Below are 115,343 nucleotides of genomic sequence, written 5' to 3'. Positions count from 1 at the left end.
TAGAATTTTTTTCCTTGCTCTCTTGAAATTGAATCGATCAAAAAAGAATCAAAGTAAAAATCATTAAAAAAATAAATTTTTTCTTTTTTTTCGTCATCCTCAAGCAGTTGGATGACTTTTTTTGCTTCTTCAAAACTTTGAGATAATGCAAGTATTGGTAAAGTCGAACCAATAGTACAGAAAATTTCTCGTTCTGATTGTCCTTGTTGCTTTAAATATATTCGGATTCGTTCAGCAGTATCAAATAGTTCATTATGTGTTTTTGACTTACTCAATTTTGGATCAGTTCCAAGGAGCATAACTAACTGATTCTTTCGGCTAAACAAATGAAGATGTGGGAATCGTAAGGCTGTATAAGTTGTCAATGATGATAACAAACTTTTCATTTGGCGATCTTCTACTTGTTTTTTTTGCATCAATGAATCAGTTTCATGACCGAACGTCTGAACCGATAGAATCAAAATAGTATAGTGTAACGTTGGATCGATTGCTGTATCATAGGCAGTCAAAGTATCTAAATCTTTGATCTGACCCGATAATAATTGGTCAAAAAAGTCACGACGAATTCGATTTTCTGTTCGCTCAATTTCAAACTGTCTCATTTCTTCCAAGGCAAATGCCATCGAACCATTTTCTAGCGCCACATAATCGAGATCTATCAACGGGCGCTCTACTTGATAAACTAAAATAAAACCATAATGAATCGTATCGAAAAAAACCGGCATGATCACGCAAGGATATTCTTGCTCCTCGAAAAAAAGCGCTCGAGTAATCGGTTTTTGAATTCGTTCAAAATTTTTTGGTAAATCTGTAATAGTTTCGATTGGAAAAGTAAAAACGTCTCCCTCTTTTTTGATAGTTGCTTGAATCAAGGGCTGCTCTTTGTCGCTGACAGCATACACTGACCATTGTGTATCAACTAAAACAACAGGGTTATTGACCATTTCAGCCAAACTAGAAGCAATTTTTTTCATTCCACCACCATGTAAAGAAATGTCAAAAAATTGTGAATGAATAGCTAAAGACACTTGATTCAGCTTATCCATTCGACCAGATAGCTCGGCCATGACACTATTCATGATTTTTGAAAATGCCATTCCATAAGGGATTTCTATAAGCGGCAAATTTAATTCATCGGCTAATACGCGCATAGAATCTGGGATTTCTTTTAAATAAATATGTGGTTTGATACATATTGCTGAACAATTAATTTCTTTAAAACGTTGAATAAAGTTCCTTTGGACTTTAGAATTTTCACTAAAAAAATACCCGGAAGTAATGAGTAGTTCTCCTGCTGACAACCAGTCAGAGGCATCCGGATTATCTAAAATATTCACACCAGTGATTGTATTTTCAAGTCCTTTTTCTCCTGCGACTAACTTAAACGTTTTGAAAGGTGCAAGTTGTAAAAAGTTTTTGACTGTTAACATGCTACACCGTCTTTCTAATCCATAATTTTCGTTACCTTAACTATAGGACAATTGGTTAAAGTATACAACTGCAAAAGAAAATATTCAGCTACTCTATCTGTAGATGAAAAAGTTTTTTTAATGTAAATTGAATAGTGTAAAGAAGAAAATAGACTAAGGAAGTGAGCGAGACACGTACGCATCGATCCCTTTCAGGGGCTCAATATTTCTTAAATAAGATTCACAACAAACAATAGAAAAAAGAAGTTCATAGTGCTTTTAAACGAATCATAATTATATTGTGTGATATTGGAAGCTTGTATACGTTAGCTGCAGGATAATTGGATAATGCGTCCAATGCATTGCGCGTGGTACTATTCTCAAATTGAATTTTTCGAGGGAACAAGCGTATAGAGCTGCTTGCTGGTTCGCTACGGCTGCTGGAATGGGACAGAATTTGAATGGATATCAGCAGAATCGAAGGAAAGCCGAATAGCACGATCCAAACATTAAATTTTATAGGCATTCGATCAGGATTCACACCTCCGCCATTGGAAGCTTTTGAAAAAAATATCATTGGCTTTAGCGAACAACGATAGAAAATAGAAATGAGGAACAACCATGGACACAGATACAGTAAAAACAGATCGATCATTGCTTAGCGCGGTAAAACTAGGTCAGACAGAACAAGTTTCCAGATTATTAAACGAAGGGGATGACATTGCTTTGACTGATGAAAAAGGACGATCACCATTGATGATCGCGGTACAACAGAATAATTTTGTACTTGTCAAAAAATTGTTAGCTTTTGGTGCAGATGTAAACCAACGTGATGAGACACAACTCACACCGTTCATTTGCGCAGCTGCTAACGGATTTGACGAGATCGTAAGTGATATCCTCCAATCAGAGCGAGCAGATTTAGCTTCAGTCAATCGTTTTGGCGGTACAGCGTTGCTTCCATCCAGTGAAAAAGGCTATTTAAGAACGGTTCAATTATGTTTAGATGCAGGCGTACCAGTTAATCATGTTAATCGTTTAAGTTGGTCAGCGTTATTAGAGGCAGTTATTCTAGGTGACGGTGGTTTCTTATATAAAGATGTGATTCGTGAATTAATCCAACATCAGGCAGATGTCACTCGACTAGATGATACTGGTAAGAATGCTCTTGATCATGCGAGAGAAACAGCTAATGAAGAATTGCTCGCTATCTTGGAGAAAAAAGAAATTGAAGTGTCGGTTTTTCACGAGGTGCGAACGTCTTTAAGAAAAAATGAATTGTTACAAGCGTTAAATATATTGAAAGCACAAGATCAAACCGACTTAGAAGTTTTGTATTATCTAGGCTATACCTATCAACGCTTAAAAGACTATCCAACAGCGATTGCTTGTTATGAAAAAGCTTGGCGACATGATACACAATTTGCTTTTTATGTGGGAAACAGCTATCGAATGGCTGGTGAGACTGATAAAGCACTGCAAACCTATGATCAAGCCATCAAAACAGACAAAAGCTTTTTTTATCGTTACCATAAATCTAATTTTTTAAGAGAGTTAGGCCGTCATGAAGAAGCTGTGAAAATAATGGATGACTTGTTGGATGACTATCCTGAACGAGTTGATTTCTACTTTCACAAAGCAAACAGTTTACGCAGTTTAAATCGACAACAAGAAGCCATTGAAGCTATGGAACGAGCGATTCAACTCAACCCAGAAAATCCATTATTTTCAGAACACCGTGCCCAATCACTTCAATTAGTAAAAAACTAAGGAAATATATCGGAGATAAAGACAAAGGAGAAAAGCTATGAACTATATGAAAATGGCGGCAGAAGCGACAGTTGCCGCAATGGAAAAGAAATTTGGAGGACCTTTTGGCGCAACAGTCGTTAGAAATGGAGAAGTAATTGTTTCAATCGGTAATACGATGATGCGAGATACTGATCCGTCAGCACATGCAGAAATGGTTGCAGTGCGTGAAGCTTGTAAAAAGTTAGACACAATGGATTTGTCTGATTGCGAAATTTATGCAACGTGTGAGCCTTGTCCGATGTGTGTTGGTGTAATTTTATGGTCAGGAATCAAAACGGTCTATTATTCCAATACTAAAGAAGATGCTGCAAACCATGGTTTTTCAGATATGCATTTACGAAATTATCTAGACGGTACCGATCAATCACCATTAGCAATGATTCATACAGAAGGATGTCTTGAGTGTGATTCATTATGGCAAACGTTCGATGAAATCAATTCGAGTGACATAACAACTGATGTTTAGTCTGTCTTGGTGACTCTATTTAGCCAAATTTCATGTGATCGAAATAGGACTCAATGAGTTATTGCCCAATCATTTTTTTACGAAAATGGGATAGTTCAAGGTTTTACTGCAAAAAAATGAATCCAAATAACGTATTCTCTAGAATATCGCTTAGTAATCTGCTACAATGGTTGAGAAGAATTTTTTTAAGAAGAATCTCTAACACAGAGGGACTATACTAACGTTTCGATCAAGTTTTTCGGTCGAACCTTAAAGAAAGAGGAGAAAACAACATGATAGCAGTAAGTGATCTTAAAGCAGGTATGACTTTTGAACAAGACGGCAAATTAATCCGTGTAATGGATGCAAGCCACCATAAACCTGGTAAAGGAAATACCGTTATGCGTATGAAATTGAAAGATGTTCGTACAGGTGCCACAACAGATACGACGATGCGTCCAGACGATAAAGTAAAGAAAGCTTTTATCGAAAGCAAACCTGTTCAATATTTATACAGCCAAGATGATACAGCCAATTTCATGGACTTAGAAACCTATGAACAATACGAAATTCCAACTTCTGTGATCGAATATGAATTAAAATATTTACTAGAAAATATGGAAGTAAAAATCCAATTCTACGGATCAGAAGTGATCGGTGTAACATTGCCAACGACAGTTGTTTTAAAAGTAAAAGAAACACAACCATCTATCAAAGGAGCGACTGTTTCAGGTTCTGGTAAACCAGCAATCATGGAAACAGGCTTAGTAGTTAATGTTCCTGATTTCATCGAAGCGGATGAATTATTAGAAATCAATACACAAGAAGGTACGTATTTAAAACGTGCATCTAAATAATCAAACAAAAATAGCTGACAGGTGAGAAATTGATCTGTCAGTTTTTTTATTCTGTTGCTCGTGTAATAAATCCTTTGTAATTACTAAACTCAATTCGCATGGTACAATAAGTTATCTATTTTACAAGTAGAAAGGGAGAGAAATATGGATTTTTTATTGACATTGTGTCTAGTCTTATTATTTACAAAACTTGCTGGACATTTTTGTAATCGAGTGGGAATTCCTTCTGTTATTGGGGAATTGTTAGTTGGGATTTTAATTGGCCCAGCATTATTAGGTTGGATTAAACCAGATGATTTTATGCATTACTTTTCAGAAATCGGTGTTATTATTTTAATGTTTATTGCAGGGCTGGAAAGTGATCTGGACTTATTGAAAAAATATTGGCGGCCAGCCTTATCAGTCGCGCTTTTAGGAATTGTTTTTCCTGCAGCAATGGGGTTTGGTGTAGGAGAAATATTTCAATTTTCCATGCAGAATTCGCTTTTTTTAGGCGTTCTTTTTAGTGCTACATCTGTTAGTATTTCGGTTCAAGTGCTGAAAGATTTGAAAAAAATAGACAGTGAAGAAGGTGCAACCATCCTTGGTGCGGCCGTTGTTGATGATATCGTTGTCGTGTTGATTTTAGGAATTATGTTAAGTTTGATGAATCGTTCTACACCAGGTGAAGGTCTACCAATGTGGGAAGTTTTACTCTTGAAAGTCTTCTTCTTTGTCGCAATTTTTGCAGCCAGCAAGTGGCTAGTTCCGTGGCTTTTGAATATGAGTAAAAAATTGATTGCGATCGAAGCTGTTTCTGCGATTTCCTTAGTTATTTGTTTAGGTTTTGCTTATTTTGCAGAGATGCTGGATATGGGGGCGATCATCGGCGCATTTTTTGCAGGTGTGGCAATTGCTCAAACGGATTATCGTAAACGCGTAGACGAGAAGTTAGAGACGATTGGCTATACAGTATTTATTCCGATGTTTTTTGTTTCTATTGGGCTGAATATGACCTTTGTTGGTATGTCAAAGCATTTTCTTTTTATTGTCGTTTTAACAGTTGTTGCAGTGTTATCGAAATTATTAGGTGGCGCTTTAGGTGCCCGTGTAACTGGATTCAAAGGAGTTTCTACTATGATCATTGGATCCGGAATGGTTTCAAGAGGTGAAATGGCATTGATCATTGCCCAAGTAGGATTGACCTCAAGTTTTCTTTCTGAAGAGTATTATTCTTCTGTGATCATTGTGATTATTGCGACGACGATTATTGCACCATTGTTGTTAAAAGCCACGATCATGAGACAAGAGAAACAACTTAACTATTAGAACAAAAAAAGTTTCCACCAAAGAAGCATGAAACGTGCTTTGGTGGAAACTTTTTTAATTTTAGTGGATCGAACCCATTAGTCTTTTGATTGGTTTTTTAGAAAGAATCAATAAAATACCAGCAATCACTGCAACAATTCCGACGATACCAAAGTACGCTGACTCAGTTTGAGGGGTATAAAACCGCGCGATTTGAGCGTTGATTGCTTGTGAAGCAGCATCTGCTAATAACCAAATTGCGACAGTCTGAGATTCAAATGCTTTAGGAGCAAGTTTCGTTGTAATCGACAGACCAACTGGAGAAATACACATTTCGCCTACGATCATAATAAAGAAACTAAAGAATAACCACAACGGACTCACTTTTGTATCAGTACCATAAAGTAGACCAGGCAACATCAAAAGAACAAACGATAGGCCAGCAAAAACTAATCCTAAAGAAAATTTTACGACAGTTGAAGGTTGTTTTTTTCCTAATCTCGTCCATAAAGTCACGAAAACAGGTGTTAAAACAACGACGAAAATTGGATTTAAAGATTGGAACCAACTAGGTGCAATAGAAAAACCAAATAATGTATCATTTGTCCGTTCATCGGCAAATAATGCTAAAATTGAAGAACCTTGTTCTTCTAACGACCAAAAAACGATTCCAGCCAGAAATAATGGAATATAGCCAAGAACTCTTGGTTTTTCTTCTGGCGTCACGTCTTTTGAGGTCAGCATCTTGATAAAATAGTAGACAGGCAAGAAAATTCCTAAAACACTAACACTGTTGATAAAGAAGCCAATTGTTAAATAGCCCATCATAAAGGCCCCACCAAAAAGGGCAATGACAAAAACAAGAGCAAGGAATAGTGATCGTATAAACTTTCTTCGTTCCTCAGGACCAATTGGATTCGTTGGTTGTAAGCCGATTCCAGCTAATGATTTTTTCCCTTGTAAATAGTATTGCAGCAAGCCAAAAAACATACCAAAGGCTGCAACGGAAAACCCGACATGGTAGTTATACGTCTGGCCTAATGTACCAACGATGAACGGCGCGATCAATGCACCAATATTGATACCCATATAAAAAATAGAAAAACCAGCATCACGACGTGTATCTGTTTTTGAATAAAGATGTCCGACCATACCAGAAACATTCGGTTTCAACATCCCAGTTCCGATCACGATCAGAAAAATAGAAACAAAGAGAGCTGCGATCCCAAAAGGTGTTGCTAAAACAATATGTCCGACCATAATGAAGAGTCCACCGGCGAATACCGTTTTTCTAGCACCTAACACTCGGTCAGATATCCAACCGCCAACAATACTGGACATAAAAACTAACGAGCCGTAAATCGACATAATTGCTAACGCAGTTTCTTTAGGTAAACCTAGTCCACCGTTTGCTACTGTATCATAGATATAATACAGTAGAATTGCTCGCATACCATAATAACTAAATCTTTCCCACATCTCAGTGAAGAAAAGAGTAGATAATCCTTTTGGCTGCCCCAAAAACGACTTATCTAATTGCTGCTCATCCATAAATAATAACCTCAATTCTTTTTAATAGTCAGAATAGTTGTTTAACATAGAGTTCTTAAAAAAATATATACAAAGTGTATTGTAAACTTTTACTCTTTTAACTATCATAAAGTTTAATGAGCATACTGTAAGAAAAACAGAGTTTATATTCATTTTTTTTTCATATAGAAAGAGAAAGGAAGAGTTTCTTGAAAATAATCGCGCAAAGACAGCAAGAATGGGCATCACTTAAGTATTTGATTTTATCAAAATCACAACCAGATTATAAAGCGATCCGAGCATTATTTGCTGATCACGAGTGGAACGAAAAAAAAGAACAAGCATTTCGAGGGTATCTACAGCATGCATTAGAGCAACCTGGGAAAATGGGTGATCGCTTAAATGCATATCAGCATGTTTGGGGATATTTCAAAAATAAAGTAACGGATATGGAGCGCATAAAATACCAAGAATTGATTGAAAACTTTTCTCTAGAGCAGGATGAGGTATTGTTTTTTTTAAAAGAATTAGCAATAAAGTATCAGGAAGACTATCTATTACAGTCAAGCTTGCTTTTTCCTAAAGAAGAGGAGTAACTAAATAATCAAAAAAAGCGATTCAAATGGCGTGAGTTTATATTACGTTCGTTAAAAATAGTTGGATCCGCTTTTTTTGTATGCATAAACTTGTTTTTTCGCCAATACACGAATGATTAATTATTAAAGTGAAAAAACATATTGAAATTAATCGAAAAAATGAGTATACTGAATCAGTGGAAAAACGAACGAGGAGTGTATAAATGAACAAGAATGTTCCGTATTTTATTGTAGCACCTGGAATGATTTTATTACTATTTTTCTTAATGATTCCTTTGGCTACAAGTATTTTGCCAACTATTTTTACAGATCAAGGGGTGACGTTGAGCAACTACCTCGATTTTTTTAAAGACGAATATAATCTATCCATCTTTTGGCGCACGATCAGAGTGTCATTGATCGTTACGTTTATTTCAATTTTATTAGGAATTCCAACTGCTTATTACATTGCTGGAGTTAGTAAAAAATGGCGTGGAATTTTAATGGCGATGACCCTATTTCCATTATTAACTAACTCGGTTATTCGCAGTTTTGCTTGGATCAATATCTTAGGAAAAACAGGCGTGATCAATACACTATTATTGAAAACAGGCCTGATCGCTCAACCATTGAATTTACTTTATACAGAATTTGCTATTATTATTGGGTCTGTTTATCTATTTTTACCTACGATGATCATGACGCTTGTTGGGGTCATGGAAAATATTGAAGGAGAAATGCTTGAGGCAGCAGAAACATTGGGGGCAAGTCCCTTCACAGCTTTTCGGAAAGTTGTTTTGCCGCTTTCAATTCCTGGAACAATCGTCGGAAGTATCCTAGTGTTTACTGGGACGCTGACAGCCTATACGACACCACAACTATTAGGTGGAAATCAGAAGATGATGATGTCGACCTTTTTATATCAAAAAGCCAATACATTAGGTGATTGGAAAGCCGCAAGTGTTTTAGCCTTGATCATGATCGTTGTAACCTTGATCGTTATGAAGGGACTCGATGTAGTCGCTAAAAAAGTTGATAGGAGAGAAGCAAATAATGCGTAAACAAAAAGGGATGACGCTGATTGCGATCCTAGTATTCTTATTTTTATTCTTACCGCTTTGCTTGATCGTTGTGACCTCTTTCGGGACAGCTGCGGCAATTCAGTTTCCAATCAAAGGATTTACGTTAGATTGGTATGCAAAAGCGTTACAATCAGATACCTTTATGAGTAGTTTTAAATTGAGTTTGATCATTGGTGTATTAGCGACGGTTTTAGCTTTGGTCGTAGGTATTCCAGCATCTTATGCACTGGCACGTTATTCCGTTAAAGGAAGAAACTTTATCAAAAGCTTCTTTTTATCCCCTACTGTGATTCCGGGAATCGTGGTCGGGTATACATTGTTTCAATACATTGTGATTAAATTAGGGTTACCGATTTTTCAAGGTTTATTGATAGGCCATTTTTTGATCAGTTTACCTTATATTATTCGTGTGGTCGGTTCGAGTATGGAACAATTGGACTATTCAATGGAAGAAGTTGCTTGGACGCTTGGATGTACGAGAACGCGCGCATTTATCCAGATTGTTTTACCAAATGTTTCTTCAGGTATTTTTGCAGCATTTATGTTGGCTTTTGTAAACTCATTTAATAATGTTCCTGTGTCGATGTTTTTATCTGGACCAGGAGTTACAATGTTACCGACATCCTTACTTAGCTATATGGAATACAACTATGATCCAACCGTCTCAGCCATTTCAGTAATGTTGATGTTATTGACAATGGGTTTAATGTTTTTGATCGAAAAAACATTAGGATTAGCTTCGATTGCGTAAATTAAAAAAGAGCAATCGTACATTTCGGACTTAAAAGGTAGAAAGAGGAGAAAATTTTGACTTTTGTTGATTTAAAAAAGATACGTGTCAGCTATGATGGCAAACAAGATATATTAAAAGATTTAAGTATTTCAATGGAAAAAGGTGAGCTGGTCTCATTACTTGGACCAAGTGGATGTGGAAAAACAACGACACTTCGAGTGATTGCAGGATTGATCAAGCCAAATGACGGTTCATTTGAGTTGGATACGGATGATTTGACCAAAGTACCTGTGCATAAGCGAAACTTTGGAATGGTATTTCAAAGTTATGCGTTATTTCCTCATTTGACGATTGCCGAAAATGTTGCGTTTGGGTTGAAATTACGAAAAGAATCAAAAGCGAGTACGAAAGAAAAAGTAGAAAAAATGTTGGACGTTTGTGGGTTAGAAAATCTTGGCGATCGTTACCCAAAACAACTTTCAGGTGGACAAAGACAGCGTGTTGCGTTAGCTCGAGCGTTGATCATTGAACCTAAATTATTATTATTAGATGAACCTTTAAGTAATCTAGATGCAAAATTAAGAGTAGCAATGCGCATCGAAATTAAACGAATTCAACAACAATTAGGTATAACAACTGTATTTGTGACCCATGATCAAGAAGAATGTTTTTCTATCTCAGATAAAGTCGCAATCATGAATAACGGTGTAATCGAGCAATACGACGCACCAGAAATGATTTACCGTTTACCAAAAACAAAATTCGTAGCACAATTCATCGGATTTGAAAATTTCTTTTCTGTGACGAAAACTGCTGAAGGTCAATACAAAAGCGAGAATGGACAATTGTTTACAACGACGAATCCACAGCCGCAAGCAATCGATACTGTCGCAACGATTCGCCCGGAAGATATTGAAATTGTGGAAGAAGCAACGGCGCCTTCGATTGAAGGTATGGTTGCCGTTCGAACCTTTTTAGGGAAAAGTTATCAGTATGAAGTTACAACACCACTTGGAAAACTATTAGTCAATGGAACGAGTGAACAGATTTATGACACAGGAGACAAAATCAACTTGGTGTTTCCGGCAGATAAACTAGTTGTATTAGAAAAATAAATGATAGATGAAGGGGATATAAACAAAATGAAAAAGAAACTAATGATCGGTGTTTTAGCGACAGCTACATTCCTAATGGCAGCTTGCGGGAATAGTGAGGCTAATCCTAAAGAAGAGAGTAAAAGCGGTAGCAAGTCTTTAGTTGTTTCTACCTTTGGCTTAAGTGAAGATATTGTAAAAAAAGATATTATTGCGCCTTTTGAAAAAGCAAATGATGCAAAAGTAACATTAGAAGTAGGAAATAGTGCAGATCGTTATACAAAATTATTGAATAACCCCAATGCCGGAATCGATGTGATCGAATTAGCACAAGCGAACGCAACACAAGGAGAAAAAGAAGGATTATTTGAAAAAATAACAGAAAAAGAAGTACCGAATATCAACGATTTAACAACAGGGGCAAAAGAAGTCTATGACAGCGGAGCGGGAATCCCGATTGCTGTTAATAGTATTGGTATCGTTTATAACAAAGAAAAACTAGGTAAAGAAATCACGAGCTGGGACGATTTATGGTCATCTGATCTTAAAGGAAAAATTTCGGTACCGGATATTTCTACGACAGCTGGACCATTGATGCTATATGTGGCTAGCGATCATGCTGATGTAGACATTACAACAGACAAAGGTAAAGCTGCTTTTGAAGCAATGAAAGAATTAAAACCAAATGTGGTCAAAACCTATTCGAAATCATCAGATCTTGCTAATATGTTCCAATCAGGTGAAATAGAAGTTGCTGTTGTTGCTGATTTCGCTGTAGATATCATTCAAGGTGCTTCTAAAGATGCAACATATGTTGTTCCTGAAAGTGGTACGTACGCAAATTACAATACAGTAAACGTACCTAAAAGTTCAAAAAATAAAGAATTAGCTTATACATTTGTCAATGAACGAATCAGTGAAGCGTCACAAAAGGCAAAAGCTATTTCACTAAACGAAGGTCCAACGAATAGTAAAGTGGAACTAGATGCAAAACAAGCAGAAAATAAAACATACGGTAAAGTAGCAGATCGAGCAAAAACAGTTGATTTTTCATTTATTAATGAAAATCTATCTGATTGGGTCGATCAATGGAACCGTACAATGAATCAATAATCAAGCAAGAAAGGCGATAAGTATGAAAGTAGATATGATTATTCAAGATGTTTGGGTTTTCCAAACGGCAACACAATCATTTGTAAAAAAAAATGTCTCTATTAAAGAAGGAAAATTTTACTATATTAGTACCTCTGATATGAATAACTTAACGTCTGAAACAATCATCAAAGCCGAGAATCGATATATGATTCCCGGCTTGATTGATGCCCATATGCATATTGAAAGCTCAATGACCACGCCAACGATTTTCTCAAAGGCTGTTTTACGTTACGGTGTGACAACGGTTGTGGCTGATGCACATGAAATGGCAAATGTGTTTGGTCTAGAAGGGTTAGATGAATTTATGAAGGCAGAAACCGAATTGGATATTTTTCACGCGATTCCTTCGTCTGTTCCTTCAACGACCCCTGAATTAGAAACGACTGGCGGGATTATTGGACTCAACGAGGTAGCAGAGTTATTGAAAAATCCCAAAATTGTTTGCTTAGGCGAAGCGATGAACTTTAAAGGAATTGCTTATGAACCAGAGTCGTTGATTCGACAAATTATTGATTTATGCAAAAAAGAACGACCAACAATGCCGTTAGAAGGTCATTGTCCTAAAATCTATGATGAAGAGCTAGCAGCTTTTTTGTTTAGCGGTATTACCTCGGATCATACCCATCAGTTTCCAGAATCGTTAAAAGAAAAAATCGAAGCAGGCGTTTTTATCCAATTCCAAAATAAATCGATCACCCCTGAAAATATGCAAGTTATCATAGAAAATGAGTTTTATGAGTATGCCAGTATCATTACGGATGATGTGATGGCAGATGATTTGCTTCATGGCCATTTGAACGAAAACTTGAAAAAGGCCGTAAAAGCGGGTTTGCCAATCGAAAAAGCTATTTATATGACGACCTACACTCCAGCGAGACGGATGGGCTTTCATGATCGTGGAGAAATTGCGCCAGGTCGAATTGCAGACTTTATTTTATTAGATGATTTAGAAGATTTTACGTTTGATGCTGTTTATAAATCTGGTGAAAAAGTTTATGAAAAAGGAGCAAAGATCGAATATCCTAATGTGGTTGAGCCATTTCCAGCTAATTACAAGCAATCAGTTCACTGCAAACCACTGACTGTTACGGACTTAGTTATCAGAGTAGCAACGAACAAAGCGAGTGTTCGTTGTAACGTGATCCAAAAACAGGAAGTAGGCACATTCACTGAAAGAATCATCAAAGAAATTCCAGTGAAAAATGGGATATTACAATGGCAGGAAGCGGACTGTGCATTACTGATCGTGATGGAAAGATACGGTAAAAATGGCAATATTTCGCTATCGCTGATGGATAAACCGATCAGTGAAAAAGGCGCAATCGCAACCACTTGGGCCCATGATCATCATAATGTAATGGTCATGGGGAATTCAGTAGAAGATATCGTTCTTGCGCAAAATGAATTGTTAGCGATACAAGGCGGTTATATTGTTGTTTCAAATGGAGCGATCACCGGGAAATGTCCGTTGCCTATTGGTGGGATTTTATCCCAAGCGCCAATTGAAGAACTTGGTGAAGATTTACAAAAAGTCCGCGTAAGCATGCAGGCATTAGGGTATAAAAACATGAATGAGATCATGTCTTTTTCCACATTATCTCTGCCTGTCTCGCCTGCGATCAAAGTGACAGATATGGGAATGATGAATACGAAAACGCAAGAATTTTACCCATTGGTTTTCCCAGAAGACGGAGTGTTGCTGAATGAAGACTCTTATTAAAAATGTTCATGTACTTTCAATGGATCAACATTTTTCAGAAGTGAAAGATGGATTTGTGTTGATCGAAGACGATGTAATCAAGAAAATCGGCCATATTTCCGAACTGACTTCACAAACGATTGATGCTGATACAATAATCGATGGAAAAAATGGGCTGCTGATCCCAGGTCTAATCAACACCCATACACATGCAGGAATGATCCCCTTTCGCTCTTTAGGCGATGATGTACCTGATCGACTGCGCCGATTTTTATTTCCATTAGAGCAACATATGACAAAAAAATTAGTACATGCCAGCAGCGACTATGCGATTGCAGAAATGCTGTTGAGTGGTGTGACATCGTTTTGTGATATGTACTATTTTGAAGATGAAGTAGCAAAAAGTTCTAAAAAAATGGGCATCAGAGCACTTGTTGGAGAAACAATTATTGATATGCCGACTTGTGATAGTTCAAAGCCATCTGGCGGATACGAGTACTGCGAACGCTTTTTAGAAAAATGGCAAAATGATCCATTAGTAACACCAATTATTGCACCTCATGCACCCAATACGAACAATTTGGAGACACTAAAAAAAATCGTAGCACTTAGCGAAAAATATAATGCCCCGATTACAATGCATGTCGAAGAAATGACCTATGAAATGACGGATTTTCAAGCGAAATATAACCAAACACCAATAGAATTTTTACAAACATTAGGGTATTTTGAGCGTGATTTTATTTTAGCTCATTGCATTTTAGCAACTGAAAGTGATTTAGATATCATTGCAGCAACAAATAAAAAAGCGCGTGTTGCTCACTGTATCGGTGCCAATACAAAATCAGCAAAAGGGGTAGCACCTGTTAAACAAATGCTTGAAAAAAATATCGTTGTCGGTCTAGGAACTGATGGGCCAAGCAGCGGTAATACTCTTGATTTATTTAGCCAAATGCGCCTGTTTGCTAACTTTCATAAAACGCATAATCAGGATCGTGCACTTTTTCCTGCGAAAGAAATTGTCCGCCTAGCGACCATGGGTGGTGCGGAAACCTTGGGATTAGCAGATCAAGTTGGCTCAATCGAAATCGGGAAAAAAGCAGATTTAACTTTGATCGAAACGGAATCTGTCAATATGTTTCCGATTTTCGATCCATACTCCGCCATTGTCTACTCAGCAAATGCCAGTAATGTTGAAGCCGTTTGGATAAACGGTCGACAGCTAGTCAGTGGAAGCAAACTGGTCGAACAAAAGCTGAAAACAATCAAAGAGACGTTATATAGTGAGATGGAGAATTTTGTAGTAGAAGCAAAAAAATTATAATAAAAAGTAAGTTTGGATTGAATATTTAAGCAGGGACTATGTTGTTGTCATAATGATACGAATAAAAGAGAAAGAAGATTCCAATCCATGATTTTCGGATTAGAATCTTCTTTCTCTCTAGATGTAAAGTTTTTTTTGTATAGAATAGTTGTTTTACTTTGGTTTAACAAACGATTGATTAGTAACACGTCTCTTAATTAAGACATATATACTAACGAATAAAGAGAGTGTGTCTGATATAGAGTAATTGAGAGTTTTTGTTTCTTGTGTTAAGTATTTTAGTTGCTGTATTTTTACTGTTACTGATTACTTTTCCTTTAGTTTGCTCATCTTTCTTATCACCAGTGGCAAGTTTAATGGCTGTTTCTTTTTTGTACTGAGTGCTAATAGTATCTAAGCGTTCTGCTTTGATTTTATTTAGATAAATAAGTATCGATAGACTTTTGATAGTCCTGCCAATCGCTTTTTGCTTCATTGAAATACTTAGCCAAAAGAAAACCAATATAAGGACCAGTTGTCAGACCAGAAGAACCTAAACCGCTAGCAACAACTGCAGTGGGATTGTCTGGTAAACAATTGAAAAAAGGAGCAAAATCTGATGTATAGGCACGTGTTCCAACACGATATGCAGCAGGATATGCTTCAAAAAAGGCCGATTCAGCCAGGAAATGGTCTGTTTTTTGTTGCAGAAGAGAAAATGCTTCTTTCGTTGGTGTTAAATCAAATCCACCATCATTCTCATGAGTTGCACCGATTAGAATCTGTCCGTTTTCAAAAGGAATCAAATCACTTTCTCCATCTAACATAGCTACGGGCCAATTGCCACTTTCTTTATACGGGGTTTCAAATGCTAGTAGTTGCCCTTTTTGTGCTCTAATATCAGTTTTATAACCAAGAGAGCTTAACAATGAAGGCAAGCCTGGGCCAGCACATATTGCTACTGCGTCAAATTCTTCTGTTTTATCAGGGGTTTGAACAAGCCATCGATCATGCATTCGATTAAGCTGAACTGAACCAATCTTCATGGAAATCATCTTTAGGATCGCCTGTTGTCTCAAAGTTTCTAAGTAGCTAGCTCCGTCTAATTTGCCGCCACCTGTGATAAATAAGGCTGGGGCAGCTTTTAATAGAGGCAGTTTTTTGGTGACTTGTTCTGCAGTCAATAATTGAATCTCTCCAATTTCAGGCGCCGTCTGTTTTCTTTCTTCTGCTAGTTGCATCAAAGACTCAAGTTCACCATTTTTTCTAAGAATCAAAGTGCCAGTTTGTTGATAGACATTTTGCTGTAAAGAAAAGTCCTGTACCAATTTTGGATAAAATGCAGCCCCATCTTTAGCGAGCTGGTACCATTTTTTGTTTCGTCGTTTTGAAAGCCAAGGGGAGATAATACCAGCACTGGCTTTAGTGGCTTGTCCGATCGGGTTATCATAAACTGTTACGTTATACTGTTTTAAATCAATGTAGTTGGCTAAGGTCAAACCAATGATCCCACCGCCGATGATTGCTAATTTTTTCATGAGTCGCTCCTTTTATATCCTTATAAAATCAAGTAATTCATTTTTACACAATTTTGTAGAGGGTGCAAGAAATTTTCGATGAGAAAGCGCTTATTCTTATGGTATGATAATAGATGTTATAATTTCAAAAATGAATTTTGACCATGTAGGAGGTTACTAAATGAGACATACAAGATTAGGGTATTTACTAGCTGCAGCAAGCTGTATCATCTTGCTTGGAGGATGTGGTTCTGGTAAAGACAAGGCTGGGGAAACGAGTCAAAAATCAGCAAACAACGAACAAACATTTTCAGTTGTTGCAAAACAAGAAATTCCATCGATTGATGCATCTGTCACAAATGATGTGGTCGGCTGGGGTGTATTGAAAAATACAGGTGAAGGGTTATTCCGTGCAGATAAAGAAGGAAAACTCATCCCCGCTGGTGCGACGGAAATGCCCAAAGTTAGTGAAGATGGTTTGACCTATACGTTTAAATTACGCGAAGAGGCAGTTTGGTCAAATGGCGATCCAGTTGTTGCGAAGGATTATGTTTATGGCTTTCAACGAACGGTCGAACCAAAGACTGCTTCAGAAGTTGCCTACCTATTTGAATCAATCAAAAATTATCAATCAATCATGGATGGAAAGATGCCAGCATCAGAATTAGGTGTAAAAGCATTGAACGACCATGAACTAGAAGTAACCCTGGAATCACCTGTACCCTATATGGAATCCTTATTATCTTTACCACCGTTTTTCCCGCAAAATGAAAAAATCATCAACGAAAGCGGTGAAAAATATGCAAGTTCAAGTGCGCATATGGTTTACAATGGACCGTTTTTATTGAGCGAGTTTGAAGGAGCAGGAACAGATACAAAATGGGCGTATGTGAAAAATGAGAAGTATTGGGATCAAGCCAATGTGACGATGGAAAAAATCAATTTTGACGTAGTGAAAGAAGAAGCGACAGCATTAAATCTATTTCAAGATGGTCAAACAGATGATATCGTCATCACAGGTGAGCTGGCGCAACAAATGATAGCGGAGCCTGCTTTTTTCTCTCAGGATATGTCTAACGCAACCTATGTAGAATACAATCAAACGAAAGAAGAATTTCAAAACGAAAATCTTAGAAAAGCGATTTCCTACGCGTTAGATCGTCAAACGTTGGTTGATCAAGTTTTAGGTGATGGATCGATCGCAGCGACAGGCTTAGTACCGAAAAATATGTCATTTAATCCTGAAACAGAGGCTGATTTTGTAAAAGATTCTGGAAATCATTTGAAATACGATCCAGAAAAAGCCAAAGAATATTGGACTAAAGCTAAAGCAGAACTAGGGATCGATTCCCTTAAAATCAACTTACTTTCATCGGATGCAGATTCTGCCAAAAAAGTGGTAGAATACATGCAAGGTGCAATTGAAGAAAACTTGAATGGCGTGACTGTCGATGTTTCGTCAGTGCCGCTTTCTGTTCGTTTAGAGCGTGGTAATAAAGGCGACTTTGATATGATTTTAGTAGGCTGGGGTGCAGAATACAACGATCCTAGTGTATTTTTAGAATTATTTGCATCAGATAATATCAATAATAGTGGTAAATATGGGAACAAAGAATTTGATAAATTCTTGAAAGCCTCTGCTACAACAAATGCAGGGGATCCAAAAGCTCGTTGGAATGATTTGATTGAAGCAGAAAATGTTTTAATGAATACGATGGGGGTTTGCCCAGTTTATCAAAAAGCTGAAGCACATTTACGTAATCCAAAAATCAAAGGGATAGTACCATCTGGCCCAGAATATGATTATAAATGGACATTCATTGAAAAGTAACTGAAAGTAGAAAAGGTGGGAATTAAATGATTCATCGCTATATAGAAGTAACAGGATCAGCATTTGAACGTGGAGTCAAAATCGGTGAAGTATTGAAAATGCAGATCGAAACAAACTTATCCAGTCAAAAATTATTTTATAAAGACCCAGCTGAGATCATGGTTAAATGGTTGGAAAAAGCACAAATATATCTTGAATTTACAGAAAAATTTGCACCAGAAGTAGCGACTGAAATGCGTGGAGTTGCCAAAGGAAGCGGTCTAGATTTTCAAGAGATTTTGTATCTGTACACGGTGTATGAACGATCATTTTTTGACGAATTGATCAGTGATAAATGTACCTCGTTTGCAGCTAAAGGAAATGCCACCTTTGATGGATCTGTGATTTGTGGTCAAACAAATGATGAGCGACTTGATGAATATCGTTCTGAGGTCGATTGTGTTGTACACCATAGAGAGAGTGGATCTGATTTTGAATCACTAGTTTATAGTCATCCAGGCATCCCAGCGTATATGGGAATGAACAATTATGGTTTAGCTGTTATGTGGACGTATATCGATAATGGTCAACGGAAAGAGGGGCTACCCACAGCTGGAATTATTAGAGAGCTGATCAATAAGAAAAGTTTAAAAGAAGCACGAGATTATCTTTATAGTGTCCCTCATGCCGTACCAAATCAATTTAGTTTATCTCATGCTACCGAAGGAATCGCAAGTTTTGAATGTTTTCCAAATAAGATTTATGAACACAAGTCGGCAGATATAATGATCCATGCGAATCATAATAGTATCGCCTTAGAAGAACCAGAAGAAGGCGGCTCTAAAACATCTCATTCTCGTTTTGAAGCGATGGAAGCAATACTTAATGAAAATTACGGTATTATCGATGCGGAGCTCGGGAAACAGTTTTTAGCAAACCATCGTAATTTTCCCAAAAGTATTTGTAATCATCCTTCTCCAGAACATCCATTATCTAAGTCTTTAGCTTCAATGGTTTTTGATTTAGGCAAAGGAGAAATGCATTTGGCGTTTGGAAATGCTTGTGAACAGCCATTTCATACGTATCGATTCAAACAATGGTTTGGATAATAATAAACGAATTTGAGATTTATACTCAAACGAATAATCTAGAGACTAATCAAATTGATTGGCATCTGGATTATTTTTTTTACAAAATAAGAACACCTTTGATAAAATAAGCGTAACGACACAAATAAATTAGCGAGGTGTTCCTATGTTGGAAAATTATCCCAGAAATCAAGTCATTCTTTTTCCGGATTTTAGCTTTCAGTTAGAAAAAAACGCTATTGATTTTGGCGTTGATGAGTTAATTGAAAGAAACTATGAGGAGCGCTTTCTACTGAAAGTGAGTTATACTCTTTAAATTTCCTGCAAACTGATTCTATTATAGACGAGCATAAGCAAGAGAATGTTCTACTTGAAAAAACGTAATAACCAAATGAGTGATGTTTAGCAAATAGATAAAACCTATGTTAAAGTTGATAATAGAGGATACTATGTGTATTGTGCGATGGATTCTTTTGGTCTAAAGCCTCGTGTTTGTCTATGTAATAAGATCATAGTGCCACTAAAAAAAAACGAATCTGAAAAACTTTTCAGTAAGAAACTAAGAATTTTATGCGAAACTGTTCTCACTTATCATTTTGTAACAAAATCAATATAAATATAGGAAGTGTAAATAAATGGAGCAAGAGATTTTAAACTTACTTGATAAAAAAAATAGATTTTTATGTTTGATGATTGATTTGTGCCAAAAAGAAGAAGATTGGCTATCTATTTATAAATTAAATTTGGAATTAAATAGAAATCAAAGAAGTATTCAACGGTATATTCATTGTCTAGAAGAAAAAGTAGCAGAATATAATAGCGAATCAAAAACTAATATTGAAATGATCTATGATAAATATAAAGGGATCAAAATTACCTATGGGCAAAGCGCCGCTTTTAAATTAAAAAACTTTATCATTAGTAATGATGATACGATCAAATTGTTGAATGAATTGATTTTTTTTAAGGTATCATCAATTGAAATGTATTCAAGAAATCATTTTACAAGTGAATACTCTTTGAAAAATTCACTAAAAAAAATAAATGAGCTTTTACAAAGTTTCCAGCTAAAATTGTCTAAACATCAGCCAAATTTTGAAGGTCTTGAAAGAAATATTAGAATATTCATTTACATCTATTTGTGGACAATACATAAAGATGATGATTGGCCGTTTGATTACATTTCCGAAAATAAAATATATACTTCTGTAGATAATTTCTCTAAAAATACAGAATTAAATTTTACTAATATCCATAGAAAACAGATGGCTTACTTGCTCAGTGTGAATTTATTAAGAAATAAAAGAAAATTTTATATTAAAAAGGATGCTGATTGGGATAAGTACGTCGATTTAGAAATTATTAAACAAAGTCCAATTGTCATTCAGGGAATGGAAAATTACCATTATTATATTGAGAATGACATCTATTTTCTTTTGTTGTTAATACAAATGAAATACCGAATGTTTAAATCGAAATTGTTAAGAGAAAAGATTTTTTCCTATCATAAAAAAAGAGATTCCGATGTTTATATTTTGACAAATAAAATGATGCTCTTATTTCAAAAAAAATTTTTTGTGATACCACCAGACATGAAAGATGTATTTTTCACCTACTGTTTTTGTGCCCATTTATTTTGCAAAGTATTCAAAGGCGTTCGTTTTGATATCGATGGATATGATGTTCTGATAGAAAATGATAACGCACCTGAATTGTTAAATAAACTTCATGAATTTTTGAAAGAATTAAGAAACGATTTTGATAGCCCTATTTTTTTAGAGGAATCTTTTTTAATAAGAAAGTATTTTTTGGTATTTTCTTATCTCAAAAATCCAACCATATATGAACCTAAAATAGCTATAGGAATTGATTCTGATTTGCCCTTCTTTATTCGAGAAAGCATAAAAAAAGATATTAAAAAACGATTTGAAAATCGGTATAATTTAGAAGTGATAGAATCGAATGACTTAGAAATGGATATTATCTTAACGAATATGCCCTCTCTTCATGATAATGAAAAACATATCTGTGTTATTAGTTATCCTCTACAAAATAAAGAATATCAAATAATTGAACATAATTTGGCAAAGGTTCTCACTGAGAAGAGGTAAGCAAAGGCAGTTTAAAGGTTCGATTCAATAAAACTGAAGAAACAGCTCCCACCATTTATTCGGATTCCTTAAGGCTAGGATATAACTCGTAGAGTTATGTCTTAGCCTCTTCTTTTTGTTTGCTCGAAAATAATCATGCCAAAAGAAACTAAACTTGGAATTTTAAACATTATGAAGTCATAAGCATTGTTCTTTTGTAGTTCACCCAATAGATGGTTTTATCTGTTTCCTATATGTAAAAAAATTAACTATCTTTTTTTCCTGAATTAATATGTGATTTCTCCATATTTTGTATCGAACATATATTATCTTCATATCTTATTGAGATTGATTGTCTGTATGCTATCTAGGCAATCGTTTTAAGCGCATTACTTTAAAATAGACGTGTAGAAAAATACTAGCAAAACTAAATATGTCGTGGAAAACGACAATATTTATTCCATTTTAGAAGACTAAATAATATATAGTCTTCTTAGTGGAGCGGATAATAAATAACAAAAGTCTTTTTAAGAATTTTATGAAAAAGCTTATTTCCAAGATGTTTTTAAAGTATATTATTATAGAAAATAACTTTTTTATAATAAAAGGAGGAGTAATTATATTGAAAAAGTATAAAATGTATTGTCTAATTATATTATTTTCCCTTGTTGGATTAGCTGCATTACTTAATAGTGGTGAGATAATTAGAGCAAAAGATGAATTTATTGAAACGAACAAGTTATATTTTTCAATCGATGATGCGTCAACAAATCTTAAATCTGTAGAGATTCGAGAAAAAGAAAAAATTGTCGTCAACTTAAATAGCGAAGATGAGACAATCGAAACAGCAAAAATTAAGCTACCAGAGGATGTGATGGTTGATCTGGATGCGACAAATGAACGGCTGTTGGAACAATATCCTGAGATAAAAGACTCCGATGAAATTGTAACGGAAGAACAGGGAGAATTACAAATCGCGCTAAAAACACAAACTATCTATATAAGTAAAGTCCCTTTAGTGCTAGGTTTTAAGGAAGGCGAGAAACAAATAGATTCTCAGAAATTAGATGCACAAACAATAATTGGAGGGCAAACATATCATTCACCAGAGCTGTTGCTAATTCCAATAAATGAAAACAGTCGATTAGAGAAACCATGGAATGAAACAAAGAGTGAAGAAACAAAAATCCAGCCGCGTGCTGGAAATTTAAATGTTGATATTCATATAGGCGCTGTTTTTGACAAAATAGAATCAGGAGCTGATGGGGTTTTTGAATTTAATTTTAAAACAACCGGAAGCCAGACGCTTTATAAAAATGGTCAAATCGAAATTCAATTACCTGACAATGCGGTATTTGATCAAGAGTTGAATCAATTGATGATTGCGGGTGTAACGCCAACTTATGAGCCGACTACCCATCAATTACACTATTTCTTTGAAGAGATAGAAGGTGGTATTTCTTGTACACAAATCATCAAAGTAAAAACCGAAAATGGTTTGACTGAAAATGGGACAAAGTTAAAGGCATCAGCTGTATTTAAGGCAGACGATTTTGAAGATAATACCTATACTGAAGCAACAATCACTGTAGGTTCTTCCCTTGGGATGTCAAGTAGTAAAGATTATACAAAAACGCTTGATCCAAAAGGAAATGAGCGAGAGGGGCTTCCTCAGCCAAAAGATACAGGCATCTGGCAGCTAAAAATGACTATTCCTAAAAAAGAGCGTGGCCAAATGTATCTCCAGGAAGGATCAAAAATTGTAATAACAGATCAGTTACCCAAAGAATTAAAATATGTGGAAAATTCAGGAAATGGTGTATATGATGCAAAAAATAATACCATTACATGGACTTTTGATGCCCCTTCTATAAAAGAGCAAGAAGAAGCAGAGCAAACGATATTTTCAATGGAAGATTCGATTAAAACAGTGTTTCCAGAGGGAATAAAAAGTGTAGCCAAATACACGAACAATGCGACGTTTTCTGTTATTGATATAAATGGAAATGAGATAATAGATAAAGACTCAGCACAAATCAGTGTATTTCCTAATACAAACGAAGTGACACCGCCTATCCAAGGTGCATTACTCGTTCCTTCACACTATGGCCCTTTAAATGGAAAAGGAGAGTATTCTTTAGATTCATCTAATATGAATCCTACCCCATCGGTCTATGATTCTGCGTTATTAGGATTTTATTTTAATTCTACTCCCTATAAAGCAGATAATCCAAACAAGCCATTTGAAAGCTATGAAGTAACTTATAATATAGATGAACATTTAGATCTAAATGCCTTTAGATTTAGCGCACCTGAGTATGCACCGAATTATGGCTATTATAGTAATGGTACCTCTTATTATCTACCAGACAGTGCTAATAAAATGAAGATATACGGTACTATTGATGGCAAAGAACAACTATTATTAACTAATCCGCCATCCATGACTTTTTTTAATATGAAAGATCTGGGTGTTACGGGACATATTTCAAAGTTAAGAATTCACTATACTTATCGTTCTGCTGGAACAAGCCAAGCGTTTAATATGAAATATGACATACAAAAAGGCTATACAGGTAAAGTTAAAAATTCTTTAGGGATAAATTATGTAGGATATAATAATCAAGGAAATAAAGTATCTAGCAATCAGATTGCAGGTAATAGTAGTACTGTGATAAGCCGATTTAGCGAAGATCGCACGGCAAACGTTGTAAAGGTACCAGTTGGGAACAATGAACCCATTGTTTCAAATACAATCAAGTTTGATAAAGAAGAAAATGGATTAGTTTTTGAAGGAAAAAATCGTTTAAAAGGAACCTTCAAAGTAGATCCTAGTTCTGCAGTGGATGCCAAAGGGCCATTTGAGACGTATGTATTGTTACCAGAAGGTGTTCATTTGGACAAAGAAAATCCAGATGAAAAAATCACTAGCAGTAATTCCTGGATCAGTTCAGAAAATATACCAGTAGATGGAAAAATAACGATTGAAGATGAAGACTTTCTTGACCAGAGCAGGCAGCTCGTGCTTGTGAAAATGAATACAAATTTATTGTCTGTTAATCAAGTACTGAATTATGAGTTTAATATCATTATTGATGATGATGCGTCACCGACGCTTCAACCAGAGGCGTATAGTTTTCTAAAAGATACGAAATTTAAAGTTCCTAAAAACTCTGGAAATAGCATTACCGATTCCGTCATTGAAGAAGATAGTCATGATCTTACTGGTAATGGAGATAAGACACAAAAACTTGTTAAAACAGCGAACCAATACTTTTTAACGAATTCTAATGGCATCATGGTAAAAGAACTGATCAAAGGCGAGTTAGATGAGGAGTTTTCTTTATTTGGCTTAACGAATCCAGGTGGCGATATTGATTATAAAATGGAATTGACAAATACTGGATCAAGCAAGCTGTCCACACTGACATTAATGAATGTGTTACCTTCTGTAGGCGATTTAGGAATTACAGATAATGACCCTTTAAACAGTAAATTCACTCCAACTTTAACCGGACCTGTTGATTTAACAGATATTTGGGAAAATAAAGTAGATATTTATTATAGTACTGCAACAAACCCAAGTCGAAAAGATTTAATCAAGGATGTCAATTACCCATCTTCTACTAAGCCGATCCAAGATCCAGCAGGTGCGCAAGATCCGAATTGGATGACTGAAAATGAGGTGAAAGACTGGAGTGAAATTCATAGTTTCATGTTGAAATTAAAAGCAGGACAGGCATGGAATGCAGCCGAAGTTTTAACCTTAGATTTTAATATGAAGGCTCCAGAAAAGTTAGATCCAGAATTGACAAATTCGACAATTCCAGAAAGAGATCGTGCAGCTTGGAATTCATTTGCTTATACGGTAAATCATTTACAACCGGTGGAACCTAGAAAAGTAGGCGTTGCAGTCAATAATGATTTTAACTTGAAAGTAATCAAAGAATCTGAAAGTAATAGTGATCAAAAATTAAAAGATGCGGAATTTACATTGTATGATCAACAAATGATACAAATTGATCAACAGCTAACAAATGATAATGGCGAAATTAATTTTATGAATTTAGCACCAGGAACGTATTATTTACAAGAAACGAAAGCACCAGTAAATCATCAACTGAATCCAACCCTTTATGAAATTGAAATTAAAAGTAATGGTGAAGTTAGCGTTAAAAATCCAGATGAGTTACTTAAAAATATAGAAAATGCTGATGAAGAAGCTCAAATCACCCTAACACTAGCGAATAGACCAGTAAGGATTATCAATACAGGTAGTCAAGAGATACTAGTTAGTTTCATTGTAGGGATTTTAGCAGTATCTAGTGGTGCAGTTTATCTTATTAAAAGAAGGAGACAAAGCAAATGAAGAATATAAAAAGAGAAAAATTTAGTCACGTTAGAAAAAGTAGCCTGTTGATCATTGTATTATTAGGGGCATTGGGAACGCTGTTTGGAACTGCAACAGCCTCTTTTGCAAAAACGAAAGACGTTCCGGAGACGACAACGATTATTGTTCATAAATTACAATACACAGATGAAAATCCAGAAGGAATCGTTAATGATGGTTCAACAGTTGCGTTGCCAAATGGTGTTGAAAATTATAATCCTAAAAAATATGGCGATGTTAGCTTTAGCTTAGTAGACATTTCTGAAATAGGTAAAACTAAAACGATTGAAGAAATTCAAACAGAATTGAATCAATTGAATCAAACAGACTATGTTGCTTGGATCAGTAAAAATGGTACAGTTGTTTCTGAACAAAAAGCGGATGAGAATGGCGCTATAATCTTCAAGGATGTTCCTTCAAAAGTAATAGATGGTGAACACCCAATCTATGCAGTCTTAGAAACAAAGAGTCCTAAGGGGTTAGTCAAAAAAATAGCACAACCAATTATTGTTGAATTGCCTATGACTAATAAAGAGGGAACTGATTTTTTACCTGAAATCAATTTGTATCCTAAGAACCAAGTACAAGAATTGTCGTTGACACTGACAAAATATGCTGAAGAAATAGGCTCTGGACATGAATTAGCTGGAGCAGAATTTGATGTATATCTTGGCGTGCCAGGTTCTGGAACAAAAATGAATGATAAGCCATTAGTTACAGACGCTAATGGGCAATTAACAGTAACCGGCTTAACAGTAGGCAGTTATTATCTTGTTGAAACCAAAGCGCCACAGGGATATGTTCTTCATCCAAATGCACAAAATGACGAAAATAATAAATTGATTTTTGTCATTACAGAAGAGGGCATAGATTCAGATACATTAAAAATTAGTCTAACCAATTATAAAAAACCAGATAGTGATAAAACAGTTGAAAATGGAACTGCTCCTGGAACGAATAATAGTAGTTTTGCAGTAGGAGATCCTGTAAATTATAAAAATACCATTTATGTTCCAACAGATATTTCTAATGGCTCACTTGTAAATGGAAATGGTGAGACAGAAACAACGTCTGGCTATACAGTATTTAAATATACGGATATTGGTGGTAAAGGCTTAACGTATAAAGGAACTGAAAAAGATGTTATTGTAACGGATACCGCAGGCAAAAAATTAGTACTTGGGACAGATTATACGTATAAAAGTGAAACCAATGGTTTTACGATCGATTTTATTATGACAGATGGGAAAGTCAGCCAAAATGTTGCAGCAGCAGCGGGTAAAAACTTATTAGTAACCTACCAAATGATCATTAATGAAGAGGCGAAAGTGATTATTGAAAATGGTAATGGGTTGGAAAATAGCTATGATTTAACTTGGAATAATAATCCTAAAGGTGAAGATCAGCATGAAACTGGGAAAGTACCAGTATATACAGGTGGCGCAAAATTTATCAAAGAAGATAGTAAAACTAAAAATCCTTTAGCTGGGGCACAATTTGTTTTGTTAAATAATAAAGGAGAATACTTTAATGGATGGTCAATAGATGAAAAAGGTAATAACTCAATACAATGGGTAACTACTCAACCGACTGAAGGACCTGGAATTTTAGAGTCTAAAGAAGATGGAACATTTGAAATATTTGGACTTCCTTATGGAAACTATCAATTAAAAGAGATAAAAGCACCAGCAGATTATAACTTGTTAACAAAAACAATTGATTTTGAAATTACTGAAACAACTTATAACGGCTCGTTAATTGGTATTCAGAATAAAAAGAAAAGTAATTTGCCGCTAACTGGTTCAGTAGAACTAATTGTATTGACGATTTCGGGACTTGCTTTGATTGCGTTAGCTAGTATTTATTTTGTTAAAAGAAATCAAGTAAAATAACGAGAAAAAATATTAATAAAAAATGGAAGTAGGTGTAAAAAGATGAGTGAGAAAGCAAAAAGACCTCAAAATAAAAAGACTCAAAAGAAAAAAACTAAAAAAGAGCAACATCAGCAAGAAGTGATTAGACAAGCAAAGAAGAAAAAAAGAATCAAACAAAAATGTAAAGACTGTCTTTTTATTTTGCTTATTATTATTGGGATTGGTTTAATAGCTTATCCTTTTTACACAGATTTCCAATTAAATAAATACCAGCAAGTAGAAATACGTAACTATAATGCAGCGAACAGAAAATTATCGGCTAAAGAAAAAGAGAACTATAAAGAAAAATTGGAACATAAACAAGAAAAAAAAAACCATAACAATCGATCTTTATTATCTAGTAAATTAGATTTAAAAGAGAAAAAAGTGCCGGAAGTAATTAGTATATTGGAGATCCCAAAAATTGATTTAAAGGTGCCTGTTTATCCGATAAGTTCAAATTTAGTATTAGAAAAAGGCATAGGTACATTAGAAGGAACTTCTTTACCTTTCGGAGGTAAGGGGAATCATTCTGTTCTTACAGGCCATAGGGGGCTGTCTTTAGGAAAGATGTTTACAGACTTACCTAAATTAAATAAGGGAGATTTATTTTATATGGATGTATTGGGAGAAACACATGCCTATGAAATAGATCAAATAAAAACTATTTTACCTGATGATTTATCTCATTTTGACAAAGAAGAAGGTAAAGATCTTATTACATTAGTTACGTGCACCCCAATCGGAATAAATTCTCATCGATTATTAGTAAGAGGACATCGCGTTGCTTTAGAAATGGAAGAAAAAGAAAATCAAACACCTTATTTTTGGAATCTAAAACATACTATTTTAATAAGTCTTTTAGTAGTTATTTGTCTTATTCTTATAATTAGATATTTAATTATAAGGATAAAACAGTGACGTGTATAGGTGAAATGATAACGGTTCATTATCAAAATAGTAAGGTGACTCGGCTAGCACCTGGTGTGATCAAATAAGAAATACATTTGCTAAAATAGAATCAAAAAAATCTAGCACTTACTATTTTTCTTGATACTATTTTAGCCTAATTAACCTTTTTTATTACTAATTAATAAAATAAAATCATTATAATTTTTATTTAAACTTTTAGATAATAATTAGATAAACCGATAAAATTTATTGAGAATATAACTTTTTTAAAATTAAATATGTTATACTAAAACGATAGCCTTACTAATAGTAAGAGGAGCTGAGACTCTTATTTATGTGAAAATAGGGTATAACTGTAGATTTAACTGAAAAACTCAGCTCATTATTTTTGATACATATTAATGTATAATATTTTTTAGTAATTAATAAAAGCGAGGTAAATTTATGAAACACACACACATTTTGATGACACTGGTACTATTATCTTCTCAATTTTTATTTCCAATAAGTAGTTTTGCAACACAAAACACAAATGTAGCTACTGAAGCAATTGCTCCGAGTACTACGACTGATGAAAAATTAAAAACTAATTTACAAAATGTTGCTGAAGAGGAAGTAACTGAGTCATCAATAACAGATTCACAAAACGTTGCCGAAGAGAGAAATACTGAGTCATCGATCACTGATTCGCAAAGTGTTACTGAAGAGGAAGTAACTGAGGTATCAACAACCAATCCGCAAAAAGTTTCTGAAGCTGAAAAGGAAGTTACTGACATCTCAGCAAATGATTCAAATATTGTCGATTTAGGTGATGTAGATATATCCGTTGGTAGTGACACTGTAAATTCTGAAGATTCTCCATTGACTGGCAATGGCTTTATCTACAATGTTATTGTTAAGAACAATAACTCAGATGGAAATGTCATTCCTAAAGGAAGTCAAATCAAAATTAATTTGACTTCTAATAGTATGGATCCTGCCAAGCTAATATCTACCGATAAAAGTTATTTAGCTAATAGCAGTGTAACGCCTAACTTATACGAACTGATATCCTATTCAAATGGTGTTATTATTATAGAGAATACACAAGATTTATATCAAGGAGTATCTTCATTTAATTTAACACTTGTAAGAGCATCCTCAGCACAGACAGATTCAGGTGCGATTTTACCTATCTCTGTAAGTGGAGAATTTTTACTGAATGATGACTCATCTACAAGTAATAAAGAATTTCCTTTAGATCCTTCAATAATTTATATTGCGACTGTTAAATCTGGTGGTGGCGGTGGACAAGTATCTGTTCCTGGTTATGTCGACTATGCTGGTCATTCCCTACCAGATGTTAATTATTTAGGTTCAAAATTAGGTGGTTATGGCCAATTTGACGGATCAAAGACCTATAACGGAAGTCTTTATATGTCTTTTCTATCTGCTTGGGTTAAAGGATATGTAAGTAATAATAGAGTTGTACTTTGGTCACAGTCAAATCATGCAATTCCAAAAGAAAATTATAAGATTTATACAAATTCAAATGGTAAAATAACTGATCTCACTGATACTGAAAGTTTTGTATGGGAATATTCTGAAAATGGAGTTAAAGTAGATTTGTCCAATTGGTCAAAAACTGAAGCTGGTAAATTATCTAACGGAGCCGCAGTATACTTGGTTTCGTATATCCCAGTTTCCTCCGAGGATGAGATTGTAATATACAATGGGAATTTAGGATGGTACGGTATCGACCAATGGCCTAATGCTCCTACTCTATCTGGTGTATTTAAAAACCCTAGTTCCAGTACTTCTGTCCCTTATTTTAGGACTACAGGGAATGCAACTATCTATAATACAGATACCTATAGCCCTATGACTGGAATAAATGCGTATTTAGGAACTGAACAAATAAATGATCAAATTGAAATTCAAGATTTAGATGGTTACCCTGAATCTGGAGAAAAACCTGAGGTAGGTACCTATAATATACAATACTCTATACAATATTTAGATGAAAATGGAGAAATTTCTACTAAGACAACAAGCAGAATAATAACTGTTATAGAAAACAAGCAAGCTATAGTGGGTTCTGATTACACTATGTATATAGGTGATAGAGAGGCCACACTCGCTGATTTCAACACTTCTGCGACAGACAAAGATGGTAATTCTATTGATGTGACTGCGGATTTATCTAAGATAGATTTCTCTAAAGTGGGAACTTATGATGTTGAACTGACTGCTACAGATGGTCAAACAAAACTAGTTCAACTAATAATCAAAGAAAATAAACAAGCCATAACGGGTTCTGATTACACTATGTATACAGGTGATAAAAATGCCACACTCGCTGATTTCAACGCTTCTGCGACGGATAAAGCTGGTGACCCAATTGATGTGACAGCAGATTTATCTAAGATAGATTTCTCTAAAGTGGGAACTTATGATGTTGAACTGACTGCTACAGATGGTCAAACAAAACTGGTTCAACTAATAATCAAAGAAAATAGACAAGCTATAACAGGTTCTGATTACACCATGTATGTAGGGGATCCAGAAGCTACTTTAGCTGATTTTAACGCTTCAGCTGTCGACAAAGACGGTAATATGATTGAATTAACTTTAGATCTATCTAAAGTAGACTTCTCTAAAGCGGGTACGTATGAGGTTGTACTTGCAGCAGCAGACGGTCAAAAAAAATCAGTTCAATTGATCATTCTAGATAAAGAAGTAGGGCCAAGTATCGAAGCAACCGATAAAACGATGTATGTAGGTGATACATTAACGAAAGAGGATATTCTTGCTTGGGCAACGTTTAATCATGCAGAGGGATTGACTCAAGGCTTTGAAGTCATTGGGACACCTATCCCAATTTCTTCTTCAGACAAATTAACGACTGGCGGAGAATATAAAATCAAGTATTATGTTCAAGGAAAAACAAAAGCAACAGAGGATACTCTTGCAGAGAAAGAAATTACCTTAACGGTGGTCAAAAAGACAACTGGAAAAACGAATCATACCGATCCATCAAAAACAATTGACTCAGGTAGTACAGGAACCACTGTTAAACCAACAAGCAACGTGTCTTCAAGTAAATCTTTTCCAAATACAGGAGAACAAAAAACAAACTTATTCTATGTTTTTGGGAACCTACTTGTTGTGGCATCATGCGTATTATATGTTTGGATGAGAAAAGAAAAACAAAAGTAAGGTATAGCAAAGAAGACCTCTTTGTCGATCAATATTGATAAAGAAAGTTCAAATAATTAAAGCGATTATTGTGAGAGGTTGGGACAGAAGCATTTAACTCTGAGAAATAAGTTGCTTCTGCTCACACTGTTCATTCTGATTTCTTAAGGCTAGGATATAACTCGTAGAGTTATGTCCTAGCCTTTTTCTGTTAAATAGTACCAAAATATAAAGAGATTCTCGTTTAAAATTATATAAGTTATGAAAGCCATATGTATTTTTTTCAATATCTTGATAATATTGTTCAAATATTCCCGCCGTTTATTTGGATTCCTAGCCTTAAAGAATCCGAATAAATGCTCCTGTCATAAGACAAATAAATATCAATCTTCAAAGATTAGGTTCATACTTATAGAATAAAAAAACTAAGGGAGGAAGAACAAATGTATGAAAATAATCAAATGAAGGTCATCGGTTTCTATGAAGGTTTACCAATTGAAAATGAATCAAGTTTTGTAGAAGAACGGCAACCGATTCCGCTACCAGATTCAAACGATATCCTTGTAAAAGTCAAAGCTGTTTCCGTAAATCCCGTAGATACAAAATTAAGACAAACTGCAAAAAAACAAGATCAATTGACGATTTTAGGATTTGATGGACTAGGGGAAGTTGTTTCTGTTGGTAAAAATGTTAGAAAGTTTAAAATTGGTGATCGTGTTTTTTATGCAGGTACAACCAAGCGTGCAGGTAGTAATCAAGAATTTCAATTGGTAAATGAAGCAATCGCTGCTTTAGCGCCGAGTAATTTAAGTGATGAAGCAGCCGTGTCATTACCGTTGACAGCTCTGACAGCGTATGAATTATTGTTTGAAAAATTTGGACTAATTCCGAAAGAAAAGGCTAATCAAGGGAAAACGATTTTAGTAATCAACGGAGCAGGTGGCGTAGGATCGATTTTAAATCAACTGGCACACTGGGCTGGGCTGACCGTTTACGCTACAGCTAGCCCTAAAAATTTTGATTGGTTAAAAAAAATCGGTGTGGATCATCCTATAGATTATCATGAAAATCTTAAACACAATATAATGAAAACAGGTACTCAAACAGTTGACTATGCCGCTGTTTTGTTCAATATCACTTCCTACATGGATACATTAACTGAGTTGATCAGCCCCTTAGGAAACATTGGTACGATCGTAGGGATAGAGGAGAAACTAGACATCAACCAATTGAAAAATAAATCTGTCAGCTTTGATTGGGTATACATGTTTACCAAAACTGATTTTGATTATAAAATTGAAACACAAGGCGAAGCACTAGCGTTAATCAGTCAACTTGCAGAAGCTGAGAAAATAGTTCCAACCGTGGGAAAAAGATATTCAAATGGAATCAATGTAGCAAATTTAAAAAAGGCTACAGCAGATGTGGAAACAGGTCATATGAGGGGAAAAGTTGTCATTAGCGGGTTATTCAATGGAAACGAGAAGTAAAGTCTAAGAGTAACAGGCAGAAATTCATTTGGGAATCAAATTAGTGTGAAACAAGATAAGTCAAAAGGCGTATAAAGTTCATCAAGATAATAAAAAACACAAAAGTAAGGCAAAAGCATATATGGATTTTGTTGGCTCTTGTGTTTTTCATTATGGAGTGTTTATTTTTTTCATTAAATAAAAACAATGATGAATTATAAATAAAAGCAAAAAAATGACAAGCGTTTAAGGAGTAGATTATAATAAAGTGACTTGTTGAATAGCAAATGAATAAATCCTTTTTTAAAATCCAAAAACTACTTTAGCCAGTCTCTCGGAAAAAAATAAAGTATGAACGAGATAAAAAACATCATAACTATATTATTCAATTGAAGCTGAATAAGTGCAACCAGATTTAAAATTAAGGAGTTTAGACCATGACATTAAAGCAAAGGATCATAGAAGAAAGTAAACGTTTAGGTATCGATAAAATCGGTTTTGCATCGGCTGAACCATTTTATGAGTTAGAGGATTCACTGAAAGAGCAAAAAGAACGTGGATACAACTCAGGTTTTGAACATCAAGTGATTGCAGAAAGAATCTACCCGGAAAAAACCTTTGAAAATCCTAAAACGATTATTTCTATTGCATTAGCTTATCCGACTAAAATAGAAGAAAAAGTGCCCAGAGATGAGAAACGCGGGATGTTTGCCAGAGCGTCTTGGGGCATCGATTATCATGATGTTTTAAAAGATCGATTATCAAAATTAATCGAATTTATTCAATCCCAAGCTCAAAGCCTAGAGGAATCTGATGATTGGCGTTTTGCACCTCAAGTGGATACTGGTGAGTTGGTTGATGTAGCAGTCGCACAACGTGCAGGGTTAGGGTTTATCGGAAGGAATGGATTGTTGATCACAGAAGAGTTTGGTTCTTTTGTTTATCTAGGGGAGATCGTGACCAATATCGACTTTGAAGTAGATGAGCCAATTCCTTTTGGTTGCGGGGATTGCACGCGCTGCGTTACAGCCTGTCCTACACAAGCACTTTTAGGTAACGGTAGTATGAATGCAAAAAAATGTTTATCTTATCAAACACAAACCAAAGAGATGATGCCAGAAGAATATCGAAGAAAAATGCATAATGTAATATATGGATGCGATATTTGTCAGTTGGTTTGTCCTTATAACAAAGGAAAAGATTTCCATTTTCATAAAGAAATGGAACCCGAGGTGGAGACAGTCTATCCAAAATTAAAACCGATGCTAAGTATGTCAAATAAAGAATTTAAAACGCAGTTTGGGCACCTATCAGGTTCTTGGAGAGGAAAAAAACCATTGCAAAGAAATGCACTGATTGCTTTAGCAAACTTGGGTGATCGTAGTGCATTACCAGAAATTTTAGTCTGTGCAACACAAGACGTGCGCCCTGTAATCAGAGGGACAGCAGCATGGGCGATCGGTAAATTAGGGAATAAGGAAGCGGAAAAATGGATCGATGTTTTAACTGATTTGCTCAAAGTAGAACCAGAAGCAGAAGTACTTGTAGAAATACAGAATGCGATTGAACAATTAGAAAAATAATAGAGAAAAAGAGGTCGAAACAAAATGAACAATCAGTTTTGTTTCGACCTCTTTTTGAGATTTAAATAATAAAATTAAGCTTTAGCAGCTTCTTTAGGTTCGCGGCCTAAAATGGCTTGTAAGATTGTTAAGACACCATATGAAGCTAAAATTGTGTAAATCAAGCTAGAATAGGTCAAAATATCAAAATCCCACGTTTTGTAAATAACTAAAACAATTGCTAAAACAATAGCTGCAAGAACATTCAAGAATGCGAACGCCCATAGATTTCCATTTTCTTTACGTGAAAGATAATAGATTGAAAACCATAAACTTAATACGCCCCAAGCGATGCAGACTAAAATAGCTGCCCAATAAATAATAAATGCTACCACGAAGTTTCACCTCACTTTTATACATTAAGTATTTTATCACGTTCTCTGATGTTTGTCATGAAAAGACGGTGAAAAACCTGACATTTTTGAAAGCTTATCGCTTACTTAATGCGTTTGTATTTTCGTTTGTGCGTAGCCTTTTAATTATAAAGAATGGACATGGTCTTTTTTATTTTATGTAAATATTTTTTCTCTCAGCTCTTTATTTACGTTATAATGAACCTATTAGGAGATGAAATGATGCAAACGATTGATACACAAAAAGCAGTAAGTTTGATTGAGCAAGCCGAAAAAATCACTTTTTTAACAGGTGCTGGCGTTTCAACCGCTTCAGGTGTACCTGATTATCGTTCACTTTCTGGAAGTTATCATGGAATCGAACAGCCTGAATATTTGCTAAGCCGAACTTGTATGCTTGAAGAACCAGAGAAATTTTATTCATTTATCCAAACGCTATATCATCCAAATGCAAAACCGAATCGTATCCACTTGAACATGGTAGACTTGCAAAAAACAAAGGATATATGGATTATTTCCCAAAATATAGATGGCTTGCATGCAGCCGCAGGCACAAAGAATTTAGTTGAGTTTCATGGGAACTTGTATGATTGTTATTGCAGAAAATGTGGACAAAAAGTTTTGGCAGAAATGTATGTATCCTCTGATCGTCATGATCGATGCGGTGGGCAAATTCGTCCTAATATTGTATTGTATGAAGAAGGATTAGATGAACAAGCAATCACTGTATCAATTAAAGCTGTTTCTAAGGCAGAATTGATCGTGATTGTCGGGACTAGTTTTCAGGTACATCCATTTTGCGATTTGATTCATTATGCTACAGACACTGCAAAAATAGTGGTGATCAACCAAACATCGGTCCAATTAAACAGAGATGCTTATTTTTTGAAACAAGATGCACTGAAGGTCTTCGAAAATAGTTTGTAGAGGAGTTTTAAAATGGAAGAAATTAAATCAGAACGACAAAAAATGATCGATGGGGAACTTTATTTTGCTGGAGATCCAGAGCTGGCAACCGCACGCAAATTCGCGAGAGAACAAATGAAATTAATCAACAATGAAGAAAACAGTCAAATTCGTCGGCAATTGGTAGAGGAAACGTTTGGGACAACAGGAACAGGCAGCTATATTGAACCATCAATCAGTTTTGATTATGGCTTCAATATTCATGTTGGCAAGAATTTCTATGCTAATTTCAATAGTATTTTTCTAGATATATGTCCCATTATAATCGGTGATAATTGTATGTTTGGACCAAATGTTCAATTGTATTCAGCGACGCATCCTTTACATCCAGTCAAACGAAATAGCGGGTTGGAATACGGTAAACCAATTACGATAGGCGATAATGTTTGGCTTGGCGGTGGAGCTATACTTACTCCTGGTGTAACTTTAGGGGATAATGTTGTAGTAGCGGCTGGATCTGTTGTCACAAAATCATTTCCAGCTAATTGTGTGATCGGTGGAAATCCTGCGAAAATCATCAAAGAGATTGAGCTGGAAGAAAAACGAGCACCGCTCATGATTCAGCGGGATAAAATCAATGCAGTGGATAAAAAGATCGTCGCTTTATTAGAAGAGCGTATGGACGTAGTCGAGGCCATCGCTACGATCAAGAAAATATCAGAGCAGCCGATACTAGATGCCTCAAGAGAACAAGAAGTCTTAGCTAAAATCGACACATATGTTGTGAATGATCAATACAAAGAAACAATCAAAAAAACCTATCAAGGAATCATGGATGCCTCAAAACAGTTTCAGCAAAAACAAATGGATTAAGTTGCAACAGGAGGGAATTGGATGGATGGTATTAAAAGACGAGAAGCCATTTTACTAGAATTAGAATCAGCAGATAAACCAATGAGTGCCAGTCGTTTCGCAAAAGAGTTTAAGGTCAGCCGGCAAATTGTGGTTGGAGATGTGGCATTGCTACGAGCAGCTGGCTTTGACATAATCGCGACAGCTAGAGGTTATTTGCTTGAGACTGAAAAAGACAAGCAGGGAATCGTTCGTAAAATTGCTTGTCAGCATAGGCCAGAACAAACACAAGAAGAATTGTCAGTGATTGTTTCTTTGGGTGGCGAAATTCTAGATGTTGTAGTTGAACATCCGATTTATGGTGAACTGACTGGGGGACTGCATATTCAGAGCGAAAAAGAAGTGAAAGAGTTTATTAAAGCGTATGAAAAAAGCAGTGCTTCTTTATTATCTGAGTTGACTGGTGGAATTCATTTGCATACGATTCGTTGTGAAAGTGAAAATACTCTTAGAGAGATCAAAAAAGTGTTAGACCAAAAAGGTATTTTGTATAAAGGATAATAAAAAAAAGAGCTACAGAAATCGTAAGGATTGAGTCGCCCCAAAAAGGCTAACTTTTCGGGGCGCTACAGATTTCAGTAGTCTTTTTTATTTTTTTTAATTACCTTCTGCTTCAAATTTCTCGAAAGCTGACGCAATGACTTCTTTTAACGCATTAGCAGAAGCATTCATTCGATCCATTTCAGAATCTGTCAATGGAATTTCAATGACTTGCTTGATTCCTTGACGATTGATGACAGCAGGTGCGCCGATAAAAATATCATTTTGTCCATATTCACCATCCAAATAAACAGAAAGTGGGAAGACTGAATCTTCATCATCTAAAATTGCTTTTGTGATTCGAGCTAAGGCAGCAGCGATTCCATAGAATGTAGCACCTTTTTTCTCAATAATTGAATAAGCCGCATCTCTTACATTGAAGAATAAATTAACCATTGCTTCTTCATCTACATCTGGATTATTTTTAACCCATTCATAAATCTGTAAGCCAGCAACATTAGCATGAGACCAGACTGGAAACTCAGTATCGCCATGTTCACCTAAGATATAAGCATGGACATTACGAGCATCTACGTCAACTAATTCGGCGATTGCTTGACGGAAACGAGCTGAGTCAAGCGAAGTTCCAGAACCAATAACGCGTTCCTTTGGAAATCCTGAGAATTTCCATGTAGAATAAGTTAAAATATCTACTGGATTTGCGGCAACTAAGAAAATACCGTTAAAACCAGAATCAACGATTGAAGTAACGATCTGTTTGTTGATCTTCAAATTTTTATGAACCAAATCGATTCTTGTTTCGCCAGGCTTTTGTGCTGCGCCTGCAGTTAATACGACAAGATCAGCATCATGACAATCGTCATAAGTTGCTGCATAAATCTTTTTGGGAGAAGTAAATGCGAGTGCATGAGATAAATCAGCGGCATCGCCTTCAGTTTTCTTTGTATCTATATCTATAATACCAACTTCTTGCGCAATATTTTGAGTGACTAAGGCAAAAGCATAACTAGAACCAACGGCGCCATCACCAACTAAAATTACTTTTTGGTGGTCTTTATTTCCAACTGCTGCAGTCATGTGTATCATTCCTTTCAGTTAATTGTTTTATCACAATGATAATACCATCGTTTGTGAGTTTTGTCACGTTTTTTGTCTGTTTAAATTAATACAGTTTTTAGAGGTGTTTCATAAGAAAACTCTTTCATGTGCGGTATTTCACTATTATGCTTTTTTGACTGCTTGAAATGGAAAATTTAAACTTATGGCTTTTTTAAGAATTTTTAAGAGTCGGGAGATACTTGTTTTATGGTATAATTAGAAAAAAACTGGGCAAGGGATCCCCCTGCCCAGATATTTTGTGTTGGAGAATGAATAAATGGTGGGACATGATCACCACTTGTTAAGGAGAATATAAATAAATGAAAATGATCGTCGGATTAGGTAATCCAGGAAGTAAATATCAAGAAACAAAACATAATATCGGATTTATCACGTTGGATGAAATCGCTCACCGATACAATGCCACTTTTAATAGAAGTCAATTTGAAGCGGATATCGCTGAATTTTTCATAGGAACAGAAAAAATCATGTTGGTAAAACCTCTGACATTTATGAATGAGTCCGGTCGATCAGTGGGACCGCTAATGACATATTACGGTGTTGATGATGCGGAATTAATCGTTATATATGATGATCTAGATCTAGAAATCGGTAAGATTCGTTTACGAGAAAAAGGGAGTGCAGGCGGACATAATGGGATGAAAAGCTTGATAGCACATTTAGGAACAAATGTATTTCCAAGAATCAAAATCGGGATTGGTCGTCCTGTAGGTAGTAATACAGTCATTCATCATGTGCTGACCGGTTTTCCTAAAGAGAAACACGAAGAAATTTTACTAGCAGTGAAAACTGCAGCGGATGCAGCGATTTATGCATGTGAGGGGCATACGTTTGTTGATGCGATGAATCAGTTTAATGGTAAATAAATAGAATAGAAAATATGCAAGGAGGAGCCTAATATGAACATCATTGAACGAATTGGTGCAAGTGAACTAGCCCGAGATTGGAAAAAACAATTAACAGGAAATACTCGTCAGTTGATCACGGGACTAGCCGGCTCTGCTAAAACATTGGTCATGGCCAGTGGGTTTAAAGAAAAAAGTCAAAAAATCGTCGTGGCTGTTCCAAATCTATATTATGGGAATCAATTAGTTGAAGATTTTCGTAATATTTTATCAGACGAAGAAGTTTATATATTTCCCGTGGATGAAGTATTGTCTGCTGAAATGGCTTTCTCCTCACCAGAAGCTAGAGCAGAAAGAGTAGCAGCACTTAATTTTCTTCTAACGGATCAAGCCGGGATCATCGTTGTCCCAGTAGCGGGCCTAAGGAAATATTTACCGAGTAAACAAACCTGGGAAAAAGCACAGTTGCATTGGGAAATTGGCGGAGAAATCGATCTAGATACCATGGCACAACAATTAGTCTTAATGGGGTATGAGCGCCAATCCTTAGTTGGGAAACCTGGAGATTTTAGTATTCGCGGAAGTATCATAGATGTCTATCCGTTAAATTCTGAATATCCAGTTAGGGCAGAACTGTTTGATATCGAAATTGATTCTTTACGATATTTTGAAGCAGATACCCAGCGGTCTGTTGGTGCCATTGAATCTGTGACACTTTCACCAATGACGGATCTTGTATTTTCAAAAGAAGACTTGATTCATGGGGAAAAAGAACTAAACAGAGCCTTAGAAAAAAGAGTGGCGATTGCCAAAGATACAGCCGAAAAAGATTTTCTTCAGGATTACTTTAGTCAGTTAGGGACATCTTGGGGGCAAGGGATTCCAACTGATACAGCGCATTACTATACAGATTTTTTATATGAAACGAAAACTACTTTACTAGATTATATTTCTGAAGATAGTTTAGTTTTTGTTGATGATTATGCACGGATCCTAGAAGCAGAACGTGAGATCATTCGTGAAGAAAACGAGTGGCAAGTACTTAAATTAGAAGAAATGCGTGTCTTTCCCGAGCAAACATTTGGCTTGGAGTTTCATGAACAAGTACGGAAAATGACTTTTGCGACAACATTCTTTTCGTTATTTCAAAAAGGAATGGGCAATCTGCGTTTTCAAGCTGTTCATAATTTTCAATACCGTTCTATGCAACAATTTTTTGGTCAAATGCCATTATTAAAAACGGAAATGGATCGTTGGCAAAAACAAGATCAGACGGTTGTCGTTTTTGTCCCGACGAAAGAGCGTAGTCAAAAAGTTGAAGAGCTGTTTCGAGATTTTGATATTTCCAGTGTGACAGTATCCGCCAATAAATTAATAGAAGGAAAAATTCAAATTGTTGAAGGCTCATTGCAGTCTGGTTTTGAATTACCTGTCGAAAAAATCGTTGCAATCACAGAAAAAGAAATTTTCCATACCACGACGAAAAAAAGAGCGCGCCGTCAAACAGTTTCCAATGCAGAACGCTTAAAAAGTTATAGTGATCTTAAAAATGGCGATTATGTCGTTCATGCCAACCATGGGATCGGTAAATACATTGGGATGCAGACACTGGAAGTAGACGGTATTCACCAAGACTACATCACGATTTTATACCAAAATGATGACAAACTCTTTATTCCAGTTACGCAGTTAAACTTGATCCAAAAATTTGTAGCCTCTGAAGCAAAATCACCGAAAGTCAATAAATTAGGCGGTAGTGAATGGAGTAAGACGAAACGAAAAGTCACGTCTAAAATCGAAGATATAGCAGACGATTTGATCCAACTTTATGCATCAAGAGAATCTGAAAAAGGCTATGCGTTTCCACCAGATGATGCTTATCAAAAAGAATTTGAAGATGCATTTCCATATAGTGAAACAGATGATCAATTACGTAGTACAGCGGAAATCAAACATGATATGGAAAAAACGCGGCCGATGGATCGTTTGCTTGTGGGTGATGTAGGATACGGAAAAACAGAAGTAGCTTTACGTGCTGCATTCAAAGCAATTAACAACAATAAACAAGTCGCCTTTTTAGTTCCAACAACTATATTAGCGCAACAGCATTATGAGACTATGCTAGATCGTTTCGAGGGATTCCCGGTAGAGGTTGGCTTGTTGAGTCGTTTTAGAACGAAAAAGCAGCAAAATGAAACAATAGAAAAGATTAAACACGGGCAAGTAGATATTGTAGTAGGCACCCATCGTTTGCTATCTCAAGATGTGAAATTCAGTGATCTTGGATTATTGGTGATCGATGAAGAACAACGTTTTGGTGTCAAACACAAAGAACGTTTAAAACAACTTCGTGCGCAAGTAGATGTTTTAACGCTAACTGCAACCCCTATTCCAAGAACACTGCATATGTCAATGCTAGGGGTACGTGATCTTTCCGTCATCGAAACACCGCCGGAAAATCGTTACCCGATCCAAACGTATGTCATGGAAAACAATCCAGGTGCGATCAGAGAAGCAATCGAAAGAGAAATGGCGCGTGATGGACAAGTTTTTTATCTTTATAATCGGGTGGATACGATTGAACAAAAAGTGGAAGAACTTCAAGCGTTGGTTCCAGATGCTAGGATTACGTATGCCCATGGTCAAATGACAGAAGTTCAACTAGAAAATACTCTATTTGACTTTATCGAACGACAATATGATGTTTTAGTTACGACCACAATCATTGAAACAGGTGTAGATATTCCAAATGCGAATACATTGTTTGTAGAAAATGCTGATTACATGGGCTTATCCACCTTATATCAATTACGCGGTAGGGTAGGTCGAAGCAATCGCGTTGCATATGCTTACTTTATGTATGAGCAACAAAAGATTTTAAATGAAGTCAGTGAGAAGCGTTTAGAAGCAATCAAAGACTTCACTGAGCTAGGTTCTGGGTTTAAAATTGCCATGAGAGATCTATCGATACGCGGAGCAGGGAATCTTTTAGGAGCACAGCAACATGGCTTTATTGATTCTGTCGGGTTTGATATGTATTCACAAATGCTTTCAGAAGCAGTTGCTAGAAAACAAGGAAAGAATATCCAAGATCAAAAAACTTCTGTTGAAATCGACTTGGGCATCGATGCTTATTTACCGACAACTTATATTTCTGATGAACGTCAGAAAATTGAAATCTATAAACGGATTCGTCAGCTGGAAAATATGGATATGTATGATGAACTCGATGCAGATTTACTTGATCGCTTCGGTGAATATCCAGACGAAGTTGCTCATCTATTGACGACAGGCCAAATTAAGATGGATGGGGATCGTGCATTAGTTGAAACAATTCGTAAAAGACAGCAAGAAATCACCTTTACTTTAAGCAAAATCGGTACAAAAACTTATAACGTAGAACAAATTTTTGAAGCATTATCGCATACCCAATTGAAAGCGGATCTTGCTGTGGATAATGAAAAAATGTCTGTCCGTCTAAAAGTTCCTAAAAGCATGAAAGAAGCTGCTTGGTTACAGGAAGTAGCGCTATTTACAACAGCGTTAAGACAAGAAAAATATAAGACGATGATTGTTGAAGAAGAATGAGCTTATCCAGCTTCACGGGCTAACCTCTCGGAAAAAAGATAAAAATAGAGTGAGGCAAAAAGCGCCTCAATCGATTTTTCCTATTTTACAGTTGAGGTTGAACGAGCCCGTTCTGCTTTTAGACTTATCCAGCTTCACGGGCTAATCTCTCGGAAAAAAGATAGAAATAGAGTGAGGCAAAAAGCGCCTCAATCGATTTTCCCTATTTTACAGTTGAGGTTGAACGAGCCCGTTCCGCTTTTAGATTTATCTAGCTTCACGGGCTAGCTCTTCGGGGAAAAGATTAAAATGGAATATGACAAAAAGCATCACAGTCAGTTTTTCTTATTTTCCGTTCAGAGCTAAGCGAGCCCACTACGCTTTTAGACTAGGAGGTCAACAATGGCGCATAAAGAAATGCGGACGATGATGCAAGGTGCAGTTGTTTTAACGGTTGCGTCATTTATTGCCAAAGTGCTAAGTGCGATTTATCGAGTACCTTTTCAAAATTTAGTTGGGGATGAAGGGTTCTATGTTTATCAACAAGTTTACCCGATCTACGGTATTGCGATGACTTTAGCATTATCAGGATTGCCGCAGTTTATTTCAAAAGTTGTCGCAGAGCAACCAGATATTAGTGAACAGAAAAAAGTATTACAAAAACTTTTTCCTTTTGTTTCAATAATTGCTGTTTTGTGTTGGGTCTTTTTCTTTTTGGGTAGTCATGAAATTGCCTTTATGATGGGAGATTATCGATTAGCATCGTTAATTCAAGTCGTTTCTTTTACATTCTTATTGGTGCCTATACTGTCATTTTACCGTGGCAATTTTCAAGGACACTTATTGATGGTACCAAGCGCTGTTTCCCAAGTAATAGAACAAGTTGTTCGGGTAGGGGTAATTTTAATTGCAGCATACTCTTTTAGTAGATTTGGGTGGTCTGTCTATCAGACCGGTACAGTCGCTATGGGCGGGGCATTGCTGGGTGGAATGGTTGCTGTAGGAATTTTATGGTACTACGATCAGAAAATTCGTGTGGGTAGCTCGGCCTATCTTACGCAATGGAAAATTGAACGAGGCTCTGGAAAATTATTCGGCCGGTTGTTGGTCGAAGGAGGGATCGTATCGCTATATAGCGCTTTTTTGATTTTCTTCCAGTTAATTGATTCTTTCCTGGTTAAAAATGCTTTAGTCGCATCGGGAATCAGTGATTCCGCCGCAAAAATCGATAAAGGTATTTATGATCGCGGACAGCCTTTGGTTCAATTAGGGTTAGTCGTTGCCTTAGCTTTAAGTTCAAGTTTTTTACCTGCGCTGACAAAATATTTCATGAGTCAAGAAAAGGAACGCTTTTTAAAAGCTGCTAAAATATTTCTACGACTAACAACAGCGATTGCAGCGGCCGCTTCAATAGGATTGGCACTCCTGTTACCTTATATAAATTTTGCTTTATTTAAAGATTATAAAGGCAATAGTGTTTTAGGTGTATATGTTTGTTCGATTGCTTTTATGGCAGTCATACAAGCCTATCAGAGCGTTTTACAAAGTCGAAATCAATTTTTGACCTCCATGTTTTCGGCAGGTATCGGATTACTGACAAAATTATTTTTGACGAGCTCTTTGACCTATACTTTTGGAACGCTTGGAGCGAGTCTTTCAACGATTGTGGGATTACTAGCTACCTTGTTTTTATTGATACTGTTTTCAAAAAGAGAAATCAATCGTTTTATTGTAGAAAATCATTTCTTTAGAAAATTAATGATCAGTTTAGGAATGATGGGAATTGTGTTACTCTGTTACCAAGGAGTTGTTGGCATTTTGTTTGGCACTGTTGAACATCGTGGTCAAGCGTTGCTTGTGGCAATAATGGGTGTGTTGATTGGCGGTGCAACATTTATTTTTATTATCATTAAAATACAATTATTTACAATTCGGGAATGGCTGACATTACCGTTTGGAGCGAAAATATTAAGAATGAAGAGGTAAGGTTTATGCGTTTAGACAAATTTTTAAAAGTTTCCCGTATTATCAAAAGAAGACCTGTAGCCAAAGAAGTTGCGGATAAAGGTCGGATTCAAATCAATGGTATCTTGGCAAAATCATCAAGTAACGTAAAAATCGGTGATCAGGTGAAGATCCAATTTGGGAATAAAATCTTAGAAATCGAAGTACTTGAACTTCGTGATTCTACGAAAAAAGAAGATGCAGACAAGATGTATCAGATTGTTTCAGAGAAAAGAGTCGAAAATAGTGATAATTTAGATTAGACAAGCTTCTTAGATGTTGGTATAATAAGACAGACAAACCAAAAACGAGTGGAGCGTAAGACATGGGAAAAAAGAAAAAAGACATGGAAAAAGTTGCTGCATTAGATAATGAGTATACAAAAGAACAGTATGCCGAATTTCAAAAACAGCAAAAGCAGTTGATTTTCAGACGCCGCCGTCTGGCAGTTGTTTTCCTCGTGGCGTTTGTAATTTTTATTGTTTCGGGTATCCAGCTTGTAAAAGACTATCGGCAACTGAGTGCTTTTAAAACACAGCAGGCTGAAGCGGTAGCTGAGTCGGCAGAAGCAGATAAAAAGTTGGATCGTTTAGAACAAGACGTTGCTCTTTTAAGAGATGACGATTATGTGGCAAAACTAGCCCGTAGCCGCTATTACGTCTCTAAAGAAGGTGAACAAATCTACAACATTCCAGAGTTAGGCGGAACGACTAGCTCCAGTAATGAACAAAAAACATCAGATAGTCAATCACAGTCTCATTCATCTGAAAAACAATCAGGCGAATAACTGCAGATATAATAGGGTAAATAATAGGAGGAACATTTTTTTTATGTCAATTGAAGTAGGAGCGAAGTTGCCAGGGAAAGTGTCTGGTATCACTAATTTTGGTGCCTTTATCGATTTAGGTGAAGGAAAAACAGGGTTGGTTCACATTAGTGAAGTATCAAATGGGTTTGTAAAAGATATCCATGATGTATTGACCGTAGGGGATGAAGTGACTGTAAAAGTTACCTCAGTCGGTGATGACGGTAAAGTCGGCTTGTCTATCCGCAAAGCACAAGAACAAACGGCAGAACCAAAACGTGAATATCAACGTCGTGATAACAATGAGCATCAAGGAAATCGTGACCGCAGTGCGCGTCCAGCGCCTAAAAAACAATTTACAAGAGCACAACCAATGAATTCAAAGCAAGATTTTGATTCATTAATGAGCTCATTTTTAAAAGATAGTGATGATCGTTTAACTTCATTGAAACGCAATACAGAAGGTAAACGTGGAGGACGCGGCGGACGTCGCAACTAACAAATGAAAAAAATGAAGCTGAGCGAAAGCTCGGCTTTTATGTTTGGAGCATGTGCTAGGAGAGGTTATCTGCGACGAAACAACGAGGTGAATAGATGTTTCAAGAATTTTATGATCACTGTAAAAAAAATGACTATTGGCAGCAAAATCAACAAATCTTATTAGCAGTTTCAGGTGGAGTAGATTCAATGGTTTTATTAGAATTAATGCAGACTGCTGCTCAAAAAGATTGTTTAACTCTGACAGTAGCTCATATTGATCATCGGTTACGCCCAGAATCATCGGTAGAAGCAGACTATCTGAAACAGTACTGCCAAAAACGAGAAATCACTTACTATAGTAAAATATGGGACGAAGTAGATAAAACAAAGAACACAGAAGCTCGCGCTCGGACTATCCGCTACGATTTTTTTGCGGAAATCATGAAAAGAGAAGAAATTTCACTATTATTGACTGCGCACCATAGTGATGATCAAGCTGAAACACTTTTAATGAAGCTGACAAGAGGAAGTACGTTGTCGAATTTAGTTGGAATTCGGGCAAGCCAGTCATTTGGATCGGGAACGTTAATCCGCCCTTTCTTAATTTTTTCCAAAGAACGATTGGAACAATTCGCCAAACAGTCTAAAATTGTGTATTTTGAAGATAGCTCAAATCAAAGTGATACATATATGCGTAATCGTATAAGGCGTCAAGTTGTGCCGCTCTTAAAAAAAGAAAATCCCAAGTTTCTGCAACATATGGCTGATTTTAGTGAACAAATCACGTTAGCTGATGAAATCATTCAGTCGGTGATAGAGCCAATGTATGCTCGTTGGGTATCTAAAACAAAAACCGGGTGGTCAATCCAATTATCTGAACTAAAACAGGAAAAAAAAAGTGTGCAAACATTTTTCTTGATGACCTTGTTTCAACGGACGATCGTGCCAAAAGGTGTATCAATTAGCCAATCACAGAGTCAACAACTTTTGACGATGCTTGATCGACCAGCGCCTCAACTGTCTATGGATATTGAACAAGGCTGGCAAGTTATGAAAGAATATGACACACTTTTCCTAGAAAAAAAACAATCCATCCATGAAGATGCTCTCTTTTTTTTGAATGAGTTTGAACACGTCTTTCTTTCAAAAAATGAATGGTTAGGTCTGGAAACGGTAAAAGAAAAAATTGATCCACCGGAAATCGTAAAAAATTGGACAGAATTTTCTTTGCTTATAAGTGGTCAGACAGCCTTACCATTAACGATTCGTCATCGGAAAAATGGCGATAGAATTTCCCTAACGCCAAACTTGACAAAAAGATTAAATCGCCTTTTCATTGACCAAAAAATTCCTAATTTGATCAGAGAACGAGCATGGATCATTCTTTCTGCTGAAGAAGAAATTATTTGGGTGCCTAAATTCGTAAACTCATATTTGAGTATTCCTACAGAAACTGATAAAATACTCTACAGGCTACTTTATAGAATAAAAGAGTAAAGATTGAAAATTACTTTTATTAAGGAAGCGAAAAAAACAAAAAAATAACAATTTAACATCTCAAAGAATCACCACACTAGCGTTTCGATCATATCGAATTTTAAGTGTTCAAGCACTAAGAGTTTAAGATCGGATCTTAAAGGAGAAGGAGAGCAATATGTTAGAGAATGATATTAAACAAGTTTTGATCACAAAAGAACAAATCGTTGAAAAGTCGACTGAACTTGGCAAACAGCTAACAGAAGACTATAAGGGTAAAAATCCTTTAGTAATCGGTATTTTAAAAGGTGCAATACCTTTCATGGCTGATATTACACGTTGCATCGATACTCATCTAGAAATGGATTTTATGGCTGTATCAAGTTATGGCAATGCGACGGTTTCTTCTGGGGAAGTCAAAATTATTAAAGATTTGGATACAAATGTCGAAGGACGAGATATTCTGATTGTAGAGGACATTATCGATAGTGGCCGCACATTAGCTTATTTAGTGGATCTTTTTAAATACAGAAAAGCAGCATCTGTAAAAATCGTTACGTTATTAGACAAACCAGAAGGCCGCGTCGTTGATATTGTCGCAGACTATGTTGGTTTTGATGTTCCCAATGAATTTGTTGTAGGTTATGGGTTAGATTATGCAGAAGCTTACCGAAATCTTCCGTATGTGGGCGTATTGAAACCTGAAATCTACGAAGCGAATTAATATCTCTCTTAGATTTAGTTATGTTACAATGTAATGGTCAGAATTGATAAAAATAAACCGTAAAAATTAATTACGAGCAGTAGTCAAAGGAGGACAGGCATGAATAAAAAGAATAGCGGCATGAAAAATGGCCTATATTATGTATTGCTGATTTTGGCGATGGTCATGGTTGTTTATTTCATTTTCGGAAATAACAATCCCCAGTCACCAGATATCGAATACTCAACCTTCAATACCCAGTTAGAAGAAGGTAAAGTAAAAGAACTGACAATCCAACCAACTAATGGTGTGTATAAAATCACAGGTCAGTACAAAGAAAAACAAGAAATCAAAAACACTGGAGGTCTTTCTTTATGGGGATCAACAGAAGTTTCTACTAAATCTTTCACGACGATTGTCTTGCCGAGTGATATCACATTATCAGGCATTCAAGATATGGCCCAAGAAAATAATGTAAAACTTTCTGTGAAAGAACAATCATCAAGTGGTGCTTGGCTTTCTATCCTATTTAGCTTCTTACCGATCGTATTGTTCATCTTCTTATTCTATATGATGATGGGACAACAAGGTGGCGGTGGCGGTGGCGGCGGCCGTGTCATGAACTTTGGTAAATCAAAAGCCAAAGAAGCAGACAAAAAAGCGAACCGCGTGCGCTTCTCTGATGTAGCCGGAGCTGAAGAAGAAAAACAAGAATTAGTAGAAGTAGTCGAATTCTTAAAAGATCCTCGACGTTTCGTTGAATTAGGTGCTCGTATTCCAGCTGGTGTTCTTTTAGAAGGACCTCCAGGAACTGGTAAAACATTACTTGCTAAAGCCGTTGCTGGTGAAGCAGGTGTGCCTTTCTACTCTATCTCAGGTTCAGATTTTGTTGAGATGTTTGTCGGTGTCGGTGCAAGCCGTGTCCGTGATTTATTTGAAACAGCGAAGAAAAATGCACCAGCTATCATCTTCATCGATGAAATCGATGCAGTTGGTCGTCAACGTGGTGCTGGTATGGGTGGCGGACACGATGAACGTGAACAAACCCTTAACCAATTACTTGTTGAAATGGATGGATTTGATGGCAATGAAGGCGTAATCGTCGTAGCTGCAACAAACCGTTCAGATGTGTTAGACCCAGCATTACTGCGTCCAGGTCGTTTTGACCGTCAAATTTTAGTTGGCCGTCCTGATGTGAAAGGCCGTGAAGCGATCCTTAAAGTTCATGCCCGTAACAAACCGTTGGCTGATGATGTTGATTTGAAAGTCGTTGCACAACAAACACCAGGTTTTGCCGGTGCTGATTTAGAAAATGTATTGAATGAAGCTGCATTAGTTGCCGCTCGTCGTAATAAGAAAAAAATTGATGCATCTGATGTGGATGAAGCAGAAGATCGCGTAATTGCTGGACCAGCGAAAAAAGATCGAGTTATCAACAAAAAAGAACGCGAAATGGTTGCTTACCACGAAGCTGGACATACTATCGTTGGCTTAGTTTTAAGTCGCGCCCGTATCGTTCACAAAGTAACGATCATTCCTCGTGGACGCGCTGGCGGTTACATGATTGCCTTACCAAAAGAAGATCAATTCTTAATGACTAAAGAAGACATGTTTGAACAAATCGTTGGATTACTTGGCGGACGTACAGCGGAAGAAATTATTTTCGATGTTCAATCAACAGGTGCATCAAATGACTTTGAACAAGCAACAGGCATTGCTCGTAGTATGGTAACTGAATATGGAATGAGTGACAAATTAGGTCCAGTTCAATACGAAGGGAACCACCAAGTCTTTGTGGGCCGTGATTATGGTCAAACAAAAGCCTATTCTGAGCAAGTAGCATTCGAAATCGATCAAGAAGTCCGTCGTATCTTGATGGAAGCTCACGATAAAGCACGTGAAATCATCGAATCTCACCGTGCGCAACATAAATTAATTGCTGAAAAACTATTAGAGTATGAAACATTAGATGCTCGTAGTATCAAATCATTGTTTGAAGAAGGCGTTATGCCTCAAGACGTTATCGATAGCCAATTCCCTAGTGAAAAAGCACAAACGTTTGAAGAAGCAAAACGTGCATTAGAAGAAAAAGATGCACAAAGACAAGCTGAAGAAAAACATGATTTTGAAGAAGCCAAACAAGAACTACGTGATGAAACTGAAGAATTAAAAGCGGACAGCGAAAAAACAGAAGAACAAGTTCAATCAGAAGTTAAATCTGATGATGAGCATAAAAATGATTCTGAATATGACCGTAATAATTTTGATGATCGTTACAAATAGAACACAAAGAGCATCCCATACATGGGGTGCTCTTTTCTTGAAGTTGAAATTATTTAGTTGAAAAAATAGTAAAATCCTAGTATTATCTGATAATGAGCCAGAAAAAGTACCAATTGAGAAGAGGAATATAAAAATGGAAGATTACTTAGTAAAGGCATTATGTTATGAAGGATCGATTCGCGCTTATGCAGTCTGCGCAACTAATACAATCTCAGAAGCACAAAAACGTCATGATACATGGAGTTCATCAACTGCAGCCTTAGGTAGAACGATGGTTGGCGCTTTGCTGCTCGGTGCTACATTAAAAGGTGAGGATAAACTGACTGTTAAAGTCCAAGGGAATGGACCAGCTGGCAGCATTGTTGTTGATAGTGATGGTAGTGGAAACACTAAAGGATACATAAAAAATCCTCATGTAAGTTTAACCTTGAATGAAAGTGGTAAAATCGATGTTCGCGGAGCTGTTGGAACAGAAGGTATTTTTACTGTAATAAAGGATTTAGGCTTAAAAGAAACTTTTTCAGGACAAACTCCGATCGTGTCAGGTGAAATCGGTGAAGATTTCACTTACTTCATGGCAGTCTCTGAGCAGATCCCGTCAGCAATTGGTTTGAGTGTTTTAGTTGATACAGATGAAAGTGTCAAAGCAGCGGGTGGTTTTATGATCCAAGTGATGCCAGGAGCAGATGAAAAAATCATCGAGTTCATTGAACAACGTTTGCAAGAAGTGCCGATGATTTCTCGTTTGATCGATGAAGGCGAATCGCCAGAAGGTATTCTAGAGCGTTTACTTGGTAAAGATAATATTGAAATTCTAGAAAAAATGCCTGTTCAATTTAAATGTAATTGCTCAAAAGAAAAATTTGGTACAGCAATCATCGCAGTTGGTCTAGATGAAATCAATGCAATGATTGAAGAAGATCATGGAGCCGAAGCTGTTTGTCAATTTTGTGGCAACAAATATAATTATAGCGAAGAGGATCTAATTGAATTACGAGATGAAGCAATCAACAATACTCGGGAAAAGTAGGAGAGAAACGCTATGTGGAAAATAGGAAATGTGGATATTCCCAATCGCGTTGTAGTCGCACCGATGGCTGGCATTAGTAATGCTGCTTTTCGTGTAACGGTCAAAGAGTTTGGTGCAGGGCTGGTTGTCTGTGAAATGATTAGTGATAAAGGAATCCAGCAAAGAAATAAAAAAACCTTAGACATGCTTTATATAGATGATAAGGAATACCCATTAAGTGTACAAATTTTCGGTGGCGACAAAGAAACACTAGTTGAAGCTGCAAAGTTTGTAGAAGAAAATACCAAAGCTGCGATCATCGATATTAACATGGGCTGTCCAGTAAACAAAGTTATCAAAGCCGAATCAGGAGCAAAATGGCTTTTAGATCCGAATAAAGTCTATGAAATGGTAGAAGCTGTTTCTTCCGCTATCAACTTGCCAGTTACTGTGAAAATGAGAACTGGTTGGGATGAAGATCATTTATTTGCTGTTGAGAATGCTCTGGCTGCTGAAAAAGCAGGCGCTTCAGCAATTGCTATGCATGGTCGCACAAGAGTACAAATGTATGAAGGACAAGCAAATTGGGATGTTTTAAAAGAAGTGAAACAGCATCTAACCATTCCTTTCATGGGCAATGGCGATGTCCGTACACCAGAAGACGCAAAACGCATGATTGAATATGTTGGCGCTGATGGTGTGATGATCGGCAGAGCAGCCTTAGGAAATCCCTGGATGATCCAAAGAACCAAACAATATCTTGAAACAGGAGAGTTAATGGCTGAACCTGCTCCACACGAAAAAATAAATACAGCTAAAATACATTTGCGACGTTTAGTGGATTTAAAAGGCGAAAAAATTGCGACAAGAGAATTTCGTCAGCATGCTGCCTACTACTTAAAAGGAATTCCACGGGCTGCTAAAGTGAAAGCTGCAATCAATCAAGCTGAAACCCAACAAGGGATGATCGAATTGCTAGATGCATTTGAAGAAAAAGCAGAAAAACATGCACAAAAAGAAATAATCGAAATGTTCTAATAAAAAAAGCTGGCTGAAACAGAAATTCGGCTTGCTTTTTTTTGTTTCAATGTGGCATTATAAGGGTATGTGATTTCAGAATGGAGGAAATACAGTGGCAGATGAACAACAAGCGCACTCAGAAGAGCTAAACGATCAAATGCTCGTGCGTCGTGAGAAAATGGAAAATTTACGTGAAGAAGGAATCGATCCTTTTGGGAAACGTTTTGACCGAACACATAATTCAAAAGAACTACATGTACAATTTGATCAACATTCAAAAGAAGAATTGAGCGAGATGGATTTATCGGCAAGTGTTGCTGGCCGTATGATGACAAAACGTGGTAAAGGAAAAGCAGGATTCGCTCATTTACAAGATCGCGAAGGCCAAGTTCAAATTTATGTACGCAAAGACCAAGTAGGCGATAAAGCATACGAATTATTTAAGTACGCCGATTTAGGTGATTTCTTTGGTGTTACAGGGCAAATAATGAAAACAGACACAGGTGAAGTGACGATTAAAGCCAAAACGATCGTATTATTAACGAAAGCATTGCGTCCGCTACCAGATAAATATCACGGCTTAACGAACATCGAACAACGTTATCGTCAACGTTATTTGGATTTGATCAGTAACAAGGACAGTTTCGATCGTTTTATGAAACGTAGTCAAATTATTAGTGAAATTCGTCGTTACCTTGATAATAATGGTTATGTAGAAGTAGAGACGCCTGTTTTACACAATGATGCTGGCGGCGCAGCTGCACGTCCATTTATTACGCATCATAATGCATTAGATATGGACTTATATCTACGGATTGCTTTAGAATTACATTTGAAACGTTTGATTGTCGGAGGTATGGAGAAAGTCTATGAAATCGGACGAGTATTCCGTAATGAAGGAATTGATACAACTCATAACCCTGAATTCACTATGTTAGAAGCCTATACTGCATACACAGATTATAAAGATGTGATGGATCTGACTGAAGGGATCATCCGAAACGCAGCAGAAAAAGTCTTAGGAACAACCACTATCACATATGATGGAAAAGAAGTTGACCTAGGTTCTGAATTTAAACGCGTCCATATGGTAGATGCGATCAAAGAACAAACAGGTGTGGATTTCTGGCAGGAAATGACTGTCGAAAAAGCCCGTACTTTGGCGAAAAAACATAATGTAGAAATCAATGATAATATGGCGGTAGGGCATATCTTGAATGAATTCTTTGAAGCTTTTGTCGAAGAAACGCTGGAACAACCAACATTTGTTTTTGGACATCCAGTAGAAGTGTCTCCTCTAGCAAAGAAAAATCCAGAAGATGCTCGCTTTACCGATCGTTTTGAATTATTTATAGTAGGAAAAGAATTTGCTAATGCATTTACTGAACTAAATGACCCGATTGATCAACGTGAGCGTTTTGAAGATCAAGAAAAAGAGCGTGAACAAGGAAATGATGAAGCTCACGGTGTAGATGAAGACTTTATTGAAGCACTGGAGTACGGATTGCCACCAACTGGCGGATTAGGAATTGGTATTGACCGTTTAGTTATGTTATTAACGGATGCTCAATCGATTCGTGATGTTCTGTTATTCCCAACAATGAGATAAAAGTGAAAGAGGCGATTCTTTGCTAGAAATTGCCTCTTTTTAATTTTCTGAAAAATACCACGGAAATTCATAAGATTCTGTTTTTCGAACAGTTAAAAACGAACAATAAAGAACAAAAGTAATAAAATAATCGGCAAAGAAAAAAACTTTAAAAAAAGTGCAATTTTTAGTTGACCTAAGCCCAGAAACTTGGTATATTATATCTTGTCGCAAGGCACTGATGTAACACGCCGAACGATGAGGATAAGATAACAATCCAAGTTTGAAAAAAACTTTGGAAATCAGTAAAATAGTTATTGACAAACAACGACTAGCCTGATAAACTAGTGTAGTTGCCTCAAGAATCATCGGCAATTGAAACGAACATGAAATAACAAATCAAGTTCGAAAGAAACTTGAAAAAACAGGATGAAAGTTGTTGACAAATAACAAACAACCTGATAAACTAATGAAGTTGTCGCGAAACATTCGATAACATCAAGCAGAGAAAACTTTGAAACTTTTTTAAAAAAAGTGTTGACATCGAATCGAAGATTTGATATGATATAAAAGTTGCTGCAAGGTAACACAGTAGACCTTTGAAAACTGAACAAAGTAAGACGAACCAAATGTGTAGGTTGTTTTTACAACGGTAAAAACAAACAACAATTTTTAACAAAGCGATGCAATATGCTAGCAACCAAATGAGCTTAACAATCTTCGGATTGTGTTCAACTTTTATTATGAGAGTTTGATCCTGGCTCAGGACGAACGCTGGCGGCGTGCCTAATACATGCAAGTCGAACGCTTCTTTTCTACCGAGTGCTTGCACTCACTTGAAAAGAGGAGTGGCGGACGGGTGAGTAACACGTGGGTAACCTACCCATCAGAGGGGGATAACACTTGGAAACAGGTGCTAATACCGCATAATAGTCGACACCGCATGGTGCTGACTTGAAAGACGCTTTCGGGTGTCACTGATGGATGGACCCGCGGTGCATTAGCTAGTTGGTGAGGTAACGGCTCACCAAGGCCATGATGCATAGCCGACCTGAGAGGGTGATCGGCCACACTGGGACTGAGACACGGCCCAGACTCCTACGGGAGGCAGCAGTAGGGAATCTTCGGCAATGGACGAAAGTCTGACCGAGCAACGCCGCGTGAGTGAAGAAGGTTTTCGGATCGTAAAACTCTGTTGTTAGAGAAGAACAAGTAGGAGAGTAACTGCTCTTACCTTGACGGTATCTAACCAGAAAGCCACGGCTAACTACGTGCCAGCAGCCGCGGTAATACGTAGGTGGCAAGCGTTGTCCGGATTTATTGGGCGTAAAGCGAGCGCAGGCGGTTTCTTAAGTCTGATGTGAAAGCCCCCGGCTCAACCGGGGAGGGTCATTGGAAACTGGGAGACTTGAGTGCAGAAGAGGAGAGTGGAATTCCATGTGTAGCGGTGAAATGCGTAGATATATGGAGGAACACCAGTGGCGAAGGCGACTCTCTGGTCTGTAACTGACGCTGAGGCTCGAAAGCGTGGGGAGCAAACAGGATTAGATACCCTGGTAGTCCACGCCGTAAACGATGAGTGCTAAGTGTTGGAGGGTTTCCGCCCTTCAGTGCTGCAGCTAACGCATTAAGCACTCCGCCTGGGGAGTACGACCGCAAGGTTGAAACTCAAAGGAATTGACGGGGGCCCGCACAAGCGGTGGAGCATGTGGTTTAATTCGAAGCAACGCGAAGAACCTTACCAGGTCTTGACATCCTTTGACCACTCTAGAGATAGAGCTTTCCCTTCGGGGACAAAGTGACAGGTGGTGCATGGTTGTCGTCAGCTCGTGTCGTGAGATGTTGGGTTAAGTCCCGCAACGAGCGCAACCCTTATTGTTAGTTGCCATCATTCAGTTGGGCACTCTAGCGAGACTGCCGGTGACAAACCGGAGGAAGGTGGGGATGACGTCAAATCATCATGCCCCTTATGACCTGGGCTACACACGTGCTACAATGGGAAGTACAACGAGTCGCTAGGCCGCGAGGTCATGCAAATCTCTTAAAGCTTCTCTCAGTTCGGATTGTAGGCTGCAACTCGCCTACATGAAGCCGGAATCGCTAGTAATCGCGGATCAGCACGCCGCGGTGAATACGTTCCCGGGCCTTGTACACACCGCCCGTCACACCACGAAAGTTTGTAACACCCGAAGTCGGTGAGGTAACCCTTGTGGAGCCAGCCGCCTAAGGTGGGATAGATGATTGGGGTGAAGTCGTAACAAGGTAGCCGTATCGGAAGGTGCGGCTGGATCACCTCCTTTCTAAGGAATATCACGGAAACTTACACATTCGTCGACACTTTGTTCAGTTTTGAGAGGTTTACTCTTATATAAAGAAGTTAATCATTAGATTTTCTTTCTTTTTATATGATTCTCTCAAACGAATTGTTCATTGAAAACTGGATATTGAAGTATAAAAGTAATCAAAACAAACCGAGAACACCGCGTTGAATGAGTTTTTTAATTAAAATAGTTCGAAGCTTATTTTATTGGTCACGCCTCTATCGCTAGAGAAACGAGCCAAACAAAACCGATCGTAAGATCGTAAGGTTAAGTGAATAAGGGCGCACGGTGGATGCCTTGGCATTAGGAGCCGATGAAGGACGGGACTAACACCGATATGCTTTGGGGAGCTGTAAGTGAGCTATGATCCAGAGATTTCCGAATGGGGAAACCCAGCATCTTTTATAGGATGTTACTATTCAGTGAATACATAGCTGGATAGAGGTAGACGCAGAGAACTGAAACATCTAAGTACCTGCAGGAAGAGAAAGAAAATTCGATTCCCTGAGTAGCGGCGAGCGAAACGGGAAAAGCCCAAACCAACAAGCTTGCTTGTTGGGGTTGTAGGACTCCGATGTGGTAGTCTGTCAAGATAGTCGAAGAACCTGGAAAGGTTCGCCAAAGTGGGTAATAGCCCCGTAGACGAAATGTTGGCAACACCTAGGAGGATCCTGAGTACGGCGGAACACGAGAAATTCCGTCGGAATCCGCGGGGACCATCCCGCAAGGCTAAATACTCCCTAATGACCGATAGTGAACCAGTACCGTGAGGGAAAGGTGAAAAGCACCCCGGAAGGGGAGTGAAATAGATCCTGAAACCGTGTGCCTACAACAAGTCAAAGCCCGTTAATGGGTGATGGCGTGCCTTTTGTAGAATGAACCGGCGAGTTACGATTGCATGCGAGGTTAAGGTGAAGAGCCGGAGCCGCAGCGAAAGCGAGTCTGAATAGGGCGAATGAGTATGTAGTCGTAGACCCGAAACCATGTGATCTACCCATGGCCAGGTTGAAGGTGTGGTAAAACGCACTGGAGGACCGAACCCACGTACGTTGAAAAGTGCGGGGATGAGCTGTGGGTAGCGGAGAAATTCCAAACGAACTTGGAGATAGCTGGTTCTCTCCGAAATAGCTTTAGGGCTAGCGTCGAAGTTAAGAATGATGGAGGTAGAGCACTGTTTGGACTAGGGGCCCATCTCGGGTTACCGAATTCAGATAAACTCCGAATGCCATTCATTCATATTCGGCAGTCAGACTGCGAGTGATAAGATCCGTAGTCGAAAGGGAAACAGCCCAGACCACCAGCTAAGGTCCCAAAATATATGTTAAGTGGAAAAGGATGTGGGGTTGCACAGACAACTAGGATGTTGGCTCAGAAGCAGCCACCATTTAAAGAGTGCGTAATAGCTCACTAGTCGAGTGACCCTGCGCCGAAAATGTACCGGGGCTAAACATATTACCGAAGCTGTGGATCACACCTCTGGTGTGATGGTAGGAGAGCGTTCTAAGGGCGTTGAAGGTCGATCGTGAGGACGGCTGGAGCGCTTAGAAGTGAGAATGCCGGTATGAGTAGCGAAAGACGGGTGAGAATCCCGTCCACCGTATGACTAAGGTTTCCTGGGGAAGGCTCGTCCGCCCAGGGTTAGTCGGGACCTAAGCCGAGGCCGATAGGCGTAGGCGATGGACAACAGGTTGATATTCCTGTACCAGTTGTTTTTGTTTGAGCAATGGAGGGACGCAGGAGGCTAAGGAATGCATGCGACTGGAAGTGCATGTCCAAGCAGTAAGTCTTGAGTAGAGTCAAATGCTTTACTCTATACGGACAAGCTGTGATGGGGAGGGAAATAATAGTACCGAAGTTCCTGATGTCACACTGTCAAGAAAAGCTTCTAGTGAGAAAACAACTGCCCGTACCGTAAACCGACACAGGTAGTCGAGGAGAGTATCCTAAGGTGAGCGAGCGAACTCTCGTTAAGGAACTCGGCAAAATGACCCCGTAACTTCGGGAGAAGGGGTGCTGACTTCGGTCAGCCGCAGTGAATAGGCCCAAGCGACTGTTTATCAAAAACACAGGTCTCTGCAAAATCGAAAGATGAAGTATAGGGGCTGACGCCTGCCCGGTGCTGGAAGGTTAAGAGGATGGGTTAGCTTCGGCGAAGCTCAGAATTGAAGCCCCAGTAAACGGCGGCCGTAACTATAACGGTCCTAAGGTAGCGAAATTCCTTGTCGGGTAAGTTCCGACCCGCACGAAAGGCGTAACGATTTGGGCACTGTCTCAACGAGAGACTCGGTGAAATTTTAGTACCTGTGAAGATGCAGGTTACCCGCGACAGGACGGAAAGACCCCATGGAGCTTTACTGTAGCTTGATATTGAGTGTTTGTACCACATGTACAGGATAGGTAGGAGCCGATGAATCCGGAACGCTAGTTTCGGTGGAGGCGCTGGTGGGATACTACCCTTGTGTTATGAACCCTCTAACCCGCACCACTTATCGTGGTGGGAGACAGTGTCAGGTGGGCAGTTTGACTGGGGCGGTCGCCTCCTAAAGAGTAACGGAGGCGCCCAAAGGTTCCCTCAGAATGGTTGGAAATCATTCGCAGAGTGTAAAGGCAGAAGGGAGCTTGACTGCGAGACTTACAAGTCGAGCAGGGACGAAAGTCGGGCTTAGTGATCCGGTGGTTCCGCATGGAAGGGCCATCGCTCAACGGATAAAAGCTACCCTGGGGATAACAGGCTTATCTCCCCCAAGAGTCCACATCGACGGGGAGGTTTGGCACCTCGATGTCGGCTCGTCGCATCCTGGGGCTGTAGTCGGTCCCAAGGGTTGGGCTGTTCGCCCATTAAAGCGGCACGCGAGCTGGGTTCAGAACGTCGTGAGACAGTTCGGTCCCTATCCGTCGCGGGCGTTGGAAATTTGAGAGGAGCTGTCCTTAGTACGAGAGGACCGGGATGGACTTACCGCTGGTGTACCAGTTGTTCTGCCAAGGGCATTGCTGGGTAGCTATGTAGGGAAGGGATAAACGCTGAAAGCATCTAAGTGTGAAGCCCACCTCAAGATGAGATTTCCCATTTCTTTAAGAAAGTAAGACCCCTGAGAGATGATCAGGTAGATAGGTTGGAAGTGGAAGTGCAGTGATGTACGGAGCGGACCAATACTAATCGGTCGAGGACTTAACCAAAGAAACGAAATAAAAAAGTAGATCGGACAGTTTGATTACAACTTCAATCCAGTTTTGAGTGAATAATCACTCAATTGAATAGCAACAACACCCAGTGTGGTGGCGATAGCGAGAAGGATACACCTGTTCCCATGCCGAACACAGAAGTTAAGCTTCTTAGCGCCGATTGTAGTGAAGGGTTTCCCTTTGTGAGAGTAGGACGTCGCCACGCTAAAGTGTTGTCTTGGAGGTTTAGCTCAGCTGGGAGAGCACCTGCCTTACAAGCAGGGGGTCGGCGGTTCGATCCCGTCAACCTCCATTTTTTGAGCCGTTAGCTCAGTTGGTAGAGCATCTGACTTTTAATCAGAGGGTCGCAGGTTCGAGCCCTGCACGGCTCATAGGAATATTTTGCGGGTGTGGCGGAATTGGCAGACGCACTAGATTTAGGATCTAGCGCCTTACGGCGTGGGGGTTCAAGTCCCTTCACCCGCATTTTTAGTCTCGTTTTATAACTAGGCGATCATCACGCCGGCTTAGCTCAGTTGGTAGAGCATCTGATTTGTAATCAGAGGGTCGAGGGTTCAAATCCTTTAGCCGGCATCCAGACTGCGGAAATAGCTCAGTGGTAGAGCACCACCTTGCCAAGGTGGGGGTCGCGGGTTCGAACCCCGTTTTCCGCTTAGCTTGTTCTTTCGCCGGGGTGGCGGAACTGGCAGACGCACAGGACTTAAAATCCTGCGGTGAGTGATCACCGTACCGGTTCGATTCCGGTCCTCGGCATTAGAAATGTTGCACCCATAGCTCAACTGGATAGAGTGCTTGACTACGAATCAAGAGGTTAGGGGTTCGACTCCCTTTGGGTGCATTGTAATTACGGGAAGTAGCTCAGCTTGGTAGAGCACTTGGTTTGGGACCAAGGGGTCGCAGGTTCGAATCCTGTCTTCCCGATTTATTTTGTGGGGCCTTAGCTCAGATGGGAGAGCGCCTGCTTTGCACGCAGGAGGTCAGCGGTTCGATCCCGCTAGGCTCCATTAGTACTTTATTATTTTCGCGGTGTAGCTCAGCTGGCTAGAGCGTCCGGTTCATACCCGGGAGGTCGGGGGTTCGATCCCCTTCGCCGCGATTTCTTTTTTTAAGAGCCAAGGACCTTTAGCTCAGTTGGTTAGAGCAGACGGCTCATAACCGTCCGGTCGTAGGTTCGAGTCCTACAAGGTCCATTGTAGTGACATTTTGATTAGTTGTACTATTTTATTCCGGAGGATTACCCAAGTCCGGCTGAAGGGAACGGTCTTGAAAACCGTCAGGCGGGTAAAACCGTGCAAGGGTTCGAATCCCTTATCCTCCTTTACTAAGAATTACGATGCTTTAGCATTATGGTGATTAGTACTTGTCGAAAGTAGTGAGAGAAAATCTTACTAGAAAACACTAAGAATCATCACTCTTTTATAGTCATATAGGCTATATATTATCGCGGGGTGGAGCAGTCAGGTAGCTCGTCGGGCTCATAACCCGAAGGTCGTAGGTTCAAATCCTGCCCCCGCAATTGCTTTTAAGTAGTAATTAAAAGCTAAAATAAGGTAGTGACGTAATACTTTTACTATTGGTTTGGTAGTTCAGCTGGTTAGAATGCCTGCCTGTCACGCAGGAGGTCGCGGGTTCGAGTCCCGTCCAGACCGTTTTGAAGTTTTGCGGGTGTAGTTTAGTGGTAAAACCACAGCCTTCCAAGCTGTTGTCGCGAGTTCGATTCTCGTCACCCGCTTTATGGGCCTATAGCTCAGCTGGTTAGAGCGCACGCCTGATAAGCGTGAGGTCGATGGTTCGAGTCCATTTAGGCCCATTTTTCAAATTATTTTCTTGGGGAAGTACTCAAGTGGCTGAAGAGGCGCCCCTGCTAAGGGTGTAGGTCGGGAAACCGGCGCGAGGGTTCAAATCCCTCCTTCTCCGTTTCATAGCGGCCCGTTGGTCAAGCGGTTAAGACACCGCCCTTTCACGGCGGTATCACGGGTTCGATTCCCGTACGGGTCATGATTTAATAGTTATTCCGGAGGATTACCCAAGTCCGGCTGAAGGGAACGGTCTTGAAAACCGTCAGGCGGGTAAAACCGTGCAAGGGTTCGAATCCCTTATCCTCCTTTACTAAGAATTACGATGCTTTAGCATTATGGTGATTAGTACTTGTCGAATATAGTGAGAGAAATAACCTTACTAAGAATCATCATTTTTTATAGTCATATAGAGACTATATATTATCGCGGGGTGGAGCAGTCAGGTAGCTCGTCGGGCTCATAACCCGAAGGTCGTAGGTTCAAATCCTGCCCCCGCAATTGCTTTTAAGTAGTAATTAAAAGCTAAATAAGATAGTGACGTAACACTTTTACTATTGGTTTGGTAGTTCAGCTGGTTAGAATGCCTGCCTGTCACGCAGGAGGTCGCGGGTTCGAGTCCCGTCCAGACCGTTTATAGTTTTTTGGCGCAGTAGCTCAGTTGGTAGAGCAACGGATTGAAGCTCCGTGTGTCGGCAGTTCGATTCTGTCTTGCGCCATTTGAAAGAAGAAACATGCGGGTGTAGTTTAGTGGTAAAACCACAGCCTTCCAAGCTGTTGTCGCGAGTTCGATTCTCGTCACCCGCTTTTTTTCTTTAAGGGCCTATAGCTCAGCTGGTTAGAGCGCACGCCTGATAAGCGTGAGGTCGATGGTTCGAGTCCATTTAGGCCCATAATTTTTAAATGGCCCGTTGGTCAAGCGGTTAAGACACCGCCCTTTCACGGCGGTATCACGGGTTCGATTCCCGTACGGGTCATGATTTTAAAACATTTTGCTTCTTTTGCAAAATGTTTTTTTATTGTTTATAAAATATTTTATGAAAACGTTGACAATGCTACTATAATAAGGTATTCTATGCTTGTACAGAATAAGTGAATATCTGGATAGTGATTGTTTAAATACAAGCTAAACCTAATTTTTCTAAAGAGGGAGAGTATCTTCTTTTTTGGAAAGGTTGGGTTTTTCTTTTTTACAATTGAAGGAGTTGAGCATAATGAAATGAAGGGAGCGAAGAAATGATTATTCAAAAAACTTTGAATAATAATGTTGTGATTACGTTAGATGTGAATGAACAAGAGCAAATTGTGATGGGACGTGGTATTGCATTTAAAAGAAAAATAGGAGATTTCATTGAAGAGGAGCGAGTAGATCAAGTATTTCGTTTAGCGAATCAGGATACTTCATTAAAATTCCAAGAACTATTGGGAGAACTACCGTTAGAAGTGATGCAGCTGTCAGATGAGATTATCAAATATGCAAAAACGAAACTTGGCAGAAAGCTAAATGATACAATTTTTATTTCTTTAACGGATCATCTGCATACAGCACTAGAGCGAATGAAGCAAGGAATCGAAGTAAAGAATTTTCTATTATGGGACATCAAGCGTTTTTTTTCTGATGAATATTTTATTGGGAATAAGGCAGTTGAGATGGTCAAAGAGAAGTTCGATGTGCAATTGCCAGAAGATGAAGCTGGTTTTATTGCTTTGCATCTAGTCAATGCAGAAATGGATGAAGAAGTTGGCAATGTTTATGAATTAACAAAAATCATGCAAGAGATTACGAACATCGTTAAATACCATTTCAAAATTACTTTTAATGAAGACTCTGTTTATTTTTATCGTTTTAGTACTCATTTAAAATTTTTTGCTTATCGTTTATTGAATCATAAAGAATTTCATGATGAAGATGATGGAGAACTATATGAAGTAATTAAAAAAAAATATTGTAATGCATATAATTGTGTGAATAAGATTGCTGATTTTTTGACTGAAAGCTATTGTTATAGGATATCAAAGGAAGAAAAGATGTATTTGATTATTCACATTGCACGTGTAGTACAAACAAATCACTAGTGGATTATTGATTTAATAGATTAGTCTTAATGGAAAGGTGGATAGAAGAGAAGAACTGGTACAGCAGGACCCTTTGGATAGTGACATTAAGTTGGCTAAACCTTCAAAAGTAATAGAGTGAAAAAAACTAAACTTTGGAGGAACAAAAAAATGGGAAAATATCATGATTTAGCAGAAAAAATTGTTAGTAATGTAGGTGGGAAAGAAAATATTAATAGTTTGACACATTGTATTACACGCTTACGTTTTAAATTGAAAGATGAATCAAAAGCAAATGACGATGTTCTAAAAAATATGGACGGTGTTGTTACTGTAATGAAGAGTGGTGGACAATATCAGGTAGTAATCGGGAATCATGTACCTGCAGTGTATGAAGACGTTGTAACCATTGCTGGGATTTCAGCGGATGCAGAGCAAGAATCGTCTGGTGGAAATTTGTTTAATCGATTGATCGATATTTTAAGTGGCTGTTTCCAACCATTCTTAGGTGCATTAGCTGCAGCTGGTATGGTGAAAGGTCTAAATGCCTTACTTGTTTTTTTGAAATTATATTCAGCTACTTCTGGAACGTATACAATGTTAAATGGTATTGGTGATGCAATCTTCTACTTCATGCCAGTGATTCTAGGCTATACAGCGGCTAGAAAATTCAATTTAAACCCAATGGTGGGAATTGTTATTGGGGCAGCACTTTGTTATCCAACAGTACAAGGAAGTGCCTTGCAAGCGGCTTTTGAAACAACAGCAGGAGCAGGTGCAGCAGCACCGTATAGTTTGTTAGGATTACCCGCTTATGACACGTTTTTAGGTATTCCGTGGGTTGGTGCTGGGTATACAAGTAGTGTTGTACCGATCATCTTTATTGTTGCTTTTGCAGCTCAAATTCAAAAACTCTTCAAGAAACTTATTCCTGAAGTTGTTCAAACATTCCTGGTACCATTCTTTGTATTACTAATTGCATTACCCGTTGGTTTTTTAGTAATTGGTCCGATCATCAGCATGTTGACAGATTTATTAAGTGCTGGATTCCAATCTTTGATGGGCTTTTCACCAGCATTATATGGCATTATTCTTGGTTTCTTCTGGCAAGTCTTGGTTATTTTTGGATTACACTGGAGTGTTGTGCCACTTGCGATCATGCAGATTACTCAAGAAGGAGCAAGTCAAGTATTAGTCGGTTCTTTTGGCGCTAGTTTTGCTCAAACAGCTGTAGTAATGGCAATGTTTTTCAAATTGAAAGATACGAAAATGAAAGCGTTATGTCCACCAGCCATTATTTCTGGTATATTCGGAGTAACTGAACCAGCAATTTACGGTATCACTCTCCCTAAAAAAACGCCATTTATCTTTTCCATGATTGGAGGAGCAGCTGGCGGATTCTATTTGATGATTAATACTGTAACATCTTATACCATGGGTGGATTGGGTATCTTTGGTGTTTTAAACTATATCAATGGTGATAATGCGAGCGGTATGATTCATTCGTTTGTAGCAATATTAATATCAGCTGGTATCGGCTTTGGTTTAACATTCTTTTTCTGGAAAGATGATACAGTTGTAGAAGAAATAACGGAAAATAAAAAAGCGCAAAAAGCAATTAAAGAAGCTGTTTTGAGCCCAGTTAAAGGGCGTGTTCTACCTTTAAGTAAAGCAAGTGATCAAGCGTTTGCTCAAGGTGCTTTAGGAAAAGGTGTTTTGATTGAACCGACAGAAGGTGTTGTTAGAGCACCATTCGATGGAACCGTTATGACACTCTTTCCGACACTGCACGCGATTGGCTTAATATCTGATCAAGGGATGGAATTGTTAATTCATATCGGTATGGATACGGTTCAGTTAGAAGGGAATGGTTTTGAGGGAAAAGTAGCACAAGGTGATAAAGTGAAAAAAGGGCAAGTTTTGGTTACTTTTGACATAGAGGCAATCAAAGTAGCTGGCTACAGTGTGGAAACGCCAGTTATTGTGACAAATACTGATGACTATTTAGATATCGTAGAAACACAAGAACGCGAAGTGACCTCAAACGATACATTAATTACGGGATTAACTTAAAAAATAGTTGAGAACAAAGTTTGATAGGTTTTACTACAAACTTATAAAAGAAAGGGATTTTGATATGGGATTTAGAAAAGACTTTTTATGGGGCGGCGCAACAGCGGCCAATCAATGTGAAGGGGGCTATAATGAAGGCGGCCGAGGCTTAGCTAACGTAGATCTAGCGCCAGTGGGACCAGATCGTTTTCCAGTAATCACAGGAGAAAAAAAGATGTTTGAATTTGATGACGAACATTTTTACCCAGCGCAAAATGCAATCGACATGTATCATCGTTATAAAGAAGACATTGCGTTATTTGGCGAAATGGGCTTTAAAACCTATCGTCTATCGATTGCCTGGAGTCGTATTTTCCCTCTAGGAGACGAAACAGAGCCGAATGAAGAAGGATTGAAGTTCTATGAAGAGTTGTTCAAAGAATGCCATAAACACGGGATAGAGCCTCTTGTAACGATCACACATTTTGATTGTCCGATGCATCTCGTCGAAAAATATGGTGCATGGCGCAGTCGTGAATTAGTCGGGTTTTATGAAAATCTATGTAACGTGATCTTCAATCGCTACAAAGGCTTAGTAAAATACTGGTTGACGTTCAACGAAATCAACATGATTTTACATGCACCATTTATGGGCGCAGGGCTTTATTTTGAAGAAGGCGAAAACAAAGAACAAGTGAAATACCAAGCCGCACATCATGAATTATTGGCGAGTGCCATTGCGACCAAAATCGCACATGAAGTCGATCCCGAAAACCAAGTAGGCTGTATGTTAGCGGCTGGTACAAACTATGCGTACACTTGTAAACCAGAAGATGTTTGGGCAGCTCGTCAAGCAGATCGTGAGAATTTCTTCTTTATCGATGTCCAATCTCGTGGAGAATATCCAGCGTATGCGTTGAAAGAATTAGAACGTGCAGGGATTGAATTACCAATTGAAGAGGGCGATTTAGACTTATTAAAAGAACATACCGTTGATTTTATTTCATTCTCTTATTATTCATCACGGGTCCAATCAACAGATCCGGCAATCAATGAACAAACAGCTGGAAATATCTTTGCCTCAGTGAAAAATCCGTATTTAGAAGCAAGTGAATGGGGCTGGCAGATCGATCCACTTGGATTGCGTACCACAATGAATGACTTGTATGATCGTTATCAAAAACCACTATTTATTGTTGAAAACGGCTTAGGTGCCGTGGATACGCCAGATGAAAATGGGAATGTGATCGATGATTATCGGATTGAGTATCTAGCCGCACACATCCAAGCAATGAAAGATGCGGTTGAACTGGATGGTGTAGATTTATTAGGTTATACAACGTGGGGCTGTATCGATCTTGTTTCAGCAGGAACAGGAGAAATGAAAAAAAGATATGGCTTCATCTATGTCGACCGTGATAATGATGGAAAGGGGACATTGAAACGCTCGAAGAAAAAATCATTTGATTGGTATAAAAAAGTTATTGCTACAAATGGGGAAGAATTGACGAACGAATAAAAAAGGAGGAAATTTTATGAAAAAGATAGGAAAAATATTAGGGGTTTTAATGTTAGGTTTAGTAATGGTAGCTGGGTGTGGTAACGGAAACGCTCAAAAAGACGATAGCTCATCTACTAAAAAAGCACCAGAAGAGTTGACGTTGTACATCGTTCGCCATGGGAAAACGATGTTAAATACAACGGATCGTGTCCAAGGCTGGTCGGATGCAGTCTTAACTAAAGCAGGTGAAGAAGTTGTGACAGCGGCAGGTGTTGGGCTGAAAGATATCGATTTCCAAAATGCATATAGTAGTGACAGCGGTCGTGCCATCCAAACAGCTAATCTAATCGTGAAAGAAAATGAAAAATCATCTGACTTAAAAGTAATTACGGATGAACGCTTGAGAGAGTTCAACTTTGGAACATACGAAGGTGATTTGAATCACACTATGTGGCAAGATATAGCAGACGATCAAGGTGTTACTTTAGAGGAATTCTTGAAAAATATGACGCCAGAATCATTTGCCAATAGTGTGGCTAAATTAGATGCAAAAAATGTAGAAGAAGCAAAAATCAATTGGCCAGCAGAAGACTATAAGACAATCACTACTAGGCTTAAAGCAGGTTTAGATGACATTGTTGAAAAAGAAATGAAGAATGAAGGGTCTGGAAATGTATTGATTGCTTCACATGGATTGAGTATCTCTGCGTTACTTGATACTTTATTCGATGATTATAAAATACCAGAAGGCGGATTAAAAAACGCGAGTGTTTGTACTGTAAAATATAAAGATGGAAAATACACGTTAGATAAAGTCAATGACTTAAGTTATGTTGAAGCAGGACAAAAAAATAATAAAGAATAAACTAAAAATCGTTAATTAATAAGCAAAAATTCGATCAAAGAAACACTTTTGATCGAATTTTGTGTATAATAAGAGCAAAAAGAAAAGAGACAAAAATTATGGTGACTATTACAAATTTTCGTGATATCGGCGGTATCAAAAATAAAGAAGGAAAACAAATCAAGAAAAACATTTTTTTAAGATCAGGCGAGTTGTCTAATTTAACAAAAGAAGATGAACAACGTTTGGAAACAACGTATCGTTTAGGTAAAATCATTGATTTGAGAAGTGACGCTGAAGTAGAAGAAAGACCAGATATGTCTGTTCCTAAAGCAGAGTACATACATATCGATATTTTGGAAGACATACAAGATGAAGGGGCATCGATCGAAGATTTTGTGAAAATCGGTTCACCAGAGAAATCAGCTTCGTATATGGAAAAATTGTATGCCGATATTGCCTTAAACACAACTTCTCAAAAAGGTTATACTAAATTTTTTGAAGAAATCTTAGCTTTGCCAAATCAAGAAAGTATTTTATTCCATTGTTTTGCGGGAAAAGATCGTACAGGAATTGCGGCATTGTTAGTATTAGAAACACTTGATGTACCAAGAGAGGCTATTTACAAAGATTACTTATTAACAAATGACTTAAGGAAAAAAGAAAATGCACAAATCTTGGAACAAGCCAAAAAAGCACAATTAGAGAAGGCGAATTTAGAAGCTTTACATGTTGCATTAAATGTAGAGAGCAGCTATTTAGATAATTTTTATCAGACCGTTGAAAAGCAATATGGTGATGTCTCTGCTTATTTAAAACAAGCCATTGGTGTTGATAAAATGACGAAAGACGCATTTAATCATCGCTTTGTTGATTAAAAGTACGGAAAGAAGAGGGATCAGTTATGGCGGAACGTTTGCATATTGAACGATTGAAGCGTTGCATCGAAATTTCTCAGAATGCCCGTGATCATGGTAACACACCCTTTGGAGCCTTGCTGACTGATAAAGAAGGAACAATTCTTTTAGAACAAGAAAATATCGAAATAACAGAAAATATCTGCACTGGACATGCTGAGACAACACTTGCAGCAAAAGCATCACAAAAGTATAGCAAGGACTTTTTATGGGAGTGTACACTGTATACTACAGCCGAACCATGTGCGATGTGTACAGGAACAATTTATTGGGGAAATATTGGGAAAATAGTATATGCAATGACCGAGAAACGTTTGTTAGAATTGACAGGCAACAATGAGCAGAATCCAACATTTGATTTGCCTTCAAAACAAATATTGCGTCATGGGCAAAAAAATATTCAAATAATTGGACCATTTCCAGAAGTTGAGCAAGCGGCTGCAGCTGTTCATCAAGGCTTTTGGGTGTAGATAAAAATAGTTAAAATCAATACTGTTATAAGCATGGGGCAAAATAGACTTTAAATTTTGTCCCATGTTGTAATTTTTAATACTTCATTTTCCAAAATCGAATAAAGTGTCAGAATTTTCAAAAATGTTATTGACTTATTAGACAGATAAGTCAATAATTAATGAAATCATATATATAATAAAAGGAGTTGCCATAAAGTATGATAATTAAACCATCACTGCCACAAGAAATGACGATTTTTTTTGATGCAGAAAATCAGCCGAATAAAAATGTCCAGATGGGTGTCGTTATCTTACAACCAGGAGAAAAAAGACCATTGGAAGGTTTTGCTAGACATGATCAAGATGAATATTCTTATGTTGTTTCGGGGCAAGCTCATACGATTTTAGAAGACGGTCAAGATTTAGTAGGGAAACCTGGTGATGCTCAGCTGATTGAAGCTGGGGAAGGACATATCAATTATAACGATGGAGATGAAGCAGCAGTTGTCGTTTGGTTGCTAGTTGAACGTACTTAAAGCAAACATAAAGGAGAATCATATGAAAAAAGTAGTGAAATCAATTATCGGGCTAACATTGATAATGACTATCATTTCGGGATGTTCTGGTGGTAAAGAAGTAAGACAAGCACAAGAAACAGAACCAGTAAACTTAATGTCCCCTTCGGAATTAACCACATTGGATACATCTGTTATGCTAGATTTTCCAGATGCAATTGTCCAAACAGCAGTATTTGAAGGATTGTATGCGCTAGATGACAACGATCAACTAATTCCAGCAACAGCAAAGGAACTGCCAGAAATTTCTGAAGATGGCAAAACCTATACAATCAAACTAAGAGATGATGCCAAATGGAGTAATGATGATCCTGTTACGGCAGCAGATTTCGAATACGCATGGAAAAAAATGATCGATCCTAAAAATGGCTATGTGTATAGTTTTTTAGTGGCAGATACAATTTTAAATGCTGAAGAAATTTCAGAAGGTAAAAAGTCAGTCGATAAACTAGGTGTAAAAGCAATTGACGATCAAACACTGGAAATAAAACTAAAAGAAGCAAAACCCTACTTTACCTCAGTTCTAGCTTTTCCAACATTTTTCCCGCAAAATCAAAAATTTGTTGAAAAAATGGGCACAAACTATGGAACAGCAAGTGAGAATGTTATTTACAATGGACCATTTACTGTTGAAAATTGGAAGCAAACAGATTTAAGCTGGGATTTGAAGAAAAATGAAAAATACTGGGGTCATTCAGATGTAAAATCAGATAATATTCATTATGAAGTTGTCAAAGAAGCCTCGACAGCTCTGAATCTTTTTGAAGATGGACAGTTAGATATAGCAACAGTCACTGGAGAGTTGGCGAAGCAAAATCAAAACAATCCCGACTATCACTCTTATCCGACAGCCACGATGAACTACATTCGTTTAAACCAAAAACGTAAAGACAAAGATACTCCGTTGAAAAATGAAAATCTGAGAAAAGCTTTGGCGCTTGGCATAGATAAAGAGAATCTAGTCAATAATATTATTGCAGATGGCTCAAAACCATTGTATGGAGCTGTTACTGAAGGTTTTGTAAGTAATCCTGAAACAGGCGTAGATTTCAGAGAAGAAGCTGGCGATTTGATGAAGTATGACAAAGAAGAGGCTTTGAAATATTGGGCATTAGCTAAAAAAGAATTAGGCGATAAAATCACCCTAGATTTAATGGTGACCGATGATGGATCCTATAAAAAAATGGGTGAGAGTCTTCAAGGGAGTCTAGAAAAACTATTTACTGGTTTAACAATTAATGTGACGGCCTTACCAACAGAAACAGCATTAAATCTTAGTCGTGAGAGTGACTACGATATGTTCTTAATTTACTGGACACCAGATTATCAAGATCCAATTTCTACATTAAATATGTTACGAACAGGAAATGATCGTAATTACTCAAATGATAAGTACGATAAGTTATTGGATGAGGCTTCACAAAAATATGCGACTGATCAAAAAATGCGCTGGGAGACTTTGATTGCTGCCGAAAAAGAAGGGATTAAAAATACGGCGGGAATGATTATCATCAGCCAAAATCAGCAATCAGTTTTACAAAATGAACAGATTAAAGGTGTCAACTATCATACGTTTGCGGCACCATTAACATTGAAAAATATTTATAAAGAAGCAAAATAACATAGAGTTTGCAGCAAAACGAAAGATTGGTTTTGCTGCAAGCTCTATGTTTATCTATTTAATACTTGTTTCTTTAAGAAGGTACCATAATCATATGCGTTTAATTATCCCAAGTCTAGAGCTGCGATTAGTACATTTCAAAACGCAGATATGTTTTAAATGTACAAGCTATACTAACTATCGTCACTCGAGTGTTTTTTACTGATGTGCATATTTCAGTCAAAACATTTTTCTTATTTATCATAAATTAACATAATTAAAATATTTAATATAGAAAACATGCAGAAAATCCACTTAATATGAAAACTAAAAAAATAAGAGCGTAGAAGTGATAAAAAATAAAAGAAAAACCGCTAAAGTCCCCTTAAAACACTGGTTAATGGGCTTTTTTTGTTTTAAAGTAGAAAAAAAATAGACATAGGAATGAAAAAAATGACAAATTTTTTTCATTTTTATAGCATATTACTTGATATAAGCGAACGAGAGATACTATAATAAATATAAGTCAGCGTTTTTAGCTGCTTAGTTATGGGAGGAGAGAGCATTATGTATAGTTATACAGATATGATTTTGTCAGTAATGCAACGGGTTGAAGTCTACAACGAGATTTTTAATGCCATTTCTAAGGAAGTACAAGAGAACAGCTGTAGCCAAGCAATTAACAGAAGAGGTAAAGATACGTATTTATTTTGCCGCAGCAACGTTAACCGTTTCTTTATAGAAGAAGCAAGTTTTAGAAAAAACTTAGTATTTTATGGAGAAAAAGAAGCAACGAAAATCTTGTTAGAAGGCTTAGATACTTATAAAGAAGGAATTTATTTTTGGTTAGAAGCATTAAATGAACAATGCGAGGTAATTGATGAGATTAAGTATAAACGTGGCGTAAATGGTACTGAAAGTTCGTTTAGATTAATTAATCAAGCATGTAAAGAAGCATGTGGCGGTATTCAAAGTGCGCACAGTGTCCATAAAATGTAATAAGGTGCATCCAAAAGACCGTTAATGACAAGCGAATATAGTAAAAATTTGTAAAATATTTTTGAAAAAAGATATTTAGTTAAAATAATTAGTGTGGAATATCATCAAGCATTCATTTTATTCATTTTGAAATTTTTAACTAGTTGATAGTTTCAAAAATGAGAGTGGGAAACAGTATTTATTTTTTAAAAACATTCTTTTTTATTACCGTTAGTTAGGGTTTAAAGGACTGGCATTTAACTCATTGAGTTAGATGCCAGTCCTTTTTTTATATAATTATCTGTTGATCAAAAAATCCAATACAGTATCTATTTCATGAGTATTTTTAACGTCTCTGCATAAAAAAACGATGATCTAGGATGAGCAATACATTCATCGTAAGGACCACGAATTAGGTAGACTAACTCTATTCTACGAATACTAATACTTCGAATTCTATAAAATCTATCAATAATCAATTTTTTTCTTTATTAAAAATAATGATAAGGAGTTTAAATATCTTTCTCCTATTCATTTTCTCTCTCCTTTCTAATTATTGTAACTTAGGAATGAAAAAAGTGTTTTATCATAAAGAATTGTTATAAATCAATATTTCGATCAACAAAAATCAAAAAAACACAAAAAAAGCGACAATAAAACGACATTAAATTCACATAATTCTCAAATATTTATATTATTTATCAAAAATATGATAAATAAAAGAATGCAAATCCTATGGACTTGTTAAAAAAAATAGATTAAACTTATTTTAGTTTCAAATATATATTAATATTATATCTTATTTATAAAATTATCGAAATTATTTTTACAAAAAACTAGATTATGAATTAGGAAGAAAAGTTAATAACAAAAAGCTAAAGGGAGAACAACGCATGTACAACATAGGATTTGTTTTACTTGATAATACAGATGAACAACAATACATAGATTCGTTAAAAAGTACTCAGTTGCATGTACACCCAGTCAACAAAAATGAGGTTGCTGAAACAATAGGAAATTATGACGGCATTGTCATTAATGAACAGCAAGCACAAAATATTGGACTTATCTGTGAACTGATCATTCTGTTAAAGAAAAAACGCAATACTTTTATTTGGGTGATTTCACAGCGAGAAAATAAGATGAATCACATTGTATATTTACAACTTGGAGCAGATGGCATACTTGATAACGAATGTGATCCAGAAGAATGCAAACTTGTAATAATCAATGCATTAAATAGATACAATCGAATGACGCCAATATTTGAGAAGCATACACAGAATACAGAGAGTGTACCTGAGATTCAATTGCGACCATCTAACTTTAGTGTTTTATTGGATGGAAAAGAAATTAACTTAACAAAGTTAGAATTTAAAACAATTGAATTTTTGCAAACAAATCAAGGTGTGGCAGTTTCATATGAAGAAATCTATAAAAATGTTTGGAAGAATGAGGGAAATGATAAGCAATATCGTGTCTCAAATCTTATTTTTCATCTTAGGCAAAAAATCGAAAAAGATGCAGCACACCCCAAATATATTAAAACAGTTCGGTCAAAGGGATATAAGTTGATGGCATAAAAATGCTGTTCAATGAAAATGATTTAATCAATCAAACAACAATGAAGTCATGGCGTTTGCCCTGAAAAGATATAGGCAATGACGGTGACAGAAGTATAGGAATAAGGTTTCTCTTTTTTGATTTAATGAATACGATGTAGTGTTAAATCAAAAAGTTGAAATATATTTGTGCGCTTTTTAGCACGATGATTTTTGAGGGAAGGAGGAAAAATAATGAAAATAAAAAACAAAGGGTTCTATTTTGGATTGCTTCTATTATTAGTTGCAGTTGTCGGTTATGTTTCGTTAAAGAGCGTTAATCCTTTACTTGCGGCATCGGAAAATTATTCATTGGAACGAGGAGACATCTCCAGTGATAATGAAAAATCGATTCCTGTCAAATTAATAATCAATAATCCTAAGGATGAGGAGTTGACTTTTAAGTCTGCCGGGTTAGACGGAATTTACGTTGAAGATTTTTTAGAAGGACAAACTAAAAATGATTTGTCTACGATTGAGTTGATCGACTTTTCTAAAGATTCATTCACAATCAAGACAAAAGCGTCAAAGGAACCATTGATTGTTCAGTTTTTCGTTCGGACATTTGCAGGAAATAAAGCTAGAACTGGAAAAGTCACACTTTCAAATAAATCAGGTGAAGTAGCGAAAGTTACTCTTGATTTACCTGAAATCAAAGAAGAAAAAGTGATAGAACAAAAAATGAAATCTGTTGAACAAATCGCTGCCTTGAACACTTCTGTGTATGCAGCGCCTGTAAATCCTAAAGTCGTTTCTTTGTGGGCTGACTTTGCCTCTGCTTTAGCTGATCCAACGGTTGACAAAATCACTATAGCAGCTAACATGTCAGCTACGACGAATCCTTCGCTTGCGGCACGTCCCTCATTGGAAATAGATGGACAGGGTCATGAGATTGATTTCACAGGTACGACTGGACGTTCGATCACAATGGCGCAAGGAAGTACAACAGGTAGCACGCTAAATGTAAAAAATCTAAAATACACGGGTAATAATGGTACTGCGATTTTTAACGCCAGTGCAGCAAACAGTAACAATTGGACAGTAAACTTTGAAAATATAACCACCTTGTCAGGAAGTTCTCGAGCTTTGATTACGGCTGTCAATAGTGTGGTTACGATTAGTGGGACAAACGTATTAAATATTGTTCGTGCGACAAATATGATCACGGCTAAAGAAGTCTATATTCAAGGAACAGAGAATGATAGAGCTTCTGTAGTTATCAATGAGGGCGCTAATTTTGTTACTTCAACTGTTGCAAATGGAAAATTCTTAATTGAAAATGCAGATGTTACAGTCGAAAAAGTTTCAAGTTTGTTTAATATTACAGGTGCAACAACACAATTGGACATTAGAAATTCGACAATTACAGTTGCCACGATCGCTAACTTTATTTATGGAACGTCTATAAATACAACGATCAATAACAGTAAGATAGATATTCCAACAAATATTTCGGGGAATTTTTACCGAAATAGTGCTGCGAATTCCTCACTGGTAATCAATGGAAAATCAGATATCAATATAGAGAGTACAACGACTAGTGATATTATCGATGCTTCAGGTACGATGAGTTTTATTGTTGATGACTCTACGATCAATACCAATAGTGTTGGTCAAATATTTAGTAATTCGGCAGCTGGAACTGACATGATTGTTCAAAATAAGGCTCAGTTTACCGGTTACAGTCGGTCGAATAATGTTTTGAGGTCCAGCGCACAGGTGGATATTACCGTTAAAGATGAAGGAACCAAGTTAGAGGTATCGGGAAATTCGACTCAAACGGCAGATAGTGGCGGGATTATATCGATTGCTGCTGCAAACTCAACACTTAATGTGGAGAACAAAGCGTATTTCAAAATACATTCATTAGAGCCAAATACTGCAACACCAGCAGTCATGATCCAAAGTAGCGGAGGAAGTTTTAACGCTAGCGGTCAATCTATTCTTGATATGACTTCTGAAGGACAAAGTAATGGATTGGCTGGTGCAGTTCGTTTTAGACTGGATGGGAATATGGCATTTAATGTTTCCGGAGAGTCGCAAATCAATATTAATAAAAACGCTGGTGGAGCTCCTGGAATCAGAATGTTTGGTGCTAATAACAAAATCTTAGTATCAGGAAATTCTGATTTTACAGTTCGTAACAAAGGAACTGGGTCACCGCAGGCACCGGGTACGGATGGAAGAAATCAAGGTATTATCTTCTACGATTCAAGTAATTCCGGACCGCATAGTTTTACATTAACAGATCCAGGTAGTCGTGTGAAAATTTTAGCAGATAATGGTGCTGGAATTGATACATGGCGTCCTATTACAGTCTCTGCGACTGAAGGAACTTACTTTGAAGTTGTCGGAAATACGTCAAGTGGTGCAATCTTTAATACCTATGGCAGCAGAGATTTAACCTTTGTTTTGGATAAACCGATGTATTATGATTTCAGAAATAATGGTTCTGGGAAGGCATTGATGTCTCCAGGCTCTGCTTCAACATTTAAATCGGTTCATTCAGATGTTTCACTCTGGATACCTAAATCAGGGGAAGCAAATAATGGAAATGATGGAAATCCTTTTAGAGCATGGACATTAGTGGACTATAGCTTGAAAGGTGCAAATATGCTTCTAGATACATCAAGTGATTCGACCTTCAATACTGGAACAGATTCATTTGGGAATAGTGGAATCAATCGCTACTCGCGGATGTCAGGAAACAATGCTAATCCAATTGTAGATGAGGTTCGTACCCCAACAAACGCGGATAAGTTTATTTATGGTCACGTTAGCATACCAGAAGGGAAAGACGGTTTCCGCGATGCTTGGACAGATGAAGTACAAGTAGAATTAGAAGTACAGCTTCCAAATGATTCCACTAAGCATAAGATATATGGTACAACGGTTCAAGATGGAGAGACTGGTAAATACAGTATCTATGGAGAAGCAGCTAGAGCAGGGATCTTTAAGGCAGATATGTCTTCACTACTTCCAACTGGAGAAACGTTTATTCCAACAGGAACTAAAGTAAATGTGCTTCGCGCTTGGCGTGGATCAAGTGATGTGCCTGCTGAAGATGATAACAATGTGCATATTGGTTTGCCTACAGATGTTGTGTACGGAGACTTCTGGTTTACAGATACTGTAACAACAATCGATGTCACACCGCCAACTCAAGCAGTTGTGTCAACAACTATAGATAATGCATCAAAACAGATCAAAGGAAAAAGCGATGAAGATGGCGCTAAAGTCTTTGTAAAAGTCAATGGTGAATGGCTGAAAGATACAGCTAATAACGCAGTGACAACCACTGTTGCTGGCGGTAATTGGACAATCAACTTGCCAAGTTATATCGATAAAACAGCTCAAGTAGAAGTTTATCTAAAAGACACAACAAAAATTACGCCACTACCATCATATGTACTTCCAAGTAGCTATACGGTTGAACCAGATGGTGTTGATGGAAACTTAAATGAGGATCCAACAACTTATAATAGTTATGTTGGGTATCATGATGCTCTTAAGGGGACAACTGATAATCGATTCGATTCAGCCACATTGAATACGGTCGCTGATGTTCTTCCAGATAAACCGATGATAGAAAAAACGGTTGTTTCTTCTGGTGGAGCCACGACACAAGTAGGAGATACTCTGACGTATACGATAACAGCTAAAAATAACAAAGAAGCAGCCTATACTACGCTTTGGGCAAATACAGTTATTAAAGATACCCTTCCAGCAGGATTAGATTTCGATTCTACAACAGCTGAAGTTAAGATTGGCGGAGTCGTTGCTGAAACACCAAAAGACTATTCCTATGATTCCGATTCACGCTTATTAACAGTTAAATTGGGAGATTTAGCTACAGGTGATTCAGTTACGGTTACTTTTAAGGCTAAAGTTGCTTCTTCTGCGGTAGGAACCGTGGTTAGTAATACCGCAACTGCAGTTGGTGATTCACCAAGAGAGACCCCGTTTGTTGAAGGACCCAATGATCCGAATGCAAAACACGAAACCTATAGCGCTACTTCAAAAAAAGCTGATAGCCCAGGCGGAACGGTCTTTGGTGTTCTTGAGTTAGCTTCTGCACCAACAGAAATTGATTTTGGAAGCGTAAAATATCAGGGAAAAACAACTCGTATCAATTCAGCTACACATCAAGGAGCAGATTTAGTCGTGAAAGACAGTCGGGCAAATAAAAAAGGCTGGTCACTAACGGCCAAATTGACGACTCCTATGACAAGCACTGATCCAGACGTTCCAGCATATACGTTAGATGGCGCTCTCAAATACGTTTACAAAAACAATGAGATCACATTGAACGGCGGAGCTCAGGATATCATGATTCAAGCTTCCAATGCTTCAACATCAGAAACGACCTATAACATTAGTGATACGTGGTCTGAATCTGGTGACGGATTTAAATTTGAAGCTTCAGCTCAAGATGTGAAGACGCTTGGGACTTACCAAGGTGAGATCCTTTGGGAACTGGGCGATACTCCATAAAAGTAAAGGAGATTTTTAACTTATGAGAAAAAAAATCAGCGTTTTAATACTCTCCTTTACTTTTGCATTAACGCTAGCAATCAGTGAACCATTGAATGCGGCGGCTAATAATGGAGGAGAGGTGCAGACCAATGGTGTGATCAGTTTTTACGAAGATAGCTCGTCAACAGAGCCGTCTAGCACCACAGAACCTTCATCAAATACTCAGGAATCTACTAATACCCCAGCAGTTAAAAAACCTGTCGGACGTTATCCGAGTACTGGTGAGATGGTAAGAACGAGTCTTGTATTCAGCGGAGCAGCCTTAGTTATTATCGGCTTACTGCTATTTTTCTGGAAACGTAAGAAAGAGAAAGAAGGGCGGGAGAACACATGAGAAAATTAGATAAAAAAATTAACTTTCTCGTTGTGCCAGTTGCCATGATTTCTTTAGTAGCACTGAATAGTGTTACAGTCTATGCGGAATCAGAGTCGTTGAGCGGAACTGGAAAGATTGAATTTTCAGGCGAATACCCGCAAGATATTGTCGATCCAGAAAAACCTGGTGAAATTGTTGATCCTGGAGAAACGCCTCAACTTAAGGGAGACTTAAGAATTGACTTTGTTCCGAAACTGGATTTTTATCAGAATAAAATTTCTGATAAAGACGAAGTATACTACGGAAATGCACAAAATTTCTTTGGTGCAACAAAGCCTAGAGGGAACTTTGTTCAAGTGACTGACTTGAGACAAAAGCCTACAGGTTGGACGTTACAATTGCGACAGGAAATGCAATTTACAAACAAAGATACAAAACACACTGAGATAAAAGGTGCCATGTTGTCACTAGATAAATCATGGGTAAGCTCTACTAAAGATATGAGCAATGCACCACAACTATCGAAGGAAATTATCACTATAGACAATGTTGGTGCTTCGTATAACTTAGCACAAGCAAATTCTGGACAAGGCGGCGGAACTTGGTCAATTTCTTTTGGAGCATCTGATGAAAATCAGAACAATCAAAAAAATACTCTGGAACCTAGACTTGATAGAGAAGGACAAGCAGTTCTTGATCCAGTATTTGACAACAAGCCTGTCTATTTGAATAAAGCTGTTTCACTATCAATACCAGGAACAACAATTGTTGATCCGGTACCTTACACTACGGTGTTGACTTGGATATTAGCCGAGTTGCCATAAATAGAAACAATCACACACACTATCACAGAAAAACTAGGAGGAAACACACATGAAAACAAAAACATTATGTTCAGTAGCATTATTAACTTTAGTAGGAGTAAGCTTAGCGGCACCAGCTGCAGCTAACGCTGAAGCAAAATCATTACCATCAAACGGTAAAATCAAATTTACTGAAGACAACAGTGAAAAACCTATTGTCGATCCAGAAGATCCAGACAAACCAGTTGTAGATCCAAAAGAACCAGTTATCGTTAATCCAGATCGTGGTTCTTTCAGTATCGATGCTGTAACTGAATTAAACTTTGGCGAAGATAAAGTAAAAGCTTTTGCTTCTAACCCAGAATACTTTGCTGCAGCTATTCCAGTAACAACTGGTACAGGAGAAGATGCAACAGAGGTTAATCGTGGTAACTTTGTACAATTTACAGATGTACGTGGTGTTGCAAACCATAAATACAAAGTAAGCGCACAATTGTCAAAACAATTTGAAGCAAATGCAAATGCAGGTACATTCTTAAAAGGCGCTACAATTGGCTACTCAAATGCAAAAATTAGTTCAGCTGACCCAGCAGCACAATGGCCAGCAACAACAGTCGCAGGTTTCACATTAGCAGCAGATGCAGCTGGAACAGGTGCTGGTTCGTCAGTAGATGTTTTAACAAATACTGATGCGTCTAAAGGAATCGGAACATACACAATTGAATTTGGTCAATACGGTGACGGAACGGCTGATACAACAGCAGAATCTGTAAAATTAACTGTACCAAACACAAACGTTTTACTAGCTGACGAATATACAGCTGAAATTACTTGGACAATCGCTGAAGTATTATAATTAAAACTGAAAAATAAGTTGAATTATATAGCATACTTTAAGTAATCATGTTCAAAGAAATGGCGGGACAGAAAAAAATTCTGTCCCAGCCTTTTTAAAGAGAGGGATATCGATGAAGAAAAAGCATCTATTATATTTAGTAGCAATGGTCATTTTAGCCATGATCATACCGATCAAGACCTATGCGGAAGAGGACAGTAGCGGTAACGCAACTGGATTTACATATGAAACGATCAAGCCTGATAATCAAAGAAGTAAAGACGTTGGTTACTTCGATTTAGGGATGACACCTGGACAAAAACAAACCGTTAAAATCAAAATCAACAATTTAGCTTCAGAAGAAATTGAAGTCTCAGTCAAACTAAATAGCACAAAAACAAATGCCAATGGTGTGATTGAATATGGACCTTCAACTATAAAAAAAGATAAATCATTAAAATATGATTTTGAGAACATTGTTAAAGCTCCTGAAACGGTTAAAATACCAGCCAATAGTGAACAGGATGTCGACATAGAAATTACAATGCCAGAAGCATCGTTCGATGGAGTGATCTCAGGCGGAATACAACTTCAAAAAATTGAAAAAGAAGAAAAAGAAACGAAACAGAAAACCGGTGTTATCAATAAATATGCATATGTCATCGGGATGATTCTTTCTGAAACGGATAAAGATATTCAACCAAATTTAGAATTAAACAAAGTATATGCAGAATTGAATAATTTTAGAAATACTTTTTTTGTAAACTTCTCTAATGTGGAACCCGCTTATTTAGAAAATATGACAACACAAGTCCAAATCATGAAAGAAGGCAGTGACGAAGTCTTATATGAAACAAAACGTTCTGGTATGAGAATGGCGCCGAATTCATTGATTGATTTTCCAGTAAGTATGGAAGGCGACCGGATGGTTCCAGGAGATTATCGCTCTAAAATTTTAGTGACTTCGGGTGATAAGAAATGGGAATGGGACGAAAAATTCAAGATTACAGATGAAGAAGCAGATAAATTCAATAATCAAGATGCCGGTTTAGAAAATGTTCAAACGTTTAACTGGCAGTTGATTGCAGGAATTGTTGGTGGTGTAATCGTATTAGCACTCATTATTTTCTTTGTGATTAGAACAATTAACAAAAAGAAAAAAGAAAAGAAAAAACAAGCAAAAAAAAGACCTAAAAGATAATAAATAATCCAGAGGATTCTATTTTCAAGTCTAAGCTGTAAAAATTCGTTTAACAAAAAAAATGAGGAGGTAAAGAAATGACGGTATTGGATTGGTTTTTTATTGTTTCTTTGTCCCTAGCAAGCATAGGGTTATTGTTTGCAGGGATCTCCTTTTTTCTGATGATTCAAACGAATAAAGCTTTGAAAAAAGTCAAGAAAACCAAAGTCAAAAAGAAAAAACAGAAACAAAAAAGAAGAAAAATCAGAGAATTAACAAAAAAAAGTAAAAAGCAACGAACGTCTGGGCTCATTTTAATTCTATTATTTTTAGTGTCAGCTTCAATTGCAGGTTATTCTTTGTATTATCAATCTATGCATTTAAGCGCCAAGGACTCCAAAGCGGTTGTTCAAGGGTACTATTTGGTGGATAACCTTGAAAATCAGTTAAAAGAAGCTAAAAATACTGAAAATGATGTGAAATCAGGTAAAAATATTAAGTTACTAGCAGGTCAACTCTCAAGTTATGGTATTTATAAAGCAACGATTAGAAACACGGAACAAGGTCAAAAAGTGTTGAATAAGTATTATCGATCAATGAAGGAATTGGGAATTAATGTATCTTCTCAATCAGATGAATTCTTCAAAGATGAGGCTCTTTTAAATGAGTTTGAAGCAGATTTAACAGCCGTCAAGAAGAACCAAGAAGCGGTTGTGAACTACTTTAAAATTAATGAAAAAGCGTTGGTAAATAAAAAATAACTTGGTGATTTTATGAAAAAAATGGCTCATAAAAATAATAATAAACCAAAAGCAAAGAAACGACCTACTCCCCAAAAAACATCTAGTATGAAAAAAAAGTCAAGAAAAAGAAGAGTAAAAACAAGTACGGTGTCAAAAAAAGCCAAGAGGAAGAAACAAAATAAGAAAAAAAGAAGAATTAGAAAAATGAACGTTCTTTTTTTTGAAATAGGCTTAACCATACTTGTCACTTTTGGCGTGCTCTATCTACTCTCTCTTTTTACATTTTCTTTTGCAAAAGTTGAAGGGTACTCTATGAGTGATACATTGGAAGACCGTGATGTGGTCGTTGTCAATAAATTAGCTAAAATCAAGCGTTTCGACCTTGTCTATATTCGTGTGCCTAATTCTAGCGATAAGTCAGTTCGAAGAATCATTGGTCGTCCAGGGGAAAGTTTATATTATAAAAATGGTCAGTTATTTATCAATGAAGAGGAAAAAGAAGAACGTTTTATTGCGGAATATAAAAATCAATTTGAAAAAGATGGTATGATGTTTACAGAAGATTTTACGCTAAAGTCTTTGACAGGACAATCTACAATACCTAAAGGAAAGTATCTAGTTCTAGGCGATAATCGTCCTTATGCAACGGATAGTCGCTACTATCAGTTAATTGATGAAAAAGATATTATTGGTACTGTCGAAATGAGAATATTACCGCTACATAATATATATCGATTTTAATAAAATACTTGAGAAACACCTAGATTCTATTGTAGATTCGCAGGTGTTTTTGTTCTTTAAACTCCCTCCCTTTACGTTTGGATTAGAAACATAAAGAGTTTTTAGTTAAAAGAATAAAAAGTAAGTTTTTTCTTAATGAATCTGTTATACTTATGAAAGTTACAAGTTCCCGAAAGGATTTGTTGTGGAATTGTAGGTTTCTCAAAAGAATATTCTACTTTGAATAGGAAGAGAAATACACTACATTTTATGCAAAGATGCCTTGTAACCGACTAAATTTAGGGGGAATACATTATGACAGAGAGACATTTATTTACATCAGAATCCGTTTCTGAAGGACATCCAGACAAAGTTGCCGATCAAGTGAGTGACGCAATACTAGATGCGATTTTAGAGCAAGATCCGTTGGCCCGTGTAGCTTGTGAGACAAGCGTTACAACAGGTTTAGTTTTAGTTTTTGGAGAGATTTCTACTACCGCTTATGTAGATATCCAAAAAGTGGTTCGACAAACATTGAAAGATATTGGTTATACACGCGCTAAATATGGTTTCGATGGTGATACTGTTGCAGTTCTAGTTGCAATCGATGAGCAATCACCAGATATTGCACAAGGTGTGGATGATGCGCTAGAGACACGTGGTGACAAAGATACGAAGGATGATATTGGTGCTGGAGATCAAGGTTTGATGTTTGGTTTTGCAGTGGATGAAACACCCGAATTAATGCCATTGCCAATTTCTTTAAGCCATAAAATAGTTCGCCGTTTGGCGCAATTACGTAAAGAGGAAAAACTATCTTATCTACGTCCAGATGCAAAATCACAAGTGACCGTAGAATACGATGAAAATGGCAAACCACAACGTGTGGATACAGTCGTAATCAGCACACAACATGATGAAGAAGCTACGCTGGAGCAAATTCAACAAGACGTTAAAAAACTTGTCATTGAAGAAGTGATACCAGCCGAATTATTAGATGAAGAAACAAAATACTTTATTAATCCGACCGGTCGTTTTGTAATTGGTGGGCCACAAGGAGATGCTGGCTTGACTGGGCGCAAAATTATCGTAGATACTTACGGTGGATATGCTCGTCACGGAGGTGGCGCCTTTTCTGGGAAAGATGCTACTAAGGTCGATCGTTCTGCAAGTTACGCAGCACGTTATATTGCAAAAAACATTGTTGCAGCAGGTTTAGCTGAAAAAGTGGAAGTACAATTAGCGTATGCAATCGGTGTAGCACAACCTGTATCGATTTCAATCAATACTTTTGGAACAAGTGAAGTACCTGAAAGCAAATTGATCGCAGCCGTTCGGGAAAACTTCGACCTGCGTCCAGCAGGAATTATAGAAATGCTTGACTTACGTCGTCCAATTTATAAACAGACGGCAGCATATGGTCATTTTGGTCGTACAGACATTGAACTACCTTGGGAGCAGACAGACAAAGTCGACGCAATCAAGAAAAGCTTGATGGAGTAAAAGAGGCGGCGCTGCTAATGAAAATTAGCGGCGCCGTTTTGCTGCGAATCACTGCGACTGCCGTGCAGAGCAGATGATGAGCAGTACTAGGCGACCAAAGGGAGCGTAGTTACCGTACTAGTGAATCACCAAATGCTGTACTCCCGAATAACAAATAGAAGTTAGCGACCAAAGAGAGCGTAATTACCGCACTAATGAATCACCAAATTGTAATCTCGAATAAAAAAATAGAAGTCAGCGACCAAAAAGATCATGATCATCAAATACCATAAACCCACAAAATCACTCATGAAGTAAATTACAATAATCCTAAAAACTCTAATAGTAATGTAAAGTCTAATAGCAGTACCAATAAAACTCTGTAGAATAATTTATAAGTAACGTTAGGAAACTAGATAAAATCAAAAAGGATGGAGATATATGGAAAGAAAAACAAACGTCAAGCTTGTAACGATTAGTGTCTTTGTTGCAACGTTTATGACTGCAATTGAAGGAACGATTGTTTCCACAGCTATGCCAACGATCGTAGGATCGCTGCACGGAATGGAAATCATGAACTGGGTCTTTTCAATTTACCTATTAACAAACGCAATGCTGACACCGATTTATGGCAAACTAGCCGATAAAATCGGTCGTAAACCGATTTTTATGATTGGAATTATTATTTTTATTATTGGTTCGTCACTGTGCGGCTTGGCGCAAAATATGATCACATTGATCATTGCCCGGGCGATTCAAGGAATCGGAGCAGGAGCGATTATGCCTGTTGCTTTGACGATCTTGGCTGATATTTACCCAATTGATAAGCGGGCAAAAATGTTAGGTTTGAATAGTGCTGCTTGGGGAATTGCGAGTATTTTTGGTCCGTTAGCAGGTGGATTTATTGTAGATACTGTTGGCTGGCACTGGATTTTCTTCATCAATGTACCAATCGGTCTTGTATTGATGGGCTTGATCGCTTATTTTTTAGTTGAGCCAAAAAGAGAACAAAGTAAAGTACCAATGGATATTTTAGGAAGCATACAGCTGATGTTAGTCTTATTGACGCTATTATTAGGATTCCAATTAATTGGTGATGGTGGTTTTAGCCTAAAAGTGTTCCTTTGTTTAGGGGCTTCTGTTTTATTTTTCATCGGATTTATTTTTGTAGAAAAAAAAGCCAAAGATCCAGTTATTGATTTGATGCTGTTTAAGAATTCTACTTTTGTGATCGTCAATATCGTAGCTGCTTTGATCAGCGGATTTTTGATGGGAGTAGAAGTGTATATCCCAATGTGGATGCAAGGTGTATTAGGAAAAAGCGCTGGAATCGGCGGCTTGGTATTAGCGCCAATGTCGATTTTATGGATGGTAGGTTCGTTTATCGCAAGTAATTTAATGGAAAAACATACAACAAAAAGAGTGCTGACGATTGGCTTGAGTATTACGCTATTAGGTGGTATTTTCTTAGTATTGGTTCCTGCGACGATTTCATTTGTCTGGTTTTTTGCGATTTCTTCTGTTTTAGGAGTCGGTTTTGGGATTACGATTACGACCACTACAGTGACCGCTCAAAGCAGTGTCGATCCATCAGAAATGGGTGTTGCAACATCATTCAATACATTGGCTAGGACAATTGGACAAACATTGATGGTGTCGATTTTTGGCGTGATCATCAATGCCGTAACAACTTCAGAATTGGCGAAAAGTACATTACAGGTCGATCCAGATGTGATGAATCAACTCGTTAATCCGCATACGGCGAATACTATACCAGCTGATTTACTAAGACCTTTACGCGGCATGCTGTATGCTGGACTTCATAATGTGTATGTAGTCGGAATCGGCTTGATCATTGTTGCGATTATTTTAAATGTAGCAGTAAAAAAGAAAGTTAGTAATTAGTGGAGTTAAATAATTTTTTTATAAAAAATAATAAAAGTAAATATTGTTTTAATACAAAAAAACATATCTTCTCTGAGTTTGGGACATAAGTCCCAAGAAACAGAAAATAGAAGACCGAAAATCGTAAAATGATTTTTAGTCTTCTGTTTTTTAGTTTATTGAGAGACTTATTCTTGTTTGATAGCTTATTTAGCCTATATTTCCTCAAATATACTGCCATTAACGCGAATCCAATTTCATTGTGTGTCTGCTGTTTCCCTCGAACAGAGAACCGAGTGAAGCCTAAACAAGCCTTCAAATGTCCGAAAGCAGGTTCGACGTCAATTTTTCGTTGACGATAGAGTTTACCTGTTTCTTCTTCTGAAAGCAGCTGTTGAATCGTCGCTTTAAAGTATTCCCAGTTCATGTTCTTTTGAATCTCACGATTCTTGTCACTCTTCGCTTTTGTACATTGGCTTCGAAGAGGACAATTCGAGCAATCTTCACATTCATACCGTTTTAAATACCGTTTAAAGCCATATTTATCTGTACGAATAGAATAATTTCGAAAATTCATTTTCCGTCCGTTTGGACAAAGAAACGTATCCTCTAATTCTTGGTACGGCCAGTTTGTTGGCAGGAATGGATTTTGTTTAAACTTTTTCTTCTGTTCTTTATGATACATGGCATACGTGATGAGCGGTATTCGCTTATGGTCTTCTAAAACAGCTTGATAGTTTTCTTCTCCCCCGTAGCCGGCATCTGCGACAATATAGGTTGGTAGCTCAAAGAAACACTCCTTTAAAGTGGTTAAAAAAGGGTGCAATGTTCGTGTATCTGTTGGATTTGAGAAAAGATCATAGCCTAAAATATACTGACTGTTCGTGGCGATTTGAAGATTATAACCTGCTTTCAACTGACCGTTTTTCATGTGATCGTCTTTCATGCGCATAAAAGTAGCATCTGGATCTGTTCTAGAGTAACTGTTTCGTTGCCCTAAAATCTGTCTATGTTTTTGATAAGCGAGTTTTCGCTCTTTAAAGTCCTGGAAAAGTTTCCTTAATTTTTTAGGAACTTTTCGTTTAGAACGGATTGATTTGCGCGTCATTCCATCCTCTGCTTGTTCGATTTTTTCTGTAAACTGTTCGACAACATGCGCGAGATTTTCTTCAATCTTGTCTAATTCAGTGACAGATAATTCTTTTGCGGACTCTCGCTCAATTTCAGGAATAATTTGATTTTTTAACAATTCATCATAAAGAAAAGTTGATTTTTCAGTAAGCTTTTTATCAAAGTTATCAATCGATTTTCTCCAAACAAAGGTGTATTTATTGGCGTTGGCTTCGAGCTTTGTGCCATCTATAAAAATGGCTTCTTCATCGATTAATTGTTCCTTAACTAATTGGCTACGGAACTGGACGAAGCACTCCCGAAGGAGTGCATTTACTAAAGGATTCACTCGAAAACGATTGATCGTTCGATAACTAGGTTGATAACTTTGAGTGAGCCACATCATGCGAATACTGTCTTTCGTCAAGGCTTCACTCTTTCGACCAGAAAATACGGATTGTGTGTAGGCGCATAAAATCATCTTCATCATCATTTTTGGATGATAAGAAGAAGGCCCCATTTGATGATGAAAAGGAAGAAAGCGTTCATCAGGAATACTTTCAATTAGCTCATCAATGGCAAACGCAACATCATTTTTTTCTAACTGAAAACTAAAATCTAGAGGAAGAACGACTTGATTTGTGGTATAATTTTTAAACATAAGAACACCTCGCTAGTTTATTTGTTTAGTCACTTTTATTTTAGCAAAGGTGTTCTTATTTTTGTACAACAAAATAATCCAGATGCCAATCAATTTGACTGGTATCTGGATTTTTCGTTAGGACTTATGTCCCAAGCTCATTTTTTAGCCAAAATATACTTAAAACTAGGGATTAATCGTTGTGAACATCTCTAACTTTCTAAATAGTATTTTTAAATATATATTTAGTCAAAAATATATTGACTTTGCAATAGCTCTCGTTTATAATTAGATTAAATTTAGGTTGCTAATTGATTTGTTAATGATTAGATTTGTAGTTAGCAAATTAGTTTTATAAATATTTTTTTGCTTTTATAATTATTATAATTGACAAATAGCATAAAATAATTTTTGATGAATTGAGGTGTAAAATGTTTATTTTCTTATTGAAGGTTCGAGGTTCGCCTAGCATGCAATAGAACTTCAAATAGATCATCAAAGGCTAGAAATTTAATTTTCAATATCAATAACACCAGTTTATAGTGGAGATTCGATTTTTATGGTGTGTTTTTGGTGGTCGCATTAAAAAATTGCTTAATGAAAGGAAACATTATGAGTAAAAAAATTGCATTATCTGTGGCTAGTATTTTTATTCTAGCAGGTTCTTTTTCAACCTTAATACCACATGTTGCCATTACCTTTGGTTTGGCTGACACAACTGCTAAATCAGTCGTTAACTTTATATTATCTGCTTCAAATGTAGTTTCTGCAATAAGTTTGATTGGAATTATTTTCGGGGTTGGTGGTTTCTCTTTGGCAGCTGTTCAAACTGTGAAATATCTAGCTAGAAAATCTTTTGCTAAGGCGGTGGCATGGTGAGAAAAGTTTTATCTGTATTTTTAGTAGTTTTAGTCGGTTCGTTTTTACTAGATTTTAGTTCTCCATATCTCGTTGCAACAATGGGATTTGCATCAAAAACAGCGAACCAAATTGTATCAGTGATTAACGCATACGGTACAGCAAGCTTTGCGATATCTTTAGTTCTTGCCATTACTGGTGCAGGTGCCAGCATTAGTGCACTTGTTGCTACTGTGTATCAATTTATCAAGAAAAAAGGCCAAAAATATGCTGTTGCTTGGTAAGATTTAATAATATGTGAAAATCATCAAAAAAAAAACTGTTTTAATGGTTTTCACATATTATTAAAGTAATGAGTATCTTGAAAGGAGTACTATGTTTAGTTTTTTAGATTCTTTTTGGAAGAGGACTTATAAATATTATAATTTTCACATTATTTTTTTTGCATCGTTTGTCTTGGCTGTTTTTGCTGCGATGCTTCAGCGAGTAATGAATAGTCCTTTTGTAACTATTGTTGTATTGCTAAGCTGTATATTAAATTCAACTAAAGAAACAGATGCATATATGAATCTGAAAAAATTTAAGACTTTTCATTTTACAGATGAACATGTCTTAAAATTAGGTTGGTTTCTTTACTTTAAAAGAAATAAGTTTGTATGGGTGGGTTTATTTTATTCTGGTATATGTGTGATAAATTTTCCGTTATTTGTCGAAAATATTTCACTCATTATAATAGCTTCCTATATTTTATTTAGCAATCTTTCTTGTAATAAATGGAGTGAACGAATTGGAGAAATTCATTTAGTCATTTTAATTATTCTTATAACATTTGATTTGGGTTATTATTTTTCAGTTGCGATGAATGGTCTATTTTGTTCAGGGCTATGTATGTTGCTGATACCTGTTAATAAAGGAGGCGAAAAGAGTTATGTAAAAATTAGAAACAGACTTATTTTCGAGAGAACGCCTTTACTATTCAGATACTTTATTTTAGAACAGTGGAAAGCTAATTTGTGTTTGGTAGCTGTTTTTATTCTTCCTAAAATAATTATGCTTTTTCAAATTAAAATTTTACAAGATTGGGCGATAACTATTAACTTTACGGGTATTTTTATGTTATTAATCATTTTTGAACTAATACAAGATATTAATTTAGAGAAACATCATCTTGAATATAATCGATTACGTTTTTACAAACTTTCAAACTTGAACTTTTTTTGGAGAGTTTTTTTTTCACGCTATATGTCTTTAGGTGGATTTACAATTTTTCTTACGATTATAATAAACTTGTTTACTATTAAAATCATAATTATCCAAGTTCTTTTAGTCTTCTTGTTAGTCTTGTGGTACAAATTTTTTGAAGAAAAAGCTCTGTTGGACAAGCGCAAACCAACATGGCAGCTAAGTTACATTAGATGTTGGGCACCAGCAACTTTACTATTCTTAGTATCATTTGCTCCTCAATTAATTCAATTTGTTGAAAGAGTGAAAGGACGTTAAAAATATGTATAGGCTAACTTGGAAAGTTTATTTAAAGTATTTTTTATTTATGAGTGTTATTTATGTATTATTGATTAGTACATTCAAAGCACAAAAAGCAAGTGATTTTGACGAAACAATCGTCTCCAGTGTTCAAATTATTTCTCATAATTTCACCTTATTTTTAAAATGGCAAATTCTATTTATATTAAGTCCAATTTACTGTCTTTTTGAAACATTGGTGTTATCTTGGACAATTAAAACTGGAATTGTTACTTTTGGTTTGGTTCCAGCAATTGATAAGTTGTGGAGACATGGACTAATTGAAATTCCCAATATGTTGTTGTATCAATTATTGTCTTTTCGGTTGTTATATTATTGGTGGAAGAAAAAATCGGTTGCGGTTATAAAAGAATATGTAAAAGAGAACAAAAAAATTTATTCACTATCTGTGTTACTGATTATAGGTGCAGGAGTAATTGAGGGGATAGCATGGTAAAAATTACAATTAAAAAAAGTGAATTTAAAATTTCTGGGGAAAAGTTCTTAGAATTAGTTAGCGATTGTTCGATAAATAATGGCTTGTATAAATTGAACGGAGCTAACGGAAGTGGTAAAACGCTTTTTTTAGAATATCTATCTGGTTTTAGAAAATCAGAGAATATTGAAGCTGACATAGATACTAAGAAAATTTTATATCTTGGCGAATCAGGTATTGGTATTGAAGATTTAACCATTATGGAAAATATTAAATTAGCTTATTGGATTTTTGGCGCTAAGTTTACAGATGAAATAATTGATAAAATAAATACTTTGTATACGGAAAAACAGTTGAATAAAATTTATAGCCAATCAAGCTTTGGCATGCAATTGATGGTGGGCTTATCCCTGTTATTTGCTGAAATTGACTGGCAATTAATCATTTTGGATGAAACGTTTGCTGGGGTTGATGAAAAAAATAAAGCAATGATTGTACAAGAAGTGATTCGCAGAAAAAATGAAAGCATTATATTCTTAGTATCCCATGAACATTTTAAAGAAAAAATAGAATATGAAGAGGTATATATCATTGATCAAAAAATACAATTTAAACAATAAAAAACTGATTTTATCCCTAGGGCTTGTGTATATTTTTCTAAACTTGGTATTGGCAAAATTATTTGAGCAAAGTGACATTGCAAGAAAACTATTATCAGACCCAGATGTTAGTCGATTACTGGGAAAAAATTCCTATTTTCTAATTGCAGGAATGATTGCTTTAATGTCAGCATTAACAGCTATTTTTATGACTTTTATTTATAGAAACTTACTGAAGTTCATTTTCACTGAAAGCAAGTCGTGGGAAACAATTGACTTTTGTTATTTAATTTCAGTTATAGCTGGCGTTATACTTTCGCTTATCATTTTATCAATAAATAAAAGTATTGACATGTCAGTTCTTAGCAAAATCACCAATTTGACGACAGTTGCTATTATCAATGTTTTGTTTTATCTGATAAATAGAAAGATGAAAGAACAACTATTGGTTACGATTATTTCAGTCATAAATGCTAGTGTAATCGTTTTATTGTAAAAATAACCAAATGCCAAATAATGGTTTAGTAGTTAATTATAGGAGAAATAAATGAAGAAAAAAATTTGGATTACTCTAATAGTAGGTGCATGTTTATTATTCTTATTTGGATTAATCTTTTCTAAAAACGATGATGATCTAAGCTCTTTTCGTTATGAAATAGTAAAATTGAAGATGAGCGAACCAATTCTTTTTAAAGGAACCGTTCAGCCTAAAAATATAAGCAATTTCAATTTGGATTTAACATTGGGGAAAATAAGTAATATTTCTGTACAAAAGGGACAAGAAGTTAACGAAAATGATGTGCTTGCAACTTATCAGAATACAACTATTGAAGATCAAGCTGAAGAACAAGTTCAATCATTAGATAAATTGAATTTAGCAGTATTTAATGCACAAACAAATTATGATACAGCAGCTCAAAGACTTCAAGAATTGGAAAACGGTTTGGCGGATTTCCAAAATAAACGAACATCGATAAATTCAAAAAAAACAGAAGAAAATGAAGCAAAAAAATCCGAACTAGATACAAAAATAGAGGCAGCAAAACAAGAACTAAATTCTCAAAAAGATATTATTTTACAAGCGAAACAAGCTTTAGATTCGGCAAATATTGATTTATCCAGTGTAAATAATACTATTGAACAAACGAAAAAAAAGATTACTACAACGGTAACAGCTCCTCTTAAAGGGACAGTTTATATCAATGAAAAAAGAAAAATAGATAATACAGCGGAGTGGCATATTCACCTGATGAATGAAAATAAAACGATCGAAGGTACCATCTATGAAATCAATGATCTTCCAGATAAAGAAGTCGGAGGGCAACTAAACACAACTACAGAAAATAACTCGATGACAAACTTTACCTTTATGGTTAAACCCAAAGAAAATATTCATTATGGATTTAGTGTTCAAATTAGTGTGCCAACCAATATACTCGAAATACCGAAAAATACTGTCATAAAATCGGACAATAATACAACTGTTTTTGTCTATAAAAATGGAAAAAGCTACAAACAAAAAGTTCGGATCACAGAAACAGAAGCTAATTATATAGTAGAAGAGGGTTTAAAGGTAAATGATCAACTTATTTTAAATCCAGATACACATTTAAAAGATGGTCAAGAAGTGATGGTAGACAAATGATTAAATTATCTAATATCAATAAATATTACAAAAATGAAGAAGAATCATTAATCAACACAAATGATGATAATTTATCAAAAATTAGAAACCAAACCGTGGGCTTTATCTTTCAAAATTTTAGTTTAATTGAAAATAATACAGTATTTGAAAATATTGAATTGCTTCTTTTATATGGCGGTTATCAACTGTATCAAACAAAAGAAAAAGTGTTAGAAGTACTCACTAGAGTTGGTTTATCGGATAAAGATAAATATCCCAGACAATTATCTGGCGGGCAACAACAACGCGTAGCCATTGCAAGAGCCTTAGTCAATAACCCAAAATTTATTATTGCAGATGAACCGACTGGATCTTTGGATACACAAACTTCAGAAGAAATTATATAACTTTTTACTGAGCTAAATAAAGAAGATGGAACCACAATCATTATAGTTACTCATAATCCAGAAGTTGTTCCTTATTGTAATCGAATGATTCGGATTAGAGATGGAGCTATTATTGAAGACAAGGAGCTTGAATAATGAAGTTTTATATTAATTGGTGTTCTGCTTTTAATTCAATTCGGAATAACCGAAAACGAAGTTTATTGACAATGCTTGGAATCATTATTGGCATTTCATCAGTAATCACTATTTTAGCAATTGGCCGTGGTTTTGAAAGAGATACAATAAAAAATCTAACAAAATAATGAGTCAAAAAATATTGAAATTCAGCTGAATTTTACTCCTAATGACTATTCTCTTTATGAAACAAATACTGCTTTTTTTCAAGAGGCTGATTTATCAGTGATAAAAGGAATGGCTGATATCAAAGATGTAGGCTATTTGAAAATAGACGATAGTCAAATTTACAAAAATTTTTACATTAAAGGGAAGAAAAAAAGTAAACAGGTTGAATTATTATCTTCTAAAGGGAGAGAGTCTGAGTTTGGTCGAACATTAATAAGGCTGGATAATGAGAATTCTAGCAAAGTTGCTGAAATAGATTCAGTAACAGCAAAGGAACTTTTTAATAGTTCAGAAAATGCCTTGGGAAAAGGACTAGAGATTGATGGAGAGCTTTTTACGGTTGTAGGTGTTTTCTCAGGAGATGAACAAGATAATTTATTTTCTATGTCTGAAGTTAATATACAAGTCCCTAAAAAAAGCTATTTATATTATTTTAATGCTGAAAAAGATACTTCTTCTGTAACTGTTACATTAAATACTGGGGTTGAAGCAGATAAAGTCACAACAGATATTCTAACTGTGTTACAAGAGAAAGGAACTATGCGAAATTTTGGAGAATACGATGTATTCGATGCAAGTATGTTAACACGAGGAGTTGGAACGATTTTGAGTACTATTACATATTTTATAACTGCTGTTGCCAGTATCTCGTTGTTTATAGCAGGAGTGGGAATTATGAATATGATGTACATTTCTGTATCTGAACGAACAAAAGAAATTGGGATTAGGCGTGCTCTTGGAGCAACTCGTAAGTCCATTATGCTACAGTTTTTATTTGAAGGATTAACGTTGACTTTATTAGGTGGAATAATTGGTTATCTATCTGGAATGGCGTTTGCGTATATTGTTGGTTCAATGATAAAAGTTACAATATCTATTGATTTTTTTACGATATTTTTGGCAATTGGAGTATCTTCACTTATTGGTTTAGTTTTTTCAGTAGTTCCAGCATACGAAGCAGCCAAAAAAAATTTAATTGATATACTTAGATCTTAATGAATCTAGAAAAATGGAAGGATCCCAGTAATTAGTGGGCTTCTTTTTTTATACAAAATTTTTACCTTTTATCATTTAATCAAAATAATTGACTTAATGCTATAATAATAGAAAACAGAAAATGAGGGATAATAGATGGCCTTTTTGCAAGCAAATATTTATTCAAACGTGCTAGAAATGGAAGTATCGGTAAATGTTATTCTGCCTCAAAAAACGGAGAAAAAAATTGGTACAGCAACAAAAGGAAACGTTGCAGACGTTCCTGTGCTGTATTTACTTCATGGAATGGGTGGAAATCATAGCGTTTGGGAACGTAGAACATCGATAGAACGCTATGTTTCAGATTTGGGAATGGCCGTGATTATGCCTTCAACTGATCTTGGTTGGTACACAGATACACGTTATGAAATGAATTATTGGACGTTTATATCAGAAGAGTTACCCAATATCTGTCATGAATTATTTCCACAGTTGACAACGAGAAGAGAAAAAACTTTTGCAGTAGGTCTTTCGATGGGGGGCTATGGAGCGTTAAAACTAGGTCTAGCTAAACCAGAAAAGTTTGGAGCCATAGCCTCTTTATCAGGTGCTGTGAATCTTGCGGACCGGATGGAAGATTTGTTAGCAGTCAAAGGAAGAAATTTCTGGGAAGGAATTTTTGGTCCATTGGAGAACGTTCAAGGATCGATCAATGATCCAATGTTCTTGCTTGAACAACTTATAGCTAGTGGAAAAAATGCCCCGAATATTTTTCTATGTTGTGGTGAAGAAGATTTACTATTACATGGCAATAAAAAAATGGCGGCAGCACTGACAGCTCACAACATTGAGCATACCTTTGAGACAGGTCCGGGTAATCATGACTGGTTGTTTTGGGATACATGGATTCAACGTGTGTTAGAGTGGTTACCTTTAGATAAATAAATGAACAAGGATGTGAGACAAAAGGAATATTCACTTTTGTTTCACATCCTAAATGCAGAAAACGCTGGGAGCAGAAGAAATCTCTTCTTTCCCAGCGTTTTTTGTGTATTTATGATTAGACAAATGCATCTAAACCGTTTAAAAACACTCGCAATGTCTTCATGAAGAACTCTTTTTGCTTTGCTTTTTGGCGATATTGAATGCTTTCACTGATATTGTTTAACTTATGTTCTTGAACATATTGTTTCATCAAGATGATTTGTTTCTTCAAATAATCGTCACCAGCTATTACTTTATTGTAAAGTTTTTTCTCTTCAGAAGAATCCATTAGCATACCAAATAACAAGTGCTGTAACGAGGTGATGGTCATATAACTCAATTCGATAGAAAATCCGGCTTCATGAAGAATAGCAAGCATTGCATCAAGATTTCTTAAACGAGAGGGATAGGATGGGATCGTTTGAATTTCGATTTCGATGGCACATGGAAAGGACTGATACAATTCGTAATAATTTTCCATATAGGCATAGAGTGTCTCTTTCCAATTTTCTTTAGGTTCTGGCGGTATAAATCGGTTTTCTATTTCTTCAGCCATACTTTGAAGCAGTGCCTGTTTATTTTCTACATGCCAATAAATCGCTGGTGCTTGAATATCAAGCTTTTGAGCGACTTTGCGCATAGATAGCTTTTCTAATTCAGGATTTTCCGTTAATAATTCAAATGCTGCTCGAACGATTTTTTCTTTTGATAGCTTTTCTTCCAATTTTCTCATCCTTTTATATAAAAATGTAAGCTAAGTTCTTGAATTTTGCTTCTAAAAATGGTACATTGTGATGCGGCCTAATTTTACAGTGTTAAGTTTGTGAAGTCAATGAAAATGAATGTGTCTCATCCTTTGATTTATTTATAATAACACTAAATGATCGTTGATAGTTGCACAACGAATCAGACAAGGCTAGTTTTACAAAGAAAGTTGGGATTAAGTGAGTATCATAATGGAACATGTCAAAAAATACAAGCTGGAAGTGACCATAGCATTGTTTACCGTAATTATTATGGTTATGTCGGCTTTATGGCAGCCTAAGCTATTACAAAAAGTATTAGAAGCAATTATTAAAGAGGATAAAAGCCAAATGAAAGAACTTGGACTGTATTTGATTGGAATCGCAGGCCTTGGTTTGATTGCAGGTGTCTTTAACACGATTTATTCTGCTAAAGTCGCACAAGGTGTGAGTGCAGATATTCGTGAGGCAACATTTCGTAAGATCCAAACTTTTTCATTTGGAAATATTGAAGAATTTTCAGCTGGAAATTTAGTGGTTCGTTTAACGAATGACGTTACTCAAATTCAAAATGTGATTATGATCGCATTGCAGTCGTTGTTTAGAATTCCGATATTGTTTATCGGTAGTTTTATTTTAGCAATGATGACATTACCGCAATTGTGGTGGGTGATTATTTTACTAGTGATCGCTGTATTTATTATCACAGCACTCTCATTTTCTCAAATGGGCAAACATTTTGCACTTATTCAAAAATTAATCGATAAGGTGAATGGTTTAGCCAAAGAGAATCTTTTAGGAATTCGTGTTGTTAAATCATTTGTTCAGGAAAAAAATGAATTAGATCGTTTTAGTAAAGTAAGTGAAGAATTGACGAAGCATAATCTGATTGTAGGGACTCTTTTTTCTGTCATGATCCCATCTTTTATGTTAGCAGCTAATTTAGCCATTGTCGGCTCGATTTTCCTGGTTAGTAATTTAGTAAAAGATGATCCGACTTTAATCGGTGGAATTGCGTCATTTATGAGTTACTTGATGCAAATCATGATGGCTATCATTATCGGTGGAATGATGATGATGATGACGTCTCGTGCAGCGGTTTCAATCAAACGAATCAAAGAAGTGATGGATACAGTTCCAGCTCTTACTTATAAAGATGTACCGGAACAAAATTTAGAAGGTAGTGTGGTTTTTGATCATGTTAGTTTCCGTTATCCAGGCGATGATACAGATACGCTGAAAGATATCTCATTTTCGATTAAGCCTGGTGAAATGATAGGGATCGTAGGAGCTACAGGAGCTGGTAAATCGACTTTGGCACAATTGATTCCTCGATTATTTGATCCCTCAAAAGGTACGGTAGAAGTTGGTGGTGTAGATTTGAAAGAGGTCAATGAACGTAGCTTACGTAAAACAGTCTCATTTGTTTTGCAAAAAGCAATTCTTTTCTCGGGAACAATCTCAGAAAATTTACGACAAGGAAAAAAAGATGCTAGTGAATCCGATATGTCTCGTGCAACGGAGATTGCGCAAGCCAAAGAATTTATCGAAAAATTAGCACTTCAATATGAAGCCCCTGTTGCTGAACGTAGTAACAATTTTTCAGGAGGACAAAAGCAGCGTTTATCTATTTCGCGAGGAGTAATAGGTGATCCTAAGGTTTTAATTTTAGATGATAGTACAAGCGCCTTGGACGCCCGTTCAGAAAGATTAGTAAGAGAAGCGTTGGATAATGATTTGAAAGAAACGACAACAATTGTTATTGCACAAAAAATTTCATCTGTTGTTCATGCAGACCGTATCTTAGTCTTGGACAAAGGACAATTGGTCGGCGAAGGTTCGCATGAAGAGTTAGTTAAAACGAATCCTATTTATCAAGAAATTTACGAAACACAAAAAGGGAGAGATGAAGAGTAATGACTGATTTAATTAGAGCAAGTAAATTCTTTTTTCATTATTTAAAACGTTATAAACTCACATTCTTTTTCATTTTTGTGACGATTGTGATGGCCACTTATTTTCAAGTAAAAGCACCTCAATTTGTTGGGGAAGCAATCCAAGAATTGGCTAATTACGTGGGGGCCTTATCTCAAGGAACAGATGATAAATCTAAATTTATCAGTGTGATTTGGAAGTTATTAATGTTCTATGTTTTAACGAGTGCGGCAAATTTCATTTACAGCATCCTATTTACCCAAGTTGTTGGAAAGTCAACAAACCGTATGCGTATCGGTTTATTCAATAAACTAGAAAAGCTGACAATCCGCTTCTTTGACTCTCATCAAGATGGTGAAATTTTAAGTCGATTTACTAGTGATTTAGATAATATCCAAAATAGTTTGAACCAAGCATTGCTTCAAGTATTGACCAATGCAGCCTTATTTGTTGGGATCTTGATCATGATGTTTCGTCAAAATGTTCAGTTAGCATGGGCGACGATTGCCTCAACGCCAGTTGCCATTTTAATTGCGGTGATCGTCATCAGCAAAGCACGTAAATATGTTGATATCCAACAAGATGAAGTTGGAAAATTAAACGGCTACATGGATGAAAAAATTAGTGGACAACGTGTAATCATTACAAATGGTTTGCAAGAAGAGACAATAGATGGTTTTCTTGAACACAATCAAACCGTACGTAAAGCAACATTCAAAGGTCAAGTTTATTCAGGTCTATTATTTCCAATGATGCAGGGAATGTCCTTAGTAAATACAGCTATTGTGATTTTCTTTGGCGGTTGGTTGGCACTAAACGGAGATTTAGAAAAAACTGTTGCTCTGGGGTTAGTGGTAACATTCGTTCAGTACTCACAACAATATTACCAACCACTAATGCAGATTTCGTCTGGCTATAGCATGATCCAATTAGCGATCACAGGTGCTCGCCGTTTGAATGAAATGTTTGATGAACCTGACGAAGTCAATCCAAAAGATGGTAAAAGGATTGATGGTATCAATGAATCAGTTACGCTGAACCATGTTGACTTTGGTTATGATCCAGAAGTACCTATCTTAAAAGATGTTTCGATCAATGTTAAAAAAGGTGAGATGGTTGCTTTAGTTGGTCCAACGGGTTCAGGCAAGACGACCATCATGAATTTATTAAATCGTTTTTATGATGTGAACAGCGGTTCAGTGGCATTCGACGGAGCAGATATTCGAGACATCGATTTAAGTAGCTTGCGAACGCATGTTGGAATCGTTTTGCAAGATTCTGTCCTGTTTTCTGGAACGATTCGTGCTAATATTTCATTTGGAAAACCAGAATCTACGAATGAAGAAATTATTGAAGCAGCCAAACAAGCGAATATCCACGAATTTATCATGGCGCAAGAAAAAGGCTATGATACAGAAATAACTGAAGAAAATAATATCTTTAGTACGGGGCAAAAACAATTAATCAGTATCGCGCGTACAATTATTACTAATCCATCATTACTAATTTTGGACGAAGCAACCAGTAACGTAGATACTGTAACAGAAGCAAAAATTCAAAAAGCAATGGATGAAGCGATCAAAGGAAGAACAAGCTTTGTTATTGCACATCGATTGAAAACAATTTTGAATGCAGATCGAATCGTTGTTTTAAGAAACGGTGAAGTGATCGAAGAAGGAAATCATCATGAACTATTAAAACAAGATGGTTTTTATGCGGAGTTATATCATAATCAATTTGTATTTGAATAAAAAAAATGGATTCCTCTTTGTTTCATAGGAGGGTCCGTTTTTTTTTTAGAAAATAGCTGATATGAAAAATAATGAGTCACAGCTAAAAATATAAAACTAGCTGTTTATTTTGGTACTCGGATATGATTCTCTAAAATTATTGCAAAAGAAACGACAATGAATAAAACAAAAGTTGGAAAGTACATAAAGCAAAGAAATGCCATAATAATAGCTTTAAAAGAGATAAAAGGTACGATTTATCGAACGGAAATAAATTGAATCGTTAAGTGATGAAGTGAGTTAGGAATAAAAATAAGTCCAAATTTTGATAGTTGTGTGGTGTTTTACATAAGGTAGAAAAAAAGATGAACGAAAAAATAAAAAAAAATTTATGCTAAAAATTAAATTAAAAAAATATTTATAAAGTATATATTTGGGAATTTGTCGAGTAAAACGACCAACAAAATAAATAGTTACCCTTAATAATCCCTTACAATGAGAGTTGATAGTATGAGATATTTCCATTTTTTGAACTTAAAGCAGTAGTTGCCAATTAATTTAGGAAAGAAGGAAAACTTTTGGAAGAGGATATATTTGAATTGTTAGAAGAAAATAATAAGTTGATACTACAATTAATCGATATTATTTCTGAAAGTCATCGATGGTACAGTGTACATGAATTAGGAATAAGATTAAACGTGGTCGAAAGAACAATTCATCGCTATATTTATCAATTAAAAGAAAAGATTGATGAATACAATAAGACAAAAGAATATCCTATTATTCTCCGCTATGAAAAGTTTAAAGGAATTCAGCTTGATATGGTCGTAAACAGTAACTATACGGAATTTAAGATGTATGTCTTTGATTTAGATGGACGAATAAAAATTTTAAAAAAAATAATGTTAGAAGATTCATTCTCAGTAAGAAAATACGCAATAAAAAATTTTAAAAGTGAGAATTCAATTCGAGAGAGTCTGAAGAAAATAAAAAATTTTTTGAATATATATGATATTTGTCTGTCTAGAGGTGAATTTCAATTTATTGGAAAAGAAAAAAATATCAGAGGAATGATCTTTATTCTAAGTTGGGTCCTTTTTAAAGGAGAAAAATGGCCATTTGGAGCAATTGACTTTAAAAAAGCACATCAAACATTAGACTTGTTTTCAGAAGCATTTAACTTAAACTTATCAGAGATTCAAAGAAAACAAATGAGTTACATATTAGCAATCAATCTTATACGAGTAAGGAAAAACCATATTATTGAATTTGAACCTGAATGGCAAAATTATGTTGATCTTCAAAGTGTTCTAAAAAAAGTACCATTCTCCAATTATATTACTGAAAGTTATCAAATATCAGAAGCGTCAGAGCTATATTTTTATATCTTGTTACTTCAAATGAAAACAAAATTTTATGAATCTAAAAATTTAAGGTATCAAATTTTCATGTATCATAAAAAATGTCAATCCGATATTTATCTAGCAACGAAATATTTTATCAATAAATTTAGTGAAACCTTTTTTCCAATTCCTTATCGTGCTCAAAATCATTTTTTTGTAACCAGTTTTTGTGCTCATTTATTTTGCAAAGTATTCAATCCGATGCCTGTTGACTTAGATGGCTACCATGTTTTAAATGAACCTGAGTATAATTTTCCCAATCTAAAACAAAAGTTAGAAACATTTATTGATGAGCTATATCGAGAAACGAAAAATGATTTATTTTTAGACAAAGAATTTCTTTTACAGAAGTACATGCTTTTGTTTTCATCTATTAAACCTCTTAATTTATATGAACCCGTCATAAAAATCTACTTAGTAACGGATTTTCCATCGATCATAAAAGAAAGTATTAAAGAAAAAATAAGTGATTATTTTAGTTATGAATTTAACATCGCTTTCACAAATGAACAAACAAAACAAAGACCGGATATTATTCTAACGAATATTCCAAATCTGTTTGAAGTACAAAAATTCAGTATAACACAATCATATACGTTTGACTTTCCAATAAAAGAAAGAGATTTGGTCGAAATAAGGAGAAGATTAAGTGCTATTTAAAGACTAAAATAGCACTTAAATCATATAAGACTTAATTTTATATTTTTTTAAAATATAAATAAAATCTGTCTAATTAAAAGACGGAATATTGTGTTTTTTTTATTAGTTTTTAGCTTATGATTGAAGAGAATTAGGTTAAATAAGCTCAAAAAAAGTGGGAAACATGATGAAAAACTAGAAAATCAATGTTGTTTTACACTTGAAATTTGTCTATTTAACGTTTTTTAGTGTGCATCAAAAGCAAAAAGAAATGAAAGAAAGATTGTGCAGCTAAAATAGCTGACTTGTAAAAATTTATGTTTATTGAACTTGATGTTTTGAAAAATAGAGGAATAAAACTTCTTGTTTGTAAAAAGAACAAGAAAGAGTATTTAAGCTTAAAAAAAAATAAATATTAATAAAATTAGATTTATTTATAAATTCAATGATATATGTTTAATAAATATAAGTCAACACTAATTTTATTTTTTTATATTTTTAATAAAAAAGATAAAAAAGTATCTTTGTAAATTTTTTTTATCTATTCTTACTGTTGATTTTTGCTTTTCTTTGTCTAATTTGAAAATCAGCCGTCAAAACGCCGTCAAAAAATAATAGCAAAAAGGTGGATTATCTATGTCTAAAAAAGGTGAAAATATTTATAAAAGGAAAGATGGACGTTGGGAAGGACGGTATATCAAAGGTAGAAAACCTAATGGTACTATTCATTACGGATATATCTATGATTATTCGTACAAAAATGCAAAACAAAAACTAATTCTAATGAAATCTTTCCATCAAGAAAACTATGGACAAAACTCACTGCCAATCTATTGTGGATCATTAAATCAGTGGGCTGCACACTGGTTAGAAATTGTAAAAAAACGGGTAAAAATCAGCACTTTTGTAAGTTATACGAATAAATACAGACAGCATATCCAACCTTCTTTAGGTGAGATAGCTCTTGCTGATTTGACAACTGAAAAAATAAATCTCTGGCTTCGACAACTTGAAACCAAACTTAGCATCAGTTCAACTCGTGTAATGTTGCAAGTTTTAAGGACCTGTTTAGAAGATGCCGTAAAAAAAGGATTGATCACAAGAAATCCTTGTAAAGGTGCAACTATTCCGAAAGCAGAAAATAAAAAAGTGCAGGCTTTGACCAAAATAGAACAAAATCGTTTATGCAAGAGTGCACGCAGCAACGAGAATGGACTTCCGGTCATATTAGCATTAGAAACAGGTCTAAGAATTGGTGAAATCTCTGGTTTAAAATGGAAAGATATTGACTTTTCTTCGAAACTACTTCATGTACGTCGAACAGTTCAACGAATCCAATCACTCGATCCCGTAAGTCAAACGAAAACAATTATTATTGAGCATAGCCCTAAAAGTTCTTCTTCGGAACGAACAATTCCCTTATCAACCAACTTGTATCAACTATTGAGAGAGAAAAGAAAGATGGCTATTGGGTCACATGTTTTTGGAGATAGTTCACCTTGTGAACCAAGAATAATCTTGTATTGGTTCAAAAAAATCTGTCAGGATGCTTCGCTAAAAAACATACATTTCCATGCGCTCAGACATACATTTGCTACAAGGTGCCTTGAAAAAGGCGTTACGATCGTGACAATAAGTGCATTGTTAGGGCATCATTCTTCAAAAATGACTCTAGATATTTATCTCAATTCATTTTTGAGTGAAAAAAGAAAAGCGATTCGCTTAATCAGTAGCAAAGGCTAGTAGAAACGCCGTCAAAACAGCCGTCAACTGTCGAATATCATGTGTTGTAACAGCCGAAACAATACATTTTCTTGTTCTTTTTACAAACAAGAAATAAACAAAGGAGCGACTCTGTTGTTAAAACTAGGAATTTTAACGGATCAGTATACGTCTAATAATGAATTAATCAATATTTTCCAATCAAGTGATTGTGAGCTATTACAAATAAAAGAACAAAGCCAATTGACTTTGCTAGATGGCCTTGTCATTGAAATGAATGGAGAAAATCGTTTAGTTGAGACTATTGATTGGCTTATTGCTTCTAATAAAAATCCAAGTGCGTTTGTATGGATTTATTCAAATACCCCCATAGAAAATGAAAAAAAGATACTCTTTGAATTAGGTGCAAATGATGTCATTACGTCATTTGCTGATCTAAACAAGTTATCTTATATAGTAAAAAACACTTTTTCTAGAGTACGGAATAGAGCATCGGATAGATCGCCTAAAACGAAACATTCATTCTTGAATGAACGAAATCAAACTGTTTTTGTCAACGGTAAGGAGAAGCAGTTGACGTTAATCGAATATCGTTTATTTAGTTACTTGTATGAACGAGCAAATGATACTGTTAGTTACGAAGAATTATGTGAAAAATTATGGAATAGTAATAGTGAAGAGAACAGATTTCGTTTAGCTAATCTTATTTGCTTTTTAAGAAAAAAAACAAATAAAAGTGATCAATTTTCCATTAAAACGACTCGCTCTAAAGGATATGTTTTGAAGCTGAACGATTAAACAATCGTTTCTATTCATAATCTATTTTGCCGAACCACGTATAGTTGAGCGGGGTTGGGACAGAAGTGTTTAACTCCGAGAAATAAGAAAGAACTAACGAAAATTGCGCTTCAAATTTTTGTGAATATCAACTTATTTAAGAAGGAGTTGCTTCTGCTCCTACCGTTTATTCGGATTCCTTAAGGCAAAGGTATAACTCGTAGAATTATGTTCTTGCCTCGCTAAACTACAAAAAAGAGTGTCTATAACATTTATTAATAAAATGGAGGTGATTGTTATTGGGTAAAAAATCGTTCATTAGCCATTTAATGCTCAAATAAGGAGGGGAAAATTTGAAAAGTAAGCATAAAAGAAATATGCTGATCGTTATTTTGGGTATTCTTTTAATAACATTAGTTTTTTTAAAGTTAAATGAAAGTAACATTTCTGCAGAAGGTACTTTCAAAACAAATCATAACACAGAGACTTTAAATAATTCAATTAAAACGATGCCAAAAGGAATAGCCATACGTTCAATTACGGACTGGAATAGTGCGATGTCAGATACTACAGAAGTTGACTATTATTTGGATATTCCAACATTAACTATCACAACTACAGCAACAGTTAGTACAAACAAGCACATTGATCTAAATGGAAACACATTGAATTTTTCAGGAAATAATGGAAAATTACTTCTAAAAGGTTATGCAAGCTTTACAGACTTTACGCTTTTCAGTTCAGCTGAAGAAAAAGGCAAAGTAACATCTTCTGGTCATACCTCTAGATACTACAGAGGACCAATATTTGATGGTAGGGCAGATAACACAAGTGCTTCTAACCTTGCTACAGATGGACAAAATGCAAATTTGATCGTTACATTTAAAAATTTGAATGTGGATTCATCTGATGAATTCGCCTATTTATTTTTGGCGAAAGAAGTTATTTTTAAGGGGAAAAATGATCTCTATACAGAAGGTAAAGGTGTAGTGGCTACCAATATTACGATGTATGGTAATGAAAATGACCCAAATGATCCTGAGAATGCTGATATTTATTCCACTACTGGAACAAGCACGAACAATCCTAGTGAATATGCTTTTTACTATGGACCATTAAATTTTGCGCTAGCGCCCAATTATGGAACAAACAATAGTTGGGATAAGCGTGGATCAGAAAGTGCTAAATTTTTAGTGCAAAAAAACGCGAAAGTATATGCTGAAAATAACGGAACCGCCACAAATGTACCTTATCAAAATGTTATTGCTAACTATCGTCACATAGAAAACAACGGAACGCTCAGAGCGATTGCTAAAAATTATGGAAGTGCGTTGAGAACAATAACGAGTAATGGTTCAAATGCACAAACACCACACGCAAGCATTAAATCAGCCGAAAATTCTGTGACAGAAATTTCTACTTTAGGAAAAAATGCCAGTTATGGAGCTATATTTTCATACAAAATGGATTTAGTTGTTGATAATCCGGAAATTTTTGATATTAAATATTTTGGCAGAAATCAATTCTTCTATGCCTATGATTCAGGATCAAGAAGTACGGTCAGTGTGAAAAATATGAACCATGCTGTTTGGGACAACAACTCAAATGGGGTTGGGAATCCTTCAAATATTTGGCAAGGAGTTTCAACCTTTGAGATAACCGGTTTGCATACAACGAATCGTGGAACCGTAACGTCTTCAGATAACGACATGCAAAGCAAATTTAATTTTAATCAGTACAGTAGATGGGCAAATGATATATTACTTCCTGTCGTAATAGTGGAAAAAGAAATTAGTCTTGTAGACGATACCTATGAAATTCCCAATAACAAAGTAGGGTTATCTGGTCATACAGATTATAAAATGCCGGATGGTTCGTATGTAGACAAACAAGCAATAAATGCAGAATTAACTCTTACAGTAGGGGCTGATACGTATAAAACCACAACGGATGATGAAGGTAATTGGCATTTTTCTGAAGTTGATTTTAAAAAATATGCCGGTGGTACAACTGGAAAAATCCAATTAGTTGATGATGATTTGAGAAATGCCACTGTTGAAGTGAAGTTGATTGATAAACTCCCGCCAACAGCAAAGCCAGTAAGTCAAAAAACAACGCTAAATTCAGTAGAAGGGATCCCGAGTGATCCTAAACAAGTACTAACCGATATATCGGATGAGACAACACCGACTAATCAACTAACTGTGACTTGGAAAACAACAGAACAAGAAAAGCAAGAACAGGTCAAGTCCGTTGGCTTAAAAGAATTGGCTGTAATCGTTACGGATGCTGCAGGTAACTCTGCCACAATCAATGTTCCATTATTAGTAATTGATTCACACACTGTTGTTGGGACAAATGGAGCCGTTAGAGGAAAAAACTTTGTAGCTGATTTAGCTGACTGGAATGAAGATACTGCAAGAGCAACAGTCATCGATAAAGGAGAAGCTAAAGGCTACTTGTTAGCTGCTGATAGGATTACTGAGGTAACAGAAAATGCCGACAAATTTACAATAGACATTAAAGACGTGGGCAATAAAATGGATATACCCTATCCCATTACTCTAATTGCTGGAGATGCTAAAAAAACAATCACAGTAACTTTTAAGGATACCCAGCCACCAAGTGCTAAAAGTAAAGTCACGAAGATAAATTTAGGTGATAGCGATGCCATATTGAATGGAGACTTAAAACAATTTGTAACTGATTTGAACGACAATTCGACACCTGTGGAAAAAATTCAAGCAGAGTTGATCGATCCTCAAAATATTGAGGCATTGGTTTCATCTATCGGGGTGAAAACTATTCAGATTAAGTTTACTGACGAAAGTGACAATGCTTCAGTGATTACCACACAAATTTTTGTTTACGATGAAAACTGGATTCTTGGCGCAACAGGAGCAGTTACCGGAAAAAACTTTATCACAGATCAATCAGATTGGTCACAACAAACGATTCGTGAAATCGTTATTGAACAAGGAAGCGTAAAAGGATTTGATATTTCTGGTGAACAGGCAATAGATATTACAGCAGATTCATCCAAACTATCGATTGATACGTCAAATGTAGGAACTGAGCAAGGGAAAGCATATCCAATTATCTTAGAGGTAGGAGATGCTTCAAAAACGATCACGGTTACGTTTAAAGATACTCAACCACCAATAGGAACCGGTAAACTAACAATTATTAATCTGGACGATAGAGCAGCAATCAATGATGTGACCGACTATACAGTATTTTTAAGTGAATGGAGCGATAACGTAACGTCAAAAGATAATATCAAAGTGACGCTACTTCCAGATCAAGACATTCCAACTTTAGTATCTAAAATAGGTTCAAAGAGCTTTAAGCTGCAATTAACAGATGAAGCTGGAAATAGTGCTGAAGTCGATGTGCCGATTTTTGTGAAAGATCCAGATGCAGAAGTTTCAAAAGATAAATTATATGTTTTAAATGGAAAAGACTTTAGTATCGCAGCCAAAGAGTATCCAACGTCTAGCGACGATTTAACGAAGCTGATTTTGGATAAAGGACACATTACGTTACAGGATGCAAAGACGGGTGAAAATCTACCTATTTCAACTATCAAGATAGACAACGGTACTTTGCCAGATCCTGAAGAGAACAATTCGATTGTATCAGCAGGTAACTATGAAGTGACATTGTCTTATGGTCAAGGAGATTCATTCGTTAGCAAAAAAATAATCGTGACAGTTTTAAAGAGCGTTGCAACCGTAACGGTAGAGTTTCTAGATGAAGAAGATACAGTTATTTTTGATCCAGTAGTTATTGAAGGAACAATAGGTCAAACGATTGATTTAACAATCAATCAAGAAGTGATGAATGCACTCGAAGCTATTCAAACTAAAAAATATATTCTTGATCAATCGCCAAAAGACGAAACCGCTATACTCGTAACAGAAGAAGGAAAAGTCGTACGATACAAATTTAAAGGGACTTTGTTTATTGAATCAGCACCAAGTACATTAGATTTTGGCATAAAAAGCGTGGGGATTTTCTCAACGAAAGTAGACAAAGCATCCTATGATAAACCGTTGATTATTTGGGATAACCGAGAAAATCTTAGTAAATGGACTTTAACAGCGACGCTTCAAAGTCCATTAACAAGTCAAAGAGACCAAAGTAAGATTTTACCAGATGCGATCCGCTATAAAATAAATGCACAGGATAATGTGGTACTTTCTATGAACAATGCTCAACCAATAACGACTCAGACACACCATTCATCTGGTCAATATAGTATCAGTGAAGAGTGGGATAAAGGAGAATCTGGCTTTATGTTAGAAATTCCTGCTGGCGGTATTCGACGATTAGGGGAGTATCAAGCAACCATTTTGTTGCAGCTAGGTGATACACCTTAGATACAAGGAGGAAAAATTATGAAAGTATGTAAAAAGCAACTATCATACATGCTCTTCCTTGCATTGACTTTAGTTGCTATTTATAGTGGACCAACTAAAACAGTAAATGCAACGCAAGTAGAGGGTGGAGCGGTTCAAACAAACGGTGTAGTCAGTTTTTATAAAGAAGATAAAAGTAGTTCAATGGATTCAACAGCTACTATGCCCACAAACAATTCAGCAAATAGTGCGAAGCCTATTGGACGATATCCATCAACAGGTGAACGTAACCAAAAAAACTTGATAGTTCTAGGTTTGCTATTATTGCTGCTCGTTTTTCTCTTGTTCTATTTTATAAAAAGGAAAAAGCAAAAAAAGGAGTCTAACTAAAATGAAAAAGAAAAAATATTTATTTAGGCTGGGCGCTGTTCTTTTTGCGAGTGTATTGATTTTTCCATATAAATCACAAGCTGAGATAAATCAAGGTGGAAATGGCACTATTCGTTTTGATGGAGAATATAAGCAAGAGATACGGGACCCAGAACGTCCAACTAAGATTGTTGATCCTGGAATGAGTCCAGTAACTAAGGGAGATTTACGGATTGATTTTGTTCCTCAATTAGACTTTGGTTCAAATAAAATTTCTGATCAAGATGAACTATATCCCGGAAATGCTCAGCTTTTTCTCGATGAGACTGAGGCAAGGGGTAATTTTATTCAGTTATCTGATTATAGAGGAACAGGTTCTGGTTGGCTTCTTCAAGTAAGACAAGAGACACAATTGAAAAATCCTACGATCAGCGATAAAGAATTAAATGGAGCAGTCATTTCGTTTGATCAATCTTGGGTAAATTCTACAAGAGATATGAAACAAGCACCAATCGTATCTAAAGAGATTGTTCAGATTAATAATATTGGTGAAACGTATAATTTAGCACAAGCCAAGACAGGAACAGGTGAGGGGACGTGGTCAATTATATTCGGCGCGTCAATTGATAATGACAATGAGAAGAAACATACACTTTCAGAGAGACTGGATAGAACGGGAGAACGAATAAGCAATCCTCAATTCAATAATAAAACAGTCTATCAGAATTCTGCAGTAACATTATCAATACCTGGAGCAACAAAACAAGAACCAGTAAATTACCAAACGGTGATAACTTGGATTTTATCCGAGCTACCATAAAAACACACAATATTAGGAGGAAACACACATGAAAAACAGTTACAAATTAATGGGAGCAGTATTATTAGCTACAGTCTCAGTAGGACTAGCCTTACCATCCGTATCAAAAGCGGCGCCAGGAGATAATGTTGGAAAAGGAAAAATCAACTTCACACAAGATGATAGTACCAACCCAACAAATCTACCACCGGGTGAATCATCAGGAGATCCAATTACTGAGCCAACACAAAATACGGAAGCCAATCCTTTAAAAATCGTTTCGGTGACAGACTTAGATTTTGACACGCATGCAATTATTTCCAATGATTCAGATAAAACGTATGATGCAAAAGCGTTTAAAACGACGACAACAAAAGGCGATGAAGCTATAATGCCTCATTTTGTTCGTTTCCAAGATATTCGTTCTGATGCAGATACAAACTACTACACAATATCAGCAGAAATGACGAAACAATTCTCTAATGGAAAAAGAGTATTAGAGGGAGCAACAATTGATTATAAAAATGTTTCGCTGGTTACAGGAACAAATGAAAAAACAAAACCAGATGTAACTGTAGAAGGAACATTGGCACCAACGTTTAATTTAGCTTTAGACAATAAAGAAACCATCCTAACAAACGAGCAAGAAGGAAAAGGATTTGGTGTGTTTGAATTGATGTTTGGAGATAAAGCGGCAACAACGGCTGATCCAGAAGCATACAATTCAGTTACGTTAAACATTCCAGGCGATAACCTATTAAAAACAGGTGATTATCAAGCTGAAGTAACATGGTCTATTACAGATGCAAACTAAGTAAAAAAAATCATTATGTACTAAAGAAAATGAAAAGTGTCAATTGAAAGAAACACTCTTGATTAAAGCGTTCAATTTTGGATCCCAAAACAAAAATAATTTTTTGTTTTGGGATTGTTATTTGTATGACCATAAAAAGATAGTATCTATCAATTTATACTAGCGTAATTATATAGTAGAAAAGAGGATTTTTATGAAGAGAAAGATAGTTGTTGTGATTCTCAGTTTTGTATACATAGTGTGTTTGTTTTTTCCATCGATGGGTTATGCAAATACAGAAAATCAACCTAATTCTGCTCCAGGTGGTTTTTCATTTGAAGTAATCCAGCCAGAGAACCAACGAAATAAAGAAGTGACCTACTTTGATCTTCTTATGCAACCTGGTCAAAAACAAACAGTACAAATGAGAATGAATAACTCATCCAACAAGGAAATAAAAATTAGCATCAAACTGAATAGTGCAAAAACGAATAGTAATGGCGTGATAGAGTATGGACCAAACAAAATTCCAAAGGATAAATCCGTAACATATGACTTTAGCGAAATCGTTAAAGCACCAAAAGAAGTAGTGATCCCGGCTGGTGAAAGCCAATTAGTCGGATTCGAATTAACTATGCCAAAATCTGAATTTAAAGGTTTCGTTTCAGGTGGAATACAGTTGCAGCAAATAGATGATGAAGGGGAAAAAAAAGAAACTAAATCAGGTATGGTAGTAAACAAGTTTGCTTATTTGGTAGGTATGTTGCTAAGCGAGTCTGAAATAGAGGGAATCAAACCAGATTTGAAGTTAAATAGCGTATACCCAGAATTACAGAACTTTCGAAATGCTGTCTTTATTAATTTTTCTAATACCCAACCCGTGTATACGGAAGGAATGTCCGTCAACGTTCAAATCAATAAAAAGAATTCGGAAGAGATTTTATATGAAACGAAAAAAAATAATATGAGAATGGCGCCTAATTCAATGATTGATTTTCCTATTTCTATGAATGGAGAAGAAATGAAACCGGGTACGTATCGAGCCAATATTTTAGTGACAACAACAGCTGGAGGAAAATGGGCATGGAAGCAAGAATTTAAAATAACGAATGAAGATGCAGATAAGTTTAATGAACAAGATTTAAGCTTAGTACAAGATAAAAGTATTCAATGGGGAATCATTAGCGTTATTATTGGCATTGTTCTTTTACTGGCAATAGTTATTTATCTACTCATTCGCATGAGGCAAAAAAATAAAGCAAAAAAAGAACGGTTAAAACGTAAAATGGCTAAGAAAAAAATAAAAAATAGATAGGGTGAGAAATACTGTGGAAATACTTGATTGGATTTTTACTATTTTAGTATCCTTTTTCATATTAGGGTTGATCTTCTCAGTAATCTATTTGTTTTCTTTACTAAAAACTCAAAAAAGACTAAAAAAATTAAAAAAGAATAAACCAAAAAATAAAAAGAAACGTAAAAAATGGGTACGCCAACGAAAAAAAGGAGAACGACAGCGTAAGAAACAATTGAGTCTGGTATTGTTTTTTATCATTGGTTCACTAATATGTGGTGCGGCTGCAGCATATAGCCAATATTATCAAGCAACTAATTTAGGAGAAAAAGACTCAGATGCGATAATTCAAGGGTATCATTTAATCAATGGTATTCAAAAACAATTAGATCAAATTGATGATAAAAAGTATGAGCTGAAAATTCAAAAGAACTTATATGATCTTTCTGCACGCTTATCTAGCTATGGAGCTAGGAATGCAGACCGTCGTCTTTCTCAAAAAGGGCAGCTATTGTTGAATCGATTTTACGCAAATATGAAAGAACTAGGATTAAATATAAACAACCAATCAGTTGATTCATTGCGAAATAAGAAAATAATGGACGGATATGATTCTGATCTAATTAAAGCAAAACAAAATCAAGAGAAAGTTTTCACCTATTTTCACATAGATGAACGTGCATTAACAGAAGTTGAGAAGAATGATTGAGCAAAAACGAAGATGAGGTAAATTGCTGTTTAGCATTAACTGGTTTAACGCTATTCTTTGTTATACAGAGCTAATTTTTTTCTTTTTTGAGCTTTTTTACTTAAAAAGTACGAGAGTTTTTTAATACTATAAAGTGAGGGGACTATGAAAAAGGTAAGGGCTTTTATTGAAACGCAAAGTATCTATGGACTAATCAGTTTTTTAGTACCAATTATAATAATGGCAGGTATTTATAGATCTATTGGGATCTATCCAGGAAGCGTAGACCGAACTATTTTAGCAAGTGATGCTTTTTCCCAATATGCAAATTTTCATGCGAGTTTCAATAATGTTTTAAAAGGAGAACAGAGCATCTTCTATACATGGTATGGTTCATTAGGGTTAAATTATTGGACGTTTGTATCCTATTATTTAGGAGGGGTATTTACACCACTCGTTTTCTTTTTTGATAATGTGAATATGCCAGATTATCTTTATTTTTTGACGTTACTAAAAATCGGTAGTGTAGGGTTAAGTTTTTGGATCTTGTCCATTCAAACATTTAAAATTCCCAAATGGACACAGGTACTACTAAGTATTTCGTATGCATTGATGTCATTTGTGATTTCTTTTTCAGAGATTGTTATGTGGTTAGATGGATTAATATTTTTACCACTTATTACTTTAGGGATTCATCGTCTATTGGAGCAAAGAAAACCAACGCTCTTATTTATTAGCTATTTAGTACTCTTTTTATCTAATCTTTATATAGCTTTTATGGTAGGTCTATTTTCCTTTTGCTATTTTATAGCCAAAATGTGTGCAGAACCCAAAAAATATAGAAAACGATTGCCGATGTATCTATTGACCTCTGTTCTAGCTGGAGGAGCATCTATGATTCTGATCTTGCCTACAATTCTAGATTTAAGAAACAATGGAGAGGCATTATCGGCTATTAGACACTTGAAAACAGCTGCAACGGGACCGCTAGATTTAGTCATTAAAAATATGGTTGGTGTATATGATAGTACTAAGTTTGGTTCTATTCCTTATGTATTTGCAGGCTTATTTGGATTGCTTTTTTGTCTATATTACTTTGTTAGTAAGAAAAATTCTTTAAGAGAAAAAATTTGTTTTGGAAGTCTTTTTTACTACTTATTTTCAGTTTTTATTTAGAACCATTGAATCTATTATGGCAAGGAATGCACGCACCGAATATGTTTTTATTTCGCTATAGTTTTCTATTTTCATTTTTAGTCCTGTTGCTTGCTGGCTATGGAATAGAAAAATATGAAGATAGTGATTTTGAGCAATTAACAACAATTATTGTGACTCTACTAGTTCTTTTTATAGGTACTAAGATACTAATGGATCGAAGCACAAATGAGTATTTAACCAATTTTTCCTTCATTTTAACAACTTTATTTTTAGTGGGTTATCTATTTTATTCTTCTTATTGAGTAAGACAAAAAAATACAAAAAAATTGTAATCTTCCTTCTTTTTTTAACTACTAGTTTTGAACTTACGTTAAATAGCTTAGAGATCATTAAGGGGATTTCGGTGGAATGGAATTATCCCGCAAGAAAATTTTATTCTGGCTCGTATTCAGACATAAAGGATTTAGTCGATGAAACAAAGGCTGAGAATGAGACATTTTATCGTTTAGAAAATCTGGATGC

At 36.3% G+C, this 115,343-nt stretch carries 82 protein-coding genes, 25 tRNA genes, 3 rRNA genes, 3 pseudogenes and 1 riboswitch (2 of these 114 cut by a window edge); of the genes and pseudogenes, 106 read left to right on the top strand and 7 right to left on the bottom strand.

The window, feature by feature from the left end:
* Positions 1-1,430, bottom strand: partial view of a PucR family transcriptional regulator gene (locus AC4BC4_RS13835; protein WP_490476058.1) — the 5' portion only. Its footprint begins 247 nt before the window's first position; only the first 1,430 of its 1,677 coding nucleotides appear in the window; it begins with the start codon at positions 1,428-1,430; its stop codon lies off the left edge, out of view.
* Positions 1,431-1,870: 440 nt separating this feature from the next.
* Here AC4BC4_RS13835 and AC4BC4_RS13830 point away from each other — a divergent pair, with 440 nt between their 5' ends.
* The 5 genes from AC4BC4_RS13830 to AC4BC4_RS13810 all read left to right on the top strand — a co-directional run bounded on the left by AC4BC4_RS13830 (position 1,871) and on the right by AC4BC4_RS13810 (position 5,831).
* The gene (locus AC4BC4_RS13830) at positions 1,871-2,008 is read left to right on the top strand and encodes a hypothetical protein (RefSeq protein WP_490476057.1); all 138 of its coding nucleotides are present in this window, start codon (positions 1,871-1,873) and stop codon (positions 2,006-2,008) included.
* 22 nt (positions 2,009-2,030) lie between these two features.
* Positions 2,031-3,179 (top strand): ankyrin repeat domain-containing protein, encoded by a 1,149-nt coding sequence (locus AC4BC4_RS13825; RefSeq protein WP_490476056.1) that lies wholly within the window; start codon positions 2,031-2,033, stop codon positions 3,177-3,179.
* A gap of 37 nt (positions 3,180-3,216) precedes the next feature.
* Positions 3,217-3,687: a nucleoside deaminase gene (locus AC4BC4_RS13820; protein ID WP_490476055.1), complete on the top strand. Its 471-nt coding sequence runs from the start codon at positions 3,217-3,219 to the stop codon at positions 3,685-3,687.
* A gap of 272 nt (positions 3,688-3,959) precedes the next feature.
* A complete protein-coding gene (gene efp / locus AC4BC4_RS13815) occupies positions 3,960-4,523 on the top strand; it encodes an elongation factor P (protein WP_069647519.1) in 564 nt (187 codons plus the stop codon).
* Positions 4,524-4,667: 144 nt separating this feature from the next.
* Positions 4,668-5,831, top strand: a complete 1,164-nt coding sequence (locus tag AC4BC4_RS13810; RefSeq protein WP_490476054.1) for a cation:proton antiporter — start codon at positions 4,668-4,670, stop codon at positions 5,829-5,831.
* 60 nt (positions 5,832-5,891) lie between these two features.
* On the opposite strand, the gene AC4BC4_RS13805 is transcribed toward AC4BC4_RS13810, so the two are convergent.
* Positions 5,892-7,361, bottom strand: coding sequence for a peptide MFS transporter (locus tag AC4BC4_RS13805; protein WP_490476053.1), 1,470 nt, complete (start codon positions 7,359-7,361; stop codon positions 5,892-5,894).
* Positions 7,362-7,549: 188 nt separating this feature from the next.
* Here AC4BC4_RS13805 and AC4BC4_RS13800 point away from each other — a divergent pair, with 188 nt between their 5' ends.
* The 7 genes from AC4BC4_RS13800 to AC4BC4_RS13770 all read left to right on the top strand — a co-directional run bounded on the left by AC4BC4_RS13800 (position 7,550) and on the right by AC4BC4_RS13770 (position 15,002).
* On the top strand, positions 7,550-7,936 hold the full coding sequence (locus AC4BC4_RS13800; RefSeq protein WP_438758237.1) for a YbgA family protein: 387 nt from the start codon (positions 7,550-7,552) through the stop codon (positions 7,934-7,936).
* A 203-nt stretch (positions 7,937-8,139) separates the two neighbouring features.
* Entirely contained in the window at positions 8,140-8,976 is an 837-nt protein-coding gene (locus AC4BC4_RS13795) for an ABC transporter permease (RefSeq protein ID WP_438758238.1), read from the top strand.
* A complete protein-coding gene (locus AC4BC4_RS13790; protein ID WP_490476052.1) occupies positions 8,969-9,748 on the top strand; it encodes an ABC transporter permease in 780 nt (259 codons plus the stop codon). Before AC4BC4_RS13795 ends, AC4BC4_RS13790 begins: the two co-directional genes overlap by 8 nt.
* A 56-nt stretch (positions 9,749-9,804) precedes the next feature.
* Positions 9,805-10,845, top strand: coding sequence for an ABC transporter ATP-binding protein (locus AC4BC4_RS13785; protein ID WP_438758240.1), 1,041 nt, complete (start codon positions 9,805-9,807; stop codon positions 10,843-10,845).
* A 27-nt stretch (positions 10,846-10,872) separates the two neighbouring features.
* Positions 10,873-11,937 (top strand): ABC transporter substrate-binding protein, encoded by a 1,065-nt coding sequence (locus tag AC4BC4_RS13780; RefSeq protein ID WP_438758241.1) that lies wholly within the window; start codon positions 10,873-10,875, stop codon positions 11,935-11,937.
* Between the two features lie 22 nt (positions 11,938-11,959).
* The gene (locus AC4BC4_RS13775; RefSeq protein WP_490476051.1) at positions 11,960-13,699 is read left to right on the top strand and encodes an adenine deaminase; all 1,740 of its coding nucleotides are present in this window, start codon (positions 11,960-11,962) and stop codon (positions 13,697-13,699) included.
* The gene (locus tag AC4BC4_RS13770) at positions 13,683-15,002 is read left to right on the top strand and encodes an amidohydrolase (protein WP_490476050.1); all 1,320 of its coding nucleotides are present in this window, start codon (positions 13,683-13,685) and stop codon (positions 15,000-15,002) included. The genes AC4BC4_RS13775 and AC4BC4_RS13770 overlap by 17 nt, the downstream gene beginning before the upstream one ends.
* Positions 15,003-15,415: 413 nt before the next feature.
* On the opposite strand, the gene AC4BC4_RS13765 is transcribed toward AC4BC4_RS13770, so the two are convergent.
* Entirely contained in the window at positions 15,416-16,519 is a 1,104-nt protein-coding gene (locus AC4BC4_RS13765; RefSeq protein WP_490476049.1) for an NAD(P)/FAD-dependent oxidoreductase, read from the bottom strand.
* Positions 16,520-16,679: 160 nt separating this feature from the next.
* Here AC4BC4_RS13765 and AC4BC4_RS13760 point away from each other — a divergent pair, with 160 nt between their 5' ends.
* The 10 genes from AC4BC4_RS13760 to queG all read left to right on the top strand — a co-directional run bounded on the left by AC4BC4_RS13760 (position 16,680) and on the right by queG (position 34,930).
* Positions 16,680-18,329, top strand: a complete 1,650-nt coding sequence (locus tag AC4BC4_RS13760) for a peptide ABC transporter substrate-binding protein (protein ID WP_490476048.1) — start codon at positions 16,680-16,682, stop codon at positions 18,327-18,329.
* Between the two features lie 26 nt (positions 18,330-18,355).
* Entirely contained in the window at positions 18,356-19,417 is a 1,062-nt protein-coding gene (locus AC4BC4_RS13755) for a C45 family autoproteolytic acyltransferase/hydrolase (RefSeq protein ID WP_438758246.1), read from the top strand.
* Between the two features lie 145 nt (positions 19,418-19,562).
* Positions 19,563-19,712 carry a hypothetical protein gene (locus tag AC4BC4_RS13750; RefSeq protein ID WP_490476047.1) on the top strand — a complete coding sequence of 50 codons (150 nt, stop codon included), beginning with the start codon at positions 19,563-19,565 and terminating at the stop codon, positions 19,710-19,712.
* A gap of 319 nt (positions 19,713-20,031) precedes the next feature.
* Positions 20,032-21,507, top strand: a complete 1,476-nt coding sequence (locus tag AC4BC4_RS13745; RefSeq protein WP_490476046.1) for a helix-turn-helix domain-containing protein — start codon at positions 20,032-20,034, stop codon at positions 21,505-21,507.
* 601 nt (positions 21,508-22,108) lie between these two features.
* Positions 22,109-25,855 (top strand): SpaA isopeptide-forming pilin-related protein, encoded by a 3,747-nt coding sequence (locus tag AC4BC4_RS13740; protein ID WP_438758250.1) that lies wholly within the window; start codon positions 22,109-22,111, stop codon positions 25,853-25,855.
* The gene (locus AC4BC4_RS13735) at positions 25,852-27,768 is read left to right on the top strand and encodes a SpaA isopeptide-forming pilin-related protein (RefSeq protein WP_438758251.1); all 1,917 of its coding nucleotides are present in this window, start codon (positions 25,852-25,854) and stop codon (positions 27,766-27,768) included. The genes AC4BC4_RS13740 and AC4BC4_RS13735 overlap by 4 nt, the downstream gene beginning before the upstream one ends.
* Before the next feature lie 42 nt (positions 27,769-27,810).
* Complete coding sequence (locus AC4BC4_RS13730) at positions 27,811-28,710, top strand: class C sortase (protein ID WP_438758252.1); 900 nt, start codon at positions 27,811-27,813, stop codon at positions 28,708-28,710.
* Between the two features lie 435 nt (positions 28,711-29,145).
* Positions 29,146-31,899, top strand: coding sequence for a hypothetical protein (locus AC4BC4_RS13725; RefSeq protein ID WP_490476045.1), 2,754 nt, complete (start codon positions 29,146-29,148; stop codon positions 31,897-31,899).
* Positions 31,900-32,321: 422 nt separating this feature from the next.
* Complete coding sequence (locus AC4BC4_RS13720) at positions 32,322-33,368, top strand: zinc-binding alcohol dehydrogenase family protein (RefSeq protein ID WP_438758254.1); 1,047 nt, start codon at positions 32,322-32,324, stop codon at positions 33,366-33,368.
* A gap of 416 nt (positions 33,369-33,784) precedes the next feature.
* On the top strand, positions 33,785-34,930 hold the full coding sequence (gene queG / locus AC4BC4_RS13715; RefSeq protein WP_490476044.1) for a tRNA epoxyqueuosine(34) reductase QueG: 1,146 nt from the start codon (positions 33,785-33,787) through the stop codon (positions 34,928-34,930).
* 74 nt (positions 34,931-35,004) lie between these two features.
* On the opposite strand, the gene AC4BC4_RS13710 is transcribed toward queG, so the two are convergent.
* Complete coding sequence (locus tag AC4BC4_RS13710) at positions 35,005-35,304, bottom strand: hypothetical protein (protein WP_438758257.1); 300 nt, start codon at positions 35,302-35,304, stop codon at positions 35,005-35,007.
* Between the two features lie 240 nt (positions 35,305-35,544).
* On the opposite strand from AC4BC4_RS13710, the gene AC4BC4_RS13705 reads away from it, so the two are divergent.
* From AC4BC4_RS13705 to AC4BC4_RS13695, 3 genes are read left to right on the top strand one after another with little or no spacing between them, the layout of a single operon-like run.
* A complete protein-coding gene (locus AC4BC4_RS13705; RefSeq protein WP_490477383.1) occupies positions 35,545-36,249 on the top strand; it encodes an NAD-dependent protein deacylase in 705 nt (234 codons plus the stop codon).
* A 12-nt stretch (positions 36,250-36,261) separates the two neighbouring features.
* Complete coding sequence (locus AC4BC4_RS13700) at positions 36,262-37,101, top strand: chorismate mutase (RefSeq protein WP_490476043.1); 840 nt, start codon at positions 36,262-36,264, stop codon at positions 37,099-37,101.
* Positions 37,102-37,122: 21 nt separating this feature from the next.
* A complete protein-coding gene (locus tag AC4BC4_RS13695; RefSeq protein WP_438758260.1) occupies positions 37,123-37,641 on the top strand; it encodes a transcription repressor NadR in 519 nt (172 codons plus the stop codon).
* Positions 37,642-37,737: 96 nt separating this feature from the next.
* Here the strand turns inward: AC4BC4_RS13695 and AC4BC4_RS13690 are convergent, their stop codons facing one another.
* Positions 37,738-38,718, bottom strand: coding sequence for an L-lactate dehydrogenase (locus AC4BC4_RS13690; protein ID WP_438758261.1), 981 nt, complete (start codon positions 38,716-38,718; stop codon positions 37,738-37,740).
* A gap of 341 nt (positions 38,719-39,059) precedes the next feature.
* Between AC4BC4_RS13690 and pth the strand changes: the two genes are divergently transcribed.
* From pth to AC4BC4_RS13395, 59 genes are all read left to right on the top strand, one after another.
* Positions 39,060-39,626, top strand: a complete 567-nt coding sequence (pth, locus tag AC4BC4_RS13685) for an aminoacyl-tRNA hydrolase (protein ID WP_438758262.1) — start codon at positions 39,060-39,062, stop codon at positions 39,624-39,626.
* Positions 39,627-39,659: 33 nt separating this feature from the next.
* On the top strand, positions 39,660-43,193 hold the full coding sequence (gene mfd, locus AC4BC4_RS13680) for a transcription-repair coupling factor (RefSeq protein ID WP_490476042.1): 3,534 nt from the start codon (positions 39,660-39,662) through the stop codon (positions 43,191-43,193).
* A 381-nt stretch (positions 43,194-43,574) separates the two neighbouring features.
* Entirely contained in the window at positions 43,575-45,158 is a 1,584-nt protein-coding gene (locus tag AC4BC4_RS13675) for a putative polysaccharide biosynthesis protein (RefSeq protein ID WP_438758264.1), read from the top strand.
* A gap of 5 nt (positions 45,159-45,163) precedes the next feature.
* The gene (locus AC4BC4_RS13670) at positions 45,164-45,439 is read left to right on the top strand and encodes an RNA-binding S4 domain-containing protein (protein ID WP_438758265.1); all 276 of its coding nucleotides are present in this window, start codon (positions 45,164-45,166) and stop codon (positions 45,437-45,439) included.
* Between the two features lie 62 nt (positions 45,440-45,501).
* The gene (locus AC4BC4_RS13665; protein ID WP_438758266.1) at positions 45,502-45,963 is read left to right on the top strand and encodes an FtsB family cell division protein; all 462 of its coding nucleotides are present in this window, start codon (positions 45,502-45,504) and stop codon (positions 45,961-45,963) included.
* A gap of 43 nt (positions 45,964-46,006) precedes the next feature.
* Positions 46,007-46,480, top strand: a complete 474-nt coding sequence (locus tag AC4BC4_RS13660; protein WP_438758267.1) for a S1 domain-containing RNA-binding protein — start codon at positions 46,007-46,009, stop codon at positions 46,478-46,480.
* A 95-nt stretch (positions 46,481-46,575) separates the two neighbouring features.
* The gene (tilS, locus tag AC4BC4_RS13655; RefSeq protein WP_490476041.1) at positions 46,576-47,958 is read left to right on the top strand and encodes a tRNA lysidine(34) synthetase TilS; all 1,383 of its coding nucleotides are present in this window, start codon (positions 46,576-46,578) and stop codon (positions 47,956-47,958) included.
* 157 nt (positions 47,959-48,115) lie between these two features.
* Positions 48,116-48,661: a hypoxanthine phosphoribosyltransferase gene (hpt, locus tag AC4BC4_RS13650; RefSeq protein WP_438758269.1), complete on the top strand. Its 546-nt coding sequence runs from the start codon at positions 48,116-48,118 to the stop codon at positions 48,659-48,661.
* A gap of 99 nt (positions 48,662-48,760) precedes the next feature.
* Positions 48,761-50,923, top strand: a complete 2,163-nt coding sequence (ftsH, locus tag AC4BC4_RS13645; protein ID WP_438758270.1) for an ATP-dependent zinc metalloprotease FtsH — start codon at positions 48,761-48,763, stop codon at positions 50,921-50,923.
* Between the two features lie 133 nt (positions 50,924-51,056).
* On the top strand, positions 51,057-51,953 hold the full coding sequence (hslO, locus tag AC4BC4_RS13640) for an Hsp33 family molecular chaperone HslO (RefSeq protein ID WP_438758271.1): 897 nt from the start codon (positions 51,057-51,059) through the stop codon (positions 51,951-51,953).
* 12 nt (positions 51,954-51,965) lie between these two features.
* Positions 51,966-52,970 carry a tRNA dihydrouridine synthase DusB gene (gene dusB / locus AC4BC4_RS13635; RefSeq protein WP_490476040.1) on the top strand — a complete coding sequence of 335 codons (1,005 nt, stop codon included), beginning with the start codon at positions 51,966-51,968 and terminating at the stop codon, positions 52,968-52,970.
* Positions 52,971-53,064: 94 nt separating this feature from the next.
* Positions 53,065-54,561 (top strand): lysine--tRNA ligase, encoded by a 1,497-nt coding sequence (gene lysS, locus AC4BC4_RS13630; protein ID WP_490476039.1) that lies wholly within the window; start codon positions 53,065-53,067, stop codon positions 54,559-54,561.
* A 718-nt stretch (positions 54,562-55,279) separates the two neighbouring features.
* A 16S ribosomal RNA gene (locus tag AC4BC4_RS13625) occupies positions 55,280-56,840 on the top strand.
* A 286-nt stretch (positions 56,841-57,126) separates the two neighbouring features.
* A 23S ribosomal RNA gene (locus AC4BC4_RS13620) occupies positions 57,127-60,038 on the top strand.
* 95 nt (positions 60,039-60,133) lie between these two features.
* Positions 60,134-60,249: ribosomal RNA gene (rrf, locus tag AC4BC4_RS13615) — 5S ribosomal RNA — on the top strand.
* Together the 16S, 23S and 5S rRNA genes with 25 tRNA genes alongside form the textbook arrangement of a ribosomal RNA operon.
* Positions 60,250-60,263: 14 nt before the next feature.
* Positions 60,264-60,336, top strand: a tRNA-Val gene (locus AC4BC4_RS13610).
* 6 nt (positions 60,337-60,342) lie between these two features.
* Positions 60,343-60,415, top strand: a tRNA-Lys gene (locus tag AC4BC4_RS13605).
* 12 nt (positions 60,416-60,427) lie between these two features.
* Positions 60,428-60,509 (top strand) — tRNA-Leu (locus tag AC4BC4_RS13600).
* 35 nt (positions 60,510-60,544) lie between these two features.
* Positions 60,545-60,617: transfer RNA gene (locus AC4BC4_RS13595), tRNA-Thr, on the top strand.
* 8 nt (positions 60,618-60,625) lie between these two features.
* Positions 60,626-60,697 (top strand) — tRNA-Gly (locus tag AC4BC4_RS13590).
* A gap of 14 nt (positions 60,698-60,711) precedes the next feature.
* Positions 60,712-60,797 (top strand) — tRNA-Leu (locus tag AC4BC4_RS13585).
* Positions 60,798-60,808: 11 nt separating this feature from the next.
* Positions 60,809-60,882 (top strand) — tRNA-Arg (locus tag AC4BC4_RS13580).
* A 9-nt stretch (positions 60,883-60,891) separates the two neighbouring features.
* A tRNA-Pro gene (locus tag AC4BC4_RS13575) sits at positions 60,892-60,965 on the top strand.
* Between the two features lie 10 nt (positions 60,966-60,975).
* Positions 60,976-61,048 (top strand) — tRNA-Ala (locus AC4BC4_RS13570).
* Positions 61,049-61,066: 18 nt separating this feature from the next.
* Positions 61,067-61,140: transfer RNA gene (locus AC4BC4_RS13565), tRNA-Met, on the top strand.
* 20 nt (positions 61,141-61,160) lie between these two features.
* Positions 61,161-61,234: transfer RNA gene (locus AC4BC4_RS13560), tRNA-Ile, on the top strand.
* A gap of 38 nt (positions 61,235-61,272) precedes the next feature.
* Positions 61,273-61,362 (top strand) — tRNA-Ser (locus tag AC4BC4_RS13555).
* Between the two features lie 124 nt (positions 61,363-61,486).
* Positions 61,487-61,560: transfer RNA gene (locus AC4BC4_RS13550), tRNA-Met, on the top strand.
* Positions 61,561-61,619: 59 nt separating this feature from the next.
* Positions 61,620-61,693, top strand: a tRNA-Asp gene (locus AC4BC4_RS13545).
* A gap of 12 nt (positions 61,694-61,705) precedes the next feature.
* A tRNA-Gly gene (locus AC4BC4_RS13540) sits at positions 61,706-61,776 on the top strand.
* 4 nt (positions 61,777-61,780) lie between these two features.
* Positions 61,781-61,854: transfer RNA gene (locus tag AC4BC4_RS13535), tRNA-Ile, on the top strand.
* A gap of 19 nt (positions 61,855-61,873) precedes the next feature.
* Positions 61,874-61,961 (top strand) — tRNA-Ser (locus AC4BC4_RS13530).
* A 9-nt stretch (positions 61,962-61,970) separates the two neighbouring features.
* Positions 61,971-62,042, top strand: a tRNA-Glu gene (locus AC4BC4_RS13525).
* Positions 62,043-62,060: 18 nt separating this feature from the next.
* Positions 62,061-62,150: transfer RNA gene (locus AC4BC4_RS13520), tRNA-Ser, on the top strand.
* 117 nt (positions 62,151-62,267) lie between these two features.
* A tRNA-Met gene (locus AC4BC4_RS13515) sits at positions 62,268-62,341 on the top strand.
* A 58-nt stretch (positions 62,342-62,399) separates the two neighbouring features.
* A tRNA-Asp gene (locus AC4BC4_RS13510) sits at positions 62,400-62,473 on the top strand.
* A 13-nt stretch (positions 62,474-62,486) separates the two neighbouring features.
* Positions 62,487-62,559 (top strand) — tRNA-Phe (locus AC4BC4_RS13505).
* A gap of 17 nt (positions 62,560-62,576) precedes the next feature.
* Positions 62,577-62,647: transfer RNA gene (locus tag AC4BC4_RS13500), tRNA-Gly, on the top strand.
* 12 nt (positions 62,648-62,659) lie between these two features.
* A tRNA-Ile gene (locus AC4BC4_RS13495) sits at positions 62,660-62,733 on the top strand.
* Positions 62,734-62,745: 12 nt separating this feature from the next.
* Positions 62,746-62,817 (top strand) — tRNA-Glu (locus AC4BC4_RS13490).
* A gap of 259 nt (positions 62,818-63,076) precedes the next feature.
* On the top strand, positions 63,077-63,916 hold the full coding sequence (licT, locus tag AC4BC4_RS13485; RefSeq protein ID WP_490476038.1) for a BglG family transcription antiterminator LicT: 840 nt from the start codon (positions 63,077-63,079) through the stop codon (positions 63,914-63,916).
* 150 nt (positions 63,917-64,066) lie between these two features.
* Positions 64,067-65,968 carry a beta-glucoside-specific PTS transporter subunit IIABC gene (locus AC4BC4_RS13480; protein ID WP_490476037.1) on the top strand — a complete coding sequence of 634 codons (1,902 nt, stop codon included), beginning with the start codon at positions 64,067-64,069 and terminating at the stop codon, positions 65,966-65,968.
* Positions 65,969-66,032: 64 nt separating this feature from the next.
* Positions 66,033-67,466 (top strand): 6-phospho-beta-glucosidase, encoded by a 1,434-nt coding sequence (locus tag AC4BC4_RS13475; protein ID WP_490476036.1) that lies wholly within the window; start codon positions 66,033-66,035, stop codon positions 67,464-67,466.
* A gap of 16 nt (positions 67,467-67,482) precedes the next feature.
* Positions 67,483-68,313, top strand: a complete 831-nt coding sequence (locus tag AC4BC4_RS13470; RefSeq protein WP_438758282.1) for a histidine phosphatase family protein — start codon at positions 67,483-67,485, stop codon at positions 68,311-68,313.
* Between the two features lie 98 nt (positions 68,314-68,411).
* Positions 68,412-69,170 (top strand): tyrosine-protein phosphatase, encoded by a 759-nt coding sequence (locus AC4BC4_RS13465; protein ID WP_438758284.1) that lies wholly within the window; start codon positions 68,412-68,414, stop codon positions 69,168-69,170.
* Between the two features lie 26 nt (positions 69,171-69,196).
* Positions 69,197-69,679, top strand: coding sequence for a nucleoside deaminase (locus AC4BC4_RS13460; RefSeq protein WP_490476035.1), 483 nt, complete (start codon positions 69,197-69,199; stop codon positions 69,677-69,679).
* 200 nt (positions 69,680-69,879) lie between these two features.
* Complete coding sequence (locus AC4BC4_RS13455) at positions 69,880-70,197, top strand: cupin domain-containing protein (RefSeq protein WP_490476034.1); 318 nt, start codon at positions 69,880-69,882, stop codon at positions 70,195-70,197.
* A gap of 22 nt (positions 70,198-70,219) precedes the next feature.
* Positions 70,220-71,857 carry a peptide ABC transporter substrate-binding protein gene (locus AC4BC4_RS13450; RefSeq protein ID WP_490476033.1) on the top strand — a complete coding sequence of 546 codons (1,638 nt, stop codon included), beginning with the start codon at positions 70,220-70,222 and terminating at the stop codon, positions 71,855-71,857.
* 546 nt (positions 71,858-72,403) lie between these two features.
* Positions 72,404-72,835: a hypothetical protein gene (locus AC4BC4_RS13445; RefSeq protein ID WP_438758289.1), complete on the top strand. Its 432-nt coding sequence runs from the start codon at positions 72,404-72,406 to the stop codon at positions 72,833-72,835.
* An 872-nt stretch (positions 72,836-73,707) separates the two neighbouring features.
* Positions 73,708-74,397 (top strand): winged helix-turn-helix domain-containing protein, encoded by a 690-nt coding sequence (locus AC4BC4_RS13440; protein WP_490476032.1) that lies wholly within the window; start codon positions 73,708-73,710, stop codon positions 74,395-74,397.
* Between the two features lie 213 nt (positions 74,398-74,610).
* Complete coding sequence (locus AC4BC4_RS13435; RefSeq protein WP_490476031.1) at positions 74,611-78,909, top strand: isopeptide-forming domain-containing fimbrial protein; 4,299 nt, start codon at positions 74,611-74,613, stop codon at positions 78,907-78,909.
* 22 nt (positions 78,910-78,931) lie between these two features.
* On the top strand, positions 78,932-79,285 hold the full coding sequence (locus AC4BC4_RS13430; protein WP_490476030.1) for an LPXTG cell wall anchor domain-containing protein: 354 nt from the start codon (positions 78,932-78,934) through the stop codon (positions 79,283-79,285).
* Positions 79,282-80,091 carry a WxL domain-containing protein gene (locus tag AC4BC4_RS13425; protein WP_438758293.1) on the top strand — a complete coding sequence of 270 codons (810 nt, stop codon included), beginning with the start codon at positions 79,282-79,284 and terminating at the stop codon, positions 80,089-80,091. The genes AC4BC4_RS13430 and AC4BC4_RS13425 overlap by 4 nt, the downstream gene beginning before the upstream one ends.
* Before the next feature lie 49 nt (positions 80,092-80,140).
* Entirely contained in the window at positions 80,141-80,926 is a 786-nt protein-coding gene (locus tag AC4BC4_RS13420; RefSeq protein WP_438758294.1) for a WxL domain-containing protein, read from the top strand.
* A 112-nt stretch (positions 80,927-81,038) separates the two neighbouring features.
* Positions 81,039-82,106, top strand: coding sequence for a WxLIP family cell surface protein (locus AC4BC4_RS13415; RefSeq protein ID WP_490476029.1), 1,068 nt, complete (start codon positions 81,039-81,041; stop codon positions 82,104-82,106).
* Positions 82,107-82,183: 77 nt separating this feature from the next.
* Positions 82,184-82,846, top strand: a complete 663-nt coding sequence (locus AC4BC4_RS13410; RefSeq protein ID WP_490476028.1) for a hypothetical protein — start codon at positions 82,184-82,186, stop codon at positions 82,844-82,846.
* A 12-nt stretch (positions 82,847-82,858) separates the two neighbouring features.
* Positions 82,859-83,569 (top strand): signal peptidase I, encoded by a 711-nt coding sequence (gene lepB, locus AC4BC4_RS13405; RefSeq protein ID WP_490476027.1) that lies wholly within the window; start codon positions 82,859-82,861, stop codon positions 83,567-83,569.
* A 154-nt stretch (positions 83,570-83,723) separates the two neighbouring features.
* Positions 83,724-83,866, top strand: a riboswitch (SMK box riboswitch).
* Complete coding sequence (metK, locus tag AC4BC4_RS13400) at positions 83,864-85,051, top strand: methionine adenosyltransferase (RefSeq protein ID WP_490476026.1); 1,188 nt, start codon at positions 83,864-83,866, stop codon at positions 85,049-85,051. Its footprint overlaps the riboswitch before it by 3 nt.
* A 420-nt stretch (positions 85,052-85,471) precedes the next feature.
* Positions 85,472-86,935, top strand: a complete 1,464-nt coding sequence (locus tag AC4BC4_RS13395; RefSeq protein WP_490476025.1) for an MDR family MFS transporter — start codon at positions 85,472-85,474, stop codon at positions 86,933-86,935.
* Here AC4BC4_RS13395 and AC4BC4_RS13390 read toward each other — a convergent pair.
* A complete protein-coding gene (locus AC4BC4_RS13390; RefSeq protein ID WP_490476024.1) occupies positions 86,925-88,685 on the bottom strand; it encodes an IS1182 family transposase in 1,761 nt (586 codons plus the stop codon). The two genes, AC4BC4_RS13395 and AC4BC4_RS13390, sit on opposite strands and share 11 nt — an antisense overlap.
* Before the next feature lie 576 nt (positions 88,686-89,261).
* Here AC4BC4_RS13390 and AC4BC4_RS13385 point away from each other — a divergent pair.
* From AC4BC4_RS13385 to AC4BC4_RS13340, 10 genes and pseudogenes are all read left to right on the top strand, one after another.
* Positions 89,262-89,543 (top strand): uberolysin/carnocyclin family circular bacteriocin, encoded by a 282-nt coding sequence (locus tag AC4BC4_RS13385; protein WP_490476023.1) that lies wholly within the window; start codon positions 89,262-89,264, stop codon positions 89,541-89,543.
* Positions 89,540-89,806 (top strand): uberolysin/carnocyclin family circular bacteriocin, encoded by a 267-nt coding sequence (locus tag AC4BC4_RS13380; protein ID WP_490476022.1) that lies wholly within the window; start codon positions 89,540-89,542, stop codon positions 89,804-89,806. The genes AC4BC4_RS13385 and AC4BC4_RS13380 overlap by 4 nt, the downstream gene beginning before the upstream one ends.
* A gap of 172 nt (positions 89,807-89,978) precedes the next feature.
* Complete coding sequence (locus AC4BC4_RS13375) at positions 89,979-91,022, top strand: hypothetical protein (protein ID WP_490476021.1); 1,044 nt, start codon at positions 89,979-89,981, stop codon at positions 91,020-91,022.
* Positions 91,023-91,071: 49 nt separating this feature from the next.
* Positions 91,072-91,500, top strand: a complete 429-nt coding sequence (locus AC4BC4_RS13370; protein WP_490476020.1) for a stage II sporulation protein M — start codon at positions 91,072-91,074, stop codon at positions 91,498-91,500.
* Entirely contained in the window at positions 91,494-92,099 is a 606-nt protein-coding gene (locus tag AC4BC4_RS13365; protein ID WP_490476019.1) for an ATP-binding cassette domain-containing protein, read from the top strand. The genes AC4BC4_RS13370 and AC4BC4_RS13365 overlap by 7 nt, the downstream gene beginning before the upstream one ends.
* 43 nt (positions 92,100-92,142) lie before the next feature.
* Entirely contained in the window at positions 92,143-92,574 is a 432-nt protein-coding gene (locus AC4BC4_RS13360; RefSeq protein WP_490476018.1) for a hypothetical protein, read from the top strand.
* Between the two features lie 51 nt (positions 92,575-92,625).
* On the top strand, positions 92,626-93,723 hold the full coding sequence (locus AC4BC4_RS13355; RefSeq protein WP_490476017.1) for an efflux RND transporter periplasmic adaptor subunit: 1,098 nt from the start codon (positions 92,626-92,628) through the stop codon (positions 93,721-93,723).
* A gap of 26 nt (positions 93,724-93,749) precedes the next feature.
* Positions 93,750-94,244, top strand: a pseudogene (locus AC4BC4_RS13350) (ABC transporter ATP-binding protein); the annotation flags it as partial.
* Positions 94,244-95,447: pseudogene (locus AC4BC4_RS13345) on the top strand (ABC transporter permease). The pseudogenes AC4BC4_RS13350 and AC4BC4_RS13345, both read left to right, overlap by 1 nt.
* Before the next feature lie 135 nt (positions 95,448-95,582).
* The gene (locus AC4BC4_RS13340; RefSeq protein WP_490476016.1) at positions 95,583-96,371 is read left to right on the top strand and encodes an alpha/beta hydrolase; all 789 of its coding nucleotides are present in this window, start codon (positions 95,583-95,585) and stop codon (positions 96,369-96,371) included.
* Positions 96,372-96,486: 115 nt separating this feature from the next.
* Here AC4BC4_RS13340 and AC4BC4_RS13335 read toward each other — a convergent pair whose 3' ends face one another.
* The gene (locus AC4BC4_RS13335; protein WP_490476015.1) at positions 96,487-97,134 is read right to left on the bottom strand and encodes a TetR/AcrR family transcriptional regulator C-terminal domain-containing protein; all 648 of its coding nucleotides are present in this window, start codon (positions 97,132-97,134) and stop codon (positions 96,487-96,489) included.
* Positions 97,135-97,366: 232 nt separating this feature from the next.
* Between AC4BC4_RS13335 and AC4BC4_RS13330 the strand changes: the two genes are divergently transcribed.
* The 12 genes and pseudogenes from AC4BC4_RS13330 to AC4BC4_RS13275 form a co-directional block, all read left to right on the top strand.
* The gene (locus AC4BC4_RS13330; protein ID WP_490476014.1) at positions 97,367-99,070 is read left to right on the top strand and encodes an ABC transporter ATP-binding protein; all 1,704 of its coding nucleotides are present in this window, start codon (positions 97,367-97,369) and stop codon (positions 99,068-99,070) included.
* Positions 99,070-100,839 carry an ABC transporter ATP-binding protein gene (locus tag AC4BC4_RS13325; protein WP_490476013.1) on the top strand — a complete coding sequence of 590 codons (1,770 nt, stop codon included), beginning with the start codon at positions 99,070-99,072 and terminating at the stop codon, positions 100,837-100,839. The genes AC4BC4_RS13330 and AC4BC4_RS13325 overlap by 1 nt, the downstream gene beginning before the upstream one ends.
* A 557-nt stretch (positions 100,840-101,396) precedes the next feature.
* Positions 101,397-102,881 (top strand): helix-turn-helix domain-containing protein, encoded by a 1,485-nt coding sequence (locus AC4BC4_RS13320; protein WP_490476012.1) that lies wholly within the window; start codon positions 101,397-101,399, stop codon positions 102,879-102,881.
* 615 nt (positions 102,882-103,496) lie between these two features.
* Positions 103,497-104,603 carry a tyrosine-type recombinase/integrase gene (locus tag AC4BC4_RS13315; RefSeq protein ID WP_490476011.1) on the top strand — a complete coding sequence of 369 codons (1,107 nt, stop codon included), beginning with the start codon at positions 103,497-103,499 and terminating at the stop codon, positions 104,601-104,603.
* Positions 104,604-104,717: 114 nt separating this feature from the next.
* A complete protein-coding gene (locus tag AC4BC4_RS13310; protein WP_490476010.1) occupies positions 104,718-105,380 on the top strand; it encodes a winged helix-turn-helix domain-containing protein in 663 nt (220 codons plus the stop codon).
* Positions 105,381-105,712: 332 nt separating this feature from the next.
* Positions 105,713-109,741, top strand: coding sequence for a hypothetical protein (locus tag AC4BC4_RS13305; protein ID WP_490476009.1), 4,029 nt, complete (start codon positions 105,713-105,715; stop codon positions 109,739-109,741).
* Between the two features lie 18 nt (positions 109,742-109,759).
* Complete coding sequence (locus AC4BC4_RS13300; protein ID WP_490476008.1) at positions 109,760-110,110, top strand: EF2685/EF0750 family sortase-dependent surface protein; 351 nt, start codon at positions 109,760-109,762, stop codon at positions 110,108-110,110.
* A 1-nt stretch (position 110,111) separates the two neighbouring features.
* Positions 110,112-110,909 (top strand): WxL domain-containing protein, encoded by a 798-nt coding sequence (locus AC4BC4_RS13295; protein ID WP_490476007.1) that lies wholly within the window; start codon positions 110,112-110,114, stop codon positions 110,907-110,909.
* 28 nt (positions 110,910-110,937) lie between these two features.
* The gene (locus AC4BC4_RS13290) at positions 110,938-111,702 is read left to right on the top strand and encodes a WxL domain-containing protein (protein ID WP_490476006.1); all 765 of its coding nucleotides are present in this window, start codon (positions 110,938-110,940) and stop codon (positions 111,700-111,702) included.
* Positions 111,703-111,895: 193 nt separating this feature from the next.
* Positions 111,896-112,996 carry a WxLIP family cell surface protein gene (locus AC4BC4_RS13285; protein WP_490476005.1) on the top strand — a complete coding sequence of 367 codons (1,101 nt, stop codon included), beginning with the start codon at positions 111,896-111,898 and terminating at the stop codon, positions 112,994-112,996.
* Between the two features lie 13 nt (positions 112,997-113,009).
* Positions 113,010-113,684, top strand: a complete 675-nt coding sequence (locus tag AC4BC4_RS13280) for a hypothetical protein (RefSeq protein ID WP_490476004.1) — start codon at positions 113,010-113,012, stop codon at positions 113,682-113,684.
* Between the two features lie 144 nt (positions 113,685-113,828).
* Positions 113,829-115,343: pseudogene (locus AC4BC4_RS13275) on the top strand (YfhO family protein) (it continues 1,090 nt past the right edge of the window).

This window comes from Enterococcus sp. AMC1086, from assembly GCF_058216575.1.
Note: the sequence above shows the minus strand (reverse complement) of the source record. Positions and strands in the feature narration are given on the sequence as shown.

Excerpts from the sequence above, each read along its gene's own strand:
- AC4BC4_RS13830 (WP_490476057.1), top strand. The coding sequence starts at position 1,871 with ATGGATATCAGCAGAATCGAAGGAAAGCCGAATAGCACGATCCAAACA.
- AC4BC4_RS13825 (WP_490476056.1), top strand. The coding sequence starts at position 2,031 with ATGGACACAGATACAGTAAAAACAGATCGATCATTGCTTAGCGCGGTA.
- AC4BC4_RS13820 (WP_490476055.1), top strand. The coding sequence starts at position 3,217 with ATGAACTATATGAAAATGGCGGCAGAAGCGACAGTTGCCGCAATGGAA.
- efp (WP_069647519.1), top strand. The coding sequence starts at position 3,960 with ATGATAGCAGTAAGTGATCTTAAAGCAGGTATGACTTTTGAACAAGAC.
- AC4BC4_RS13810 (WP_490476054.1), top strand. The coding sequence starts at position 4,668 with ATGGATTTTTTATTGACATTGTGTCTAGTCTTATTATTTACAAAACTT.
- AC4BC4_RS13805 (WP_490476053.1), bottom strand. The coding sequence starts at position 7,361 with ATGGATGAGCAGCAATTAGATAAGTCGTTTTTGGGGCAGCCAAAAGGA.
- AC4BC4_RS13795 (WP_438758238.1), top strand. The coding sequence starts at position 8,140 with ATGAACAAGAATGTTCCGTATTTTATTGTAGCACCTGGAATGATTTTA.
- AC4BC4_RS13790 (WP_490476052.1), top strand. The coding sequence starts at position 8,969 with ATGCGTAAACAAAAAGGGATGACGCTGATTGCGATCCTAGTATTCTTA.
- AC4BC4_RS13780 (WP_438758241.1), top strand. The coding sequence starts at position 10,873 with ATGAAAAAGAAACTAATGATCGGTGTTTTAGCGACAGCTACATTCCTA.
- AC4BC4_RS13775 (WP_490476051.1), top strand. The coding sequence starts at position 11,960 with ATGAAAGTAGATATGATTATTCAAGATGTTTGGGTTTTCCAAACGGCA.
- AC4BC4_RS13770 (WP_490476050.1), top strand. The coding sequence starts at position 13,683 with ATGAAGACTCTTATTAAAAATGTTCATGTACTTTCAATGGATCAACAT.
- AC4BC4_RS13765 (WP_490476049.1), bottom strand. The coding sequence starts at position 16,519 with ATGAAAAAATTAGCAATCATCGGCGGTGGGATCATTGGTTTGACCTTA.
- AC4BC4_RS13760 (WP_490476048.1), top strand. The coding sequence starts at position 16,680 with ATGAGACATACAAGATTAGGGTATTTACTAGCTGCAGCAAGCTGTATC.
- AC4BC4_RS13755 (WP_438758246.1), top strand. The coding sequence starts at position 18,356 with ATGATTCATCGCTATATAGAAGTAACAGGATCAGCATTTGAACGTGGA.
- AC4BC4_RS13750 (WP_490476047.1), top strand. The coding sequence starts at position 19,563 with ATGTTGGAAAATTATCCCAGAAATCAAGTCATTCTTTTTCCGGATTTT.
- AC4BC4_RS13745 (WP_490476046.1), top strand. The coding sequence starts at position 20,032 with ATGGAGCAAGAGATTTTAAACTTACTTGATAAAAAAAATAGATTTTTA.
- AC4BC4_RS13735 (WP_438758251.1), top strand. The coding sequence starts at position 25,852 with ATGAAGAATATAAAAAGAGAAAAATTTAGTCACGTTAGAAAAAGTAGC.
- AC4BC4_RS13730 (WP_438758252.1), top strand. The coding sequence starts at position 27,811 with ATGAGTGAGAAAGCAAAAAGACCTCAAAATAAAAAGACTCAAAAGAAA.
- AC4BC4_RS13725 (WP_490476045.1), top strand. The coding sequence starts at position 29,146 with ATGAAACACACACACATTTTGATGACACTGGTACTATTATCTTCTCAA.
- AC4BC4_RS13720 (WP_438758254.1), top strand. The coding sequence starts at position 32,322 with ATGTATGAAAATAATCAAATGAAGGTCATCGGTTTCTATGAAGGTTTA.
- queG (WP_490476044.1), top strand. The coding sequence starts at position 33,785 with ATGACATTAAAGCAAAGGATCATAGAAGAAAGTAAACGTTTAGGTATC.
- AC4BC4_RS13705 (WP_490477383.1), top strand. The coding sequence starts at position 35,545 with ATGCAAACGATTGATACACAAAAAGCAGTAAGTTTGATTGAGCAAGCC.
- AC4BC4_RS13700 (WP_490476043.1), top strand. The coding sequence starts at position 36,262 with ATGGAAGAAATTAAATCAGAACGACAAAAAATGATCGATGGGGAACTT.
- AC4BC4_RS13695 (WP_438758260.1), top strand. The coding sequence starts at position 37,123 with ATGGATGGTATTAAAAGACGAGAAGCCATTTTACTAGAATTAGAATCA.
- AC4BC4_RS13690 (WP_438758261.1), bottom strand. The coding sequence starts at position 38,718 with ATGACTGCAGCAGTTGGAAATAAAGACCACCAAAAAGTAATTTTAGTT.
- pth (WP_438758262.1), top strand. The coding sequence starts at position 39,060 with ATGAAAATGATCGTCGGATTAGGTAATCCAGGAAGTAAATATCAAGAA.
- mfd (WP_490476042.1), top strand. The coding sequence starts at position 39,660 with ATGAACATCATTGAACGAATTGGTGCAAGTGAACTAGCCCGAGATTGG.
- AC4BC4_RS13675 (WP_438758264.1), top strand. The coding sequence starts at position 43,575 with ATGGCGCATAAAGAAATGCGGACGATGATGCAAGGTGCAGTTGTTTTA.
- AC4BC4_RS13670 (WP_438758265.1), top strand. The coding sequence starts at position 45,164 with ATGCGTTTAGACAAATTTTTAAAAGTTTCCCGTATTATCAAAAGAAGA.
- AC4BC4_RS13665 (WP_438758266.1), top strand. The coding sequence starts at position 45,502 with ATGGGAAAAAAGAAAAAAGACATGGAAAAAGTTGCTGCATTAGATAAT.
- AC4BC4_RS13660 (WP_438758267.1), top strand. The coding sequence starts at position 46,007 with ATGTCAATTGAAGTAGGAGCGAAGTTGCCAGGGAAAGTGTCTGGTATC.
- tilS (WP_490476041.1), top strand. The coding sequence starts at position 46,576 with ATGTTTCAAGAATTTTATGATCACTGTAAAAAAAATGACTATTGGCAG.
- hpt (WP_438758269.1), top strand. The coding sequence starts at position 48,116 with ATGTTAGAGAATGATATTAAACAAGTTTTGATCACAAAAGAACAAATC.
- ftsH (WP_438758270.1), top strand. The coding sequence starts at position 48,761 with ATGAATAAAAAGAATAGCGGCATGAAAAATGGCCTATATTATGTATTG.
- hslO (WP_438758271.1), top strand. The coding sequence starts at position 51,057 with ATGGAAGATTACTTAGTAAAGGCATTATGTTATGAAGGATCGATTCGC.
- dusB (WP_490476040.1), top strand. The coding sequence starts at position 51,966 with ATGTGGAAAATAGGAAATGTGGATATTCCCAATCGCGTTGTAGTCGCA.
- licT (WP_490476038.1), top strand. The coding sequence starts at position 63,077 with ATGATTATTCAAAAAACTTTGAATAATAATGTTGTGATTACGTTAGAT.
- AC4BC4_RS13480 (WP_490476037.1), top strand. The coding sequence starts at position 64,067 with ATGGGAAAATATCATGATTTAGCAGAAAAAATTGTTAGTAATGTAGGT.
- AC4BC4_RS13475 (WP_490476036.1), top strand. The coding sequence starts at position 66,033 with ATGGGATTTAGAAAAGACTTTTTATGGGGCGGCGCAACAGCGGCCAAT.
- AC4BC4_RS13470 (WP_438758282.1), top strand. The coding sequence starts at position 67,483 with ATGAAAAAGATAGGAAAAATATTAGGGGTTTTAATGTTAGGTTTAGTA.
- AC4BC4_RS13465 (WP_438758284.1), top strand. The coding sequence starts at position 68,412 with ATGGTGACTATTACAAATTTTCGTGATATCGGCGGTATCAAAAATAAA.
- AC4BC4_RS13460 (WP_490476035.1), top strand. The coding sequence starts at position 69,197 with ATGGCGGAACGTTTGCATATTGAACGATTGAAGCGTTGCATCGAAATT.
- AC4BC4_RS13455 (WP_490476034.1), top strand. The coding sequence starts at position 69,880 with ATGATAATTAAACCATCACTGCCACAAGAAATGACGATTTTTTTTGAT.
- AC4BC4_RS13450 (WP_490476033.1), top strand. The coding sequence starts at position 70,220 with ATGAAAAAAGTAGTGAAATCAATTATCGGGCTAACATTGATAATGACT.
- AC4BC4_RS13445 (WP_438758289.1), top strand. The coding sequence starts at position 72,404 with ATGTATAGTTATACAGATATGATTTTGTCAGTAATGCAACGGGTTGAA.
- AC4BC4_RS13440 (WP_490476032.1), top strand. The coding sequence starts at position 73,708 with ATGTACAACATAGGATTTGTTTTACTTGATAATACAGATGAACAACAA.
- AC4BC4_RS13435 (WP_490476031.1), top strand. The coding sequence starts at position 74,611 with ATGAAAATAAAAAACAAAGGGTTCTATTTTGGATTGCTTCTATTATTA.
- AC4BC4_RS13430 (WP_490476030.1), top strand. The coding sequence starts at position 78,932 with ATGAGAAAAAAAATCAGCGTTTTAATACTCTCCTTTACTTTTGCATTA.
- AC4BC4_RS13425 (WP_438758293.1), top strand. The coding sequence starts at position 79,282 with ATGAGAAAATTAGATAAAAAAATTAACTTTCTCGTTGTGCCAGTTGCC.
- AC4BC4_RS13420 (WP_438758294.1), top strand. The coding sequence starts at position 80,141 with ATGAAAACAAAAACATTATGTTCAGTAGCATTATTAACTTTAGTAGGA.
- AC4BC4_RS13415 (WP_490476029.1), top strand. The coding sequence starts at position 81,039 with ATGAAGAAAAAGCATCTATTATATTTAGTAGCAATGGTCATTTTAGCC.
- AC4BC4_RS13410 (WP_490476028.1), top strand. The coding sequence starts at position 82,184 with ATGACGGTATTGGATTGGTTTTTTATTGTTTCTTTGTCCCTAGCAAGC.
- lepB (WP_490476027.1), top strand. The coding sequence starts at position 82,859 with ATGAAAAAAATGGCTCATAAAAATAATAATAAACCAAAAGCAAAGAAA.
- metK (WP_490476026.1), top strand. The coding sequence starts at position 83,864 with ATGACAGAGAGACATTTATTTACATCAGAATCCGTTTCTGAAGGACAT.
- AC4BC4_RS13395 (WP_490476025.1), top strand. The coding sequence starts at position 85,472 with ATGGAAAGAAAAACAAACGTCAAGCTTGTAACGATTAGTGTCTTTGTT.
- AC4BC4_RS13390 (WP_490476024.1), bottom strand. The coding sequence starts at position 88,685 with ATGTTTAAAAATTATACCACAAATCAAGTCGTTCTTCCTCTAGATTTT.
- AC4BC4_RS13385 (WP_490476023.1), top strand. The coding sequence starts at position 89,262 with ATGAAAGGAAACATTATGAGTAAAAAAATTGCATTATCTGTGGCTAGT.
- AC4BC4_RS13370 (WP_490476020.1), top strand. The coding sequence starts at position 91,072 with ATGAGTGTTATTTATGTATTATTGATTAGTACATTCAAAGCACAAAAA.
- AC4BC4_RS13365 (WP_490476019.1), top strand. The coding sequence starts at position 91,494 with ATGGTAAAAATTACAATTAAAAAAAGTGAATTTAAAATTTCTGGGGAA.
- AC4BC4_RS13355 (WP_490476017.1), top strand. The coding sequence starts at position 92,626 with ATGAAGAAAAAAATTTGGATTACTCTAATAGTAGGTGCATGTTTATTA.
- AC4BC4_RS13340 (WP_490476016.1), top strand. The coding sequence starts at position 95,583 with ATGGCCTTTTTGCAAGCAAATATTTATTCAAACGTGCTAGAAATGGAA.
- AC4BC4_RS13330 (WP_490476014.1), top strand. The coding sequence starts at position 97,367 with ATGGAACATGTCAAAAAATACAAGCTGGAAGTGACCATAGCATTGTTT.
- AC4BC4_RS13325 (WP_490476013.1), top strand. The coding sequence starts at position 99,070 with ATGACTGATTTAATTAGAGCAAGTAAATTCTTTTTTCATTATTTAAAA.
- AC4BC4_RS13315 (WP_490476011.1), top strand. The coding sequence starts at position 103,497 with ATGTCTAAAAAAGGTGAAAATATTTATAAAAGGAAAGATGGACGTTGG.
- AC4BC4_RS13300 (WP_490476008.1), top strand. The coding sequence starts at position 109,760 with ATGAAAGTATGTAAAAAGCAACTATCATACATGCTCTTCCTTGCATTG.
- AC4BC4_RS13295 (WP_490476007.1), top strand. The coding sequence starts at position 110,112 with ATGAAAAAGAAAAAATATTTATTTAGGCTGGGCGCTGTTCTTTTTGCG.
- AC4BC4_RS13290 (WP_490476006.1), top strand. The coding sequence starts at position 110,938 with ATGAAAAACAGTTACAAATTAATGGGAGCAGTATTATTAGCTACAGTC.
- AC4BC4_RS13285 (WP_490476005.1), top strand. The coding sequence starts at position 111,896 with ATGAAGAGAAAGATAGTTGTTGTGATTCTCAGTTTTGTATACATAGTG.